The following is a 114,263-nucleotide window of genomic DNA, read 5'->3' on the forward strand; positions in this document are numbered from 1 at the left end:
GGGTGGGGCGTCAAAGAGGGGGGGTGCGCACGGCCATCGCGTATAGGGCGGTCGTTGCACCGGTGTCGGCATGATGGACACGTGGACACTCTCGACGTCGTTGCGGCGGTCATCAGCGATCGCGGCCGTATTCTCGCCTGCCGTCGGCGGGCGGACAAGGCGGCGGGCGGGCTCTGGGAATTTCCCGGCGGCAAGAGAGAACCTGGCGAAACGGCTGAAGGCGCCCTCGCGAGGGAGATCCGCGAGGAGCTGAGCGTGGAGATCGAGGTCGGCCCCAAGCTGACGTCAGACGAAACGGAGGTCGGCGCTCTCACCATTCGGTTGCACTGCTTCCGAGCCGTGGTTCGTGGCCCACGCCCCACGGAGAGCACCGACCACGACCAACTCCTCTGGCTCCTTCCGAGCGAACTCCCCGGACTGGAGTGGGCCCACCCCGATCTGCCGGCCGTTCGGCTTCTTTCCTCTACGGATCGATGAGGTCGAAGCCCTCGTCAGACCTGAACGCTGTGATGATCGAGAGGCTGCGGATGAGATCCAGCATGTCCTCTTCCGGGCGACCGGGAAGCAGGATGACGGGGACTGCCGCGTAGCCCTCGCGCTGCGCAAGATGGGCATAGTCGAGCACCTGCCCGATGGCCATGCGGACGAAGGACCGGGCGGTCGACTTCTTGGCTTCGACAATCCAGCCGCTCGATCGGACGTAGAGGTCCGGCTCGACCCGTGAGCTGCCGACCGGGAGCGTCAGACGACTGGGCGGCGTGCCGTTCTCGGTCAGCCAGAGCCCAAAGTCGGACTGCAGCTCGAACTCGATTCGGGAGACGACCCGGTCATCGAGAGGGCTGACATCCGCACCCGCGATGACGATGTCGGAGTGCTCGGGAGGCGTCCAGTCGCCGAGCGAGGCGGCGGACTCCTGTGTGCCACCGTAGGTCGGCAGCCGAGTGATGTCCGCCGCAAGCGGCAGGAGAGTGAAGATGATGCCGCGTCGCTGCGTCCCTTCGGTGTCCGGGATGATCTCCCACCGGTAGGTCGGAGTCCCTGTCGTGAAGGCACCGATGTAGGTCACGCTCGTTCCCTGCACCGTGAAGAGTCGAAGCACCCGCCCATCCTGTGCCGCGTCCCGGAGAGCCCTGTTGCCGCGAAGAAAAACCTGGTCACCGACCTGCCCTTCTCCCGTGTAGGAGTAGGACCCGTCCTCGCGAAGTCCCTCGAACCGGTCGTAGCCGTATCGAGCTCCCTTCGCCGGATCGGTGAAGATGAAGATTTCACGGAGCGCTCGCGGCGTCACGATTCCCTGCTGCTGCTGCCCTCCGTATGCGCGGTGAATATCACGTCGGAGGACCTGGTCGCCCACTTCCAAGGTGAACCGACGCTCGGTGGTGTCTCGTCGAAGCAGACGGGAGCGGACAGCCTCCGCCTGCGCTTCGGTCAGATCCCACCGAGATTCCTCAGCCGGAAGAGTTCCGTAGGAGGAGCGGAGGAGGCTTCGGATTCGACGCTGAGAAACGCCCAGTTCAAGTGAGAGTGTGGCGGGAGTAACGGGAGGCATCTCGCGAGACTAGGAATGCTCGGAGCACGTTCTGTCGAGATGTACTCGTGTTAGCGACAGAGTTACTCATATTGCCTAAGTGCTGAACTTTGTGCCGCATGTATCCCAGAAGAGAGGTCACAGAAGAGACCATTACTCACTATCGCAGAGTTGAACGACGCTATTGCGGTCACGCCTGCCGCTGTTGCGGCGTCGGGACGACCCTCCATCAGAGGAAAGAGGTTCTCCCCCTCAATACCCGCACCCCGCCAGCACCGCCTCCGACGCCGCCCGGTCCCGCGCATCGATCCCGAGCCCGTAGTCGCTGAGCACCGCCACGAACTGCTCCACGTACCCGCAACGCAGCTCCGCGGCCGGTGGCAGCCACTCCCCCGGGCCGGCGTCGCTCTTCGCGCGGTTGGTCTGCTCGGACGCGGCGACGAGGTTCGCGGGGTCGTTCGCGAAGGCGAGGCGCTGGTCGTCCGTCCACGACCAGGCGCCGTGGTGCCACGCCCAGCCGAGGGCGACGACGTGGTCGATCTGCACGAGGCGGGAGGTGTCGGTCCCGGAGACGAAGGCGACCGAGGCGCCGTCGTAGGGGTCGATCAGGGTGCCGGTGAGGACCTTGCAGTCGCGGGTGCCGGGCTTGAACACGGGGGCGAGCAGGTCGCGGCCGAGGACGTCGTTGCGGGTGTCGCAGCCGTTGCGGTCGACGTCCGACCACGCCTGTCCGAAGAGGTCGCGGTCGTAAGGGACGGCGGCGGGGCCTTCGACCGAGGGGAGAGCGGCCAGCGTCGCGAGGGACGGAGCGGACGGCTCCGTTTCCGGAGCCAACGGCTCCGTTTCCGGAGCGGACGGCTCCGTTTCCGGAGCGGACGGCTCCGTTTCCGGAGCGGACGGCTCGACGTCCGCCGAGGGGCTGCTCGGCGCGGGAGCAGCGGGACTGCTCGACGCCGCAGAAGCACCGGCCGAGGAGGACACCACCTCCGGTCCGCCTCCTCCCGCCGTGTCCGACAGCGCGACGGCGGCGACGGCGAGCGCCGCAGCTCCCAGCAGAGCGAGGATCGCACCGGCCCGTCGACGAGGGCGCCGGCGCACGGGGAACGTAAGCCAGTGGCGCATGATCGACCCTCCTGCGATGAGACCCGCGATGCGGTCGACGCGACGCGCCTCCTCAGTATGCGGAGTGGCCCGCTCCGGGCTCGACGGTCGGGCGGAGGGTCGGGAACAGGGGGCGGCCGCGCGGAGCGACAGCGTCGACGGCCGGGATCGAGCCTCCCGGAGGCCACCTCGTCGCGCCCGCGTCGTCGACCCGCGCCTGCTTGACTGCTCCCATGGAGATCTTCATCGGAGTGGTCGGCCTGCTCGGCGGGCTGGTCATCGCCGGGCTCGCGGTCGTCGCGGTGGTCATCGGACGGCGGCGGGCGGTGCCGGCGTCGCTGGTCGACGTCGAGGTGCGGCTGACGCACGCCGGGGACGACTGGTGGCGGGTGGGCGCGCGGGTGCGCAACTCCGGCCGGTCGCTCGTGCCGGTGACGAGCTACAGCGACGGGCGGCCGATCTCGGTCGATCTCGGCGGGGCCGTGTCGGCGGAGTGGTACGGTTCGGCTCCCCGGTCGGACGCGTGGCGGATCGATCCGGCGGTCGGGCTCCTGCTTGGACCCGTCGCGCTGGAGCGCGGGGCCGACCTGGGGGCGACGATCGTCGTGCGCGGGCGGCCGCAGGTGCGGATCGACGCGCCGCTGCGCTACGTGCCGGTGCGCGAGAACGTGATCGAGTCGCAGACGCCGGACGCCGCTCCGGTCTGGGGCGTGTCCGAGGCCGCGGCCGCTCCGGCAGCAGCGCCGTCGTCGGCTCCTCCTGCGCCGATCCGTCCGCGTCAGCAGCGTCCGATGGACGCCGAACCGTCGCGTCCCGAGCGTGAGAGCGTCCTCCGCGGCGGATTCGGGGTGTGGGCGGCCATGATCGCGGGGGGCGCAGGAGCCGTCGGCGTCGCGATCGGGATCGCCCTCGAGCTGGCCGGCGTCGAGGCGTCGGGGCTGGGCGGCGCGGGCATCATCCTGATCGCGGCCGGCTTCCTCGGCCTGGTCGGCACTCTCGTGATCCGGCTGCTGCGCCGCTGGCTCGAGCCGCCGGCCCTCTGGCGGACGCCGGCGCAGCGCCTCCGCCGCCCCGGGACGATCACCGTCCTCATTCTGAGCTACGCCGGGCTGGCGCTGTTCTGCACCGAGTTCGCGGCGCAGTCGGTGACCGGCGACACGACCTGGGTGGCCGGTGTCGCCGTGCTGATGCTGATCGCCGCACTGATCGGCATGGGACTCGTCGGGTTCCTCCGCCTGGTGGTCCTGCTCGGCGTGCGCCGCGCCTCCCGGGAGACCCCGTGACCCGAGAGGTCGTCGTCGTCGGAGCCGGCCTGGTCGGAGCGGCGACGGCCCGCGCCCTCACCGAGCGCGGTGATCGCGTGGTGCTCGTCGAGCAGTTCGAGCGGGGTCACGACCGCGGCTCGTCCCACGGCGAGACGCGCATCTTCCGCCGCGGCTACCTCGAGGACGACTACCGCGCCCTCACCGGACGGGTCGGGCGCGCCTGGGCACGGCTCGAAGCCGAGACCGGCCGCCGCCTGCTGCACCCGGTCGGCGCGATCGACCACGGCGACCCCGCCGTCCTGGCCGCCGTCGAGGCTGTCCTCCTGCGCGACGGGACCCCCGTGGTGCGGATCGAAGCGGACGAGGCATAGCGGCGCTGGCCGGGACTCCGCTTCGAGACCGACGTCCTGCTGCACCCCGAGGGCGGACGCCTCGACGCGGCGGCCGCGATCGACGCGATGCTCGACTCCGCCCTCGGACGCGGCGCCGTCCTCCGGACGCGGACGCGGGTGCTGGGCATCGAGGAGCGCGCGACGACGTGCGCGTGCTGACCACCGACGGCGCTCTCGACGCGGACGCGGTCGTCGTGGCCGGTGGATCCTGGACGCCGCCGCTCGTGGAGGGTCTCGTCCGCGCGGCCGGTCGACGCCTCCCTCCGCTGCGCGTCACGCAGGAGCAGCCCGCGCACTTCGCGACCGACCTGCCCCTCGACTCGTGGCCGAGCTTCGCCCACCACCGCGCCGGCCTGCCGGTCGTCTACGGGCTCGCGACGCCCGGAGTCGGGGTGAAGGTGGGCGAGCACAGCACCGGTGTCGTCGTCGATCCGGACGAGCGCACCTTCGAGCCCGAGCCCGGAGCGCTCGCCCGCCTCGTCGGCTACGTCGCGGAGTGGATCCCGGGCGTGGACGCGGCGAGCGCCGCTCCGATCAGCTGCCTCTACGACAGCACGCCCGACGAGGACTTCGTGATCGACCGCGTGGGCCGCGTGACTCTGGCGACCGGGTTCTCGGGGCACGGCTTCACGTTCGGACCGGTCCTGGGCGAGCTGCTCGCGGACCTCGTCGCCGGCGGGGCGGCGCGGGAGCGGTTCCAGCTGCTGCCGGCCTGAGGGGCGGGTGCGTCCGGAGGAGCGGCTTCCGACCGGGGAGGAGCGGGTGGATTCCGACGCAGCAGCGTCTGCTCAGCGGCCTGCGGGGCCTGTCCCGCGCTGCTCGCGGCCGTCCGGGTCGAGGAGGACGGCGTCGTCCCAGCCGCTCGCCGCCTCCGTCGTACGGATCTTCGCCGGCGGGCGCCGCGCGACCGCGACGACGATCAGCGCCCCCAGCATCACCAGGGCGGCGGTCTGGAGCGGCGGTGCGACCATCGCGAGCGCCTGCCGCACGTAGAGCTCCGGCGGGACCGTGATCGAGTCGCCCTGGTACTGGTTCGGCAGCAGGAGGACCACGACCGGGAGCGCGAGCACTGCGGCCCAGAGGACGACGGTGACCGCGATGGCGGCGGCCCAGAGCAGGCGGACCCGCGTCATCGGCCGGGAGCCCTCAGCAGCGGCACCACGACCGCCAGGCCGAGCGCGATCAGGCCGACGGTGAGGAACGGTCCGATCGCGTTGTCGCTGAGCACGCGGAGGTACTGCTCGGGCCCGAAGGCGCTCTGCGACGGCGAGTAGTCGTACCAGCTGTGGGAGCTGTTCCAGAGGGCGAGGAGTCCGACGAGGACGCTCACGGCGCCGACGACCGCCAGGGCTCCGGCGATGCGGCGAGTGGAGACAGCGGGGCGGGGGTCGGCGTCGGTCGCGTCGCGACGGTCACCGGAGTCGGGTGCCGCGTCGCCGGGAGCGGAGTCGGGTTCGGTGGGGAGCGGGACGGTCGGCTCGGTCGGGAATGGGACTGTCGGCTCCGCGGGTCGGGGCGCGGTCGGCTCCGCGGGTGTCGGGACGGCCCGCACCGCCGCTCTCGCGCGCTCCGGAGTTGTCCGTCGGCCGGAGACTCGGGAGCCCGTCGGACCGCCGACCGACCACGCTTCCTCGTGCTCGGGAGCGGACGCGCCGCCTCTCCGGCCGGCCGATCGCCCGGTGCCCGCGGCCCCGCCCGACAGGAACGGGGAGCGGAGGCGCTCCTCGCCGCTGCCACGCCGCTCGGCGCCGCGTCCGTCGTAGCCGCGCTGGAAGCCCGCGTGGTAGCGCGGGTCGGTGCCGCCCTCGCCCGTTCCGCCGCTCTCGCGTGGGGAGCCGTCCGCTCCGGTTCTCCGCGCCATGCCGTCCCCCGCTTCGTGCAGTCGGGCCATCATGTCGCACCTCGCCCGTTGCGGGGAGGTGCCGGGCGGAGCTCGGGGTTCGGTCGGCGGAGGCGGGGGTTCACCGCCCGGCCGCGGTGGTGCGGGACGGGAGGCTGACGATCCCCGCTCCGACCAGCAGCAGGCCGATCGTCACCGCCGTCAGCGCCGGCCAGCCACCGGCTCCGACGGCCAGGCCGAGGAGCCAGCCGCCGGCGGCCGAGCCCGCGTAGAAGGCGATCGTGTAGACCGCACCGGCGTGCCCTCGGAGTGCCGGAGCCGCCCGCGCTCCCGTCCAGGCGGCGCCGGTCGCGTGCAGGGCGAAGAAGCCGGCCGTGAAGACGAGGAGTCCGGCGATCACCACGGCGACGTTCTCGGCGAGCATCACCAGCAGTCCGACGATCATCAGGGCGACGCCGATCCGCATGACGAGGCGGGGACCGATCCGCGGCCCCCATCTCCCCGCGAGCCGGGAGGAGACGGTTCCCGCGAGGTAGGCGGCGAAGAGGAGGGAGACGAGCGCGGGCGCCAGCGCGAACGGCGGCGCCTCGAGCCGGAACGCCAGGTAGTTGTAGACCGCGACGAACACGCCGACCGCGAGGAACGTCTGCAGCGCGATCGCGACGAGCATCGGATCGCGGAGCACCTGCGCCGTCTTCCCTCGCCAGCCGCCGGGGGCCGCCTCGCGCGCGCCGCCGCCCCGGGGCGCGAGCACCGCGAAGACGATCGCGGCCGCCGCGCAGACGGCCGTCACGACGAGCAGGGCTCCGCGCCATCCGAGCGCCGCCGCGAGCGGTCCGGCGAGCAGGCGTCCGGCGGCACCGCCGATCGTGGTCCCGGAGACGTACGCCGTCGCGGCGGCCGTCGCTCCGGCGCCTCCGACCCGGTCGTGGATCGCCGCGACGGCGAGGGCCGGGACGGCACCCAGTGCCGCTCCCCCGAGGAAGCGCAGGACGAGGAGGAGCTCGAAGGTCGGGGCGACGCAGGCGAGCAGCGCCAGGACCACGGACGTGAGGACCGCGATCCGCATGGATTCGAGCCGTCCGATGCGCTCGGCCACCGAGGCCCACGGCAGCACCGAGAGCGCCAGTCCGAGGGTCGCGGCCGAGACGGTGAGCGCGGCGTCGGACGGGGCGAGGGCCCACTCCCGCGCGAGCTGCGGGAGGACGCTCTGCACGGCGTAGAGCTCGGCGAAGGTCGCTACTCCGGCGGCGAGGAGGGCGATGGTCAGCCGCCGCTGCGAGAAGGGTGCCGCTGCGCGCATCGGTCGGGTGCGTGCGGCGGTGCTCATGGTTCCGACGGTAGACCGCCTGCGGTTGCATGACTAATGTCCTTTCTCGTACTGTTCATGCGTTCTGGTCATGTCCGGATCTAGGGTGGTGGCGTGTCCGACGACTGGCCCGCGACCCTCCGCCTCCTGCCCCTGCTCGTCGCGGTCGCCCAGACCGGGAGCGTCACGGCGGCGGCCGCCGAGCTCGGGATCCCGCAGCCGACCGCGAGCCGGTCGCTCGCCCGGCTGTCCGCCCTGGTCGGCACTCCCCTGGTCCGCCGGGAGGGCCGCGGGGTGGTGCTGACGGAGGCGGGGACCCGTCTCGCCGAGGCCGCTCAGGACGGCATGTCGGTGATCCGCGCCGGGCTCGCGGAGGTGCGGCAGGCGGGCGACGTGGAGCACGGCCGGATCGACCTCGCCTTCCAGACACTCCTCGGGGAGAGCTTCGTGCCGGATGTGATCCGCCGGTTCCGCCGCCGCTGGCCGCAGGTCGGCTTCGGGCTCCGTCACGGCTCCCGCGCCCTCTGCCTGCGGGCCGTGGCGGAGGGCGAGTCCGAGCTGGCGATCGTCGCGGATCCGCCCGATCTCCCCGGCACCACCACGACGACCCTCTACTCGGAGCCTCTCCTCGCGGTCGTGGACCCCCGTCATCCGCTGGCCTCGCGGCGCTCGGTCACGGTCGAGGACCTCCGCGGCCTCGACCTGATCATGCTGGCGCCCGGCTACGGCCTCCACGAGTCGGCCCGGCGGCTGCTCGCCGTGGACGGCCGCGACCCCGTGCCGGCGTTCGAGGTCGGCGACTACCGCGCCGCCCGGGGACTCGCGGCAGCCGGTCTCGGACTCACGATCCTGCCGCCGAGCCCGTCCTCGGTCGACGACGACGTCCGCGAGATCCCGATCGACGATCCGGGCGCGAGCCGTGAGATCGGTGTGCTCGCCCGCGACACCGGGAACCCGGTCGTCCCCGAGTTCCTGCGGGCCCTGCACGCCGCGGCGGCCGCCCGGCGCCGGTGACCGCTGCTCGGCTCTGCTGTCAAGCACAGGAAGCGGAGGCCCTTCGTGCAGCAAGCTTCGAGAGGATCCCCGCACCGCCAGCGACACCCCCCTCCCCCCGCTCCTGCACCACGTCACCGAGGACGGCCCCGGTCATGATCCTTCTCCGCACCCACGCCAACCGCTGGACCGCGCGCGCCCGCCGCAGCGGCGTCGTCCTCGGCATCATCACCCTGGTCTCCGATCTCCCCCGCCCGGCCTACCGGACGGTCCGCCTCGACCCGACGAGCGGCGAGCGCGTCCTGCTCCGCGACACCGCCGAGCTCGAGGAGGCCTTCGCCGTGCTCCTCGCCGGGCTCGAGCGCTCGCGCATCGCGGCCTCGGCGCCCCCGGCCGAGTCCGCTCCCCCGTGCGCCCCGGTCGACGCGCCCGTCGCGGTCGAGGACGACCTCGAGGAAGCCGCCTGACCCGACGGCGTCCTTGCGGGGAGACCCTCACCGCGCATCAGGCGCCGAGCTCTCCGCCCGCCTCCTTCACACTCGACGTGTCGGATCGACGTGCCGTGACACCTCGACCGGCGGATCCGTCCTCGGCAGGTCCCGCGGACCGATGACCCGTCGGAGCCGGGCCGACCTGCGCGACCGCAGGAGAGCCCGGCGCCAGCGCGGATCGGTGCGGGCTCGGAGGTGGGGGTCGAGCCGGCGGAAGCCTCCAGCGGTCCGCTCCTCGATCAGCACGATCGTCGCGGTCGCGAGGTGCAGTCTCCGGACCGGCTCCCTCTCGGGATGCGGATGTCCGGAGCGCGTGCGGAGCTGCTGCTCCAGCTGCTCCGGGTCGGCGGACCACCAGGTGCTGACACCGACGCGTCCATCGGAGAGAGGGAAGCGCTCGGTGATGCGGTACGGGAGGCCGTGCTCGGTCATGCAGTAGTGCCTTTCGAGGAGAGGGTCCGGGAGCCCGGGCCGCGCTGCAGCGGCCCGGGCTCCGGTTCACGAGGTGCGGGTCGAGCGACGGCGCAGCGCCGTCAGAGCGCCGCCGGCCAGGAGCAGAGCGCCGGCTCCGGCCGCGAGGGGCCCGGCCGCCGCTCCCGTCGAGGCGAGCACCGTCGGCACGAGTCCGACCGGAGGCACCGCCACCTGGGCGCAGCTGGCTCCGCCGTCGTCCGCGCACGGGTGCAGGACGGTCGTCGGATCGAAGCCCTCCGGGACCTCGGTCAGGCGTGCCCGGTTGGGGATGGTCCACGCGTCCACGCCGTCGGCGACCCGTCCGGTCACGGTGAACGTCGTCGACGCTCCCGGGGCCAGAGACAGGTTCTCGACAGTCAGGTCGGACGACGCCGGGCCGCCGTCCCGGGAGATCGTGACGTCGCTCAGGTGCGCGAGCTCCGGGATGTCGGTGAGGGTCACCCCGTCCGCCGGCCTAGCCCCCTCGTTGGCGACCACGATCCGGAACCCGGCACGCCCGCCGTGGTCGACCTGATTCCCGATCGCCGTCTTCTCGATGGAGAGCCTTCCCTCGACGGGCGGCACCGGGATCTCGGCGCAGGACGACGTCGCATCGTCAGCGCAGGCGTTCTCGACCGTCGGCGGGTCGAAGCCCTCGGGCTGGTGGGTGATCGAGACGCGGTTGGGCAGGGTCGCGGCGTCGTACCCGTCGGCGACCCGGCCGCTGACGTGCAGCGACACCTGGCCGCCGGCGGGGATGTCGAGACCCGTGACGGGCTCCGTGGCCGGCTGCGTTCCTCCGGCGCCGTTCTCGATGGTCGCCTCGAGCAGGTGGTCGAGCGTCGGGACGTCGGTCACGGTCACGTCCGTCGCGTCGACCGTTCCGGTGTTCGCCACGACGATGTCGAAGCCCGCCGTGCCGCCGTGCTCGGCGCTCGCCTGGGACGCGGTCTTCCGGATCAGGAGCGACCCCTCGCCGATGTCGTGCGGGACGGTGGCGCAGGGGTTCGCGTCGGTCCCCGTGCCGGACGAGGCGGGAGCGAAGGGCGCATCGGCGAGGCAGGCCGTGTTCGTCAGCGCGCGGTCCCCCTCGCCGGTCACGATCACGTCGAAGGTCAGCTCGGCCGTCGCCCCGACCGGCAGGCTGCCGGCCGCCCAGGAGATGCGGCCCGTCTCTGCATCGATCGTGGCCGTGCCCTGCGAGGCGCGGAGGGAGCCGGAGTCGAGCTCGGCGTCGTCGAGCACGCCCTTGTCGAGGTAGTCGATGACGGCGGCGTCGGAGTAGTCCCCGGTCCCGTCCGAGGTCAGCGTCAGCCGGTAGGGCACGCGGGCGCCGCGGAGCAGCGGAGTGGCGGAGTCGACCGACGAGGTCTTCGCGATGGTCACGTGCGGCGCGAGCGGATCGAGGCGTGCGACCGCGACCGCACCGTCCGAGCCGTAGGCCCAGTCGTCGATCGCCCGCAGGTCGCCGTAGGAGCCGTGCACCGAGTCGTTGGCGTTGGGGATGCGGCCCCGCCCGGAGTCGTCGCCCTCCCAGCGGTGCACCCCGCCGGATGAGTCGGTGCCGCCGTCGCCGGACGTCACCGCGGAGGTGCCGGAGTACCGCTCCGAGTTCGATCCGGCGAGGAGCGAGTCGTCCCAGTGCACCGTCGACGGGTCGTCGCCGCCGCCGGTCGACCTCACGACGGACACGCCGCCGGCGGACGTCTCGGCGTCGACCCGCGTGAAGTGGAACTCGTTCGTGCGGCCGATGGAGGCGCGGAAGGTGACGTCGGGGTCGGTCACGTCGACGGTCCCGCCCTTCGCGTCCCGTCCGTCCCAGTCGACCGAGAAGGGACCGGTCGTCCCCGCGATCCGGGTGAGGTGCACGTCGCGCTCGCCGTCGTAGGAGCCGTCCCCGTCCGCATCGACGTCCACGACGACGGTGCCCGGCTGCGTCCCCAGGACGCCGGTCAGCGTGCCCGCGTCGGAGCCCGCGGACGACCGGCGGAAGGCGAGACCCTCGATCGTCGGCGCACGGTAGGCCGGAGCGATCGACTCCGGCAGGTCGGACGACGGCGGGTCCAGGAAGAGCTTGTAGGTCTGCAGGCCGTCGATCCCGGAGCGTCCGGACGCCTGCACGTACTGCGCCCCGATACCGCTCGCCTCGCTCGACTGCGGCATGGGGACCGAGAGGTAGGACGGATCGGACGACCCGACCTTCACATTGCCCTTGTTCGTGGCCTGGACCGTCGAGGCGACTCCGTCGTAGCCGCGCAGCCCCAGCTCGTAGCGGGCGCCCGTCTCCGTGACGGCGTGGAGCGTGAAGGACGAGCGCCGCTCCTCGGGCGAGGAGTAGGACTCCTTCGCCCCGGACTGGATCGCATAGGAGTCGGACCACACCCGGCCCGCGACCGCCGCGCCCCGCGCGTCCTGGACGCCGATGCTCCAGACGAGGTTCACCGGCGCCGTCACGTCGTCGTCGGACACCCGGATCTGGAAGACGCCGGTCTCGTCCGCCACGAACGAGCCGCCGGCGGACACCGAGGGCGGCGCTCCGGGCGCGAAGTCCTGCTCGTCGAGGACGACTCCGCCCGGAGCCGTCACCCGGGCGGTACCGCCGCCGGTCTCGCCCTCGCCGGCGCCCGAGCCCGCCTGGAGCGGGTGGAGGTCCACCCGGAGCGTCTCGCCCTTCTGGACCCAGGCCGAGACGGTCGTCACTCCGGCGTTCGTCGCGCCTCCCTGCAGGAGGGTGTTCTCGATCGTCGTGTGAGGACCGTCGGCGGCGAGGGCGGGCGGCGGCGCGAGGCCTCCGCCCAGCAGCCCGCTCACGAGCACGCAGCCCGCCGTCGTGCCGACCAGCGCTCGCGCCGTCCGCGCTCGGGGTCGTCCGCGCTCGTCCTGCCCCGACTGTTCCGTTCGACTCATCCGATGTCCTCTCCTCTGCCGACCGAGCGCACTGCGTCGGCGGCGACCGTTCAGCCCCACGGAAGGAGAGTATTGCTCGGTTCGACGTCATCGCGGCCGGTACGGCTGCATCCGTGGAGAACGGCGCGAGATGGGCGCTGTGGAGGAGGAAACGGCGCGCGAGAAGAGCCGAGCGGCGTGCTCGCGACGGGTGATCGCAGAGCCTGCGAGGACTGATCGCGAGCACGGGCGCGGACTGATCGCGGATGCGGGCGGAAGACGGTCGACGTCGTCGACGGCGCGAAGAGGCGTCCTGCGAGGCGGAGAACCGGCTGTTCCCTCGCCCTGCACTCACCGGGAGACCGACGCCGACAGCCACCGGAACGAGCGACCGTTAAAACGAGAACGGCCCGCCGAAGCGGGCCGTTCTGCTCTGTCTCAACCAGAGTGCGCCCGGAGGGATTCGAACCCCCAACCTTCTGATCCGTAGTCAGATGCTCTATCCGTTGAGCTACGGGCGCAGTCCATCGCGTGGGCCAGAGGCGCACGCAACGAGGTACGACTATACATGCCGGGAGCCCCCTCCGCGAATCGGCGGCGGCGGCGCAGACGGCTCCCTCTCGGGACGCCGCCGCAGCCACGAGGACCCAGGCTCCGTCGCGGTGTCCCGGAGCGCCTCGCAGAGCCTCCGACGGGCGGACGCCGCTGCTCCCCCTCACGGCGTACCGTGGGCTCATGGAGGCCGCCGCGATCGAGCTCGTGGGCTTCGTCGTCTCTCCGCTGCACCGCTACGAGGGCCGCCCCGCCGATGGCCCGGTGCCGTCCGAGGGCAACGAGCAGCCCGAGCGGATCGAGATCCGCGCAGGCCTCGGCATCGTCGGCGACCGCTTCTTCGCCCAGCGCGCGCACCGCCCCGCGGCGATCACGCTCTTCGCGGTCGAGACCCTCGAGCACATCGCCGCCGAGCTCGGCGCAGGGCCCTTCGACCCCGCCGACGCCCGCCGCAACATCATCGTCCGCGGCGCCGACGTCGATGCCCTCGCCGGCCGCACGTTCGCGATCGAGCAGGGCGGGGAGCGGATCGAGTTCCAGGGCGGACGACCGGCGAACCCCTGCGCCTGGATGGACGTCGTGCTCGCCCCCGGGGCGTTCCGGGCGATGCGGAGGCGCGGCGGCGTCCGGACCGCCCCCCTGACCAACGGCGTCCTCCACACCGGGCCGGCCCGCCTGATCCTCCACAGGTCGGACGACATGCTGATCTGAGCCCGGCGGCGAGCGCCTAGGCTCGCAGCGACCGACTCCCCCGATCGAAGGAGGCCCCGTGCTCCGCCCGAGCGACCTCCTCCCCACTCTCGCCACGACTCTCCGGCGCGGAGTCCGCGACGTCTTCGCGACCACGCGCTCCCGGGGGCGGGATCCTCACCGCCGCACCCGCAGCACCGACGTCTCGGTCCAGCGCGTGCACCACCGCGACGTCTGGGCGCGGGTGAGCACAGTGGGGCGCGACGGCGAGCGCACGTTCGTCCTCGTGCCGGGGATCGGAGTCGCGGCCACGTACTTCGAGCGCCTCGCGCCCGCGCTCAACGAGTTCGGCCCGGTGCACGCTCTCGACCTGCCGGGCTTCGGCGGCGTGCCGCACCCGATCGACGCGCGGCGCATGGACATCGGCGACTACGCCGAGCTGGTCGGCGCCGTCATCGACGAGCTCGGCCTCGACGATCCCGTCGTCCTCGGCCACTCGATGGGGACGCAGGTGGTGGCCGAGCTCGCCGCGCGCCGTCCGGAGCTGACCACCATCGTCCTGCTCGGACCCGTGATGAACCGGCACGAGCGCCGCCTCCCGACCGCCGCGCTCCGCTTCGCCCAGTCGAGCGTCCGCGAGCCCCTCAAGGTCGCGATCCTCGCCGCGGGCGCCTACCTCCTCTGCGGACCGCGCTGGTTCTCCCGCGTGCTGCCCGAGATGATGCACTACCGGATCGAGGAGACCGTCCCCCGGATCCGCGCGTCCGCCCTCGTCATCCGCGGCGAGTTCGACCGGCTCGTTCCGCGCGAGTGGGCGGAGGAGATCGCCCGGTCGATGCCGCATGCGCGGGCCTGGGAGATCCCCGACGCCTCCCACTCCGTGATGCACGCGCACGCCGAGGAGGTCGCCCGCCTCTGCGTCGAGCACGCCCGTGCACCGCGGCCCGACCGGGACGAGGCCGCCCTCCGCCGCTACCCCGACTCGGAGGTCGATCACGCCGAGGAGGACGCGCCCACCGAGGACCCGATCGGCGCTCTCCGGGGACGCATCACCGAGCTGGCCGGGATCCTCGTGGACGACGACTCCCTCATCGCCGAGGGCAAGACCCTCCACGCCGAGGCGAGCGATCCCGAGGCACTGCACCAGGTCGCTCCGGACCCGGGCGACGGCGAACTCGTCGAGGGCGGCGGACCGAGGAAGGACGGCGAGCAGGACGGCTGACCACCGCAGGCCGCCACCACCCGCACGTCGCGCGGCGTGAGACGCCGAGCGCAGCAAGAGCAGCCCTCTCACCGACGCCACTCGGCGCCCGCCCGTCAGGACTCCGCGCCGACGATCTCCTCGCGGATGCGCCGCAGGTCCTCGGCGAGCGCCCCCAGCAGGATCCAGTGCTGCGGGTGCGGAGTCGCGATCACGAGCGGCGCGGTGAGAGCGGGCAGCTCGTCCGTGATCGCCTCCGGCTCGGGAACGTCGACCGAGGACTGCACGAGGAGCCGCAGATCGTGGGCGGCCCGGTGCAGCTGGACGGCGATGTCGGCGATCGTCGGCTCCCCGACGAGCTCGTCGTCGTAGAGGTCGTGCACGGTCCGCGTCATGCCGCGGACCCGGGTCACGATGCGCCCCAGCCGCGGGACGACGGAGTCGAGGGCCAGCAGCCGGTCGCGGTGGGCGGAGCGGCGCGGGTTGAGGCGGAGGGACTCCTCGCCGGTCGCGATCGCCTCCTCCGCCTTGCTCTGCATGGTCTGCAGCAGCCGGGCGTTGATGAGCAGCTCGTCGAGCCGACGTCGCGGGACGGGGGCCTGGAGGGCGTCGCCGAGGTCGTCGAGGGCGGCGGCGAGCTGAGCGGTGAGGTCTCCGATCGCCCGCTCGGCCGGTGCCAGCACGACCGGAGGGACGATGAGCACGTTGATGACGACTCCCACCGCCGCGCCGAGGAGGGTCTCGAGGATGCGGTCGAGCGCGTAGTTCGGCGTGACCGCGCCCACCGAGAGCACGAGCATCGCGCTGATCGGGATCTGCACCGCGGAGGCGGGGGTCAGGCGCACGGCCCACCCGACGGCGATCGCGGCCACGATCGCGAGGAGAACGATGATGCTCTCGCCGCCGAGCACCGTGCCGATCACTGATCCGACGATCACGCCGATGATGACGCCGACCGAGCGCTCGAGGGCCTTGGAGAACGACTGGTTGATGCTCGGCGCGACGACGAGGAGCGCGGCGATCGCGCCGAAGACGGGCAGCGTCCCCGGGAAGACAACGCCGGCGAGGAGCCAGGTGACGACCGTGGCCGCCGCCGTCTTGACCAGCTGCAGCACCGGCGGCCGCGTCGGCACGGTGAAGCTCGAGGTCAGGCGCATGGGACCACGGTAGCGAGCGCCCGCCGCCTCGCGGTCCCCGCGCGGGTCACCGGCTCGCGGCGGCCTCGACGCTCGCGAGCACCGCGCGGAGCGAGCGCGACGCCTCCGCCCGCAGATCGGCGGGCACCCCCGAGAGCAGCGCCCGCTCGGCGTCGAGCACCTCGGGGAAGGCCCGGTCGACCAGCTCCTCCCCCTCGCGAGTCAGCGTGATGAGCGAGCCGCGCCCGTCCGCCGGGTTCGCGGCCCGCCGCACCAGGCCCCGCCGCTCCAGCGAGTGCACGCGCTTGGTGATCGCGGGAGCGGAGGCGAGGGCGATGGTCCGGAGGGTCGTCGGCGACTGCGGAGCGCCGGCGCGACGCAGCGTGGAGAGCACGTCGAACTCGCCTCGGGTCAGCCCGTGGGCGGCGAGCAGCTCCTCCGTCGCCCGGACGATCAGCGCGGAGGCGCGGATCACCCGCCCGACGACGTCGACGGCGGAGGTGTCGAGTTCGGGCCGCAGCACCGCCCAGCCCGCCCTGATCTCGTCGACCGCGTCGCCCGGCTGGCTTTCAGACTGATTCACACGTAAAGTATATCTGCTTCACCCGTGAAACACTTCTCCGGCCGCCGCCGCTCGGACCCCGATCAGAGGACCCGATGGCCGCCACCCCCGTTCTGCCCCACCCCCGCGAGCTCCTCGCCTTCGGCCCGCACGCCGGCGCCCATCGCGTCGCCCTGCGCGCCGGCGTCTCGATCGCCGTCCCGCTGCTCGTCCTCTGGGCGCTCGGCCGCACCGATCTCGCCCTCTACGCGACCTTCGGCGCCTTCACGGCCCTCTACGGACGCCAGCACACGCACCGGCCGCGCCTGCTGATGCAGCTGTCGGCAGCCGCGTTCCTCGTCACCACCGTGACCCTCGGCACCGTCGTCTCCCTCTCTCCTCACCGCGACTGGCTGATCATCCCCGTCGTGGTCGCCGTGACCGTCGCGGCCGCCTATCTCAGCGACGCCCTGCACTGGCATCCGCCCGGCCCGCTGTTCCCGGTGTTCGCCGTCACGGCGTGCGCGTCCGTCCCGTCCGAGCCCTCGCGGATCCCGCTCGCCGTCGCTCTCGCCGCGGGCTCCGCCGCCTTCTCGCTCGTCGTCGGCCTGAGCGGTCTCGCGCTCCCCCGCGCACGCCGCCTCGCCCCGACGCCGTGGCGCACCTCGTTCCGCGCAGCGGCGGCCCGTCCGGCGACGCGCGCCGCCCTGCTCCGCTTCGGGACCGTCGTCCTGGTGGCGGGCACCGTCCCGACCGCGACGGGCCTGGGCCACCCCTACTGGGCGATGGTCTCCGCCGTCGCAGCCGTCTCAGGAGCGGACGCCGGCGCCCGGCTCGTGCGCGCGGGACACCGGATGCTCGGCACGATCGTCGGAGTGCTGATCGCGGCCGCGCTCCTGGCCCTGCCGCTCTCCCCGCTCGCCGTGATCGTGGTGGTGGTGCTCCTCCAGATGACCGCCGAGCTCGTCGTCGGCCGCAACTACGGCCTGACCCTCGCCTTCGTCACTCCGCTCGCGATCCTCATGGTGGAGCTCGCGCATCCCGTCGACGAGCTCGTGCTGCTGCGCGACCGGGCGCTCGAGACCGCGCTGGGCGTGCTCGTCGGAGTCGTGGCGACGCTCCTGACCCACGCCGCCTCGCAGCGCTCGCGCTCCCGCTCCTAGGCTCAGGAGGATGGACCGCACGATCCCCGCTGTGCTCGCCGAGATCACGGCGGCCGTCGCTGAGGTGCGCGACGTCGCGCGGTCGCAGCAGGACGGCGCGCGGGCCCGCGTCGCGGACCGGCTCGACGAGATGTTCGCCGGAGCGACGACCCGCCGAGAGGTCCGGGCGGCGGCCGCCGACGCGCTCGGGCTCTGGGGCGGGGCGGGCTCCTTCTCGGACGTCGGCTCGGCCGAGGCCGACCACGCGGTCAGGCGCCTGTACCGGGCCCTGCGCGCCGGCGGCTCCTGGCTGCTCCGCGCCGGCTGACCCGCACGTCGCGACCGCCGCACGACGCCGAGAACGACGAAGGCCCCCTGCTTCCGTGGAAGCGGGGGGCCTTCTCGTTGGCGGTACCGGTGGGATTTGAACCCACGGTGGACGCAAGCCCACACATGTTTTCGAGACATGCTCCTTCGGCCGCTCGGACACGGTACCGGGGTCGAGTGTACGCGACGGCCGGAAGTCGCGCCAATCGAGAGGACGGGCCGCCATCAGGCGGGGAGGAGGAAGCCGAGCACACGGTCCCACTCCGGAATCGCGAGCAGGTGGCCGCGGCCGGGCACGACCTCGAGGCGGGAGTCGGGCAGCCGTGCGGCGTACCACTCGGCGTGGCGGCGGCCGACGACCGCGTCCTCGGCGCCGTAGAGGAGGAGCGCGGGCGGCTCGGCGGACTCGACGGCGAAGCCCCACTCCTGCACGCCGTAGCCGATGAGGTCGGCGGCCATGCCGAGGGCGCCCTGGGCGACGGCGCGCTCGAGCATGCGCGAGAGGCGCTCGCGGACGCCGGGGGTCTCGAGCACCGCGGTGTCGGCGTCGCCGGAGCCGAGCATCCCGAGCAGGGCGTCCGGGGCGGGGGTCGGGCCGAAGGCGCCCTCGAGGGTGCGGGTGAGCGAGCGGACGGCCTCGTCGAGCGGGAGGTCGGCCAGGCGGGCGAGCTCGGCGCGGTTCTCGTCGCCGACCCACGGCACGGCGCTGTCGGGAGCGGGCGTGCCGATCACGGCGACGCGCTCCACGAGGCCGGGGTAGTTCGCGGCGAGCGCGAGGGCCACGCGGCCTCCCGCCGACCAGCCGGCGACGCTGACGGAGGCGATGCCGACGGTCGCGAGGTACTCGGCGATGTCGGCGGCGGCCTGCTCGGGGCTGGCTCCGACGCCCGCTCCGGCGGGGTCGAGGTCGGTCAGAAGGGAGGAGGCGCCGTAGCCCGGGCGGTCGAACGAGAGCAGGCGCACCCCGTGGCGCGCGGTCGCCTCCGGGTCGGGGTCGAGGTCCGAGGAGCCGGGAGCGGGATGCGCCAGGACGACGACCCGCTCGGCGCCCTCGGGGCCGGACCAGCTGACTCCGAGCGGGCGGCCGGACTTGAGGACGTGCACTGTCGAGGGCATGTCCCCCAGTCTCCCGCAGACGTCCGACGCCGACGGGGCGGCGCTCGGGGCGGCGTCGTCTTCCGTGGCGCGATCCTCCGCCTCCGCTCCCCCGCGACGACGCTCCTCCATAGACGGCTTCCACGAGACCTCTCCCCCGGCCTGGCGCGCCCCGCTCGCGGCGTCGGTGGTGGACTGTACTGTCGAAGACACGTTCGAACGAGCGGCTGTGTCGGGGGTCCCCCGTAGCGTCGCGCTCGTCCCCCTCCTCCGCCCCGAAAGGACCTCATGGCCTCCTCGAAGACGCGCACCGCCCCTTACCGCTGCTCGGAGTGCGGATGGACGACCGCGAAGTGGGTCGGCCGCTGCGGCGAGTGCCAGCAGTGGGGCTCCGTGATCGAGAGCACCGAGCGCACCGGCCTCGTCCGCGCGGTCGCCGCTGTGGCTCCGGCCGCCGGCCGCATCGCGCGGCCCATCACCGAGATCGAGACCACGTCGGCGGCGCACCGCCCCACCGGCGTGGGCGAGCTCGACCGCGTGCTCGGCGGCGGGATCGTCTCCGGTGCGGTCGTGCTGCTCTCGGGAGAGCCCGGCGTGGGCAAGTCGACCCTCCTGCTCGAGGTCGCGAGCCGCGCCGCGGCCGAGGGCCAGCGGGTCCTCTACGTCAGCGCGGAGGAGTCGGCCGCGCAGGTGCGCATGCGGGCCGAGCGCACCGGCGCGATGCACGACAGCCTCTTCCTCGCGGCCGAGACCGACCTCGCCACCGTGCTCGGCCAGATCGACGAGGTCCGGCCGGACCTGCTCATCGTCGACTCGGTGCAGACGGTCGCGAGCGACACCGTCGACGGCCTGCCCGGCGGTCCCAGCCAGGTCCGCGAGGTCGCCGCGACCCTCATCCGCGTCTGCAAGGAGCGGGCGCTCCCCCTCGTGCTCGTCGGACACGTCACGAAGGACGGCTCCATCGCGGGGCCGCGCCTGCTCGAGCACCTGGTCGACGTGGTCTGCCACTTCGAGGGCGACCGGCAGACGGCGCTGCGCTTCGTCCGCTCGCTCAAGAACCGCTTCGGCCCGACGGACGAGGTCGGCTGCTTCGAGATGACCGCCGAGGGCATCGCCGAGATCCCCGACCCGAGCGGTCTGTTCCTCAGCCGCACCCGCTTCCCCACCCCGGGCATCTGCGTCACGGTCGCGATGGAGGGACGCCGCGCGCTCCCCGTCGAGATCCAGGCGCTCGTGATTGCGAACGACGGCGAGCACCCCCGCCGCGTCACGAACGGAGTCGACGCGTCCCGGGTCGCGATGATCCTCGCGGTCCTCGAGCGGCAGGCGGGCATCCCCCTGCGGCGCTGCGACGTCTACGTGTCGACCGTCGGCGGCGTGAAGCTCATGGAGCCGGCGGCGGACCTGGCGATCGCGGTCGCCATCGCCTCCGCCCACGCCTACACGCCGCTGCGGCCCGGGATCGCCGCGTTCGGCGAGATCAGCCTCTCGGGAGACATCCGGCCCGCCTCAGGAGCGAAGCAGCGCGCCTCCGAAGCGACACGACTCGGGCACTCCTCGCACCTCGACTCCAGCGCCTTCACCCTCTCAAGCGCGATCACCCACGCGCTCGTCCCCGTTCCCGAGCGCATCCGTCCGGAGCGGGTTCCCACGCACTGACGGCCGCGTCCCCGGCACGCTGCACAGGCGCCCGTCCACCGCTCGGAGCCGCGGGTGCCCCCGTCCACCGCATCGTCGAGCATCGACACCGGAGGCGAACACCGGCTCCGTGGGCACTTCCCGACGGCTCCCCGCGACCACCGCACGCGTCCGATCCGCCGCGGCCGCCCGTCGCAGCCTGCCCCTAGACGCCGCCTCCGCCGCCGCCTCCGCCGCCCCCGCCCGAGCTGCCGCCACCGCCCGCGCCGCCGCTCGAGGAGCTCGACGAGGATCCGACGTAGCTCGACGTCGACGACGAGAACGAGGACACGCTGCCGGCGAAGGCCGCCGCGTGGAAGCCGTTCGGTCCGGAGTACCAGACCGGCTCCTCGCCGGTGCGCTCGTAGGCCGACGCGAGCTCCGCCGACCACTCCTTCTCGAGACCGAAGAGCACGGCCCACGGCAGCAGGCGCTCCGTCACCTCGACCACCTCGACCGGTCCGACCGTGCGCCGGTCCGCCCCGCGGGGCGACTGCAGCATCGCGATCCGGTCGGCCTCGGCCAGGCGGATGTACAGCTCGAGCCCGCGCAGATGGTCGCGCAGCTCCGCACCCGCGGCCGTCAGCGGCACCCTCGAGACCAGGATCGTCCCGACGACGGCCGCGACGATCGCGACCAGCATCAGCACGAGCGGGAGCGCTCCGCCGAAGGAGCCGGTCATCAGGAGGATCGCGCCCAGGAAGGCGGCCATGACACCCAGCAGCAGCGGGACGATCACGAGCACGCTGCCGCCGATCGTCCCGGCCTTCTTCAGTCCCGCCTCGGTCACCCGGTTGCCCAGCGCGGTCCGGAACTGTCCGACGGCCTTGCCGAACTCCTTGTCCTTGCCGGAGAGCTCACGCACCGTCCCCGGCGCCCGGCCGAGGGCGATGTCGAGGAACTCGCGGTCGTCGGAGGCGAGGGGCCGCGGGCGTCCCGCGCGTCGCGTCGGCGTCGTCGCGGGGTCGAGCACCCGCACGGCGTACTCCTGCTTCCGCCCCTCCCCCGTCTCCTCGATGCGCACGAGACCGCGGACGGCGGCGTCCAGGAGTCCGGCCGCGGGCGCCTTCGACGTCTTCCGCAGCAGCGCGGCGGAGAGGAACAGCCCCTCCGCGGGCGGGTCGTACTCGGCGACGACGGTCGGGCGGCCGGGAGCGTCGCGGAGCACGGTCCGGCGGCGGTGCACGGCGAGCGCGAGGCCGATCAGGACCGCGGCGAGGCCGCCCAACTGCACCCAGGACCAGCCGGAGGCGAGGTAGCGGTCGTCGCGCGGCGTGAAGGTCCCGGGAGCGAAGCCGATCGCCACGGTCACGTTCTCCCCCGGAGCCAGCGACTCCCCCGCTGCCGTGACGACCGCGCCGTCGCGGCCGATCGGGCAGGGCGTCGTCGAGCCCTCCGGTCCCCGGTAGCAGCTGACGGTCCCCGTCGCGGCGGAGGCCAGCGACCCGGCGAGCTCGACGCGCACGTCGTAGCGGTCGAAGGACTGGCGCCAGCCCGTGCCGTTGACGTCCCAGTAGAACTCGTCCTCGCCGCTGCGCGTGCCGGATCCAGGGAGGGTCGTGTTGTGCTGCGTGTAGGTGAAGACGTAGGTCTGGCTGCCGCTGACGAACTCGTCCGCCGCGCTGGTGACCAGGAGGAAGCCGTCCTCGCGCTCGGAGTCGACCGGCCGCGCCGCCCCGTCGCCGTCGGTGACGGACACCAGGTCGACGTCGGTCGGGTGCCCCTCGTAGTCGAGCGGGATCGCGCGCTGCATGCCGCGGTTCTGCGACGGCGGGAACTCGGCGACGAAGGTCTCGACAGTCGTCAGCGTCGAGCGGCCCTCCTCGTCGCGGTCGAGGCGGAAGTCGGCCGAGTACTCCGAGAACCGGAAGCCGTCCACATCCGCGCGCACGACACCCGCGACGGGCTGCGGAGCCGCCACGGCCTGCGCCGCCGCCCCGCCGACCAGCAGCGGAACCGCGAGGGCCACGGCCGCCGCGCGCCGCGCGACCACCCCCGCCCGGCCGGTCGAGGCGGACAGGATCGTGCCGAGCAGCCCCCACATGCCTGCGATGCTACGCGCCGACGCACGCCCGGCACGTCCCCCGGGCGGACTACTGGAGCAGGAACTGCGTGGGCGAGCCCGAGGGGATGCCGGCGACCGACACCGACAGGTTGTAGGCGGCGCCGCCCGCCTCGACCGCCTCGCGTCCGCCGGAGCAGGTGTCGGCGGAGGAGCGGGTGCGGTCCCACGTCAGCGCGCTGCCCATCACCGAGCGGCCCGCCTGGAGGAGCACCGGCAGATCGGCCGCGCCGGTCTGGCAGTCCGTGGAGGTCCAGATCTGCTCGGAGCCGCTCGTGATCGTGAAGACCTGCTTGCTCGTGCCCGCGTCGATCACGCAGTCGGTGCTCGAGATGTTGGCCAGCGAGAGCGAGAGCTGCGGATCCTCGCCGGGCGCGTAGCTCGTGGCGTCCGTGACCGCGGTGACGGCGACGGAGTCGGCCGAGCAGGCGGGTGCGGCGCCGGGCGTCGCACCGGGCGAGGTGGTCGGGTAGAGCGTCGGCAGCACGACGGTCGGCGTGGGGCTCGACGCGGCGTCGGAGCCGGTCATCCGCGGGAGCAGCGACAGCACCACCGCCAGGCCCGCGACGATGACGACCAGCGCGAGCAGCACTCCGGCGCGGCGTCGCCGGTAGACCCGGGAGGGCAGGCGGCGGGGCGGCGGAGTCACCGGGACAGGCTACGACGTGGCGGCGGTCAGAGCGTCTTCAGCATGCGGGTGTTGCCGAGCGTGTTCGGCTTCACCCGGGCGAGGTCGAGGAACTCGGCGACTCCCTCGTCGGGAGAGCGGAGCAGCTCGGCGTAGACCTCGGGGTCGACGACCTTCTCGCCGATCGGCTCGAAGCCGTGGCGGGCGAAGAAGTCGACCTCGAAGGTGAGGCAGAACAGGCGCTTCAGGCCGAGCTCGCGCGCGTCGTTCTCGAGGCGCTCCAGGATGTGGTGGCCCACGCCCCTCCCGAGCCAGTCGTGCGCGACCGCGAGGGTGCGCACCTCCGCGATGTCGTCCCACATCACATGGAGCGCACCGCAGCCGATCGCCGTCCCGTGGCCGTCCTCGGCGATGCGGAACTCCTGCACGGCGCCGTAGAGCACCACGCGGTCCTTGCCCAGGAGGATGCGCTCGTTCACGAGCGGCTCGCTGAGCTCCTGGATGAAGGGGACATCGCTCGTGCGCGCGCGGCGCACCGGGTACTTCCAATCGGCCATTCGACAAGCCTAGGCCGCACCGGGCGCGGGATCCTGCGAGCAGGCGCCCACCCCCGGACGACGACGTGCCCGCCCCCTCGCGAGAGGGGACGGGCACGTCGTCGTTCGGCAGCCTGCTACGACATCAGGTCGGGCGTCGCCGGGCCGGCCGTGGCCGCTCCGGTGGACGCGCCGGCGCTGATCGAGATCAGACGCGGGGTCGTGGTGAAGACGAACCTGTTGTCGGCGAAGTCCACGTGGATGTGGTCTCCGGCGCCGAGCTCGCCGTGCAGGATCCGCTCGGACAGCTGGTCCTCGATCTCGCGCTGGATCGCCCGGCGCAGGGGGCGCGCACCGAGAGCCGGGTCGAACCCGACCTCGATCAGGCGCTCCTTGGCCGGCTGCGTCAGCTCCACCGTCATGTCGCGGTCGAGCAGACGGTCGCCCAGGCGCTTGATGAAGAGGTCGACGATCTGGAGCAGCTCGGGCTTCGACAGCTGCGGGAAGACGATGACGTCGTCCACGCGATTGAGGAACTCGGGCTTGAAGTGCTTCTTGAGCTCCTCGTTGACCTTGCCGCGCATGCGGTCGTAGCCGGTGGCGTTGTCGCCCTCGATCTGGAACCCGACGGGACCACCGGCGATGTCACGAGCACCGAGGTTGGTGGTCATGATGATGACGGTGTTCTTGAAGTCCACGACACGGCCCTGGCCGTCGGTCAGTCGACCCTCCTCCAGGATCTGGAGGAGCGAGTTGAAGATGTCCGGGTGCGCCTTCTCGATCTCGTCGAAGAGGACCACGCTGAACGGCTTGCGGCGCACCTTCTCGGTGAGCTGGCCGCCCTCCTCGAAGCCGACGAACCCGGGAGGGGCGCCGAACAGCCGCGAGACGGTGTGCTTCTCGCCGTACTCCGACATGTCGAGCGAGATCATCGCGTTCTCGTCGTCGAAGAGGAACTCGGCGAGCGCCTTGGCCAGCTCGGTCTTCCCGACGCCCGTGGGGCCGGCGAAGATGAACGAGCCCGAGGGGCGCTTGGGGTCCTTGAGGCCCGCGCGGGTGCGGCGGATCGTCCGCGAGAGTGCCGCGATGGCCTCCTCCTGGCCGATGACGCGCTGGTGCAGGGCCTTCTCCATGAAGACGAGCCGCGAGGACTCCTCCTCGGTGAGCTTGAAGACCGGGATGCCCGTCGCCTGGGCGAGGACCTCGGCGATCAGGCCCTCGTCGACCACGCCGGTGGCCTTGACGTCGCCCGACTTCCACTGCTTCTCGAGGCGCAGGCGCTCACCGAGCAGCTGCTTCTCCTCGTCGCGGAGCGACGCGGCCTTCTCGAAGTCCTGGTCCTCGATCGCGGCCTCCTTGGCGGAGCGGACCACGGCGATGCGGTCGTCGAAGTCGCGCAGCTCCGGCGGCGCCGAGAGGATCGAGAGGCGCAGGCGTGCGCCGGCCTCGTCGATCAGGTCGATCGCCTTGTCGGGGAGGAAGCGGTCGCTGATGTAGCGGTCGGCCAGATTGGCCGCCGAGACGATCGCGCCGTCGGTGATGGACACCTTGTGGTGCGCCTCGTAGCGGTCGCGCAGCCCCTTGAGGATGTTGATCGTGTGGGGCAGCGACGGCTCCGCGACCTGGATCGGCTGGAAGCGGCGCTCGAGAGCGGCGTCCTTCTCGAAGTGCTTGCGGTACTCGTCGAGCGTGGTCGCGCCGATGGTCTGCAGCTCGCCGCGGGCGAGCAGCGGCTTGAGGATCGAGGCGGCGTCGATCGCGCCCTCAGCGGCCCCTGCGCCGACGAGGGTGTGGATCTCGTCGATGAAGGTGATGATGTCGCCGCGGGTGCGGATCTCCTTCGTGACCTTCTTGAGGCGCTCCTCGAAGTCACCGCGGTAGCGGGATCCGGCGATGAGCGACCCGAGGTCGAGCGTGTAGAGCTGCTTGTCCTTCAGCGTCTCGGGCACGTCGCCGCGCACGATCGCCTGGGCGAGGCCCTCGACGACGGCGGTCTTGCCGACGCCGGGCTCGCCGATCAGGACGGGGTTGTTCTTGGAGCGGCGGGAGAGGATCTGCATGACCCGCTCGATCTCCTTCTCGCGCCCGATGACCGGGTCGAGCTTGTTGTCGCGCGCCGCCTGGGTGAGGTTGCGGCCGAACTGGTCGAGGATCTGCGATCCCCCCTGAGGCTGCTGCTGCTCACCGCCCACGGCGACCTGCTCCTTGCCCTGGTAGCCGGAGAGCAGCTGGATGACCTGCTGGCGCACGCGGTTCAGGTCGGCGCCGAGCTTGACCAGCACCTGAGCGGCGACGCCCTCGCCCTCGCGGATGAGGCCGAGCAGGATGTGCTCGGTCCCGATGTAGTTGTGGCCGAGCTGCAGCGCTTCGCGCAGGGACAGCTCGAGGACCTTCTTCGCCCGAGGCGTGAAGGGGATGTGGCCGGTCGGCTGCTGCTGCCCCTGGCCGATGATGTCCTGCACCTGCTCGCGCACAGCGTCGAGCGAGATCCCGAGGGACTCGAGCGCCTTGGCGGCCACTCCCTCGCCCTCGTGGATCAGGCCGAGCAGGATGTGCTCCGTGCCGATGTAGTTGTGATTGAGCATCTTGGCCTCTTCCTGGGCCAGGACGACGACGCGCCGCGCGCGATCGGTGAATCTCTCGAACATGCTGTCACTCCCTACAGAACCCGCAGGGGTGGGCTCCGATACGTCGACTGTAACCAGCGCTCCCCCCGGTGAGCAGGCCTGTTCGCCCTGGGCGTGCACGCGATCTGGAGGGGTGCGGGCGGCGGTCCCGTCCACCGGTCCATGCGAAGGCATACACTTCCCGCATGAGCAACCTGGAGGAGCATCCCGACGAGCTCCCCGTCGCCGCGGAGCCGGTCCCTCGCGAGCCCGGCGCGGTCGAGATCCTGGAGGCGCGGCTCGTCCCGCTCGGCGGTCCGCGCGCGATCGAGGTGCGCCGCACCCTCCCCCAGCGCTCGCGCTCGACCATCGGCGCATGGTGCTTCGCCGACCACTACGGCCCGGTGCGGCTCGGCGAGGAGGCCGGGATGGACGTCCCGCCACACCCGCACACCGGCCTGCAGACCGTGAGCTGGCTCTTCGAGGGCGAGATCGAGCACCGCGACAGCGTCGGCAGCCTCGCCGTCGTGCGCCCGGGCGAGCTCAACCTGATGACGGCCGGACGCGGCATCTCGCACTCGGAGGTCTCGACCGGGGGCGCGCCCGTCCTGCACGGGGTGCAGCTCTGGGTCGCGCTGCCCGAGGAGGCGCGGCTCGTCGATCCGTTCTTCGAGCACCACCGCGGCGTGCCCGTGGAGCTGCCCGGCGCGCTGGTGCGCGTCTTCGTCGGAGGGATGCTGGGCGCGTCGGTGCCCGCGAGCACCTTCACTCCGCTGGTCGCCGCCCAGATCGACCTCGAGCCGGGTGCCCGGGTCGAGCTGCCGGTCGAGGAGTCGTGGGAGTACGGCGTGCTCGTCGACGCCGGCCCCGTGGCGGTCGAGGGCGCGGACGTCCCGCGCTCGGACCTCGCCTACCTGGCGCCCGGCCGCTCGCACCTGATGCTGACCGCCGGGGACGCGGGCGCCCGCGTGGTGCTGCTCGGCGGCGAGCCGTTCGCCGAGGAGCTGGTGATGTGGTGGAACTTCGTCGGCCGCAGCCACGACGACGTGGCGGCCGCCCGCGAGCGCTGGCAGTCCGACGTGATCGCCGGGGCGGATCCCGCGGGACCGTTCGGCACCGTCGACGGGTACGGCGGAGGCGCGCTCCCCGCGCCCGTGCTGCCGACCGTGCGCCTCAAGCCGCGCCGCCGGGCCTGAGCCGAGACCGTCAGGCCGAGGCGCTCCGAGGCGGGGCCCACGACGCGGGAGCGCGGGAGTCGCGATGATCCCGCTCGACCACCGCGACTCCCGCGCTCTCACCGGCGCGTCAGGACGCGTCCGACTCCTTCTTCGCGGCGGCCTTCGCTGCTGCCTCGCGGTCGGTGGCCTCGGCCGTCTCGCGGAAGGCGCGGCGAGGATCCTGCAGCGCGCTCATCGGCGAGAGGTCGCGCGGAGTGACGGCGTCGACGAGCCAGCCCGTGATGATCCGCCACTTGCGGTCCAGGGTCGGCATCGCCGCTCCGTGGTAGGCGCGGTGGGCGAGCCAGGCGGGGAGGCCGCGCAGCTTCACGCCCTTGATCAGGCCGGCGCCCTTGCCGATGCCGTACTCGGCGACGGTCCCGACGGAGGCGTGGCGGTACTCCTCCACGGTGCCTCCGGTGAGGTCGGCGATGATGTTGCGCGCCAGGAGCTTGGCCTGCCGGACCGCGTTCTGCGCGTTCGGCGGGTAGTACGCGGGCTGCTTCTCACTGGTGAGGTCCGGCACCTGCGCGCCGTCGCCGGCCGCCCAGGCGCCGCCCACCGGCTCGCCGTCCTCGCGAATGACCCGCAGGCGCGCATCCGCCATGACGTGGCCCTTCGGCCCGCGGGGCGCGTCGGTCGCGTCGAGGATCGGGTTCGGCTTCACGCCGGCGGTCCACACGATCGTGGCCGTCGGGATGCGCTCGCCGGAGGAGAGCTCCACCACGCCGTCCTCGCAGGAGGGCATCGTCGTCTTCAGGTGCACGTGCACGCCGCGCGAGCGGAGGTGGTCGAGCGTCCACTTCGAGAGCTCGGGACCGACCTCGGGGGCGACCCGGTCCAGTGCCTCGACGAGGTGCCAGGTGACGTCGCCCATCGAGAGGGAGGGCTGCGCGGCGAGGGTCTTGCGGCTGAGGTCGAGCAGCTCGCTCAGCGCCTCGACGCCGGTGTAGCCGCCACCGACGAAGACGAAGGTGAGCAGGCGCCGACGCTCGGCGGGATCGGTGGTGAGCGCCGCCTTCGCGATGTTCTCGATGACGCGGTCGCGCAGGTGCGCCGCCTCCTCCACCGTCTTGAAGCCGATGCCGTGCTCGGCGAGACCCGGCGTGGGGAAGGTGCGGGTGACGGCCCCGAGCGCGAAGACGACCTGGTCGAACTCGAGCGTGCGGGTGGAGCCGTCCATCGCGGCGACGGTGGCGCTGCGCTCGGCGAGGCTCACGCCGGTGATCGCACCGCGGATCACGCGGGTGCGCTTGAGCGCGGAGACCAGCGGCACCGTGACGTGGCGCGGCTGGACGTGCCCGCCGGCGACCTCGGGCAGCAGCGGCTGGTAGGTCATGTAGGGGTTCGGCTCGACGACGGTGACGTCGATCGGCGCCTCCCCCCGTCTCTTCTCGAGGCCCCAGGCCGTGTACAGGCCGACGTAGCCGCCGCCGAGGATGAGGATGCGCGTCGTACGGGATGCCGTCATGTCCGTTCCCTTCTCGAACCCGGCGCCGGGCAGGCGGAACCGGATGGTGCTGAGGACGTTCCGACGCTACGCGGGGCGCGGCGGCCCGCACAGGGACTTGCGCGACGAGTCGGTCCCGCGCATCCTCCGCCGTCGGGCGGTGGCGCGGATCGCTACTGCAGCGCCGAGGTGAGCCGCGCCAGGTTGTCGAGCAGGGTCGAGCGGAGCGGCTGCTGGCGCCACTCGCGGAGGGTCAGCTCGCGGGAGTGCTCGCGGTAGTCCTGCTGCACCTGGCGCAGGTCCTCGACGAACTCCGAGCCGCGCACCATGAGCGAGACCTCGAGGTTGAGCGTGAAGGAGCGCATGTCCATGTTGCTCGAGCCGATCACGGCGACGTCGTCGTCGATCGTGAAGTGCTTCGCGTGCAGGATGGTCGGCTTGCGGTACATCCAGATGCGCACGCCCGCGGTCAGCAGCGTCTCGTAGTACGAGCGCTGGGCGTGGTAGACCACGGCCTGGTCGCCGATCTCGGAGACGAAGAGCTCCACGTGCACGCCCCGCCGGGTCGCCGTGGTGATCGCGTAGAGCATCGCCTCGTCGGGCACGAAGTACGGGCTGGTGATGATGATCGACTTCTGCGCCGAGTAGAGCAGCGTCAGGAACAGGCGCAGGTTGTTCTCGCCCTCGAACCCCGGCCCGCTCGGCACCACCTGGCAGTCGATCGTGTCGCGCTGCTGCAGCGCCTCCATCGGCTCCGACTCCCGCAGGAGCAGCTCGTCGGTCTCGCTGTACCAGTCGGTGATGAAGATGGCGTTGATGCCCTGCACCACCGGCCCCTCGAGGCGCACCATCAGGTCGTGCCAGTGCAGGCCGCGGCGGATGTTGCCGCGCTTGTTGTAGCTGGAGTCGACGACGTTCTGCGAGCCCATGAAGGCCGCGTTGCCGTCGACGATCAGCAGCTTGCGGTGGTTGCGCAGGTCCGGCCGCTGGTACTGCCCGCGCCACGGCCGCACGGGGAGCATGTACGACCACGAGGCGCCCGCCCGCTCGAGGGCGCGCAGCCGGCGATGGGTGCCGCTGTAGTAGCCGGGCACGCGGATCGACGCGATGTGGTCGAGGAGGATCCGCACCCGCACCCCGCGCGCCACCGCGCGGTCGAGCGCGTCGAAGAAGGGCGCGGTGGTCGAGTCGGCGGCGAGGATGTAGAACTCGCAGTGCACGTAGCGGCGGGCGCGGTCGATCTCGGCGGCCATCGCGCGGATGGTCTGCTCGTAGTCGCCCTGGAGGCGCGCGTCGTTCCCGCCGACCAGCGGCATGGCGCCGAGGTTGCGGTTGAGGGTGACCACCGACTCCAGCCACTGCGGCCACGGGTGCTCCCGGGCGACGCGGTCGATGCCGTCGGTCGACTCCAGGATGAACCGGTTGATCTCCTGCTGCTTCCGGCGGCGCTTGCGCGGCAGTCGGTAGCTCCCGATGAAGAGGAACAGCAGGATGCCGACGTACGGGATGAGGAAGATCGCCATCAGCCAGGCGAGGCCGGTGGTCGGACGACGGTTCCGCGGCACGACGATCACGGCGATCACGCGGACCACGAGCTCGACGACCACGGCCGCGATCGGGAGGATCACGGCCCAGTCGGGTGCGGGCACCGCGCCTCCTCGTTCGTCGTGCGGAGCCGCTCAGCGGGCGTGGAAGGCACCCGCGCGGCGGCGGTGGTCAGGAGGCGTCGCGGGGAGGCAGGCCGCGGCGCTCGCGCTCGCGGGCCTCGATGCGGTCGTACGCGCGGCGCTCGTTGCGGTCCGAGCGGATGAGGGCGCGCATCACGAACCAGAAGATGGCTCCGACCGTGATCGTCGGCACGAGGGCCCACAGCCCCTGGTTCCACAGCTCCCAGTCCATGCGGCGATCCTACCCGCGGCACCGGCGCGGGAGCCGTGAGCCCGGAGGCCCGTGCGCCCAGCGGCCTTCGCGGGCGCTGGGCGCTACTGGCTCTCGACCGACTTGTTCAGCGCCGCGGCATCGGAGTTGAGGCCCTCCAGCTCCGAGCGCAGGCCGTCGTACACGGCGATGTCCGCGTCGATGGCGGCGCGGGTGGCGTCGACGGCCTGGCTGCGGGCGAGCAGATCGGCGCGCTCCGTCTCGAACTCGGCCGTCGATCCGAAGTCGCCGCTGTCGGCGCGCGAGTTGAAGTCGTCGATCTCGACGTTGAGCGCGTCGTACTCGGCGTTGTTCGCGTCGACCCGCGCCGTGAGGTCGGCGTACATCGTCTCGATCCGGGAGACCAGGTCCTCGATGCGGTTCTCGAGATCGGTGAAGACCGCCTCGTAGCGGGCGTTCAGGCCCACGACGACCGAGCGGTCGTCGAAGAACTCGGCGTAGTGCGCCTCGAGCGCCGGCGGCAGGTCGGCCACCTCGGTCCCCAGGATCGAGTGCAGCTCGTTGACGCGCTCGCCGAGGCCGCCGGTGCGGTACAGCTCGAGGCGCTCGGCGATCGTGCCGTCCTGCGGGAGGGTCTCGTACGCGGCCTCGAGCTCGTCGCCCAGCTCGGCCTGCTCCTCCGCGTCGAGCCGCACCCACGCGGCGTGCAGCATCTCGTGCGCCGCCGTCACGTCGCGGATCCCGTCGAGGTCGGGGTTGGCGACGTCCGAGATGTAGATGCTGGTGCCGGTGTAGCAGCCGAGGACGATGTCGTCGGAGGCGCCGTAGCCGCAGAGGTCGTTGAAGCCGGCGGTCGGCTCGACCGACGGGCTCGACGCGTAGTAGAGGGCGCGGCCGCGGTCGGACATGGCGGTCCGCTCCGCGAAGCCGGCGATCGTGGGGTCGGGCGTGAACGCCTCGGCCGCCCGCCGGTCGGCCAGCGCGGTGCCGACGTCGCCGGAGGAGGTGAGGACGCTCGCGGCGACCGCGGTCCCCACTCCGAACTGCGCGATCGTGAGGACGCCCGCCGCGACGGCCGCGACGATGCTCGATGCCCTGACCATGTCTCCCCCTCGGCTCCTGCGACCCTACTTGACGAGCGGGAAGAGGATCGTCTCGCGGATCCCGAGGCCGGTGATCGCCATCAGGAGGCGGTCGATGCCCATGCCCATGCCGCCGGTGGGGGGCATGCCGTGCTCGAGGGCGCGGAGGAAGTCCTCGTCCAGGCGCATCGCCTCGTCGTCGCCGGCGGCGGCCTGGCGGGCCTGCTCGACGAAGCGCTCGCGCTGCACGACCGGGTCGATCAGCTCGGAGTAGCCGGTGGCCAGCTCGAAGCCGCGGACGTAGAGGTCCCACTTCTCGACGACGCCCGGGATGCTGCGGTGCGCGCGCACGAGCGGCGAGGTGTCGACGGGGAAGTCCATCACGAAGGTCGGACGCGTCAGGCCGCCCTTCACGAAGTGCTCCCACAGCTCCTCGACGTACTTGCCGTGCGTGGGGACGTGCACCTCGACGCCCTCGCGCGCGGCGAGGGTCTCGAGCTCGGCGAGCTCCGTCTCCGGGGTGATCGCGATGCCTGCCGCGAGCGACAGGCTCTCGTACATCGAGATGCGGTCCCACCGGCCGCCGAGGTCGAAGTCGGTGCCGTCGGCCCAGGTGACCACGTGCGAGCCCGCGACGGCCTGCGCCGCGTTCTGGATCAGCTCCTGGGTGAGGTCGGCGATCGAGTTGTAGTCGCCGTACGCCTGGTAGGCCTCGAGCATCGCGAACTCGGGCGAGTGGGTGGAGTCGGCGCCCTCGTTGCGGAAGTTGCGGTTGATCTCGAAGACCCGGTCGATGCCGCCGACGACGGCGCGCTTGAGGTAGAGCTCGGGCGCGATGCGCAGGTACAGCTCGGTGTCGAACGCGTTCGAGTGCGTGGCGAAGGGGCGGGCGGAGGCGCCGCCGTGCATCACCTGCAGCATCGGGGTCTCGACCTCGAGGAACTCGTGCGAGGCGAAGGTGTCGCGGAGGGAGGCGTTCACCCGGGCGCGGGTGACGACCGTCTCGCGGGCCTGGGGGCGCACGATCAGGTCGAGGTAGCGCTGGCGCATCCGGGTCTCGTCGCCGAGCTCGTTGTGCAGGTTCGGCAGCGGCAGGATCGCCTTCGCGGCGATCGTCCACTCCGACACCCACACGCTCAGCTCGCCGCGCTTGCTCGAGACGACCTCGCCCTCGACGAAGAGGTGGTCGCCCAGGTCGACGAGCTCCTTCCACGCCGCGAGCGACTCCTCGCCCACGTCGCCGAGCGAGACCATGGCCTGGATCCGCTCGCCGTCGCCGGCCTGCAGGGTCGCGAAGCAGAGCTTGCCCGTGTTGCGCTGGAACACCACGCGGCCCGCGAGGCCGACGCGCTCGCCGGTCTTCACGTCCGGCTCGATGCCCTCGTGGCGCGCCCGGACGGCCGCGATGGTGTCGGTGACTCCGACCGCGACGGGGTAGGCGCCGGCGCCGAGGTCGTCGCCCGCGAGCTCGAGCAGTCGCTCGCGCTTGGCGAGGCGGACGGCCTTCTGCTCGGAGGCCTCCTGCTGCGCGGCCCGCTCGGCGGCGGCCTGCTCGGAGTCGGACTGCTCGGCGGCGGGGGTCGTGGACTCGGGGACGTCGGGGGTGTCGGCCATGAGGGGTCGCGGTGCTTTCGGTTCGGGGCGGACGGCCGCGATCAGGCGAGCAGGATCGGGGCGTTGTCGAGGAGGCGGGTGGTGCCGACGATCGCGGCGACGAGCACGAGTGCCGGGCCGCGGTGGTCGGCGTCGACCGGGAGGAGCGTCGCGGGATCCACGACGACGAGGTAGTCCAGCTTAACGAGCGGCTCGGCGTGCGCGACGGCCTCGGCGGCCTCGATCGCCGCGGCGGCACCGCGGTCCGCGGCTTCCGTGGCGGCCGCGAGGAGGCGCGGGAGCACGAGGCCCGCGCGGCGCTGCTCCTCGTCGAGGTAGCGGTTGCGGCTGGAGCGGGCGAGCCCGTCCTCCTCCCGCACGATGCCGACGCCCTCGATCTCCACGGGCAGGTCGAGGTCGCGGACCATGCGGCGCACGAGGAACAGCTGCTGCGCGTCCTTCTGCCCGAAGACCGCGACGTCCGGCTGGGCGATGCTCAGGAGCTTGGCGACGACGGTGAGCATCCCGTCGAAGTGGCCCGGTCGCGCGCGCCCCTCGTAGAGGCCGCCGACCTCGCCCGCGACGACCCGCGTCGAGGACGGCCCGTCGGGATACATCTCGGCGACTCCCGGGGCGAAGAGGAGGTCGGCCCCGGCCGCGTCGAGCAGGGCGGTGTCGCCCTCGAGGTCGCGCGGATAGCGGTCCAGGTCCTCGGTCGGACCGAACTGCAGCGGATTCACGAACACCGACACGACGACGACGTCGGCCAGCTCGCGCGCCCGCTCGACGAGGGCGAGGTGCCCGGCGTGCAGGGCGCCCATCGTCGGCACGAGCGCGATGCGCCGACCGGCCCGCCGCGCCTCCTGCAGCCGCTCGCGGAGGTCGCCGATGCGGTGGACGGTGCTGATCACCCGACGATGCTACCGGCGGGCCCGCGACCAACGGGGCCCTCGGCACGGAGACGCCGTGCTCCTTCGCGAGGCACCGCCTCCCGAGCGGCGTCCCACCCGGGGAGCGGCGTCTCGAGCGGCGCCGCCCGTCAGCCCGCCGCGCGGCGCAGGGCGTCGTCGACGGAGGAGCGGACGAGACTGGAGAGGAAGAAGCCCGGCTTCTCGACGCCGATGCCCGCCAGCAGTCCCGCCGCCTGGTCGACGATCGCGGTCGAGAAGGTCGTGGCGGTCGAGACGGCCTCCGCGTAGGCGGCGCGGTCCGACTCCGCCACGGTGACCGGCTCCCCGCCCATCTCGACCACCAGCGCCTGCGCGATCGGCAGCACCGGGCCCGGTGCCGACACGGCGAAGTAGGTCTCGGCGAGGCGCGCCAGGTCGAGGCTGGTGCCGCTGAAGGCCATCGCCGGGTGGACTGCCAGGGGGATGACCCCGGAGGCGAGCGCCGGAGCGAGCACCCCGTAGCCGTGCTCAGGCGCCGTGTGCAGCACCAGCTGGCCGGGCTGCCACGCTCCGGTCGCGGCGAGCCCCGCGACCAGGGCGGCGATCTCGCTCCCGGGGACGGCGACGATCACCAGCTCGCTGCGCTCGACGAGCTCGGGGATCGCGAGCACGGGGACTCCGGGGAGCAGCGCGTCGGCGCGCTCGCGGCCGCTCTCGCTGGTGGTGGCGATCCCGATCACGGCGTGGCCGGCCCCGGCGAGCGCGGCACCCAGCACCGGGCCCACGCGTCCGGCACCGATCACGCCGACGCCCAGGCGTCCGTCGCGGCGGTTCTCAGGCATGCGGTTCCCCCTCCGGAGCGGGCCAGTCGGGCAGGGCGGGTGCGGCCGCGCGCCGCCCCCACTGGTGGCTCGCGTCGCGGTCGGCGGCCCGCACTCCGGCCGTCGCGAGGCTCTCGAAGAAGGCGAGTCCGTCGGCCGCGCTCATCACCGGCACGAGCGGAGTGACGGGGCCGGCCACCGTGTGCACGCGCGCCGAGGCCAGCCCGAGCAGGCGCTGGAGCGGTCCCTGCTGGACCCCGACGCTCTGCATCCGCGCCAGGGGCACCACGGCGACCCGCCGCCAGACCGCTCCGCTGCGCAGGATCGCGACCTCGTCCGTCAGCCGGTACCCGGTCCTCCGGAACGAGAAGGGGCGGAGCCACACCGCCGACCGCGGCGCCCGGGTGAAGCCGGCCGCGTCGCGGTGCCGGAGTGCGTCTCCGACGGGCGTCGACTCCGCTCCCTCGGCCGGTCCGGGCAGCAGGAGGGCGAGGACGCGCTCGACCGCGGCGAGGTCGCCCACGGGCAGGATCGTGGTGTTCGGCTCGCCGTTCGCCCCGCGGGAGGCCGCGTGGCCGGCGCGGTCGATCCGCACCTGCCACCAGCCGAAGGGGCGCCAGAGCAGCGGCTGCGTGATCTCGACGGCGTGGATCCGGCCGGGCGGGATCGTGTCGCTGCTGGTCGAGAGCACGCCGTAGCCGACCCGCACTCCGTCGGGCGTCGCGGCGATCGAGTACCGGAGCGAGCGCACGAACTGGCGGACGTAGTAGCTGCCCGAGCCGATCAGGCCCGGCAGGATCGCGAAGAGCACGTAGGGCGAGCCGTAGACGGCGACGAACACCACGGCGACGACCGAGGCGGCCAGGAACAGCGTGAAGCCGCTGAAGACGAGCGAGCCGAGGAGTCGGCCCGGCGGGATCGAGACGACCGACTCGGGCGGCGTCTCGTCCTGAGGCTCGCCGAACTCCTCCAGCCGGCGCGCCAGGAACCCGCCCGCCGGAGCCGCACCGTCGACCGTCGCCTCCCGCTCGCGCACCCCGGACGCGAGCCGCAGGATGTCGCGGCGCAGGGCGTCAACCAAGCGCGACCCGAGGTACGACAGCTGGACGTTCGCGTCCTGCCCGGCCACGCTCACCTCGAGCTTCGCGGCTCCGAACAGCCGCGCGAACAGCGGACGCTGCACCGCGATGCCCTGGATGCGGTCCAGCCGCGCCCGCCGGTTGGTCCGGAAGAGCACGCCGGAGCGCACCTCGACGACCTCGTCGGTGATGCGGAAGGTGTGCATCCGCCAGGACAGCCAGAACGCGAAGACGGCGACCGCCAGGCCCACCGCGACCGCCAGCAGCGCCCAGCCGACGAGGCCGCGGCGCAGCAGCTCGTCGACCGGATCGCCGCTCTCGTACCCCTCCGGCCCGGGCAGGAACAGCTCGACCAGGCGCTCGCGGAGGTTCGTGATCACGATGCCGAGGACGACCAGCAGGCCGATCCCGCCCTTGAGGACCGGGGTCGCGGGATGGAGGCGGTGCCACTCCCCGTCGGCGAGGTCCGTCTCGACGGCGCGGAGCTCGGTCACAGGCCGGCCCGGCGCGACTCGGCGAGCTCGACCAGGCGGTCGCGGAGCTCCTCCGCGTCCTGCTCGGCCAGGCCCGGGATGCTGACGCCGGTCGATGCGGCGGCGGTGACGAAGCGGAGGTCGGCGAGGCCGAGCGCCCGGGCGAGCGGCCCGCGGTTGACGTCGATGAGCTGCATCCGCCCGTACGGCACCGACACGAAGCGCTGGAACATGATGCCGCGGCGGAAGAGGAGGTCGTCCTGGCGCAGGAGGTAGCCGTAGGCGCGCGCACGGCGCGGGGCCACGATCAGGAGGGTCACCGCGAGGGCGGCCGCGGCGGCCATCGGGATCCAGCCCCACGGCAGGCCGATCAGCATCAGCACCACGGGCACGGCGAGCAGCAGCACGCTCGACACGACGGCCGACACGATCTCGACCGCGACGTACCGGGGCGAGACGCGGCGCCACTCCCCCGTGATGTCGAGGCGGTCCCGCCGGCGTCCCCTCGCGTCGCGGCGGGTCGTCGGCGACGCGTCCTCGGGCTCGGCGGGCATGGCGTCGTCCTCACTGCCCGCGGCGATCCGGGCGTCGGCGTCAGGCGTGGTTCACCTCGCCGACGGCGCTGTCGTCGTCGTCGCTCGGCGGGATGGTGCACAGGTGCTCGGCGACCAGGCCGGCCACCAGCAGGACGAGCGCACCCACGATGGTCGCGACGTCCTGCCACACGGAGCCTAGCGAAGGGATCGCACGGCTCAGCAGGTACACCAGGATGCCGCCGGAGGCTCCGAGCAGCAGAGAACCGACGTGGCTGGACGCCTTCGCCAGCACCACGACGCGCATCGCCCGGAACGGATCGATGGGCCGGCGCAGCGTGCCCATCGTGGCGCGGTGGATCGGGACGGCGAAGCCGAGCACGAGGGCCGCGACCACGATCAGGGTCAGCGGAACCGTCAGCGGCGGGATGAGCACGGGGCGGCCGGCGGCGGCGATCGCGAGGTCGAGGAGGAACCCCGCGACGGCCCCGGCGAGGCCGAGTCCGAGCAGGGTGCTGATGCGGGTGCGCCTCACGGGGTCCTGCTCTCGGGGTCGGCGGTGCTGCCGCGGGCGGAGTCGCGCCCCGGCCAGGTCAACCCGGCCGGGTGGTCGGTCACGCGGTCGGTCGCCCGTGCGCGCAGCTCGGCCACGGGTCCGGCTCCGGGAAGGACCGCCGCCGGCTCGACGTCGAGCCACGACTCGAGCACGAACGCCCGCTCGGCCGCCCGCGGGTGCGGGAGGGTCAGGTGCGCGTCGTCGCGGAGCACGCCGCCGACCGCGATCACGTCGATGTCGAGGGTCCGGTCGCCCCAGCGCTCCTCGCCCTCGCCGCGGATCCGGCCGCCGGCCGATTCGATCGCCGCCGTCGCCGCGAGCAGATCGTCGGGCTCGAGGACGGTCGAGCCGGTCACGACCGCGTTGAGGTACCCGGGCGCGTCCTCGTCGACGCCCTCGGGCTTCCACGCGGGCGACTCGACGACCTTGGACACCGCCTCGATGCGCAGGCCCGGCGTCGTGGCGAGGGCCCGCAGCGCCTCCTCGAGGTGCGCCAGGCGGTCGCCGAGGTTGCTGCCGAGCGCGAGCACGACGTGGCGCACCGGGCGGACGCGCTCCTGCCGCGGCCTCACGAGCGGGTCCTCGTGATCTGCACGGCGACGTCCTCGAACGGCAGCGGGATCGGCGCGTCCGGCTTGTGGACGGTGATGCGGACGACGTCGGCGGCGGCGAAGCCCAGGGCGACCCGGGCGAGGCGCTCGGCCAGGGTCTCGATGAGGTCGACCGGGTCGCGGGTCACCGCGTCGGCCAGGGCGATCGCGAGCTCGCCGTAGTGCACCGTCTCGGCCAGCGCGTCGCCCTCGGCCGCCGGCGCGGTGTCGAGCCAGACCGTCGCGTCGATCACGAAGTCCTGTCCGTTCTCGCGCTCGAAGTCGAAGACGCCGTGGTGCGCGCGCACGCGCAGCCCGGTGAGGGTGATGGAGTCGCGCACGGCGAGGGCGGCGGGGTCGATCGCGGTCACGGGGTCTCCTCCTGGAGTCGGGCGGCGAGGGCCAGGGCACGGGCGGACGAGCGGACGTCGTGGACCCGGACGCCCCAGGCGCCGTGCTCGGCGGCGATGAGGCTCAGCATGGCGGAGACCTCGTCGCGCTCGGCGGCCGGGGCGCCGGCGGGGGCGAACGGAGCGAGGAACCGCTTGCGCGAGTGGCCGACCAGGACCGGGAAGCCCAGCGAGACGATCGCGTCGAGCCCGGCCAGCAGCGCCCAGTCGTGCGCGCCGACCTTCGCGAAGCCGAGGCCGGGGTCGAGCAGGAGGCGGTCGTCCCGGATCCCGGCCTCACGGGCGGCGTCGACGCGGCGCTCGAGCTCGCCGCGGACGTCCGCCACCACGTCGCCGTAGGAGGCGAGAGCGGTCATGCCCGCGCTGTGCCCGCGCCAGTGCATCGCGATGTAGACGGCGCCGCGCTCGGCGACGAGCGCGAGCATCCGCGGATCGGCGAGGCCGCCGGAGACGTCGTTGACGACGACGGCGCCGGCATCCAGGGCGGCCTCGGCCGTGGCGGCGCTCATCGTGTCGATGCTGACGCGCACCCCCTCCGCGGCGAGGGCGCGGACGACGGGCAGCACGCGGCCCTGCTCGGCGGCGGAGTCGACGCGCGCCGCACCGGGACGGGTGCTCTCGCCGCCGACGTCGACCAGATCCGCGCCGAACGCGGCGGGTCCGTCCCCGGCGGGCCGGGTCAGGTCGAGGCCGTGGCGGACGGCGTCGTCGACGGACAGCCAGCGGCCGCCGTCGCTGAACGAGTCCGGAGTGACGTTGAGGATCCCGAGGAGCGCGGCGCGGCCGGTCGGCGTGAGGTCGGCGACGGTGGTGGCCACGTCACTCCCCCCGCGCGGCGCCGATCAGCGCGATGATCTCGGCGCGGGCGGCCGGGTCGGCGAGGGAGCCGCGGGCGGCGACCGTCACGGTCGAGCTCGCGGTCTGGCGCGGCCCGCGCATCCGCACGCAGCCGTGCTCGGCGTCGACCACGACGAGCACTCCCTCGGGAGCGAGGCCCTGCTCGAGCGCGTCGGCGATCTGCTCGGTCATCCGCTCCTGGATCTGCGGTCGCGACGCGACCGTCTCGACCACGCGCGGCAGCCGGCCGAGGCCGACGACCCGCTCGCGCGGCCGGTAGGCGATGTGCGCGACGCCGAGGAACGGCAGGAGGTGGTGCTCGCAGACGGAGCGGAAGGCGAGGTCGCGCACGATCACCGTCTGGTCGAGCGGCGACTCCTGGCCGCCCTCCACCACCGCGAACGTCTCGGTCAGCTGGGCCGCGGCGTCGTCGTCGAACCCGCCGAAGAACTCCTCGTACGCCTCGGCGAACCGCCGCGGCGTGTCGAGGAGTCCCTCGCGGCCCGGGTCGTCCCCGATGGCCGCGAGGATCTCGGCGACGGCCGCCTCGATGCGCGCCTTGTCGACGGGCACGCGCGCGCTACGCCGTCGCGGGGCGCGGGTTGATCAGCGGCGGGCGCTTCGGCGCGACCTCGTCGGCACCAGCGGAGGAGACTCCCCCGTCGGTCGCACCCGAGTCGATCGGCGCCTTGGCGACCGGGACCGCGATGGGCGGCAGATCGGACAGGGGGCGCTTGTCGCTCGAGAGCCACTGCGGGCGCTCGTCGATGCGGCGGACGTCCTTGAAGATCTCGGCCAGCTGGTCGTGGTCGAGCGTCTCCTTCTCGAGCAGCTCCATCGCGAGGCGGTCGAGGATGTCGCGGTTGTCGTTGATGACCTGCCACGCCTCGTCGTGCGCCTGCTCGATGAGCTGGCGCGTCTCGGCGTCGACCGTCTCGGCGATCTGCTCGGAGTAGTCGCGCTGGTGGCCCATGTCGCGGCCCAGGAACATCTCGCCCGACGACTGGCCGAGCTTGACCGCTCCGACGTTCGCGGACATGCCGTAGTCGGTGACCATCTTGCGGGCGATGGAGGTCGCCTTCTCGATGTCGTTCGACGCTCCGGTCGTGGGGTCGTGGAAGACGATCTCCTCCGCGACGCGGCCGCCCATCGCGTACGTGAGCTGGTCGAGGAGCTCGTTGCGGGTGGTGGAGTACTTGTCCTCCAGCGGGAGCACCATCGTGTAGCCGAGGGCGCGGCCGCGCGGCAGGATCGTGACCTTGGTCACGGGGTCGGTGTGGCGCATCGCCGCCGCCGCCAGAGCGTGTCCGCCCTCGTGGTAGGCGGTGATCAGCTTCTCCTTGTCGCGCATGACCCGCGTGCGGCGCTGCGGCCCCGCAATGACGCGGTCGATGGCCTCGTCGAGCGCGCGGTTGTCGATCAGCTGCGCGTTGGAGCGGGCGGTGAGCAGTGCGGCCTCGTTGAGGACGTTGGCCAGGTCGGCGCCGGTGAAGCCCGGGGTCTTGCGGGCGACGACCTCGAGGTCGACTCCGCCGGCGAGCGGCTTGCCGCGGCCGTGGACCTCGAGGATCCGCTTGCGGCCGAGCAGGTCGGGGGCGTCGACGCCGATCTGGCGGTCAAAGCGGCCCGGACGCAGCAGTGCGGGGTCGAGGATGTCGGGGCGGTTCGTCGCCGCGATCAGGATGACGTTCGTCTTGACGTCGAAGCCGTCCATCTCGACCAGCAGCTGGTTGAGGGTCTGCTCGCGCTCGTCGTGACCGCCGCCCATCCCGGCGCCGCGGTGGCGGCCGACGGCGTCGATCTCGTCGACGAAGATGATGGCCGGCGAGTTCTCCTTCGCCTGCTGGAAGAGATCGCGGACACGGCTCGCGCCGACGCCGACGAACATCTCGACGAAGTCCGATCCGGAGATGGAGTAGAAGGGGACGCCCGCCTCGCCCGCGACCGCGCGCGCCAGCAGGGTCTTGCCGGTGCCGGGAGGGCCGTAGAGCAGGACGCCCTTCGGGATGCGGGCGCCGACGGCCTGGAACTTCGCGGGCTCCTTGAGGAACTCCTTGATCTCGTGCAGCTCCTCGATCGCCTCGTCGGCGCCGGCGACATCGCCGAACGTGACCTTGGGCGACTCCTTCGAGACGAGCTTCGCCTTCGACTTGCCGAACTGCATGACGCGGTTGCCGCCGCCCTGCATGCCCGAGAGCATCAGCCAGAAGAACGCGCCGATTAGCAGGATGGGGAGCAGGAAGCCGAGAGCCGAGAGGAACCAGTTGGTCTGCGGGACCTCGTCGTTGTAGCCGGTGCTGCCGAGATCGGCCGCGGACACCGCGTCGACGACCTCCGCGCCGCGAGGTGCCACGTAGTAGAACTGCACCTGCGTGCCGTTGTCGCCGTCGGCCTGCTTGAGCGTGAGATCGACGCGCTGCTCGCCGTCCACGATCTTCGCCGAGTCGACCTTGCCGTCCTTCAGGAGGTCGAGACCCTCCTGCGTCGTGACCGGCCGGAAGCCGGACATGGTGATCAGCGAGGAGCCGATCCACACCGCGACGATCGCCAGGACGACGTAGAGGATGGGACCCCGGAAGATGCGCTTCACGTTCATGCTTGTTGCGGGTGCGACACCCGGCGCCTTTCTGACGAGGAGATTGTGCCTGCCAGGCTACCTCCCGCACTCTGAGCGCCGCCCACGCGTTCGCCGTGGGCCGAACGGCCGCGGGCGGTGTTGTCTGGCGGGGATGCGGCGGGCCGCATCCCCGCGCGCGGTCGGCTTCGCGACGGGGTGCGTTCCGCAGAGCGGGTCTCGTCGGACTGCCGGGAAACGCTGACACGCGTTTCCCGGTCCGCGTCCTCTGCCTTGCGGGTGGAGGTCGCGGGGATCGGCGCTTCGGCGGTAGGGACGCGCCGCGAGAGCGCAGGAGTTGTCGCACTCGAGCTCGACAGCGACAACTACTGCGGTCTCGGGAAGGAGGCGAAGGTGTCCGAGCGGGGCGCGCCGCGAGAACGCAGGAGTTGTCGCACTCGAGCTCGACAGCGACGACTACTGCGGTCTCGGGAAGGAGGCGAAGGTGTCCGAGCGGGGCGCGCCGCGAGAGCGCAGGAGTTGTCGCACTCGAGCTCGACAGCGACGACTACTGCGGTCTCGGGAAGGAGGCGAAGGTGTCCGAGCAGGACGCGCCGCGAGAGCGCAGGAGTTGTCGCACTCGAGCTCGACAGTGACGACTACTGCGGTCTCGGGAAGGAGGCGAAGGTGTCCGGGCGGGGCGTGCCGCGACGAGGGGCAGCAGGCGCGGACGGACGGACGGGCCCGCCCGGCCCGGGTCAGGCCGACTCGAGGAGGGGCTCCGGGTCGCGGAGGGCGGGCACGAGGCCACGGCGGCGGCGGGCGGCGGCCAGCACGGTCACGGCGAGCGCCCCGACCAGCCAGAGCACGAGCACCAGGACCGCGTGCGCGACTCCGATGCTGCCGCCGGCGATCAGCGAGCGGAACGCCTCCACCGTCCAGGTCAGCGGCAGCACGCCGTGGATCGCCTGGAAGAAGGCGGGCGCGGTCTCGACCGGGTAGGTGCCTCCGGCCGAGGACAGCTGTAGCACGATCATCAGCAGCGCCAGGAACCGGCCCGGAGCGTCCAGCAGCGCGATCAGCGCCTGGTTGATCGCCACGAAGGTGAGGCTCGTGAGCACGGCGATCCCGATCAGCCCGGGCAGGTTCGACGCCTCGACGCCCACTCCGAAGCGGATGACGAGCGCGGCCAGGACGCCCTGGGCGACCGCCATCAGCGCGCCGGGCAGGTAGCTGCGCAGTGCGATGACCCAGGCGGGACGGCGCGCGGCGAGGAGGCGGGAGCTGAGCGGGGCGCTCATCAGATAGAAGGCGAGCGCGCCGACCCAGAGCGCGAGCGCCATGAAGTAGGGGGCGAGGCCGTAGCCGTAGGACGGCACGCGGTTCATCCGCTCGGCGTCGATCCCGACCGGGGCGGCCGCGACGGTGCTGAGCTCCTGAGCCTGCTCGCCGGTGTAGGTGGGCACGTCGTCCGCGCCGTCCGAGAGCTTCGTGTCGAGGGTGCGCGATCCGGAGGCGAGCGAGTCGATCCCGTCGGCGAGGTCCTGCGAACCGGTGGCCGCGTCGGCCGAGCCGGTCGCGGCGGTCTCGGCGCCGTCCGCGAGGTCCGAGGCGCCCGTCGCGAGGGCGGCCGTCCCGGAGGCGAGGTCGGAGGCGCCGGCGGCCGCGGAGGCGATTCCGCTGGTGAGCGGGCCGACCGCGCCGGAGAGGGTGTCCACTCCGCCGGCGACCTGCGCGGCTCCGCCGTCGAGGGTCGCAGCTCCCTGGGCGAGGGCCTGCGCACCGGTCTGCAGCTTCTGGGCGCCGTCTGCGGCGGAGGTCGCCCCGGTGGACAGAGCGGCGGTGCCGGTCGCGAGGTCGGCGGCTCCGCCCGAGACCGTGGCGGCACCGGCGGCGAGCGCCGTCAGTCCGCTGCCGTCGTCGCCGACGAGCGCGGTCGCACCGGAGGCGAGCGTCTGCGCGCCCGCGTCCGCCGAGGCGGCTCCGCCCGCGAGAGCGGCCGCACCCTGCTCGAGGGCGGTCAGCTCGGCCACGCGCTGGGCGTCGGACAGCGAGTCGTACCGAGAGAGCAGGGAGGCGAGGCCGGAGTCGACTCCGGTCGCTCCGGTGGCGAGTTGCGGAGTGGCGGTCGCGAGCGCTCCCGCGCCGGTCACGAGCTGCTGGGCTCCTGCGAGGGCCTTCCCCGCTCCGTCGGAGAGGGAGGCGGACCCGGTGGCCAGCGCCTCGGCGCCGGACGCCGCCGAGGCCGCGCCGTCCTTCAGGGTCGACGTCCCCGCGGCGAGGTCGGCGGCGCCCGAGGCGAGCGACGCCGCTCCGCCGTCGAGCTGCTGGGCGCCGTCGGCGACCGTGCGGGCTCCCGTGTCGAGCGCCGCCGCCTGGTCGGGCAGCTGACCGGTCCCGCTCGCGATCCGCTGGAGTCCCGACGAGAGGTCGGACGCTCCGGAGGCCGCGCTCCCCGCGCCCGAGCGGAGGGAGTCGGCGCCGGTCGCCAGCTGCGCGGTGCCGTCCTGCAGCTGCGCGAGCCCGACGACCAGCTCGGAGGAGCCGGACGCGGCGGTCCCGGCGCCGTCCGCCAGCTGAGCGGCGCCGTCGGCCGCCTGCTCGAGGCTCGAGTGCACGTCGGTGAAGCCGAGGTAGACGTTCTCGAGGTAGGTCGCGCCGACCTTCTCCTCCAGCGTCTTCGTCACGGTGGTGCCGATGGTGGAGGCGATGTTGCCGACGATCAGGTTGGCCGCGTCGTTCGTCTCGATCGACAGCTTCGCCTGCACGGCCGCGGCGGGGTCGTCGCCGCCGACCGAGGCGACGTCGGCCGAGAAGCCGGCCGGCACCGTCAGGACGGCGAGGACGTCGCCGGAGGCGAGCTCGCGGGACGCCTCGTCGGCACCGGTCGCCGTCCAGGCGAAGTCCGAGCCGGACGTGTCGGTGGTGAGCTGCTCGGTCAGGTCGTCGCCGAGGGCGAGCGCGGACCCGTCCGAGGCGGTCGCGCCGGTGTCCTCGTTGACGATCGCGGCGGGCACCGCGTCGAGGTGGTGCGTGGGATCGAGGTTGGCCGAGGTCAGCAGTCCCGAGTAGATCAGCGGGATGAGCGCGATCGCGGCGAAGACGACGACGAGGCGCGGGTTCACGGCGCGCAGGGCGCGGCGGAGCGGGGAGGTGGTCATGGTCCTTCTACTTCGTGGAGTGCAGGGCGGCGAGCCGCGGCGAGGCGACTCCGGTGACGAGGAGCTCGGCGATGTCGGCGGAGGCCGAGGCCACGGGACGGCGGGCGTCGCCGTCGAGGAGCCAGCCGACGACCAGCCAGGTGGTACCGGCGGCGAGGAGGACGGCGAAGCGCTCGACGCGGGCGTGGTCGCCGCCGCCCGATCCGCGCTCGGCGAGGGGCGAGAAGGCGAGGAGCCGCTGCGCGAGGAACGCGACGACCGACTCCTGCACGGCGCGGGCCGTGCCTCCGCTCAGCACGCGGCGGTAGAAGTCGGCGTGCACGAGCAGGCCCTCGAGGAGCCCGCGGACGATGCGGGGGACCGCGCCCTCCCAGTCGGCGGGGGCGGTGCCGGGAGCGACGTCACCGAACAGCGCGTGCATCCGCTCCACCGCGGCGGCCTCGATGAGGGACGGGACGTCGCCGAAGTGCTGGTAGAACGTGGGGCGGCTGACGCCCGCGGCGCCGCAGAGCTCCGTGATGGAGGGCTGGTCGTCGCCCGGGCGGTCGAGGGCACTCGTGATCGCGGTGAGCAGGAGCTCGCGCGAGCGGGTGAGCCGCGGATCGGTCACGGGGTCCTTCTTCCCGGCGCGAGGAGCGCCTTCTTTACGTCCGTCAGATAACTTACAACCGTAAAGAAGAGCGCGCAAGCATCAGGAGGAGGGCGGCTCCGGGAGCAGCGTCGCGATGGCGGACGTGTCGACGATCACCGAGTCGTGCGGAGTCAGTCCCGGGCTCCGCGGCGTCGGCACCGGCAGGCGCACGAGGAGGGCGCCCGGATCCACGCCGAAGCGCCCGGAGCGGGTGCGGCCGACCGGATCGCCGTCCAGCTCGGCGAGCACCGGCTGGTCGAGCTCGAACGAGAACTCGCGGCCGGGCCACTGCCGGAGGGAGGCGAGCCCGTTGCGGTTGCCGGTCGCGACATCCAGCGCGAGGCCGAAGCGCCGACGCAGCAGCACCAGCTCCAGGTCGCCGTCGTCGAGCACCGCGCCCGCGGCCAGCTCGATGTTCGCCACCACGGAGCTGCAGTTGCAGGCCAGCACCATGAAGCAGCGCTGCGGAGGCTCCTCCGCGCCGTCGATCGTGAGGGTCACCTCGAATCCGGCCTTGAACATCGCCGGCGCCCCCGCCGCGAAGTAGGCGCCCCAGCCCACCCGCTTCTTCAGCTCCTCGTCCGTCTTGTCCATGATCTCGGCGTCCAGGCCCACCCCGCCCATCACCATGAACACCCGATCCTCGCCGTCGTCGAACGCGGCCGTGCCCACGTCGATGGCGCGGTCCTGCCCGAGCAGGGCGATCTCGACCGCCTCGGGCAGCGAGCCGAGCGGGATCCCGAGGTTCCGCGCGAGGAGGTTGCCCGTGCCGCTGGGCAGCAGGCCGTAGGGGACGCCGGTCCCCCGCAGCACCGTGGCGACGGCGCGGACGGTGCCGTCGCCTCCCATCGAGCAGACCAGGTCCGGGCCCGCCTCGAGTGCGGCGCGGGCCGCGGCGGCACCGGAGTCGCCCGGGCTGGTCTCGAACCAGAGCGGCTCGTTCCAGCCGTGGCGGCGCGCGATCGTCGCGACCAGGTCCTCCGCGGCGCCGACGTCGTCGAACTTGCTCGGGTTGATCACGACGGCGACGGTGCGCTTCTCGGGTGCCTTCACCCCGTCAGTCTGACGGCACCGGCGACCGGTCCAGTCGCGCTGACGCCTCCAGCGCGAGCACGGCGCCGATCTCGGCCGAGAGCGTGGCGGGCAGCGACGGAGGCGCGTCCCAGCGGGGCCCGGCCAGCAGCACGCCGCGGCGGACGCTCGAGCTCTGCAGCGCGGCGACGCTGCCGGTGACGAAACCGCGGACGCGAGCCGCCACCGCGGGCGCGACTCCGCTCGTCGTGGCGAGGTCGACGAGGTGCCGGTAGGCGATGCCGCCGAACAGGGCACCGTCCCCCGATCCCTGGTCGACGAAGACGCCGTCGGGGGCGAGCCGGTCCAGCAGGTCCTCGGCCGTGCGGGAGGCGTGGGCCACCAGGCGGGGGTCGGGCCGCAGGCGGTGCAGGGCGAGCGCCGCGCCGATGTAGACGGCGTGGTTGTAGCTGAAGGCCCAGTCGTCGCGCGCGGAGCCTCCTTCGCGGCCGATGCCGTCTGCGACGAAGCCGGTGTCGTCGTCGCGGAGGCGCACGTGCATCCAGTCGAGGGCGGCGCGCGAGAGCTCCTCCCGGCCGTCGGGCCGCAGCCGCTCCAGGCGCGCGCCGAGGATCGCGAACGGGCCGTTCGCGGGCGCGTTCTTGTAGTCCAGCTGCCGGCGGCGCCAGGCGAGGCTCGCCCCGTGGCGGAGGTTCCAGCCCTTCGCGACGGCGAAGCGCCACAGGCGGTCGGCCCGGTCGAGGAAGCGCGGGTCGCCCGAGGCCTCCCCGAGGCGGGCGAGCGCGCCACCGAACCACATCATGTCGTCGAAGTAGCCGTTGACCAGGCGCCCGCCGTTGCGGAGGCGGATCGCGCGATGGATCCGCCGGGCCCGCTCCAGGTGCGCCTCGTCGCCCGTGCGCTCGAAGGCGTCGACGGCCGCGTCGATCGCGTGCGCGAGCCACCAGTAGTTGAACTCGAGGTCGGCCCGCAGCGAGGTCGGGTAGCTCATGTGATAGCCCAGCAGCGGCACCGCGAAGAGCCGCTCGAGGCTCTCCTGCGCGGTGTCCGCGGGGCTACTCGTAGACGTGCGGGGCGAGGACGGCGACATCGCGGAGGTTGCGGTAGCGCTCGGCGTAGTCGAGCCCGTACCCGATCACGAACTCGTTCGGGATGTCGAAGCCGACATAGGCCACGTCGACCTCGACCTTGGCGGCCGCGGGCTTGCGGAACAGCGCGCAGATCTCGACGGACTCGGCGCCGCGGCTGCGGAGGTTGCCCTGCAGCCACGAGAGCGTGAGGCCGGAGTCGATGATGTCCTCGACGATCAGCACCTTGCGGTTCGTGATGTCGGAGTCGAGGTCCTTCAGGATCCGCACCACGCCGGACGACTTGGTGCCGCTCCCGTAGGACGAGACGGCCATCCAGTCCATGACGATGTCGAGCTTGAGCTCGCGGGCCAGATCGGCCATCACCATCACGGCGCCGCGCAGCACCCCGACGATGAGCAGGTTCTCGCCCGCGTAGTCGCGCTCGATGGCGCGGGCCAGGTCGCGGATCCGCTCGTGGATCTCGGCCTCGGTGTAGAGGACCTCGGTGATGTCGTCGGCGATGTCGGCTGCTTCCACCCGGCCACTCTACGGGTGACCGGCCCCCGTCTCCCCTCCGCGAGACTCCGCTCCGGTACACCTCCGCCGGCGAGTCGCGTTCCGGAGCGGCATCTCGCGTGGAGGGGTCGGGCGCCCCGCGGGGACCGGCCTCGCGGAAACGGGGTCAGGAGGAGGCGGGTGCGAAGACGAGGGTGGTGCCGCGGCGGGTGGCGAGGACGCCGGGGAGGTCGACGCCCTTCTGGCCGTGCCAGTCGGTGACCAGCGCGGCGACCGCCAGCGTCTGCGAGCGCGAGAGCGCGACTCCGAACTCGTTCGCCACGACCAGGCGGATGATCCGCTGCCGCAGCGCCGGCGGGTCCGCCGCGAGCCCGCGCGCGTCGACCGTGACGTGCCCCGCCTCGTCCTGGCCCACCAGCTCGAGCGCCCAGTCGAGGGCGAGCGCGTCGAGCGCGTCCCCGTCCTCCCGCAGCTGCTCGGCGGTGCGCGCCAGAGCCTGCGCCACTCCCGGCCCCAGCTCGTCCTCCAGCACGGGCAGCACGCGGTTCCGCACCCGGACCCGCGAGTAGCGGGGGTCGTCGTTGTGCGGGTCGTCCCACGGCACGAGCCCCTGGTCGGAGCAGGCGAGGCGGGTCGTCTCGCGCCGCAGGCCCAGAATCGGCCGACGCAGCGGTCCGCTGACCGGCGCCATCCCGTGCAGCGAGGCCGCACCGGCCCCTCGTGCCAGGCCCAGCAGCACCGTCTCGGCCTGGTCGTCGAGGGTGTGGCCCAGGAGGATCGCGGCGGCGCCCGTCGCGGTCAGCGCGTCGTCGAAGGCGCGGTAGCGCGCGCTGCGGGCGGCCGCCTCCGGACCGCCCTCGGCGGACACCGTCACCACCTCGCGCAGCACCGGCGCGAGCCCCAGCCCGTGCGCCTGCTCCGCGGCCCGCCGCGCGACCTCCGCCGACGCCTCCTGCAGCCCGTGGTCGACGATCACCGCGCCGGCCCGCCTCCCGCCCCGCGGGGCCTCGAAGGCGACCGCCGCCGCGAGCGCGAGCGAGTCCGCTCCCCCGCTCAGCGCGACCAGCACGAGCGCTCCGGGGTCGAGCCCGTCGAGGCTCTCGCGCACCGCCCGCCGCAGATCGGCGACGGCGGGGGTCAGGCGGGGGCGATCGGGCACATCAAGTAACGTAATGCCAGCGATCCGCCCCTCCCGCGCGCGCACCCGCGCGAGCGTTCCGGAGGCCGATCCGTCCGCCGATGCGCCGCTCACGGCGCCACCGACTCAAGGAGAGAGCATGGCCGCATACGACGTCGTCGTCGAGATCCCCAAGGGGAGCCGCAACAAGTACGAGGTCGACCACGAGACCGGTCGCGTCTACCTCGACCGCGTGCTCTTCACCTCCTTCGTCTACCCGACGGACTACGGGTACTTCGAGAACACCCTCGGCCTCGACGGCGACCCCGTCGACGCGCTGGTGCTGCTCGAGTACCCGGTCTTCCCGGGCGTGGGCGTCTCCGTCCGCCCGGTCGGCGTGCTCAACATGAGCGACGAGGCCGGCTCCGACGCGAAGGTGATCGTGGTCCCCGCGAAGGACCCGCGCTGGCAGCACATCCAGGACATCGGCGACGTCCCGGAGCAGACGAAGAACGAGATCAAGCACTTCTTCGAGCGCTACAAGGACCTCGAGCCCGGCAAGTGGGTCAAGGTCGACGCGTGGGGCGACGCCGCCGAGGCGGAGCAGATCGTCCAGGACGGCATCAAGAAGCTGGCCGAAGAGGGTCACTGACCCCTCGCATCAACGAAGGAACCCCCTCCCGTCGTCTCGACAGGAGGGGGTTCTCTCGTTGTGCTGTGCGGCCGCGGCTCAGGCGGCCGGGCGGCCGACCATGCCGGCGGGCGTGCCCCAGGTGTTCCAGATGCGCACGGGCTTGCCGTAGTCGGCGGCCTCGATGATCTGGTTGTTCCCGAGGTAGATGGCCACGTGGTAGTAGTCCCCGCCGCCGCCCCAGAAGATCAGGTCGCCGCGCTGGCGCTGGCTGTAGGGGACGAGCTTGCCGGCGCCGGCCATCGTGTTGTACTGGTTCGTCGCCGAGTGGGTGCCGATGTAGATGCCCGAGGACGCGTACGAGGCCTTGGTGAGGCCCGAGCAGTCCCACTGGTCCGGACCCATGCCGCCGAGGACGTACTCCTCGCCGAGCTGCGCCATCGCGTACGAGATCGCGTTCTCGACGGCGCCGCTGGTCGGCACCAGGACCGGAGCGGTGACCGGCTGCGGGAGCGGCTGAGCCGCCGGCTGGGCGATCGGCTGAGCAGCGGGCTGGGCCGGAGCCGGAGCCGGCTGCTGCTGCGCGGGCTGCGGAGCGGCGGGCTGCGGGAGGGACGCGGTCTGACGCGACGGGGCGGCGGCGTCGGCCTGCGCCGAGGACTGCTGCTGGGCGGAGCGGGCGGTGGACTGCGCCTGAGCGGCGGCCTCCGCCTCGGCCTGCGCCTGAGCGGCGGCCTCGTCGGCCTGGCGCTTCTGCTCGCCCGCGAGGTACTGGGTCTCGGCCTCGACCGAGGAGTCCTTCAGCAGCGCGAGCTGGGCGACCAGCTCCTGCGACTTCTCCTCCTGCGCCGAGAGCGACGCGCGGGCCGACTCGGCGGCGGCGTCGGCGTCCTTGCGGGCGGCGTCGGCCTCGTCCGAGAGCGCCTGGTGCTCGGTGACGGCGAGGTCGGCCTGGTCGCCGAGCGACTCCGCGTTCTGCTTGTCGGCGAGGGCGTCGGCGTAGACCTTCTGCGACTGCTCCGAGAGCTGCGACATCGCGCCGAGCTGGTAGAGCAGGTCGCCCGCGTCCTTGCCCTTGGCCACGAGGCTGGCGGAGAGGTCGCCACCGGCGGCGCGAGAGAGGTGCGCGGCCAGCAGGCCGGCGCGCATCTTCGAGGTCTGGGCCTTGGCGGAGGCGGTGGTCGCCTTCTCCTCGAGGTCGGCGACGGCCTTCGCAGCGGCGTCGAGCGCCTCCTTGGCCTGGCGCCAGGCCTCGGCCTTCTTCATCGCGGTGATCGACTTCTCGTCGACCGCGGTCTGCAGGCTCGCGATGAGGCCGGTGATCGAGTCGATCTCGGCCTGCTTGCTCGCCTCGTCCTTCTTGGCGTTCTGCACGTCGTCCCACGAGGGGTACTTCGCGTCGTCGGCGAGGGCCGGGGTGATGCCGAGGGACGCGGTGACCGCCGTGACCGCGAAGGCGGCGGAGATGACGAGCGGGAGGCGGCCCTTCCAGGCGCGCTCCCGGGGTGCCGGGGTGAAGGTGCGTGCGGTCGTCTGTGCGTCAGCCAAGGGTGACTCCTCGTTGGGCCATGAAAGGTTGGGCGTCGACGGCGGAGCCGTTGACGCGGGTCTCGAAGTGCAGGTGGCAGCCGGTGGAGGCGCCGGTCGAGCCGACGGCGGCGATCTGCTCGCCCGCCTGGACCTGCTGGCCGACGCGGACGTAGATCCCGCCGGACATGATGTGGGCGTAGCCGGTGCTGATGCCGCTGCCGTGGTCGATCAGCACCCAGTTGCCGTAGGTGCCGTTGGGGCCCGCGTAGGAGACGGTGCCGCTGTGCGCCGCGAAGATCGGGATGCCGCAGCCGCCCGCGAGGTCGGTGCCGCGGTGGTACGAGCCGGAGGATCCTCCGCCGGTCGAGATGCTGTCGCGCGGGCCGAAGGTGCCGGTGATGCGGCCCCCGGCAGGGCGGACCCAGCCGGAGTCGCTGACGGCGCTGGAGCCGCCGCCGCCCGAGGGGGCGACGTACCCGCCGCCACCGCCGCCGCTGCCGCCGCTGGACGCGGCCGCGGCCCGGGCGGCCTCGCGGCGCGCGGCCTCGGCCTGGGCGGCGGCCTGGCGGGCGGCCTCCTCCTCGGCGAGCTTCCGGAGGCGCTCGGCCTCGCGGGCGGCGACGCCGGCCTCGTACTCGGCCACGGTCTTCGACTCGGTGTCGCGGAGCGCGGCGAGCTGCTGCTCGAGCACGACGCTCTGCTCCTGCTGCTCGGCGAGCGCGGCCTCGGACGCCTCCTGGGCGGCGGTCGCCTCGGCCAGCTTCTGCTCGGCGGCGACGCGGAGGCGCTCGCGCTCCGTCTGCGCGACCTCGGCCTGGTCGGCGAGGGAGGACGCGGTGTTGCGGGCGGTGCTGGCCTGCTCGTAGATCGCGGAGGAGCGCTCGACCAGCTTGGTCATGCTCCCGATCTTCGACAGCAGCTGGTCGGCCTGGCCGGCCTTCTGGTCGAGGAAGATGTTGACGGACAGGTCGGTGCCGGTGCTGCGGTAGAGCTGCGCGGCGAGCAGGCCCGCCTGCTGCGAGGCCTTGTCGGCCTCCTCGGCGCTGGCGGCGGCCCGGTCCTCGAGCTTCTTCGACTGGTCCGAGGCCTCGTCGAACGCCTGCTGAGCGGCGAAGTGCTCGTCGCCGCGCTGCTGCGCGAGCTGCTGGGCGGAGGCGACCTCGCTCTGGAGGTCGCCGATCAGGGACGTGATCCGGTCGACCTGAGCGGCGGCGGCGGCGGTGTCGCCCTTCGCCGCCTCGACGTCGGCCCACGACGGGTACTCGACCGCCTGGGCGGGAGTGGCGACGAGCAGGCCGGCGACGAGCGCGACGACGGCGGAGGCCAGGGCAGCACCTCGGAGTCGCCCGAGTCGCGGCGCGCCGGGGAGGCGGGCGGGACGCGGACGGCGCAGGGAGTGGGGCATGGGACCTCGGGGATAGGGGGCCCTCCCTCCGCGGCGGTGCGGCTCCGGCGCGCGGGTGGGGGGAAGAGCGATTCCGCCCCACCCTAACCGCGGCCCTGCCCGATCTCCTAGACCCGGGTCAACCCCGGACGGGGTGCACGGCGCCTGCGGAACCGTCGATTTTGCATCCTGCGCCGTGGCCCCCTATGCTTGCGTGTCGGTAGTCATGGGGGGTCGGCCGCAGGGTCGCCCCGCGAGTCTCCGGCCCCATCGTTTAGTGGCCTAGGACACCGCCCTTTCACGGCGGCAGCACGGGTTCGAATCCCGTTGGGGTCACGGATGGGTCGGTACTACCAGCACCACCAGAAGTACCAGCACCACCGGAAAGTGCGCCGGCTCGAGAGGGTCGGGGCGTGAAAATAGAACAGCCTCGAAGGCAGTATGCTTGTCTTCGCAACGAGGCCCTGTAGCGCAGTTGGTTAGCGTGCCGCCCTGTCACGGCGGAGGTCGCGGGTTCAAGTCCCGTCAGGGTCGCAAAGAGGCCCTTCCGAGAGGAAGGGCCTTTTTCAGGAGATCACCTCTCCAGCGACATCACGTCGCAACGGCTCTGTAGCTCAGTTGGTAGAGCGCACGACTGAAAATCGTGAGGTCACGGGATCGACGCCCGTCGGAGCCACTGGAACCCTCGCCTAGCTTCTACATGGCGGGGGTTTCTTCGTACCCGGAGGTTCCCGCCGCCGCGATCCGCCGCACATCCCTCCCGTTCCGGCCCGCGCCGAGCAGTGACTGCAGCCCGGATCCCGTCCAGGCGGTCTGCGTAGGCTGGCCCGGCCATGCAACCCGACGCCTTCCCGCCGCCCGATCCCGCGACGCTCGCGCCCGACTCCGCTGCGGCGCCCTCGTGGCCGGTCGAGCCCCTCCCCTCGGTCCACGCGCCCTACTCCTCCCTCCTCTACCTGCCCGATCCTCGGGTCCGCTGGGGCCTGCCGACCGCCGTGCTCACGATCGTCGGGATCGTCCTGCCGCTGGCCGTGCTCATCCTGCTGTTCGGGTCCGGCGTGCTCCCCTACTCCGCCGGACTCGCCTTCGCGGGGGCGCTCGCGAGCTATCTCGTCGCGCTGATCGTCCCGTTCGCGGCGTCTCGGCTGCGCGGGCTGGGCACGATGGCGGCCGACTTCGGACTGCGGTTCCGCTGGATCGACGTGCCCATCGGGATCGGGCTCGGCATCGCGGTGCGCGTCGTGATCCTGTTCGTGCTCGCCGCGTTCGCTCCGCTCCTCCAGGACGCGCAGGGGAACCTCGACATCGACCCCGATCCGCTGTGGTTCGTGCTGAGCTCGGTCCTCATCCCCGTCGTCGTCGCGCCGCTGGTCGAGGAGGTCCTCTGCCGCGGCGTCGTGATGCGCGCGGTGCGGAACCGGATGCTCCGGGGCTCCGCGGAGTCGGCGCCGCCCACCCGCGGCCGCCGCGTCTGGGCGATGGTGTTCAGCATCCTGGCGTCCACGGCGGTCTTCGCCCTGCTGCACGGGCACCAGATGGTGAACCCGGCGACGATCGTGACGCTCGGCGTGACGACGGTCACCGCGGGACTCGCGCACGGCTGGATCGCGACGATCACCGGGCGGCTCGGAGCGGCGATCGTCTCGCACGCGACGCTGAACGGCTCCGCGGTGCTGCTGCTGGCGCTGCTGCCGCTGCTGACTCCGTAAGGGGGGGATCTCGAGACGCCCGCTGCGCGGGCTGCTCGATCGGCAGGAGTCGGAGCGGCCCGATCGGCGGCGTGGGGCGGCCCGTCAGACGTCGTAGGTGCGCGCCCCGGGCAGCGGGCCGCGGACCTGGCGGTGGAGGCGCTCCATGTCGGCGTCGAGGGTGGCGGCGGTGCGGGCCGCGTCGGCGAGGCCGTCGAGGAGCTCCTGCGGGACCTGGCGGTCGTACTTGTAGTAGATCTTGTGCTCCAGGCTCGCCCAGAAGTCCATCGCGATGGTCCGGAACTGCACCTCGACGCAGACGTCGACCGATCCGCCGGAGAGGAACACCGGCACCTCGACGATCGCGTGCAGGCTCTTGTAGCCGTTCTCCTTCGGCTCGGCGATGTAGTCCTTCACCTCGAGCACCGTCACGTCGGACTGCGAGGTGAGCAGGTCGAAGACGCGGTAGACGTCCGAGACGAAGCTGCAGGTGATCCGCACGCCGGCGATGTCGGTGATCGCGTCGGCGATGCCCTCGAAGGTCGTCTCGCAGCCCTTGCGCTCGATCTTCTCGATCAGGCTGTCGGCCGACTTGAGCCGGCTGGTGACGTGCTCGATCGGGTTGTACTCCTGCAGCTCGCGGAACTCCTCCTGCAGGATCGACACCTTCGTGACGATCTCGTCCATCCCGAACTTGTACTGGAGCATGAAGCGCGCGAAGTCGTCGCGCAGAGCGCGGATCTCGGCGACGGTGGTGGCGTCGAGCGCCTCGGCGACGGCGTCCGTCAGCGGAGGGACGGCGTGCGCGGGTTCGGGGATGCGGGATTCCACAGTCGGACACCCTACGCGCGGAGTCGTTCGAGACCGGTGGGAGGCACCCGGCCTAGCCTGGGAGCGTGATCACCGAGCCCCGCCCGCTGCGCTTCTGCGCGTTCGTCATGAACACCGCCTCCCACATCCAGCACGGCCTCTGGCGCCACCCCGACGCCCGGCAGCACGAGTTCGACGGCGTGCAGCTCTGGATCGACCTCGCCCGGACGCTGGAGCGCGGCCGCTTCGACGCGATGTTCTTCGCCGACGTGGCGGGGCTCTACGGTCCGGCGGACGGCGACTGGGACGTCAACGCCCGCGAGGGGCTGCAGCTGCCCAGCAACGACCCGTCGGTGCTGCTCTCGGCCCTGGCGGTGAGCACCGAGCACCTCGGCTTCGCGTTCACGAGCTCGGTGCTGCAGTCGCATCCGTTCGACTTCGCCCGGAAGGTCTCGACCCTCGACCACCTCTCGAAGGGGCGGATCGCCTGGAACATCGTCACGAGCGCCCTCGACGGCGCGGCCCGCAACTTCGGCTACGACCGGCTCGAGGAGCACGACGAGCGCTACGCCTGGGCGCAGGAGTACCTCGACGTGGTCTACAAGCTGTGGGAGGGCTCGTGGGACGACGGTGCGCTCCTGCGCGACAAGAGCGGCTCCTTCGCCGACCCGGCGCGCATCCACCGCATCGACCACGTCGGGAAGCGCTACCGCGTGCAGGGGCCGCACCTCTCGGCTCCGTCGCCCCAGCGCACGCCCGTGCTCTTCCAGGCCGGCTCCTCCCCCGCGGGCCGGCGCTTCGCCGCGCGGAACGCGGAGGCGCAGTTCGTGTTCTCGGGGTCGCCGGAGAAGACCCGCGAGCTGATCGAGGACACGCGGGCCCTCGCCGCGGCGGCCGGTCGCGGAGCGGGTGCGCCCTCCTTCTACCTGGGGCTCTCCTTCATCACCGGCGACACGGAGGAGGAGGCGCGCCGCGCTGAGCGCGAGATCGACGAGTACCTCTCCTCCGACGCCTTCCTCGTGCACTCGAACCTCGGCTTCGACCCGGCGACGGGCGAGAAGCTCGACCCCGACCTGCCGCTCTCGGCGATCGAGACCTACGCCGGCCAGAGCCACCTGCAGTGGATCCGCGACGCCTCCCCCGACCGCGAGCCGACCGTCCGCGACCTGGCCCGGCTCTCGGCGAAGCTGCGCGGACGGGTCGTCGGCACTCCGGAGCAGATCGCCGACCACCTGGCGGGCTGGCGCGACGCGGGGATCGACGGGATCAACGTCGTCAACTGGATCCTGCCCGGCAGCTACGAGGAGTTCGTCGACAGGGTGATGCCGGTGCTCCAGGAGCGGGGCCTCGCGCAGACCGAGTACGCCGAGGGGACGCTGCGCCGCAAGCTGTTCGGGACGGACGAGCTGCCGGCGACGCACCCGGCGCGGGCGTACCGCGGGGCGTTCGCGGGCTGAGCCCCTGCGGGCAGGGCTCTGCGCGTCCGCTGCCCCTGCACGGGCCGCTCGCCCCGCCCCGCGCACTCCGTCGGGCGGGGGACGCGAGGGCGGGTGCGGCTCCGTAGCGTCGAGGGATGATCCAGACCTGGGGAGTCCTGACCGCGCTGTACGGAGTCGTCGTGACGGCCGTCGCGGTGCTCGCGATCGTGCTGCTGGTGCTGCTGTGCCGCCTGGTGCTCGCCGCGCGCGAGAACCTGCAGGCCTCGACGCGGCTGCGCGAGCTGCAGATCGAGCGGATGCTTCTCGAGGACGAGTAGCGGACGCGCGTCGCCGGCCGCGACCAGGTCTCTTCAGCGAGGAGCACTCGCGGCCGACGACGCGCGGTCCGGTCAGGGCAGAGCGGGTCGCGCCTCCGGGCGGGGCGCCCGCGGGATGAGCAGGCCGAGGGCGACGGCGACCAGCGCTCCGATCGCGCCGATCACGAACGTGGTCTCGAAGCCCTGCGAGCTCGGCAGCTGCACGTCGCCGACGGACACGGTCAGCTGCGCGAGCACGCCCGCGGTCACGGCGGAGGAGAGCGTCGTGCCGAGCGTGCGCATCAGCGAGTTCAGCCCGTTCGCGGCGGCGGTCTCCGAGGCGGGGACGGCGTGCATGATGAGCGTCGGCATCGCGGCGTAGGCGAGGCCCAGGCCGACCCCGATGAGGGCGTTGATCACCAGGATCTGCCACACCTCGCCGCCGAACGGGAGGATCAGCAGGTACGAGACCGCGATCAGCCCGGAGCCGGCGATCAGCACGAGCCGCGGCCCGGACTGCGCCGAGAGGCGGGCGGCGAGCGGGGACGTCGCCATCATCGCCAGGCCCGAGGGCGCGAGCACGAGGCTCGCCACGATCAGGCTCAGGCCGAAGCCGACGCCCGACGCGGTCGGCAGCTCGAGGCGCTGCGGCAGCGTGATCTGGGCGCCGAAGAACGCGAAGCCGACCGCCACCGAGGCGAGGTTGGTGAAGAGCACGGCGGGGCGGGCGGCCACCCGGAGGTCGACGAGCGGGCTCTCCTGCCGCAGCTCGTACCAGCCCCAGAGGAGCAGGACGGCGATGCCGCCGAGGCCGGAGCCCAGGATCGCGGGACTGGTCCAGCCGGAGTCGTTGCCGCGCGAGACGGCGATCAGCACGCCGCTCAGTCCGAGGGCGAGGCCGATCGTGCCGACCACGTCGAAGGTGCCCGGCGAGCGCAGAGTCGACACCGGCACGACCAGGAGGACGAGGACGATGTCGAGGACGCCGAGGCCAGCGGACATCCAGAACAGGACGTGCCAGTCGGTGTTCTGCGCGATGAGGGCGCTGAGCGGCAGGCCGAGCGCGCCGCCGATGCCGAGGGTCGCGCTGACCAGGGCGATCGCGCCGGGGAGCCGGTCGCGGTGGAGGGTGTCGCGGAGGATCGAGATGCCGAGCGGGATGACGCCCATCACTGCGCCCTGGAGGGCCCGGCCCACGACCAGCGTCCACACGTCACCCGCGAAGGCGCAGACGATCGAGCCGATCACGAGCACGACCAGCGCGGCCACGGCCATCCGCCGCTTGCCGTAGAGGTCGCCGAGGCGGCCCGAGACCGGGGTGAGGATGCAGGCGCTCAGCAGCGTCGCGGTGATCACCCACGCGGTCTCGGTGCGGTCGGCGCCGAGCAGCGTCGGCAGCTCGGACTGGATCGGGACGACCAGCGTCTGCATGAAGGAGGCGCTCATCCCCGCGAAGGCGAGGACGGCGGTGATGAGGCGCGGGTCCGGCGAGCGGGTCAGAGAGCGTCTGTCGGAGTCGGGCACGGCTGTCCTTCGTGTCGGCGGCGGACGCGCACCCGGACCGCGGCGGCGGGCGGGCCGTCGTCGGCGGGATCGTATCGCTCGGCTCTGCTTTCCACCGGCTCGGGGCTCAACAGCTCGGGCCGCCGCTTTGTTCCCTCCTCCTCCTTCCCGCGCGCGTCGGGCAGGACGAGGATGGGCGGATGATCGACATCGAGAGCTGGATCGCCGGCTACGAGAAGGCCTGGGCCACGGACGACGCGGCAGACGTGGCCGCACTGTTCACCGAGGACGCCGAGTACTTCACGGCGCCGCACCGCGATGCGATCACTCCGCGCGACGCGATCGTCGAGTGGTGGCTGGCGGAGGAGGAGCCGGCCGACCCGACGTTCGCGTGGGGCCTGGTCGCACTGACGGAGGAGACCGCCGTGGTGGAGGCGCGCACCGTCTACCCCGGCGACCGCACCTACCTGAACCTCTGGGTCATCCGCTTCGCCCCCGACGGGCGGGCGCGCTCGTTCACCGAGTGGTACATGGAGGAGCCGGCCGACTCCGTGTCCTGACCCGCGCGGGTCCCCATCGAGCGGCGAGGAGCCCTCAGCGGCGCCCGGTCAGAGCTGCGCGGCCGCGAAGGTGTCGCAGCTGGTGGCGTCGCCCTCGAAGCCGGCCTGGAACCAGCGCTGGCGCTGCTCGGCCGAGCCGTGCGTCCACCCCTCCGGATCGACGGTGCCGGTCGCCTGCTCCTGGATGCGGTCGTCCCCGACCGCGGCCGCGGCGCCGAGCGCGTCCTGGTACTCCTGCGCCGTCACCGGCTTGAGGTAGGGCGTGCCGGTCTCGTCGGGCACCGTCGAGGCGTCGCCCACCCAGGCGCCGGCGAAGCAGTCGGCCTGCAGCTCGAGGCGCACCGAGTCCGACTCGGGGCCGGTGCCGGAGCGGTCCGCCGACTCCATCGCGCCGGTCAGGTTCTGGATGTGGTGGCCCCACTCGTGGGCGAGGATGTACATCTGCGCGAGCGATCCGCCCGAGGTGTCGAACCGGGTGCGCAGCTCGTCGAAGAAGTCGGTGTCGAGGTAGATCGTCCGGTCCGGCGGGCAGTAGAACGGGCCGACCGCGGCGGTCGCGCTCCCGCAGCCGGTGGTGGTGCTGTCCTCGAACAGGTCGACGCCGGTCGGGGTCGTGTAGGCGACTCCGAGTGTCGGCGTCTGCTCGCCCCAGTAGCGGTCGAGCGACTCCGCCGCACCCTCGAGGCGGCAGTCGACCTGCGTGTTCGCGTCGGCGCCGCTGTCGCAGGCCACCGCGGTGGAGGTGACGCCCTCCGGCGAGGACCCGCCTCCGCCGAACACCTCTCCGAGGCCCGAGAGGTTCACGCCGAGCAGCTGCGAGAGCAGCGCGAGCACGACCACGCCCACCGCGCCTCCGCCGACGGCGATGCCGGTGGTGCGGCCGCGGCGGCGGACCTTGCCGCCGCTGAGCTGGGAGTCGTCGTTGAAGGTCATGCCGACGAAGCTAGCGCTCCGCGGACGGGCTCCGCTCGGGCTTGCGGTCAGCCCCAGCGCGACTCGCTGGCCGAGCGGATGATCTCGAGCAGCGCCTCGCGCAGGGGGCCGTGCTCGAGCGAGCCCGGGAACATGTCGACCTCGAGGCGGTGCGCCCGGCGCCAGGCCTCGCTGCCCACGTCGGTGAGCGCGACGAGCTGCCGGCGGCGGTCCGACGGATCCGTGGTGCGCGAGACGTGGCCCTCGCGCTCGAGGCGCTCGATGGTGCGCGACATGGTCTGCACCTCGACGTGGGCCGCGGCGGCCAGCTCCTTCTGCGCGACGGGACCCGCCTGCAGGAGGTGCAGCACGATCAGGCCGGCGTGGGTGAGGCCGATCTCGGCGAGGGCGCCGTGCCAGGCGTGCTCGACCATCCGGGAGGCGGTGGAGAGCAGCCGGCCGGTGGGCCAGTCCTCCATCCCGGAGGCGTCGTCCGCGCGCATCTGATCAGGGTAGACCCGCTCCCGGGACACGACGTCACCGGGCGCGGGACGCTCAGGCACGGGCGCCCGGGCATCCCGGCCGCGAGGCGCGGACCGCCCCGCGCGTCAGGACGCGAAGCGGTCCGTCGCCTCGATCAGCGCGTCGAGGATCCCCGGCTCGTCGAAGGCGTGGCCCGCGTCGGCGATCATCCGGAAGTCGGCCTCGGGCCAGGCCCGGTGCAGGTCCCAGGCGGTGAAGGCCGGGGTGCACATGTCGTAGCGGCCCTGCACGATGACGGCCGGGATGTCGCGGAGGACGCCGGCGTCGCGGATCAGCTGCCCCTCCTCCAGCCAGCCCCTGTGCACGAAGAAGTGGTTCTCGATGCGGGCGAAGGCGAGCGCGAAGACGGGATCGGACCAGTCCGCGATCAGCTCCGGCTTCTGCAGGAGGGTGATGGTCGACGCCTCCCAGGTGGTCCAGGCGACGCCGGCGGGGCCGTGCACGGCGGGGTCCGCGTCGTGGAGCAGGCGGTAGTACGCCTCGATGAGGCTGCCCCGCTCGCCGGCCGGGACGACGGAGGTGTAGCCCTCCCAGAGGTCCGGGTAGACCGCGGCGGCGCCTCCCTCGTAGAACCACTCGAGCTCGGCGCGGCGGAGGGTGAAGATCCCGCGGAGGACGATCTCGCTGACCCGCTCGGGGTGGGTCTCGGCGTAGGCGAGGGCGAGGGTCGAGCCCCAGGAGCCGCCGAGCACGAGCCAGCGCTCGACGCCGAGGTGCTCGCGGAGGCGCTCGATGTCGGCGACGAGGTACCAGGTGGTGTTGGTCGAGAGGTCGGCCTCCGGCTCGCCGGCGTGCGGGGTGGAGCGGCCGCACATCCGCTGGTCGAACAGCACGATGCGGTACTTCTCGGGGTCGAACAGCCGGCGGTGGGCGGGCGAGGTGCCGGCTCCGGGGCCGCCGTGCAGGAACACGACGGGCTTGCCCTCGGGGTTGCCCGAGACCTCCCAGTAGAGCGAGTGGCCGTCGCCGACGTCGAGCATGCCGGAGTCGTGGGGCTCGATCTCGGGGTACAGAGTGCGCATGGCCCGCACCCTACCGACTGTCAGGGTCGCGGTCCGCGAGGCGGGCGGCCCGGCACCGGAGAGGGCGGGAGCGCCCGCGTCCACCCGGCGCACCCGCATCCCGCGGTCGTTACTGTGGAGCGGACCTGCACGCCCCCGTCGAAGGAGCCCCCATGCCCACCACTGTGCGCGGCGTCATCGCCCGGTCGAAGGGCGCTCCCGTGGAGCTCGTCGACATCGTCGTCCCCGACCCGGGCCCGGGCGAGGCCGTGGTCGACATCGAGACCTGCGGTGTCTGCCACACCGACTTCCACTACCGCGAGGGCGGGATCAGCGACGACTTCCCCTTCCTCCTCGGTCACGAGGCGGCCGGACGGGTCAGCGCGATCGGAGAGGGAGTCACCCACGTCGCGGTCGGCGACTTCGTGGTCCTCAACTGGCGCGCGGTCTGCGGCGAGTGCCGGGCCTGCACCCGGGCCGAGCCCTGGTACTGCTTCGACACCTTCAACGCGACGCAGCGGATGACCCTGGAGGACGGCACCGAGCTCAGCCCCGCCCTCGGGATCGGCGCCTTCGCCGAGAAGACCCTCGTGCACGCGAAGCAGTGCACGAAGGTCGATCCGGAGGCGGACCCCGCCGCGGTGGGCCTGCTCGGCTGCGGGATCATGGCCGGCCTCGGCGCGGCGATGAACACCGGGAACGTGACGCGCGGCGACTCCGTCGCGGTCATCGGCTGCGGAGGAGTCGGCACGGCCGCCGTGGTCGGCGCCGCTCTCGCGGGCGCCGGCACGGTCATCGCGATCGACCGGGACCCCAAGAAGCTGGTCGCGGCCGAGAAGCTCGGCGCCACGCACGTCATCGACTCCAGCGGCCTCGACGAGGCGGGCGTCGTCGCGGCGGTGCAGGCCCTGACGAACGGCTTCGGAGCGGACGTCGTCATCGACGCCGTGGGCCGCCCCGAGACCTGGCGCCAGGCGTTCTACGCCCGCGATCTCGCCGGGACCGTGGTGCTGGTCGGGGTCCCGACTCCCGAGATGACGCTCGAGATCCCCCTGCTCGACGTCTTCGGCCGCGGCGGCTCGCTGAAGTCGAGCTGGTACGGCGACTGCCTGCCGGAGAGGGACTTCCCGATGCTGACCGGCCTCTACCTCCAGGGCCGACTGCCCCTGGACGAGTTCGTGAGCGAGCGGATCGGGATCGAGGACATCGAGGAGGCCTTCGCCACGATGGCCGGCGGCGACGTGCTCCGCTCGGTGGTGGTGCTCTGATGGGCGCGCGGATCGAGCAGCTCGTCACGAGCGGCACCTTCAGCCTCGACGGCGGCACCTGGGACGTCGACAACAACGTCTGGATCGTCGGCGACGACTCCGAGTGCGTCGTCATCGACGCGGCCCATGACGCGGACGCGATCCTCGCGGCCGTCGGCGAGCGCCGGCTCCTCGCCGTGCTGCTGACCCACGGGCACGACGACCACCTCGACGCGGTCGAGGGAGTCCGCGCTGCGACCGGCGCCCCGGTGCTGCTCCACGAGGCCGACCGGATGCTGTGGGACGCCGTGCACCCCGGCACGGCCCCGAGCGGCGCCCTGGTCGACGGGCGGATCGTGCCCGTCGCCGGCGTCGAGCTCGAGGTGCGGCACACCCCGGGCCACACCCCCGGCGCCGTCTGCTTCGTCGCCGAGGCGCTCGGCACGGTGTTCACCGGCGACACGCTCTTCCAGGGCGGGCCGGGAGCCACCGGCCGCTCCTACAGCGACTTCCCGACGATCATCGACTCGATCACGGAGCGCCTGCTGACGCTGCCCGCCGCGACGGTCGTCCGGACCGGCCACGGCGACTCGACCACGATCGGAGCGGAGGCGCCGCACCGCGAGGAGTGGATCGCGCGCGGGCACTGACCGGGCGGGGCGGGCGCAGAGGCTGCCGGCCCGCCCGGTGCGGCGTTCTGCTCGCCCGAGCTGTCCGACGGGTGTGGGAGTTTCGCAACTGATGGTCGTGCTCTCTTGTTACCGTGAACAATCGCCGGTACCGTGCGGAGACCACACCGCAGGCGGGATCCCCCGTCCGCCCACCGGTTCGCTGCAGAACCCGAGAGGACACGTCGACGATGACGTCACGACCCCCGGGCGGAGGCAGGCGCTCGCGCCTGCTCGCCGCCACCCTCGCCGCCTCCGCGACGATCGCCCTCGCCGCCGGCGCCGCCGTGCCGGTCGCCGTCGCCGCGACAGCGGCGACCACTCCCGCGCAGAGCCTGCTCGCGGACTTCACCTTCGACACCGCCCCGAGCGGAGGCGCCTTCACCGACAGGTCGACCCGCGCCGCCGTGAAGGGGACGCCGACCCTCGTCGCCGGGCGCACCGGGCAGGGCAGCGCCGTCTCGCTGTCGTCCTCGTTCTGGCTCGACCTCACCGCGACCGACGGGCAGCCGCTGCTGAAGGGTCGCGACTCCGTCACTCTGTCGTACGACTCCAAGCCCGCCGCCGCGGACAACGTCGGCTGGTCGGTCTTCGCCGCTCGCTCGGCCGCGACCCAGGACTACGCCCAGGAGAAGTACGTCGGCGTCCTCGACAGGACGAACGGCCTCACCGTCGAGCGCTACGCCAACAGCGGCGCCCGCGACTCCTCGGGCAACCTCACCGGCCCGAGCAGCACGGAGTGGAAGCACGTCGATCTCGTGCTGAGCGGCGGCACCGCCCGCCTCTACGTCGACGCGAAGCCCGTGGCCGTCACGACGGCCGGCCCCTCGCTCGCGACGGTCCTCGGATCGACCGGCGGAGTCCTGCAGATCGGCAAGGCCAACTGGGGCGGCGGGGAGTACTTCACCGGACTCCTCGACAATCTGCGCGTCTACGACCGTGCCCTGACCGGGGCCGAGCTGGGCGCGACGAGCAGTCCCGTGGCAACCGACCTGCGCGCCGCCCTCGACGTCCCCACGACCGTGCTCGGCGACCTGCCCGCGCAGGTCCTCGGGAACACCGTGACGTGGACCGCCTCCGGAGCCGGCGCCGCGCGCGTCTCCTCCACCGGCGCCGTGAACCTCTCGGGCCTCACCGCTCCCGTCGCCGTCCGCCTCCAGGCAGCCGTCGCCGGGCAGACCTACGCGTGGGACAGCACCCTCGCCGTTCCCGGCGGGCGCATCGCCACCTCCGTCAAGACCGTCACCACGACGAACGGAGTGAAGGACGACCCGCTGGCGTACAACGACGACCGTCGCGCGGACTCGCTCTTCACGGCCGCACTGCCCGCCGGCGCGACCGCCTGGGAGCCGCTGAACCGCTCGCAGTCGATCCTCTCCGTCCTCAGGGACGGCGACCAGGCGCAGCGCCCGAACGCCCAGATGGGCTCGCCTCTGCTGTTCCGATCGAAGGACGGCTCGCTCGGCGCGGTCTCGTCGCAGAACAACGCCACGGACTCCGTCTACCTCTGGAGCTCCGCCGACGGCCGCACGTTCCGCGACCAGCGCGTCCTCCGGGTCGCGCCGGGCTCGGTCGTGACCGACCCGCGGATCGTCTTCGACTCCGCCCTCGGCGTCTACAAGCTGTTCTGGACCGATCTGCTCACCACCGAGGGCCGCGTGACGCTGTTCACGGACCTCGCCTCCGGCACCGCTCCCGGAGCGACCACCCGCGCCGACGCCCGCGTCCCCGGTGTCCAGGGCTCGGGTCTCCCCTCCTGGTTCACCCAGGGCCAGGCCGGCGAGACGGCGCTGACCTCGACCGAGTTCGGCACGTTCTACCGCGAGTACGTCGACCTGAAGAACACCGGTGTGAAGTCGCTCAGCGGCTCCGTCGACTCCGGCGCCGGATCCGCTGCGATCGCCGCAGCACTCCCGGGGCAGGCCGTGATGGAGTACAACGACGGCTCGACCAAGTCGCTCAACGTCGACTGGCAGGACGATCTGACCACCGCCGTCGACACCTCGCGTCCCGGGACCTACCGGGTCACCGGCTCCGTCCAGCAGGACCCCGAGGCGATGGTCAACGAGGCCCGCGCGGATCCGCACGTCTTCTTCAACGAGGACGACGGCTACTACTACCTCACGGGCTCGCACTACGGTCAGGACTCGCTCGGCCCGATCGAGGAGAGCTCCAGCTACCGCAAGATCGGCCTCAAGCGCTCGAAGACCATCGCCGGTCTCGACTCCGCTCCCGAGCAGATCGTGATCGACCCCGACGCCGGCACGCCCGGTCGCCAGAGCCAGTACCCGAACACCTTCTACGGCTGGGGCGGATACATCTGGGCGCAGGAGTTCCACAAGATCAACGGCACCTGGTGGATCGTCGCCGGCATGAACAAGGGCTACGCGCCTGTGGGCGGCTGGTGCGACAACACCGTCCTGATCCCCTACACCGGGACCGACGCCTCGATCGCCGAGGGCGGATTCCTCGACCAGACGAAGTGGGGCGAGCCGGTCGTCCTCGAGGGCGCGGCCTTCGACGTCAGCTACATCGACCGCCAGGAGAACGGCGCCACCCAGGGCTACTGGGTCCTGCCCAACGGCAACACGCTCTCCCTCGCCAAGGCGACGATGGGGCCCAAGGGCACCGTCCCGCTGGTGACCGGTGCGGTCACCCGCATCTACGGCGAGAGCCAGCCGTGGGAGTCGGGCAAGCGCTCGCCGACCCCGTCCGACACCACCGAGGGCAACGACCAGGGCGTCGTCGAGGCGCCGTTCATCGTGTCCAAGGGAGGACGCATGTACCTCACCTACTCGGGCGGAACGGTCGACAAGTACTACTCGCTCGGCCTGCTCACGGCCGACGCGAGTGCCGACCTCCTCAACCCCGCGACGTGGACGCAGACCGCGTTCCCCGTGCTGGACACCGAGGACACCTACCTGGGCCGCCTCGGCGCGGACGAGACGCAGTACTTCTCGCGCCAGCAGGCCGGCACCGGGCACAACTCGTTCGTCGAGGACGAGTCGGGCAACCTGCTCCTCGCCTACCACGCCCGCCCCTACCCGGACCCGCACACGGCGACCGATCCGCAGAACGCGGGCGGCCTGTTCGATTCGGACCGCAACACCTGGTTCAAGGGCGTGAACATCCGCGCGAGCGGCCGGCTCGACCTCTCGCTCTCGAAGGAGCAGGAGGTGGCCTCGGCCAACCGCACCGTCACGGCGACGATCACCGTGAAGGCGCCGGCTGTGCCCGTCACCGCCACTGCAGCGGCTCGCTGCGTCGCGGGCAAGGTGGTGGTCACGCTGACCACTGTCAACAAGGCCGCGTCGACCGCCGACCTCCGCTGGAACACCCTGTGGGGCGCGAAGACCCAGCAGATCGACGCGGGCCGGACCGCCTCGCTGGCCGTGACCACGCGGGCCGCCTCGGTCACCGCCGGCACCGTCCAGGGGGTCGCCACCGTCGGCAGCGCCTCCGCTCCCGTGAGCGCCGCCTACCCGGCGCTCCGCTGCGGCTGACCTGACCGGGTCCTCCGACCGACGACGCCCGGCCGCCCCTCACCTGAGGGCGGCCGGGCGTCGTCGTTCCGGTCTGCGATGATGTGCCGGGCGACCGGGTCGCGACCCTCGATGATCTCGCCGGTGCAGCCGGCATCGCGGGAGAGGACCCACCGGATGACGCGGCCGCGTCGGACGACCGGACCGTTGCGATCCACGAACGACTCCCCATCGAGGGGAGGTCGTCGGTCGGCGACGTACGGGGTGTCGTGAGTCGGACGGGAAGAGGCGAGCCGGTCTGCCGCTGCTGCACGAACCGGCCCGCCCCTTCCGCATCGTCTCAGTGGACGAGGGCGGCCTCCGCCTCGTCCCAGGCGGGGTTCAGATCTTCCTTCTTCCCTCGGATGAGGAGGAATCCGGTGAGAGAGGCGGCGACCATGGTCACTGCTGCGGCCAGGAACACGGCCTTGTAGCCGTCGGTGAATGCGGTGAGCTCGGCCGTTCCGGACGCGATGGCGGAGTCCGCGGTGCTCGCGTAGAACACGGTGAACACCGCGAGACCGATGGACCCGCCGATGTGGAAGACGGAGTTGACGACGGCGGAGGCCACTCCGGCGTCCTCGTTCTCGACCCCGAGAAGGGCGAGGTTCTGGACGGGCACGAAGAGCATGGAGAGTCCGATTCCGAGCACGACCAGGGCGGGCAGGACCTGGAGGAAGTAGTTTCCGTCCGGGGTGATGCCGAGGAGCAGGAAGAGCCCTGCTGCCGAGACGAGCGGCCCGACGATCATCAGGGGTCGGGGGCCGAACGTGTTGAGGATCTTCGTGGTGCCGGGCGAGAACGCCATGATCGCGACGGTCACGGCGAGGTTCGCGAGTCCTGCCATCAGCGGTCCCATTCCGAGCACGATCTGGAAGTAGAACGCGAGATAGAGGATGGCGCCGATCATCACGGCGCCATTGGCGGCCTGGATCAGGATCGCGCCGCCTCGCACACGACGCAGGATGACGCGCAGGGGCAGCAACGGCTGGTCGACCTTGCGTTCGATGAGCACGAAGACGGTCAGCAGGACGATGCCGAGTGCGAGGAAGGCGACGGTGTCGATCGCGCCCCATCCGTGCTCAGCCCGCGTGAACCCGTAGACGATCGCGCCCAGTCCCAGGGTCACCGTGACGGTTCCCCAGACGTCGTAGCGGTTGTCTCCTTCCGCCTTGCTCTCGCGGAGCACGAGAGCCCCGCCGACGAGGCCGAAGGCGACGAAGACCAGGTTGACGAAGAGGCACCAGCGCCAGTCGGTGAATTCGGTGAGCACGCCGCCCAGGATCAGGCCGATTGCGGCTCCGGATCCGGCGACCGTGCCGAAGACGGCGAAGGCGAGATTGCGCTCCTTGCCGTGGGTGAACGTGACGGTGAGCATGGCGAGTGCGGCGGGGGCGAGCAGCGCTGCGAACGCGCCCTGGACACCGCGGGCGATGACGAGCTCCATACCGCTCTGAGCCAGTCCGGCCCAGAGCGAGGCGGCTCCGAAACCGGTCATCCCCACCATGAAGGTGCGCTTCCGGCCCCCGTAGTCGGCGATCCGACCGCCGAGAAGGAGAAGTGCTCCGAAAGCGAGCGCGTAGGCGGTGACGACCCACTGGCGCAGGCTGTCGCTCATCCCCAGATCTGCTTGGGCTTGGGGCAGGGCGATGGTGACGATCATCGTGTCGAGGACGACGACGAGCTGGGTCATGGCGAGAACGCCGAGCGCCCACCAGCGGGCGTTCGGCTTGTCCGCGATTCTGGACATGAAGAAACCTCCAGGCTTCTGAGGAACGAAGTCACTGGAGGTTTTCAGCCTCGGATCACGCACCGACAGTGCACCTGACCGCCCGCAGCACCGAAGCTGGGCAGACCGCTACGGTAGCACAACTTAACATTCATGAATGTACAGTTTCTCCCTGATTCGTCGATCGCGACAGCCATCCCTCCGGGTGCAGTCCGTCGTCAGGACGATTCGACACCGAGGGGGTCGGGCCTCACCTTCCGACGTCGGCAGGAGAGGATGGCAGACTGGCGGCCGACGCTGTCGCACCCGCTCGTGCGGTGACGCGTCGACACCCTCCGGGCGCCTCAGCACCCGCCGTCCCTAGCCGCTCACTCGGACCGAGGGAGCGGCGGAATCGATCACGACATGGAACCGAACCCGCCCAGCGGTGAGGGGGTCCTGCCTTCTCCTCGGACGTCTCCTCGCGCGACGCGACCCAACAACCGGACTAGGATCCTCGACGCAGCGGTCCGTGTCGCGGCGAGGGAAGGTTCTGTTCGCGTCACGCTCGAAGCGACTGCCGAAGAGGCTGGGCTGACACGCGGTGGAATGATGTACCACTTCCGCGATCGAGCCGATCTCGCCCATGCTCTCCAGGAGCACGTCGCGGCCGGCTGGGAAGCCCAGCTGATCGACGTCGCGGGGAAGACCGCGGACGAGGCCACCTTGACGGAGCGCGTGAGTGCCTACGTCACCGTCGCCCTGACGCCGTCGACGCACATGCAGATCGGACTCCTCCAGGCCACGGGCAGCGACACCGCTCTCCGAGCGCCGGTAGCGGAGGTGCGCCGAAGGTGGACGCCCTCCGCAGAGGAGACCGCGACCGATCCGATCACTCTCCGCCAGTTCATCGCCTGCCTTGCGGCTGACGGCCTGTGGTCGCACCACTCCCTCGGAGGCGATCGGATACCGGACGACACTCGAGCCGCGGTGATCTCCGAGATCATCCAGCTCTCCAGCCCGGGGTGATGCACGAAGGGCGCGTTCCGGCGTGAGGCGGGTCCCCCGCCCGCCTCACACTGCTGAGGATGCAGCAGCGACGGCGTCCTCGAGGAGCGCCGCCACCGCCTCGCGCCGCGGCAGCACGGTCGCGAGCGCGGCGCCCATGACGGTCGGCGATGCCTCGTGCTGCCCCGGAGCGCTCGGGACGCGGTCGGAGGCGACGCACGTGTCGAAGTCGCTCCACCTGGAGCGTCACCGACACGACCGGTCCGACGACGGCCGACCAGGAGACGTCCCGCGTGCGCCCGCACAGGCACTCGGCTCGTCAGCGGGACAGCAGCGCGACGTGGATCTCCTCGGCGAGGAGGTCCAGTGCTCTGGCGTGGGACGCCAGGAAGGCCCGGCCGTCGCGCGTGATCGAGAAGCGCTCGATGCGCTGCAGCGGGGTCCTCCTGCCTCTCTCGAGGAGCACCAGACCCCGGCGGGAGAGCCGGAGGAGGCGCTTGCGCACCTCGACGACATCGACACGGTCACCGGAGCGGTGGTCGAGAACCTCTCGGAGGCGGGACTCGCCGCGGTTCTCGCCGGTCGCGAGCGCGATCAGGATGAAGACGTCGGTGCTGCAGTCGAGCCCGCAGGCTCCGCAGCGGTTCGTGCACCGCGCAGGGCGTGCGAGGGACACGAGGAATCGATCGAGGCGCATCACGGGTGTCTCCTGGGGAACGGCGGTCTCCTGCTGCATCGGGAGGAAGGGGCTGGGCCGGTCACCGCCGGCGCGCGTCCGGGAGTCGCCTCAGGAGAGCTCCACGCATCAGCGATCGGCCCGGACAGCAGAATCCGGCCCGATCACCACCCCGTCTGCAGCCGGTGGTGAGGTCGGCTCGGCGGGATCGTCGGGCGATCAGGGCCGTGGACCCACCCGTACCGCTCAGGGGGACTCAGGAGAGAGGGAGGGCGTTGCCGTTGATCAGCAGGAGGTCGTGTCCTCCGACGGCAGCTGCGCTCCCGGCCGCTCCGTCGTCCTTCTCCTCGGTGAGGGGGTGCGACTGCACGACCTTCGTCAGCACGAGCCCGGTGGTCGGGACGGTCCTGGTTCTCACTCTGTGGTGCATCTCGTCGGTCGTCCTTCTGAGGTGGCAGCACTGCAGGGCGGCGCAGTGCCGGTCGGGGGCGGGACGACGAGGGAGCGGGCGATCGTGGCGCCCGCTCCCTCACCGTCTCAGCGGCAGCTGCGCGCCGGGTAGTCGACGCTCGTCTGCGTGCTGACCGTCTTCCCGTCGACGACGGCCTTTCCTGTCGCGGCCACCGACCCCGCGGGGATCGAGACCGCTCGGGTGGTGACGGCGCTCGACGCGGACGATCCCGGAGCGACTCCGGTCACGGTCTTCGAGCCGAAGGCGGTGACGGTCGTGATGTCCATGATCGAGCGGCTGTCGTTCTTGACCACAGTGGTCAGGACGACCTTCCCGCTGACGCAGCGGGTCGACGCCGTGGCGGTCACGGTCAGGGGCGACGTGACGGTGACCTTGGCGGTCACAGTCCGGTTCGCGGGTGCGACCTCCTCCGTCGGCGTCAGGTCGAAGACCGGCCGGCCGTCGGCGGCGTAGTGGATGCGGGCGAGACGGGTGTCGCGGCCGTCACCCCCGACTCCGTTGCCCCACGTGTGGTAGACGTACAGGTCGTTGCCGTCCTCGTCCTGGGTCACGGCTCCGTGGCCGGGACCCTGCTCGTAGGTGCGGTAGTCGAGGACGCCGTCGGGCAGGGGAACGCTCTGCAGGAGCGGGGCGTCGTACTTGGTCCAGCTCGCGATATCGGTCAGGTCACTGCCCTCCTTCGCCCAGGCGCCGCCCACGATGTACTTCGGGCTGACGCCGCTGCTGGAGTAGACGAGCGTGATCCTCCCGTCGCGCTGGATCGCGAACGCTCCCTCGGACAGGTGGTCCTCGAACGTCAGCGAGGGCACGATGATCGGGGTCGGCTCGCCGATGACGCGGGTGGGGTTCGCGGGATCGACCTTGGCGATCCAGGTCGCCGGGTCGCTCACTCCGTTGTCGACGTAGCGCTGGGACCAGGCGTAGTACGCAGTTCCACCGGACTCGAAGTAGGTCATGTCGAGGCTGATGTTGCGTCCCGTGCCGGGGCGTCCGAGGGCGCTCCCGTCGCTCTTCACGACGGCGCGCGGCGCGCTCCAGTCGGAGGGGTTCGCGGGGTCTCCGCCGTCGCGCAGCTGCATGATGTGCGCCTGCACCGTGAACCACTGACCGTTCTGGTTCGACTGGTCGTTGTCCGGGTTGAAGCACGGGGCGAACAGGATGGAGAGCTTGCCGCCGATCTCGTGGATCTCGGGGGCCCAGTAGCAGCCCGCGATCACCTTGCCCTCGGCGGTGCGGTCCATCCGCGTGGTGCGGTTGAGGAGGTCCACCTCACGGGCTCGTCCGCCGTTGTCGTCGCTGAGCTGGTCGATGCTGTCGGCGACCCGGATCGGCAGGTGCTGCGAGGCGACGTTGTTGTTGTTCGTGTCGTCCGTGGCGGTGAAGAGGTACTGCGTCTTCCCGTTGCGCTCGTAGCGGTAGATCGTCGGATCCGCGCGGTTGTAGGCGAACGGCTCGTTGTACTGCCGCTGGCGGACGGTCCCGGAGAGGTCGTACGTTCCCGGGCCCTTCGCGGCGAGGTCGGCGAGCTGCTGCTGGTTCCAGTCGATGCCGAGGCTGCCGGTCGAGCCGTCGTTGTAGGAGAGCTGCGCCTTCACTCCGGACAGGGCGGAGGTATCGCCCTGATCGATCGTCTGCGGTGCGACCGAGGATCCGGTGTTGACCGTGCGGCCGAACTTCTTCACGAGCGAGTCGGCGACGGAGCCGGAGACGGTCAGCGCGCCGCCCGGCAGAGCGTCGGCGACGCGGCCCGGGACTCCGGAGAGGTCGGGAGCGGCGACGGTGGCGGGGCTTCCTCCGAGGACCGCACCGCGGTTCCCGTCGGTCACGACGACGCTGCGACGGCCGCCGTCCTTCGGCCAGAACGCCTGCGCGCGGAGCTCGGTGCGGGCGAGGTCAGTGACGGTCGTGTACTTCGCCGCCCCGGAGGAGTCCGTCCAGGAGACGAGGTAGCGGTTCTGGTCCGTGTCGAAGACGGCCTTCGGCGCGACGACGCCGCCGGTGGTGCCGAGGTCGATGAGGCCGAGCTCGGTGAAGTCGGACGCGGTGGCGTCCGTGGCCTTGAAGATCAGAGCGCTCGAGGCCCCGGTGCCGTCGGACGCGCCCGACTGCAGGACGCGGGTGGCGATCACGCCGACGGTGCCGTCGGCGAAGGTGAACAGCGAGGGGTTCGCGAGGCCGCGGTTGTCGGCCTTGTCGGTTCCGAGGAAGACCCCGTCGGCGAAGAGGACTCCCGAGTTGCCCGAGAGCGGTGCCGCGTCGGCGACGGACGAGCCGAGTGCCAGGTGGAGGCCGCGGGCGATCGTGTCCTGGTTCGCCTTGTCCTCGCCGGTCGGCGTCCGGGTGTACGACACCACGGTCTTCGCCGTGGAGGCGCTGAGGACGGTGGTGCGGAAGGTCTTCGTCAGCGTGGTGGCGCCGACCTTCACGGAGGCGGTGAGCGCGAGTGCCCGGTCGGTCGCCGAGTCGTTCACGAGGCGGCTGCCGGACAGGCCGGCACCGTCCGCGCTCCACGACACGGTGTAGCCGGCGACCGTGGGAAGAGCGGTTCCGGAGGCGACGGTCGGCGGGACGACGAGGGCGGTGCGCAGGCGCGCCGTGGCGTCGGCCTCGGTGTCGGCGGCGACGGTGACGGTTCGCGCGGTGCCGGTGGCGGCGGATCCGGCGAACGTCGCGGTCGGGGTCAGGGTCACGGTGGCGTTCGCCGAGCCGGGTGCCGGGCGGCGCACGGAGCCGTCGGTGCCGATCACCGCGGGGTCGCTGCTCGCCCAGGTGAGGACGGAGCCGCCCGCGCCGCGGGTCGGGAGGGAGAGGTCGCTGGTGACGGGTCCGGTCACGGCGATGGTCGCCGCGGCGGCGTCCGATGCAGCGATCGCGGCAGCGGCCGGAGCCGCGTCCTCGCGCACCTGGTCCTGGGTCAGTGCGGAGGAGTAGACGTGCACGTCGTCCATCGCCCCGGCGAAGAGAGGGTCGGGCCCGTAGAACGACTTGCCGAGGAGGCCGGAGAAGGCGGAGGTGCCGACAGTCGCCGCTCCGGTCGCGGAGGTCGGGGTGGTCTGGGCGAGCCGGCCGTCGACGTAGGTCGAGACGCTGACGCCGCTGCGCAGGACCACGGCGACGTGGCTCCAGCGGCCGGTGGCGGCGGGACCGGAGTCGGCCGCGCGCTGCTCCGAGCCGTTCTTCACGGCACCGATCAGGCTGCTTCCGCACTGGGGCGTGGTGAAGAGGTACCGCTCGGTCGACTGCCCGAGCGCGTACGCCCAGCTGCAGTTCTGGTTCCCCTCCCAGCGCAGCCAGGCCGACATGGTCACGTCGGTGGTGGCCGCCGTGGTCAGTCCCGGCGCGATCTCGGCGTAGGCGGCGGAGCTGCCTGCGGCGCCGCCGGGGAGGCGGAGTGCGCGGTCGGTGCCGCCGCGCGGACCGGCGACGGTCGTCGCTCCGGTCCCGCGCACGGTGGCGGAGCGGCCCGCAGCGGAGTCGGTCAGGGTCGTGCCCGCGCCCACGGCGGAGCCGACAGCGGCGGACGAGGAGAAGTCGTAGGAGAGGACCGGGCTGGGCACCGCGGCCTGTGCGGGTGCCGCGCCGAGCGCAGCCCCTCCCGCTGTCAGGCTCGCGGCGACCAGGAGGGCCGTCGTGCGTCGGAACCGCATTGTTCGTCTACTTCCGTGGGAGAGGTGGATGCGGGGAGCACGGACCCAGGGTCCATGCTCCCCTGCTCCGGTGGCCGGAGGCCCCGGAACGGAGGAGGTCAGGGGAGGGGCGGCTGGACGCCGCCCCTCCCCTGTCACCGGCCTAGCGGCAGGTGAGCGCCGAGTACGGCGCGGTGGCCGTCCTGGTGCCGTTCGCGTCCTTCGAGGCGACGCTCACCTCGCCCGCGGCGACCGAGGTCGCCCGGGTGGTGAAGGCGGCGGACACGGACTTGCCGGGAGCGACGCCGGTGAAGGTCCTGCTCCCCCACTGCGAACCGACGGTCATCTCGACCGTGGAGCCGCTCGTGTTGGTCCCGGTCGCGGTGACCGTCACCTTGCCGGCGACGCAGCGGCTCGAGGCCGAGGCCGTCAGCGACGGTCCGGGAGGAGCCGTGGCGGTGATGGTGGCGATGGCCGGAGTCGCCGCCGAATTGGCGAGCTGTCCGCGCACCTGCACGGTGTCGCCGGCCTTCTTCAGCGAGCTGAGATCGGCCGTCTCCCACGTCACGGCGACCGTCTCACGGTGGCCGTCCTTGAACGTCGCGCCCACCGTGGCGGGCAGGTCGACGGTGGTCGATCCGGCCTGAACGGTCCGCGCCACGGCGTCGATCGAGGTCACCAGGAGCGACGGGTTCCACTTCGCGGCGAGCCCGTCGCGCTCCTTCGCGGTGATGGAGACGACGGATCCGTGGCGGGGCGACGTCGGCAGCGAGAAGCTGCTGGGGATCGTCCACTGGATGTCGCCCTCGAGCGAGTTCGTGCCGAGCGGGATGTAGCCGCGTCCGCCGTAGTTGTCGGTCCAGAGGAAGTACTTGTACCCCGCCCGGTCGCCCTCGTTGGTCTTGAAGATCTCGGGACCCTCGACCTCCGGCGTTCCGGCGGTGCGGCCGATGCAGGTGTCGATGAGGCTCCACGCACCGGAGGCGGTGGTGGCGCGGAGGTTCGTCGACTTCTGTCCGATGATGTCGGGCGAGGGGCAGCCGCTGGTCTGGGTCGCCTTCGTGAAGCGGTAGTAGGTGTCGCCGTCCTTGAGCATCGTGGCGTCGATCAGTCCGTTGCTCTTGTTGAGCGAGGGGACGTCAGCGGCCTTGAACCAGACCTCGGGGGTGGTGAAGTCGCGGAAGTCGCGCGTGGTGGACGTGAGGATCTGCGGTCCGTTGCCGTCCTCGACGTTGCGCGTGCTGTCGGTGAAGAGGGCCGAGGTCCAGTAGACGACGTAGGCGTCGATGGTGGGGTCGTAGGTGGCCTCCGGTGCCCAGGTCATGCCCGCGTTGGGCAGGTTGACCTCGACGTGGCGCTGCTGGCCCCAGTTGACGAGGTCCGTGGACTCCCAGATCTCGAGGTAGCGGCTGCCGCGGTTGGTCGATCCGCCGAAGCCGGTGGTGCCGACGGAGAGGTCGGTGGCCATCAGGAAGAAGCGGTCGCCCTCCTTCGAGCGGAAGACGAACGGGTCGCGCAGCCCCTTCGTGCCCATGGTGGAGGTGAGGATCGGCTGGGCGTCGTTCAGGGTCTTCCACGTGAGCGAGTCGTTGCCGTCGGAGGTCGCGAAGCGGATCTTCTCGCCTTCGATGCTGTCGCCGGTGAAGTACGCGAACAGGTACGCGTCGAGGTCGCTCGCGGCCACGGGAGCCGCGGCCGGAACGGTGCGCGTGAGCGTCCTGACGAGGGGCGTGGTGCCGGGCACCGTGACCGTCGCGGTCAGGGTGACGGTGGTGTCGGCGGACGGACGCGTGAGCGAGCCCTTCGCGACGACGTTCGGCGCGGTGCCCTTGTCGGCGGAGGTGATGACGGCCTCGTTCGACGAGGTCCAGCTGACCACGGCGCTGGAGCTGTTCGCGCGCGCGGCGGTGGCGGCGACGTCGGCTCCGGTCGAGGGCAGGTTCAGGCTGCCGCGCACCGGTCCGGCGAGAGCGGGATCGTTGCTGATGCCGTCGGCTACGGCCCGGGCGAGCTCGGCCTCGGCGCTGTCACCGGCGGCGTACGCCGGGACGAACACGGTGGTGGCACGGCCGACGACGGTGATGCCGCCGTGGACGGCGGTCGGGGTCAGCGTGACGGTGGCGTCCGGGCTGCCCGCGGCGGGCCGGGTGACGACGCCGCTCGTGCTGACGACGCCGGGGGCGCTCGACGTCCAGGTGATCGTGGAGCCGTTGGCGCCGGTCGTGGGGAGGGCGAGGTTCGAGGTCACGTTCGAGGTGTCGCCGAGCGAGACGGCGGCGTCCTGGTTCGCGAGCACCGAGTGCACGGATGCGGCGCTCTGCTGCACCTGGCCGGCGGTGAGCGCGGAGGTCCAGACCTGCATGTCGTCGATGGCACCGGCCCAGTAGGCGTCCGCGCCGTAGAACGATTTGCCGAGGAAGCCGGAGAACGTGGACGTGCCGATCGCGGACGCGGCGGTGAAGGTCGTGCTGCCCTGGCCGACGAGAGCTCCGTCGAAGTAGGTCGAGACCGACTGGCCGCCCTTGACGACGACCGCCATGTGCACCCAGCGGTTCGCGGCGACCGGAGTGTTGCCTGCGGCCCGCACCTCGGAGCCGCTCTTGATCGCGCCGAAGCCGGCCGGTCCGCACTTCGTGGTGGAGAGGACGTGGGAGTCGACGCTGGAGCCGAGCGTGAAGGGCCAGGTGCAGTCCGGAGCACCGCTCCAGCGCAGCCAGGCGGACATCGTGACGTCCTGCGTGCCGGCGGGGATCAGGCCCGGGGCGATCCGGACGTGCGGCGCGGCCGACGTGCTCGATCCGCCCGGGAGCGAGAGAGCGCGGTCGGTGGAGGCGCCGGAGGGGCCCGCGACGCTGGTCGCGCCGGAGTTGATCAGGGTGCCGGGGTGGTTGCCCGGAGCGGAGTCGGCGACGACGGCTCCATTGGCGAGCGTCGCGCCGATGCCGTCGAACGAGTACTGCAGCGCGGGAGCGGGGACGGTCTCTGCGGCGCCGGCGGCGCCGATCGGTCCGAGGACGCCGCCGAGGCAGGCGATGGCGAGCGTCAGCGCGGCGCCCGCTCGGGGGAGGCGTGAGCGCCGGGTGCGCTCCTGCCGGGGGTTTCGTGACATGGGGGGTCCTTCAGGTGAGGGGTCGGAGGGGGAGGACGGAGCCCGCGCGATCGGCCGGCGGAGTGGTGCGTCCGGCGTCCGTCTGGCGGGGAGGGAATCGCCGGGAGGCGGCCCGGGACGCGGGCCTGGCGACCCGTGATCGGGAGGCGGAGGTCGACGTGCGTGCGAGGACGGGACGTCGCGCGCTGCGGGCGCCGACCGCGGTCACCGCGTGGGAGGTGTCGGCGGGGCCGACAGTCATCGGGGCCGGGCGTGGGCCTGCGGCGGGAGGGTGCGGCGGGAGGGTGGTGCTGTCGTCATCATCGACGTTCCTCTCAGGTTCGCCTTCGAACCGGTCGGAGTGGGACGCGAGGCGCGAGGACGCGCTTGCCCACTTCAGGTGACACCGTACCGACTTTTGTTAACGGTAACAATGGCGGATTCCCGGGGATGCCGCAGCAGCGGCGAGTGTGAGCGCTCTCTCCCTGCGAGCACGGGGATCCGCGTCGACGGATCACCCTCGCCCGGCGGGGCTCGGACCGGATCCGCTCGAGACCGGCACTTGACACCGGCTCCGCGACCGGTCGATGGTTGTCCACGTCAACATGCAGGTCGTGATCAGCTTCCCATCCCACTCGGAGCGTCGGCGCTGACGCGTCCCGCGGCGGGACGACCGGATCACCATCCCGGTCGCTCCGGCGCATCCTCTGCCGTGCTCCGACCCCTTCGGACACGGCTCCTTCCTGCGACCCTCACCCGCGTCCCTCCGGGGACGCCGGATGTCTGTGAAAGGCACCCATGTCCCGGACAACGAAGTCCCACCCCTCCAAGCGCCTGATCGGCGCCCTGATCGCGGCCGTCGTCGGCATCACGACCTTCGGCATCAGCTCGCCCGCCTCTGCAGCCACCGCCCCGGTCGGCCTCGGATCGGCGCAGGAGATCCGCAACCAGCACAGCAGCATGTGTCTCGACGACTTCGACTTCGGCACTCAGCCCGGAGCCGAGGTGCGGCAGTGGAGCTGCACCGAGGGGAGCAACCAGCGCTGGCAGGTCACCGACCTCGGCACAGGCTACGCCGAGATCAAGAACACCTTCAGCAACCTCTGCCTCGACAACTTCGACTTCGGCACCACCCCGGGCTCGGAGGTGCGGCAGTGGAGCTGCAACGGCAGCACCGCCCAGCAGTGGCGGATCACCTCCGTCGGCGGAGGCTACGCCGAGATCGCCAATCGGCACAGCGACCTCTGCCTCGACAACAAGGACTTCCGCCAGCTCGACGGCTCCCCCATTCAGCAGTGGACCTGCACCGGCTCCAAGGCCCAGCGCTGGGCACTGACCGATCCGACCGTGCAGAAGATCACCTGGACGCTGAACCGCGTCGCGAGCCCGACCGCTGACGAGGCCGACGCCTACGCCCGCATCACCGACGCGATGAACCGCGCCGTGGCCCGCTACAACCGCCTCAGCAACATCTCCCGCTCCCTGACCGTCTCGTACAGCCCCGGAACCCCGACGGCCGATGCGAACATCTACGGCCAGATCCGCTTCGGCAAGGAGCGCGTCTACATGGTGGAGGGCACCGCCATGCACGAGATCTCGCACACCGTGGGCTTGGGCACGTCGACCACCTTCAACACGAACTGCGAGAACAGCAGCTGGGACTCGGCCCTGGCACTGCTGCGCACCTGGGACGGACCGGACGCGACAATCCAGTGCACCCCGGGTCACATCTTGAACTACGGCCTCAACTACAACAGCGAGTTCAGCCAGCTGAACCTCGAGCGCCACGTGAAGCTGGTGCAGTCCATGCTCAGTGACGGCATGTAGCCGTCACTCGAGGCACGCCCGAACGAGCATCCTCGCCGCCCCTCGCGGGCGGCCGGCGCCGGCGGGGCGGGGAACCAGAGCCCTCCACCCCGCCGGCTCCGCATGCCCCGATGTCTCCCTCCGGAGGCGCGGGGCAGCGGAGCGCTCGGGAGTCGAGGAGGGCCCCTCGACCGGGTGGTCGCAGCCGACGTGCCGGACGCCGCACCCTGGGGAGGGGGCGTCCGGCACGTCTTCCTCGTGTCGGCGCCGTCCGGTCCGCCGGACCCCCCGGAGGCGCATGACGGGCGGCGTCTGCGGGCGCTAGCGGTTCTGCTCGACGGTGCTCGGCGCGGTCCGGTGCGTCTCCGGCGCCTCCGGGCCGACGGGCTCCGCCTCCCCGCTCGCCGCGGCCTCCCGCAGGTACTGCGCCGACATGACGCGGTAGGAGCGGGTGAGCATCGCCGCGCCGGCCGCGATGATCATGACGACTCCGCCGACCAGGAACACCAGCGCGATCCCCCGGCCGATGCCGTCGCCGAGCAGCCCGCCGAACGCCGAGCGCCCGGCCGGCGACTCCATGTACGGGATGAGCGCGAACTCGGCGATCGGGGCGATGAGGAACGACGTGATCGGAGCGGCGGCCGACTCGAACGCCGCCGCGAAGCCGAAGACGCGCCCCTGGGTCTCGAAGGGGACGACCTTCTGGATCACCGTCTGCTCGGCGGCCTCGACCGCCGGGATCAGGGTCATGTAGATCCAGATGCCGCCGGCGTAGAGCCACCACCAGTCGCGGAGGGTGAAGACCGCGCCGATCAGGCCCATCGCCATCACGAGCAGCAGCATCGTCCGGATCGGGTTCCTCCCGAGGCCGAACCTCGCGACGAGCAGACCGCCGATGACGAAGCCGGTCGCCGTCACTCCGAGCACCACGCCCCACAGCTCGACCGGGAACAGCTCGAGGCCGTACGGGTCCATCAGCGCCATGTAGACGCCGCCGATCAGGTTGTTGAACGTCGAGAAGACGACGAGCGCGAACAGCCCGGTCGCCGCCCGCACCGCGGTGATGCTGCCGCGGAGATCGATCAGCGGCGCCCTCTCCCCCGTCGGCGCGGGCCGGTCCTCCGGGATGCGCAGGAAGAGGAGGTGCAGGAGCGCGGCGGCGGAGAGGCCGATCGCGATCACCAGCGTCCACCCCATGCCGAGCAGGCCGATGGCGAGCCCGCTGAAGACGCTCGTCACCACGAAGGCGAGGCCCTGGACCGTGCCGACGAGGCCGTTCGCGCGGGCGTGCCCCTCCACCGGGACCAGCAGGGTCACCGTCGTGGACAGGGCGATGTTGCGCATGTTCTCGATGACGGCGCCGAAGAGGATCGTGCCCGAGAACACCCAGAACCAGGGGGCGCGGAAGTCCAGGAGCGCCGCCTCGGGCAGCGCGAGGAAGAGACCGCCCGCGACGCCGAAGGACACCAGCGTGACCGCGCCGGCGAACACCATGACGCGGAACTTGCGGTGCCGGTCCACGATCGTGCCGAAGGCCATCGCGAAGACCGCGACGAGCAGCATGTAGGCGCCGCCGATGATCCCTGTCGCCAGGACGGAGCGCGTCTCGAGGTACACCCAGAACGTGAGCGCGAACCAGAGGAAGCTCGTCGTCACGTTCGCGACGGCGGTGTTGAGGAGGATCTGGTGGAAGTCGCGGAGCCTCGTCGAGGTGTCGGCGTCGGCTCCGGGCACGGGGGCGGTCGAGGACACGGCTTCCCTCCGCTCGCGACGGCGCCGTCGGTCCCGCGGCGGGAGTCGAGGGTCGTCGCAGCCACTGTAGGACCGCGCCGTCGGCGAGTCGAGAGGGACCGGGCGTCCGGCGGGGATGCGCTGCCGCCTCCCGCGCGGACGCGGGCGCCGCCGCCCTCGCGACCCGGATCAGCGGGCCTCGGGGGCGGCGGCGCCGACGGGTCAGACGATGGCGGCGCGGAGGGCCGCGGCGGCCTCGCCGACGTCCGGGGCGCCGTAGATGGCCCCGCCCGCGACGGCCACGAGGGCGCCGGCGCGCTGCACCGACTCGATGGTGGCGGTGCTCACGCCGCCCGCGACCGAGAACGGCACGCCGGAGGACTCGCCGTCGCGCAGCAGGGTCTCGAAGGTGAAGCCCTCCTCCGCCTGCTCGTCCAGACCGGCGTGCATCTCGACGAACTCGGCGCCGAGGGCGACGACCTCGCGGGCGCGGGCGGCCTTGTCGGGCACGCCGATGAGGTCGACGACGACGCCCTTGCCGTGCTTCCTCCCGGCGGCGATCGCGCCGGCGATGGTGCTGTCGCCGGCGACGCCGAGGACCGTCACGAGGTCGGCGCCGGCCGCGAAGGCCATGTCGGCCTCGAGCTCGCCCGCGTCCATCGTCTTGAGGTCGGCGAAGACCGTCTTGTCGGGGTGCGCCTCCTTGATGGCGGTGATGGCGGAGAGGCCGGCGCTCTTGATGAGCGGGGTGCCCAGCTCGAGGATGTCGACGTGCGGGGCGGCGGCAGCGGCGAGCTCGAGGGCGGCGTCGGTGCTGAGGGTGTCCATGGCGAACTGGAGCTTCACGGGGTTCTTCTTCCTGTCGAGGTGGGGAGTCGGGTCATTCGAGGTTCGCGTGGCGCGGCCAGAGCTCGTCGGCGCTGTCGCCGCGGCGCTGCCAGAGCGCGTGGAACAGGGCGTCGCCGGTGAGCACGACGACCTGCTCGAAGAGCCCGCCGGAGTACTGCGCCGAGGCGGCCCCGGAGCGGTCGAGCTTGTCGGCGGCGGGCACGACCACCACGGCGGAGGCGAGCCCGGCCAGCGGGGAGTCGGCGGCGGTCGTGATCGCCGCGACCCGCGCTCCGGCGTCGACGGCGGCCTGCGCGGCGCGGACGATGCCCCCGGTGGTGCCGGAGCCGCTCGCGGTGAGCAGCACGTCGCCGCCGCGGATCGCCGGGGTCGTCACGTCGCCGACCACGTGCACGACGAGTCCGAGGTGCATGAGGCGCATGGCGGTCATCCGCAGGGCGAGGCCGGAGCGGCCGGCGCCGTGGACGAAGACGCGGTCGGCGCCGGCGAGCAGCTCGAGGACGGGCTCGAGCCGGTCGGTCGTCAGCGAGGCGGTCGCGGCGGACACCTCGGCGGCGATCACGGCGAGCGCCTCTGCGGGGTCGGTGGTGCGGTCGTCAGCGGGCATGGGTCCACAGTGCGCCCGGCGACCGGATCCGCGCGCCACCTGATCGAGGAGGCCTACCTACCCGATCGGGTGGGCGGTGCCGCTCGCGGGTAGGACGGGTAGGTTCGGAGGATGGAACCCGCCGAGTCCCCCGCCTCCCGCACCCTGCTGCAGCAGCACGCCCGCACGGTGGCCGAGCAGGCCGACCGGCACGCGGTGGCGCTGGAGTCGGTGCTCGCCGCCCTGCGCGCCGAGCGCCTCGACGACCGTGCGGCCCGCACCGTCGCGATCGACATCGCCGCGAACGCCCTGGTCGAGCTGCGCACCGCCTCGGACGAGCAGCGCAGCGCGATGCTGGAGCCCGTCGTGGGCGCGTTCGCGCGGCTCCGGAGCGACCTGCGCCCGCTCGTGCGCTTCGGCGACCTCGACGTGCAGTTCGTCGAGCCGCCCGCCACCGGGCGCGCCCTCCCCGGCGAAGTGGCGCACGGGGCCCGCGCGATCGTGCGGAGCGCCGTGCTGGCGTTCGTGGAGTCGGAGCAGACGCGCCGGGTGCGGATCCAGTGGGACTGCGACGGGCTCAACCTGCTCATCGAGATCCGCGACGACGGCCGGGGCGAGCTGACGACCCGCGACGACGCCCTGCGCCCGATCGCCGAGCGCGTGCGCGGGCTCGACGGGGAGCTCTCGGTCGCGTCGACCGCGGGCTGGGGGTCGACCCTGTCGATCCGCCTCCCCCTCGATCCGCCGGCGCAGCCCGACGGGCTCGACCTCGCCGAGCTCAGCACCCGCGAGCGGGAGGTGCTGAACCTGATCACGCTCGGCGCCTCGAACCAGCGGATCGCGGACGACCTCGGCATCAGCGGCAACACCGTGAAGTTCCACGTGTCGAACCTGCTGCGCAAGGCCGGGGCCCGCACCCGGGCGGAGCTGGCGGCGCTGGCGCGCTGATCGATCCGGGTGCCCCGTCCTCGCAGAGCCGTCCTCGCAGAGCCGTCCTCGCAGAGCCGCCCCCGGACGCACGGACGGGCCGCGGCTGCCGCCGAGGGTCTCCCCCTCTGCGGCGCCGCGGCCCGTCCGGCCGATCAGCGCGTCCCGATCACTCGCTCCGGAGCAGCCCGAAGCGGAACCGGCCGGAGCCGTCGAGCGTGTCGTCGATGCCCGAGATCGTGGAGGAGGCGATGACGGTCTCCGTGCCCTCGAGGAGCGGCACGGTGATCGCCTTCTCCGCCGCGAGGCGCTGCGCCTCCTCGATCGCCGCGGTGCGCTCGTCGCCGGGCGCCAGGCTCCGCTCGCGAAGCACGACCTCGTTGTAGGCGTCGTCCTTCACGGCGGCGCCGAGGATGGAGGGGGCCTCGTCGGTGCCGTAGAGCAGGTTCAGGTAGCGAGCGCCTTGTCGGCGTCGGCCTCGGGGGTCGCGGAGCCGTAGGGCATGGTCTCGGGGTTGAAGACGAGGAAGCGCATCTCGGCGCCGGGACCGGAGTGCACCGTCAGGCCCTCCTCGCCGCGGAGGTCCTCGGTGTCGGTCGCGTTCAGCGTGCGGTAGGCGACCGCGATCTCGCCGCGCTGGGTGTCGAGCTTGAGGTTGCTCTCGTCCGCGTAGTAGCGGACGATCACGGACTCGTTGGCGGCGGCGCCGAGGAGGCCGTCATAGGAGTCGTTGCGGGTGAGCTGCACGAGCGAGTTCAGCGTGTAGCTCGTGATGGAGTACTGCCCGCTGAAGGCGTCGCCGGCGACGATGTCGTCGTCGGTGGTGAGGGAGTCGGCCGAGAAGACGTCCTCGTCGACGATCGCGGCGGCGGGGCTGGTGAGGATCTGGGGCCAGAGGGCGTTGTCCGGGGTGGCCAGTGTGAAGACGACGGTGGAGTCGTCCTCCGCCTCGACCGAGACCATGTCCGAGAGCAGCGACGAGGGGCCGTTCGGAGCGGCGATCGCCACCTGGCGCTCGAAGGTGAAGACCACGTCCGAGGCGGTGAGCGGATTGCCGTTGGCGAAGGCGGCGTCCTCGCGCAGGGCGACGCGGTAGTGGGTCGGGTCGGTGAACTCGGCCGAGGCCGCGAGGTCCGGCACGGGATCCGTCGATCCGGGGGCGGAGGTCAGCAGCCAGGAGAAGACCTGGTTCTGCAGCGTCGCCGAGCCGAGATCCCAGGAGCCGGCGGGATCCAGGGCGGTGACCTTGTCCGTGGTCCCCAGGAGGATCCCGGGGGGCGCCTGGGCGCCGGTGGTGCCCGGCGAGCAGGCGGTGAGGGCGACCGGCGTCGTGCCGTCGCGGTTCCGGCTACTCGAGCAGCTTGCCCGCGGTGGCGACCTCGCCGCTGATCAGCGCCTGGATCTCCTCCGGCACCGCGGGGATCTCCTCGCGCGTGATCCCCGTGGAGGGCGACCAGACGAGGTTCACCTGGAGGGCCGGGTCGATGTCCGGGTAGTCGCTGCGGTTGTGGCAGCCGCGGCTCTCCCGGCGCTCGAGCGCTGCCTCGAGGGTGGCCCGCGCGGCCATCGCGGCCGACTTGAGGTCGAAGGCGTGGGCGAGGTCCTGGAAGCCGGCGATGTCCGGGTGCACGCCGATGTCGGCGATGCGCGCCTCGATCGCGTCCAGCTCGGCGAGCCCGGCGAGCAGGCCCTCCTCGTCGCGGACGACTCCGGCGTGCTCGGTCATCGTGTTGCGGATCGCGCGCTGCAGGGCGCGGACGTTCTCGGTGCCGTCGGCCGCGAGCAGGCCGGCGATCTCGTCGCGGGCGACCTGGACGGACGCGGCCGAGCGCGTCTGGGCGGTCAGTGAGGCGGAGTACTCCGCCGCCGCCTGCCCGACGATGCGGCCGAACACCAGCAGCTCGATCAGCGAGTTGCCGCCGAGGCGGTTGGCGCCGTGCAGTCCACTGGAGGCCTCTCCGATCGCGTAGAGCCCGGGGACGTCGGTGCTGTGGTCGTCCGAGCGCACCCAGACCCCGCCCATCGAGTAGTGCGCCGTGGGCGCGATCTCGATCGGGTCCTTCGTGATGTCGAGCATCTGCAGCTCGAGCATCGTCTGGTACACCCGCGGCAGCCGGGTCATGATCGTCTCGCGCGGCAGGTGCGAGACGTCGAGCCAGACCCCGCCGTTCGGCGTGCCGCGACCCTCCTTGATCTCGGTGTAGCAGGCGAGGGCGACGCGGTCGCGGGTCGAGAGCTCGAGGCGCTCGGCGTCGTACTTGCCCATGAAGCGCTCGCCGAGGCCGTTGCGGAGGATGCCGCCCTCGCCGCGCGCGGCCTCGGAGATCAGCGTGCCCGCCGCGTTCTCGGGCTCGATGATGCCCGACGGGTGGAACTGGACGAGCTCGGGGTCGCGCAGGCGGCCGCCGGCCTCGACGGCCAGGCGGAACGAGTCGCCCGTGTTCTCGTCGCGGCGGGAGGAGGTGCGGCGCCAGATGCGGTTGTGCCCGCCCGCGGCGAGGATCACCGCATCCGCGTGGATCAGGTAGCGGGTGCCGTCGACGAGGTCGAAGCCGTAGGCGCCGAACACGGCTCCGTCCTCGTTGACGAGGATGCGCGTGACGTACACGGTGTCCAGGATCGGGATCTCGAGCTGGGCGGCCCGGTTGACGAGCGTGCGCTGGATCTCGAGGCCGGTGTAGTCGCCCGCGAAGGCGGTCCGGCGGTAGGTGTGCGCGCCGAAGAAGCGCTGCGAGATGCGGCCGTCGTCCTCGCGGGCGAACGGCATGCCGTAGCGCTCGAGGTCCTGGATGCCGCGGGCGGCGTTGGAGGTGACGATCTCGACCGTGTGCGGGTTGGCGAGCTGGTAGGACTCGGTGATGGTGTCGGCCGCGTGCTGCTGCCAGCTGTCGTCGGGGTCCATCGTGGCGAGGGCGGCGTTGATGCCGCCGGCGGCGAGGGAGGTGTGCGCGTCCGACTTCGAGCGCTTGCCGAGCGCGAGGACGTCCACGCCCGCCTCGGCGAGCTCGATCGCGGCGCGCAGGCCCGATCCGCCGGTGCCGATGACGAGGACGGAGGTGGAGATCCGGCGCTCCGGTGCGGTGGTCTCTGAAGTGGTCATGCCTCCACGCTAGGCACGGCGCTTCGATTACTCCAATGCATAATGCTGGGCACGGCCATGCGCGTAGGGTATGCACGTGGATCTCGAGCAGCTCACCGGTTTCGTCGAGGTAGCCCGCCTCGGCAGCTTCACCCGCGCCGCCGAAGAGCTGCACCTCGCGCAGCCCTCGCTGAGCCGCCGGATCGCCGCGCTGGAGCAGGACCTCGGCTCCGAGCTCTTCCACCGGGCACGCTCCGGCAGCACCCTCACACCGGCCGGGGAGCTGCTGCTGCCGCTCGCCCGGCGCATGCTCGCCGACGCCGGATCGGTGCGCCGCGAGCTGGCCGAGCTGGCCGGACTCGAGCGCGGCCGGGTGCGGTTCGGCGCGACGCCGACGCTCTGCATCAGCCTCGTCGCGGAGGTGCTGCACGCGTTCCACTCCGCGCATCCCGCCGTGGAGCTGCACCTCGCCGAGGACGGGTCGCGGAGCCTCTTCGACCGGCTGGCCCGGGGCGAGCTCGACCTGGCGCTGGTGACGACCTCGACCGCGGCCGCTCCCGGCGCCTTCACGGTGACGCCGCTGCTCGTCGAGGAGCTCGTCGTGGTCTCCTCCGCCGCGGAGCCTCCCCTCGCCGCGACCGGCGCGCTCGACCTGGCGGCGGTCGCCCGCCTCCCGCAGATCGTCTTCAACTCCAGCTACGACCTGCGCCGCACGACCGACGCCGCGTTCGCCGCCGCGGGCCTGGAGCCGGACGTGGTGCTGGAGGGCGCCGAGATGGACGCGGTGCTGCGCTTCGCCGAGCGGGGCCTCGGCGTCGCGGTCGTCCCGGCGATGGTGCTGCAGGGGCGCCCGGGCCTGCGCTCGATCCGCCTCGAGGAGCCGACGCTCGAGAAGCCCACGCTGACCCGGACGATCAGCCTCGCGCGCCCGGCGGACCTCGCGCCGACCGCCGCGGCGCGGGTCATGCAGCGCACCATCGCGGCGACCGCCCGCGCCTTCGCCGCCCAGGCCGGCGGCACGATGCGCCTGGCCGACGCCCGCTGACCGAGCTGGGGTCTCGAGGCGCCGCTGCTCGACCAGCAGTACGGCGGACATGCTGATCGAGCGGCCCCGGAGGGCGCATCGAGATCCCCCCGCACGCGCAGGAGCGCCCCCGGCCCCCCAGGGCCGGGGGCGCTCCCCGGTGGTTCAGCCGTGCGCTACGAGCACGGGCGCGCCGCGTACGGAGCGCTCACCTCCGTCTCGACGGGGGCGCCGTTCATCGTGGCCGTGGCCTCGACGGTCACCGCACCGGCGGGCAGGTTCGCCTGACGGGTGGTGAAGGCGTGCGACACGGTCTTGCCGGGCGCCACCGAGGTGAACGACTTCGTGCCGGACGTCGACGTGAAGGTCACGCCGACGGGGACGTCGGAGCCGTTGCTCGCCTGGACGGTGACGATCGCCTTGCCCGCGATGCAGCGGGTCGCCGCGCTCGCCGTGATGTCGAGCGCCGGAGCCGCCTCGCCCTCGGTGAAGGCGAAGGTGTCGAGCTCGAACAGGTCGCCGGAGGGTCCGGAGTAGCTGAAGAACACGTCGTGCACTCCGGTCGCTCCGGTCAGCGCGGCGCTGACGTCGGTCCACTCACCGGTCGTCCCGTTCACCGCGACGGTGCCCGCGACGGGCCCGGTCTCGGAGTCGAGGCGGACGGTGACGGTGCCGCCGGCCTGCAGCGCCTTGGCCTTCGCGGTGAACGTCGCGGCTCCGGTGTCCCCGAAGTCGACGGCCGACAGCGCGGTCCAGTCGCCGTTGTCGAGGTCCTTCAGCACGAGGTTCTGGGTCGCGCCCGCGGCGGGGGTGCCGAGCGGCGCCGTCGCGATGCCCTTGCTCCAGCCGATGGTCTCGGCCGGGAAGGTGCGGTACGGATCGAAGTCCTTCACCTGGTCGACGCCCTTGTAGTCGCCGACCACCTGCTGCACCGTGCCGTCGGCGTTGAACTGCAGCTCCTGGATGTGCGGGCTGCGGTACCCCTGGGTGGTGTCGCCGTTGATCCGCTTGTTGAGCGTCGGCGCGTGGTAGGTGAAGTAGTACTTGCCGCCCAGCTCGAAGACCGACTGGTGGTTGTTGCCGCCGGTGCCGGCTCCGAAGAAGCGGCTCTGGTTCGGGAACATCACGCCGGCGTAGTTCTCCTTGGGCCAGGACATCGGGTCGTCCGAGATCATGTAGCCGATCTCGCCGCCGCCCGGGTAGCCGGGCTCGCGGGTCTGGTTGCCGCCGAAGTCGTTGCCGCCGAAGTGGGACGAGTACGAGAGGTAGTACTTGTCCTGGCGCTTGAACACCTGGGCCGCCTCGAACGCGACGGGCGCGTCCACGACGGCGGAAGTGCCCTGGGTCGAGATCATGTCGTCGCCGAGCTCGATCACGCGGATGTTCTTCGGGTTGTTGAAGCGCTCGGCCGCGGGGAGCGCGGTCGAGGCGGGTCCGCCTCCGAAGAACAGGTAGCCCTGGCCGTCGTCGTCGACGAGCGGTGCCGGGTCGAACTTCCACGCGACCGCCTCGGCGCCCGGGGTGGACGCGTTGATGAGCGTGGAGGTGCGCTGGCTGGTCCACGGGCCCACCGGCGAGTCGCCGGTGATCACGTTGCTGGAGCCGCCGCCGTTGGCGTAGTAGAGGAAGTACTTGTCGACGCCGTTCACGGTCTTCTTCGCCATGCCGGGAGCCCACGAGTTGCCGGTGTAGGGCGCGACTCCGGTGGAGCCGGCGACCTGGATCTCGCCGTGGTCGGTCCAGTTGACGAGGTCGTCCGAGGAGATCACGGTGATCTGGTTGATCTTGCCGTAGTCGATGCCCGCCGAGACGCCCGTGGCGGGGTTCGGAGCGTAGCCCTGGGTGTCGTTCGTCATGTACATGTACACGCGGCCGTTCTCGACGAAGCCGAAGCCGTCGGCGCCGAACTTCCAGCCCATGAGCGGGTTGTGGTCGCCCGGGATCTTGCCCACGACCTCGATGGTGCGCGAGGCGGGCGCGGGCGGCGCCGCTCCGACCAGCGAGACGTCGTCGAGCTTGTAGTCCATGAGGTGCGTCTCGGGCGCGGCCGACGGAGTCGCGGTCCACGGCGTCTCGAAGAAGAGGCGCGCGGTGGCGACGCTCTGCCCGGCGGGGATGGTGAACGATCCGTTGATCGTCGCCCACTGCCCCTTCGTGGCGGTGACGCTCGCGAGGTTCGTGTAGGTGCCTCCGCCGTAGTGCATGGTGGCGAAGAACTGCTTGGTCGCGGGGCTCGCGGCGTTCTCGTACTTGATCTGCGCCTTGACCTGGTAGGTCTGACCGGCGACGACCTTGCCGCTGAGGTCCTGCATGGCGCCCGCGCCGGTGGTCGTGCGGCCGGTGACGAGCGCTGCGGCGGTGCCGGTGCGCGCGTCCGTGGTCGTCGCGATGGTGCCGGCGTCGGCGGCGTTGCCGTTGTTGACGAACCAGCTGCTGATGCCGCTCTCGAAGCCGCCGTTGACGATGAGCTCCGCCTCAGCGGCGGACGAGGTCTGGGCGGCGAAGGGGGCCACCAGGAGCGCGGTCAGCGCGGCCGTGGCCAGCAGCCTCAGCCGCAACCGCCCCTTCGGAGCGGCTTCTCGTTGTGGTGATCTCACGGATCCTCCTTGATCGTGTCGTGCAGGAGATCGTCGGCGACGGGTGCCGCTGACGCGTTCGGGGGCGGGGGCGGCCGCGCGGGCCGCCCCCGGGGTGCTCAGCCGCAGGACGCGGCCGGGTGGGGCGCTCTCACCGTGGTCGTCACCGGCTCGCCGTCGAGGGTGGCGGTCGCGGTCACGACCACCTCGGCGGCGGGGACCGAGGCCGCCCGCGTGGTGAAGGCGTGGCTCGTCGTGGCGCCGGGTGCGAGCGCGGCGACCGTCTTCGTGCCGGAGGCGCTCTCCATCCGGAGGGCGACGGGCACGTCGTCGGCGTTGGTCGCCCGCACGGTCACGACGACCTTCCCGGCGATGCAGCGGGTCGCGGCGGCGGCGGTCACGTCGAGCGACGCCTCCTTCAGCGTCCCGAGGCGGGCCAGCTGGTAGCTGAGCGCGCGCTCCGGGGCGTCGATCTGGTTCTGCGTTCCCGCGGTGCCGACCGCCTGCGCCTTCGCGAGGACCGACTGGAGGTCGGACCAGGCGTCGGCCGGGTAGTCGTCGGAGCGGAGCGTCGCCGCGTGAGCGACGGCCGCGTCGAGCTGCGAGCGGTCGAGCGCCTTCCCCTCCGAGGAGAGGGTGTCGCTCAGGAGGAACTCGTCGACGTCGACGTGGCCGCCGGCGGTCTTCGTCGCGTAGCTGAACAGCCCGAGGCGGTGGCCCATGAAGTGCGTGAGCTGACCGTCGAGGGTCTGCGGGCCGACGCGGCTGCCGAGCTTCGTCCAGCTCGTCCCGTCGAGGCTGTACGAGAAGGTCGTCCAGAGCTGTCCGGCCGGGGCCGAGAGCTCGAGGTCGGCCTTCAGGCGCACCTGCGAGGCGTCGCCGAGGGCGGCGGTGGTGCCGGGGAGGAAGGACTCCACGGCCGCCTGGTCGAACGTGGTCGCGAACGGCTGGCTGCGGTTCACGACGCCGACGGTGGTGACGCCGTCCACGCGCTTGACCGCGACGTAGGAGAAGCCGCGGTTGTAGGCCGCGAGGCCGGCGACGTCGCCGTCCTTCATCCCGGAGACGTCGAACGCCGCCTCCGCCGACTGCTTCGGAGCCACGATGCGCTGGGAGAGCGTGTTGCGCGCCTCCTCCAGGTACGTCATCTCGGGCGAGCCCGAGAGGCGCGTGTGCGCGGCCGTTCCGCTGAGCACCTTCCCGTTGGTGAGGCGGAGCCAGCCCTCGCGCTCGGTCAGCGACCAGTAGCGGTTGTCGGGGGCGTGGTTCCACTGCCAGGGGAGGGCGAGGGTCGAGCCGTTCGGCTGGATCTCGGCGGCCGTCGGGCGCTCGAGGGTGGGGGCGGCGCCGACGAGCGAGACGTCGTCGAGCAGGTACTCGGTGCTCGAGGACGCCGGCTGCGGGTTGCCCCACGGCGTCTCGACGGCGAACTTCACGCTGCCGACGTTCGCGGTCTCGGGCACCGTGTAGGTCCCCGTGATCGTCGTCCACTGCCCCTGCGTGACGGCGGCGGACGCCATCGTCACGGGTCCCGCGCCGAAGTCGGCGCAGAGGTTGAAGCGGACCGACGCGGGGCCGGTCGTGTACTTCACCTTCGCGGACACGGTGTAGGTCACGCCGCGCTGCAGCTTGTTCGCCAGCACCTGGCTCGGGCCGGAGCCGTTGAGCGTGCGGGTGCCCACGCGGAGCGCGGCGGTGCCGGACGCCGGGTCGGTCGTGTCGGCCGACAGCGTCGCGCCGAACTGGCCGGCCCACGGCGCCGTCCCCGACTCCGCTCCCGGGTTCTGGAGCAGCTGCACGCCGAGCAGCGACGCGTCGTAGGCGGGCGCGGGCGGGATCGTCCACGACTCGTCCTGGTAGGCCTTCGCCGGGGCGTCGTTGTCGAAGTCGTCCGAGACGACGATGCTCTTCTGCCGCTCGAACAGCTCCTCCTCGGGGCTGAGGCGGATCGGCTTCGGGAAGCTCCCGCCCACCGGCACCGAGCCGTTCGTCCCGAACGTCGGCCAGCCGTCCTTCCACGTCGCCGGGATGAGCCCGGGGATGCGGCCGGTCGGGAAGCTGTCGCGGAAGAACATGCCGTGCCAGGCGGTCGAGCCGTCCTCCTTCGCGATCGGCACGAGGCTCCCCTGGGCGAACCCGCTGGAGTTCAGCACGCCCTTGCCCTCGTAGGGGTTGCTGCCGTCGGCGGTCGCGTAGCGGCCCAGCAGCTCGGACGAGCGGAACAGCGCCACCTGGCGGCCCTGGCCCGAGGGCCAGGTGATGATGACGATGTAGTACTGCCCGTCGATGTACTGCACCTGCGCGCCCTCGAAGAGGCCGCCGAGGTAGCCGGCTCCCGGGTAGTCGGAGGTGCGGAGGATGTTCGGGTACTCGGCGACGACGGTCGTCAGGTCCTCGCTCAGCTTCACGGCGCTGGTGGATCCGGAGCCGTAGAAGATGTACGGCGTGCCGCCGTCCGCGTCGTCGAAGAAGAGCGACGGGTCGTGGAAGGCGCGGCCGAGGGCCGTGCGGGTCCAGGCGCCGTCCTCGATGTCGTCGGTCGAGTAGAGGTAGGAGCCGCCGAGGTTGTTGGTGTTGAAGACCGCGTAGTAGCGGCCGTCGTGGTACCGCAGCGACGAGGCCCACTGGCCGTTGCCGTAGGAGTTCTGCCCGTTCCGGAGCGAGAAGCGGTCGCCGATCTCGAGCCGGTCGAAGACGTAGTTGACGATCTCCCAGTTGACGAGGTCGTAGGACTTCATGATCGGGGCGCCCGGGCTGAGGTGCATCGTGGTGCTGATCATGTAGTAGATGTCGCGGCCCTCGTCGTTCTCGGACGCGGGCACGCGCTCGACGCTGACGTCGGGCACGTCGGCGTTCAGCAGCGGCACGGAGTAGGTGCCGTCGCCGCGGTCCGTCGACGTGTAGGAGGCCTTCGGCGACCAGGCGCCGGCCGCGGTCGCCGGAGCCGCGCCGGAGGCGAGCAGGCCCGCCGCGAGGAGGGCGCCGATCGCCGTGGAGGCGACTGCGCGCATCGGGGTCATTCGAACAGCGACAGCGTCAGGACGGAGGAGTAGTCGCCGGGGGCGACGTCGGCCTCGGTCTTCAGGGTGAGGCCCGCGGACACGGTCCAGGACCCGTCCGTCGCGGTCTCCTGCGAGTCGAGCGACAGCGCGAGCAGCTCCTGGTCGAACAGGCCCACGGCGTCGGCGCCCTCGTCGAGGATCGTGTCGACCGGGTCGCCCTCGGACACGAGGCCCGACTCGCCGCCGTCCACGAGGACCGGCGTCCAGCCGAGGTGGTCGGAGGAGATGTCCTCCTGGTCCGCGTCGCCGGTGAAGGCGCCCGCCGAGCCGAGGACGTACCAGCCGGCTCCGGCCGGGATCTCGTCGACGGTCCGGGTGTCCGTCACGGTCACGTCGGGCAGCTGCCCCGTGAAGGCGCGCACGGTCGGGGTGGAGCCCTCCTCGGCGAGCGTGGCGGAGGTGCCGTCGATCGACATCGAGAGGGCGCCGGGCTGCTCCAGCTCCTCGATGCTGACGTTCACGTCGACGTCGTCGGAGCCGTACTCCGTGTCGGCGGCCGCGGCCGCGGCGGCGACGCCGGACAGGAGCAGGCAGCCGGCGAGAGCGGCGCCCGAGCGGACGAGCCAGAGGGGTCGGGGGGTGCGTCGCGTGGACATGGTGTTCCTCACTCGATCGGCATCGTCGCCGATCAGGTCGAGCGCCGGACGGCGCGGAGTGGTGGCGCGGCCCGAGGCCGCGAGAGGACGGAGCGCGGCGCAGCCCGAGGGGCGTTCGGCCGCGCCTGGAGCGCAGGACGCGCGGAGAGCGGCGGACGGCTCGTGCGCGGCGGCTTCCACAGCGTGGCCACGCGAGCTCCAGCTCTCGACCCCCTCAGCACTGAGGGGAGAAAGGCTGCCCGACACTCGTCTCTCTCGACTGCTGAGCTTTCCCTCAGCTAGTCTTGCGGGCAATGTTACCGGGAACATTCCCGATTGCAAGGACGTGTTCTCAACCGTCCGGAGCAGCGCAGCGAGGCGATCACCGCGTTCCGCCGCGGCCGGGCGGGGACGGCGGGAGGGGACGAGGATGTCCGCAGGGGCGGCGACGGCGGAGGCCGAGCAGGAGGTCGTGACGACGGAGTGCGCGGAGCGCTCAGGCGTCATCGGCGTGCTCCTGGGCGATTTCGAGCCGTTCGGCACGGAGGTGCTGCAGGGAGTGGCGACGGCGCTCCGGGGGACCCGGTTCGACCTCCTCGCCGGCAGCGGGGCGAGCCGCCGGGGCCGGGCGGGCTGGGAGCAGGAGTCCCTGCGGCGCCTCACCGAGGCGCACGTAGCGGGGGCGATCCTGGTGACTCCCTCCGGCGTGATCCCCTCGTCGGATCTGCCGCTCGTCGTCGTGGATCCGCTGACCGCGCAGACCGAGCTGCACTCGGTGGCGACCGACGACTTCGGCGGAGCGCAGCTGGCGACGAGCCACCTGATCGGGCTCGGCCACCGCCGCATCGGCTTCGTCGCGGGCCGCCCCGACCTGGAGTCGTCGCACCGGCGCGGCGCCGGCTACCAGCGGGCGCTCGCGGACGCCGGCCTCCCCTACGACCCCGCGCTCGTACGGGTCGGCTACTACCGGCACGACCCCTCCCTCGTCGCCGCCCACGAGCTGCTGCTGCTGCCCGACCGGCCGACGGCGGTCCTCGCCGCGAACGACGCCTCCGCCATCGCCGTGATCGAGGCGGCCCGGGCGCTGGGCCTCTCGGTGCCGGGGCAGCTGTCGGTCGTGGGCTACGACGACGTGCCCGACGCCTCCCGGGTGGTCCCCGCGCTCACGACGGTGAGGCAGCCGCTGCACCGCGTGGGGCGCGCGGCCGCCCGGGCGCTCCTGACGCTGATCGACGGCGGGAGCGTGGCCGAGCCGCACGTGCGGCTGCGCAACAAGCTCGTGCTCCGCGGGTCGACGGCGCCTCCCGCCGAGGGCCCGCCGTCCGGCTGACTCCTCCCCCTCCCCCAGCCGGCGGGAATACGCTCGGCGCATGAACCAGCAGCGCACTCCGGTCACGGTCACGGTCACGGGAGCGGGGGGCGCCATCGGCTACGCGCTCCTGTTCCGCATCGCCTCGGGTCAGCTCCTCGGGCCGGACGTCCCCGTCCGCCTGAACCTGCTCGAGATCCCCTCCGGCCTCCGCGCGGCCGCGGGCACGGCGCTCGAGCTGCAGGACGGCGCCTTCCCCCTCCTCCGCGGGATCGAGGCGACGGACGACCCGGCCGCCGCGTTCGACGGCGCGAGCGTCGCCCTCCTCGTGGGCGCCCGGCCGCGCAGCGCGGGCATGGAGCGCGCCGACCTGCTCGCCGCGAACGCGGGCATCTTCGGACCTCAGGGTGCCGCGCTGAACGCGCACGCCGCCTCCGACATCCGCGTGCTGGTCGTCGGCAACCCGGCCAACACCAACGCCTGGATCGCGCGGCGCAGCGCCCCGGACATCCCCACCGGCCGCTTCACCGCGATGACGCGACTCGACCACAACCGGGCGGTCGCGCAGCTCGCCGCGAAGCTCGACGCCCCCGTCGACGCGATCGAGGGCGTCGCGATCTGGGGCAACCACTCCGCCTCGCAGTACCCCGACGCGACGCACTCCACCGTCGGCGGACGGCCGGTGCCCGAGCTGGTCGACGCGGAGTGGCTGCACACGGAGTTCGAGCCGCGGGTCGCCAAGCGCGGCGCCGAGATCATCGAGGTCCGCGGAGCCTCCTCGGCCGCGTCCGCCGCCTCCGCCGCGATCGACCACGTGCGCGACTGGGTCGACGGCACGTCGTGGACCTCGGCCGCCGTCGAGTCGGACGGCTCCTACGGGGTGGAGGAGGGGCTGATCTCCTCGTTCCCGGTCCGCTCCGTCGACGGCGAGTGGCGGATCGTCGAGGGACTCGAGATCGACGCGCACTCCCGCGCGCGGATCGACGAGTCCGTGCTCGAGCTGCGCGCCGAGCGCGACCAGGCGCTGGCGTTCCTCGCGTCCTGACGCGCCCCTCCCCGTCCTGTCGCCACGGGATGCCACTCCGGTGCGCCTCGCGCGACGTGTCGCGTACCGGAGCGGCATCTCGAGGAGGGGCTCAGCGGCGCTTCTCCGGAGTGGGGAGGGTGCCGGAGGCGCGGGCGGCCTCGTACCAGGCGTGCGCCTCCTCCTGGCGCTCCGCCTCGGCGCCGGTCGCGATCGCCGCGCGCACGTGCTCGGGCCCGTAGCCGAACGACGCGACCAGGTCGGCGGCGTGCGGGCGGATGCGGGCGAGCAGGCGGTCGATGTAGGACGTCACCGCGACCGCTCGCTGCGACGACAGGCGCCCGTGGATGAGGTACCAGTCGAGGTGCTTCTCGATCAGGCCCAGGCCGAAGAGATCGCGGAGCCAGGTGAGGACGGTGCGCGTGCCCGCGTCCTCGACGCCGGCGAGCGCCTCCGTGAACGCCTCCCACTGCAGCAGCTCGGCGTGGGCGCGCGCCGCCTCGATGAGCTCGCTCTGGTGCGCGTTGAACAGGCGGGCCGCCTCGTCGGAGGGCAGCTTCGACGCCGGGCGCAGCCGTGAGGCGATCCCCGCGACCATGCTCTCGACGCGGCCGGTGAGCAGCTCGCGCTGGTCCTCCCGCAGCTGGCCGACCGAGCGGGCCGTCGATCCGCGATCGGCGACGACCTGGGCCAGACGGCGCAGACCCGAGTTGTCGACGGTCGCCCCCGCTACCTGCGAGGCGGCGTACCGCGCCAGCTCCGCGGGCTGGGCGCCCTTGAAGCGGCGTCCGACGTCGGTCAGCAGGCGCTTGGCGACCAGCTGGAGGAGCACGGTGTTGTCGCCCTCGAAGGTCGCGTACACGTCGAGGTCGGCGCGCAGCTGCGTGAGCCGGTTCTCCGCGAGGAAGCCCGCGCCTCCGCAGGCCTCGCGCGCCTCCTGCAGCGTGTCGAGAGCGTGCCAGGTCGAGAGCGCCTTCAGCCCCGCGGCGAGGGTCTCGAGGTCCTGCCGCGACTGCTCGGTGTCGTTCGCGCCGGAGAAGACCTCGTCGAACGCCGTCAGCAGCTTCTCGTGCGCGAAGGCGGCGGCGTAGGTGGTGGCCAGGCGCGGCAGGAGGCGGCGCTGGTGCCGCTGGTAGTCGAGCAGCACCTCCTCCCGCTCGCCGCCGCCGGTGAACTGGCGGCGCTGGTCGCCGTAGGTGACGGCGACCGTCAGCGCGATCTTCGCCGCGGCGACCGAGGCTCCGTCGAGCGAGACGCGGCCCTGCACGAGCGTGCCGAGCATGGTGAAGAATCGGCGGCCCGGGCTCGCGATCGGCGAGGAGTAGGTGCCGTCGGCGGCGACGTCGCCGTAGCGGTTCAGCAGGTTCTCGCGCGGGACGCGAACGCCGTCGAAGTGGAGGCGGCCGTTGTCGATCCCGTTCAGACCGCCCTTGAGGCCGTCGTCCTCCCCGCCGACGCCGGGCAGGAACGCGCCCTGCTCGTCGCGGATCGGGACGAAGAAGGCGTGGACGCCGTGGTTCACCCCGCGGGTGACCAGCTGCGCGAAGACGACCGCCGCGCGCCCGTCCACCGCCGCGTTGCCGAGGTAGTCCTTCCAGGCCGCGCGGAACGGCGTCCGCAGCACGAACTCGCCGTCCTCGTAGGTGGCGGTCGTGGCGATCGACGCGACGTCGGATCCGTGCCCGGTCTCGGTCATCGCGAAAGCGCCCGGGATCTCGAGGCTCATGATCCCCGGCAGCCACTTCTCGTGGTGCGGGCGGGTGCCCAGGTGCAGGACCGCGGCGCCGAAGAGCCCCCACTGCACGCCGGACTTGATCTGCAGCGAGGGGTCGGCGGTGACCAGCTCCTCGAAGCCGGCGATGTTGCCGCCGTGATCGGCCTCGCCGCCGAGGTCGACCGGGAAGGCGCGGTGCACGCCGCCCTCGGCCGCGAGCACGCGCATCTGCTCCGAGACGCGGAGGCGGTGCTCCTTCATCGGGAGGCCGTCGGTGCGGTGCAGCTCGGGGCGGGCGGTCAGAGCGCGGCTGGCGAGGCGCTGCTCGCGCCAGGCGCCGAGCAGGGTCTCGCCGAGGGCGGCGACGTCGACGGCGGGGGCGCCGTCCTCGTCCAGGCGCGCGTCGACCTCGGAGCCGAGGGAGTCCACCGGCGGCGTGGGCGCGATGGAGCCTGAGCGGGAGCGCCGGGCCCGCGTGCGTCCGGTGGCCGCCCGGTCGGCGGCGTCGGCGGCGGAGCGGGGGTGGGGAGCGGTGCTGACCATGGTGTTCGTGTCCCTTCGACCGTCTGCGGTTCGGGCCGCTCCCGGTGCGTCGTGCGCCGACGGGCGCGGCAGCGGAGGCGGTCCTCGCACGGTAGGTCGCGCGGCGGCGCGGCGGAAACGTTCCGTCGCCCGGGCACAAACGGCGCCGGGCGGAGGCGGAAGCGCGTTGTCGGAACCGACCAGGCGGAGACGGGGCGCCTCGTCTGTGCGCTGGACGGGCTGTCCCTGCCGACGGGAGCGGAGGAGGGGGAGGCCCGTCCGTGTGCTGAACGTGCTGTCCCTGCGGACCCCAGCGGAGGAGGGGCGCCTCATCGGAGGACGCGTCGCTAGTCTCTCGGCATGAGCGAGCCGCCGCTGCCTCCCCCTCCGCCCGCCCGACAGCCGGCGGCCGGGCCGCCCGTGGTCGGCTCGCCCGCGTCTCTCGGGACTCCGGGTGCGCCGCCCTCGGACGTCGCGGCAGCGCCTCCCGGGCCTCCGGCCGCGCCGGGATCCGGGGTGCCGCATCGCCGTCCGGTCCGCGTCTGGGATCTGGTGCTGACGATCGTGCTGATCCTCGTGGCCTCCGCGGTGACGCTGCTGCTGTCGTTCTTCGGGCTGTTCTTCGCGATGGCCAGCGACTCGTGCGGCGGATCGAACGCCTGCGACATCGGCCTGATCGAGGGCGGGATGGTCCTCGCCGCGGGAGGAGTGTGGGTGCCGTTCCTCGCGGCGCTGGTCGTCTCGATCGTGCTGCTGGTGCGGCGGCGCATCGCGTTCTGGGTGCCGGTGGCGGGTCTCGCGGCGTCGTTCTGCTGCACGCTGCTCGGCGGGTGGATGGCGTCGACGGGCGCGGGCGGCTGAGGGCGCTCGCCGGCGCCTCGGACCGAGGACGCTCGCGTCGCTGACGAGATGGGCACGATCGCCGACGCGGAGCCCGGAACACGATCTCCCGCGCCGGCGCCCGCCTCCGTCGCGGGCGGTGAACCGCGCGCCTCAGCGACGGATCAGTAGCTGTCCCAGCCGGGCTCCCAGTCGGGCTCGTCCGGCGGCACCCAGTCGTCCTCCGGCGGCTGAGCGGCGGACACCGGCGGACCGGACGACTCACGGCCGAACGAGGGCTTCGCCCCTTGCGAGCGGGACGACCCGCCACGGGCGGCCGGCGCGCGGCGGGGAGCGGGAGCCTCCTCACCGGCTTCCGGGACGGCGATCTCGGGGCTCTCCCCCGCGACGACGGCGAGCACGGCCTCGCCGTAGGTGAGCAGCTTCTTCTGGCCGACGCCGCCGATGATGCTGAGCGCGTCGATCGTCGCCGGCTCGGCGGTCGCGATCTCGCGGAGGGTCGCGTCGTTGAAGACGATGTAGGCCGGGACCGCCTGCGCGCGGGCCTGCGCGGCGCGCCACTCCCGGAGCCGCTCGAACAGCGGCTGAGCCTCGCCCGACAGCTCGGCGACGGTGGACCGCCCGGAGCGGGAGGATCCGCTGGAGCGGGCCGGCTTCTCCGGCTCCTGCCGCAGCTCGACCTTCCGCTCGCCGCTGAGGACGGAGCCGGACGCGGGCGTGAGCACGAGCGTGCCGAAGCCGTCGTCGTTCACGCCGAGAAGGCCCTGCGCGAGGAGCTGGCGGGCGACTCCGCGCCACTGGGTGTCGCTGAGCTCGGCGCCGATGCCCCAGGTGGCGAGGCCGTCGTGCTGGTGCTGGGTGGTGCGCGGCGTGGTCTTGCCGCGGAGGACGTCGATGATGTGACCGGCGCCGAACTGCTGGTTGCGCTCGCGCTTGAGGCGGACGACCGTCGACAGGAACTTCTGCGCCGCGACGGTGCCGTCCCAGGAGGCGGGCGGCTCGAGGCAGGTGTCGCAGTTGCCGCAGGCGGTGCTCTCCTGGCCGAAGTAGGCGAGCAGGTTCACCCGGCGGCACTGGACCGTCTCGGAGAGCGCGAGCATCGCGTCCAGGTGCGCGGACATCCGCCGACGGTGCGCCAGGTCTCCCGGCGACTCGTCGATCATCCGGCGCTGCTGCACCACGTCCTGCAGGCCGTAGGCGAGCCAGGCGGTGGACGGCAGTCCGTCGCGGCCGGCGCGACCCGTCTCCTGGTAGTAGCCCTCGACCGACTTGGGCAGGTCGATGTGCGCGACGAACCGCACGTCCGGCTTGTCGATCCCCATGCCGAAGGCGATGGTCGCGCAGACGATGACGCCCTCCTCGCGGAGGAACCGCGACTGGGCGGCGGCGCGCACCCGCGAGTCGAGGCCCGCGTGGTACGCGACGGCGTCGAAGCCCGCTGAGCGCAGCGCCTCGGCCGTCGCCTCGACGCTCTTGCGGGAGAGGGCGTAGACGATGCCCGCGTCGTGCGCGTGCTCGCGCCGCAGGAAGTCGATCAGCTGCTTGCGCGGCTCGACCTTGTTGACGATCCGGTACTGGATGTTCGGGCGGTCGAAGCTCGAGACGAAGTGGCGGGCGGCGCCGAGGTGCAGGCGCGAGGTGATCTCGCGGTGGGTCGCCTCGGTGGCGGTCGCGGTGAGGGCGATGCGCGGGACGTCGGGCCAGCGCTCGGCGAGCTCGCCCAGTGCGAGGTAGTCGGGGCGGAAGTCGTGGCCCCACTGGCTGACGCAGTGGGCCTCGTCGATCGCGAAGAGGGCGATCCGGCCGCGGGCGAGGAACTGCTTCATGCCCTCGTTGCCCAGGCGCTCCGGGGCGACGTAGAGCAGGTCGAGCTCGCCGTCGAGGTAGGCGCGCTCGACGCGGCTGCGCTCGCCCGCGTCCTGGGTGGAGTTGAGGAACTCGGCTCGGACGCCGTTCGCGCGGAGGGCGTCGACCTGGTCCTGCATCAGCGCGATGAGCGGGGACACGACCACGCCGGTGCCGGGGCGCACGATGGCGGGGATCTGGTAGCAGAGCGACTTGCCGCCGCCGGTGGGCATGAGGACGACGGCGTCACCGCCTCCGATGACCTGCTCGACGATGGCCTGCTGCTCGCCGCGGAAGGAGCCGTAGCCGAAGACCTTCTCGAGGATCGCCTGCGCCTCGGAGGATCCGGATCCCGGGGCGCCGCTCGCCGCGTCGCTCCGGACGCCGCCGCGGGACTCCGCCGAGGGGTCGGCGAGCGGCGGGGCGGGGAGGGCTGTCGCGGTGGGCTCTGTCACCCGGGGAACTCTACCCGCCGCCTCCGACGCCGCCCCGGGGGTCCGGGGAACTGTGGAGAAGGGCTGCAGCGAGGGACCTGGGGAGGCGGCTGCAAGGAGCGTCGGGGGGGCTTCTGCGGCGCCCGGATCAGAGGTCGGTGAGGGTGCGGGTTTCGCCGTCCCAGAAGCGGACGCCCGCGAGGCCGACGGTGAACGGCTCGCCGAGGAGGGGGACGGCGTCGCCGAGCTGCTCGGCGCGGAGGCGGCGAGAGACGCTGATGTGCGGCGTCCAGGCGTCCGGGAGCGAGGTGTCGACGCCGCCCGGCACGAGGCGCGTGGCCCGATCGTGCAGAGCGTCGAGGGCGGGCGAGCGGACCACTCCCCAGGCGAGGACGAAGCGCCCGGCGTGCGGGAAGAGGAGGACGGCACCGAGGTCGGCCGTCGCCGGAAGCGGACCGAGCGCGCCCGGCTCCGGGGCGGTCAGCTCGGGCCCGGCGATAAGGGTGAGGTGCGGGCGGTTGCTGGCGGACGTGTGCAGTGCGAGGCTCGGGATGCCGGCCGCCTCGAGCGCCTCCCACTGGGTGCGGACGCGAGCCTCCGACTCCGGATCGAGGAGGACTTCGAGGCTGCGCATGTCCACATTCTGCCGTGGCTCCCGTGTGCGGGCCTTCGCGGGCGCGCGGCCACTCGCGGGTGCGCGCGGTCCTCGCCGGCTCCCGCGAGTGTGCAGGAGTCGTCGCACTCGCAAGCACGCAGGAGTTGTCGCACTCGCCCTCGACTGCGACGACTCTTGGAGACTCGACACTCGTCCACTCGAGCGACCCTCGAGTGCGCAGAAGTCATCGTGCTCGCGCTCGACTACGACGACTCTTGAGTGCTTGGCACTCGGCACTCGGCGCTCCCGCGAGTGTGCAGGAGTTGTCGCACTCGAGCTCGAGTGCGACGACTTTCGCGCACTCGCGGGGGCGAGGAGCGGGGCGGAGACGGGCAGCGGGCGGGCACCGCCGGCCCCGCGCCCCGCCACCCGCGTCAGCCGATCGTCACGAGGGCGGCGAACAGCTCCGGCGCTCGGCGGTCGACGATCCGACCGCCGACGCGGATGCCGACCAGCGCGAAGACGGTGCCCAGCACGAGGGCGGCCGCCAGTCCGATCAGGCCGAAGGCCGGGTCGCCGCCGATGAGCGAGATCGCGCCGAGGACGATCGACGGAAGCGCCAGCAGGCCGGTCGCGGCCATGCTCCCCAGCATCACGACGCTCGAGATCATCCCGGAGCCCGGCGGCGTCTTCAGCGGGCTGTCCCCCGGCCCGGGCACGGGGTAGACGACGAGCGACGAGGCGACGCTCGACACTCCGAACCCGCTGAGCACGAGGGCCAGCGCCATGCCCAGCACGGCCGGGATCGCGTCGGCGCGTCCCGCGTACAGCGCGGTGCCCACCGCCACGACGACCACGGCCGGGATGCCGATGATCGCGGCGGCGACGACGCGACCGGCGCGGTCGGCCGACCCCGTCACTCCGGAGCTGACGTGCGCCGCCCAGGCGGTGCCGTCGTACGACACGTCGGCGCAGAGGGTCACGCCGAAGATCAGGCCGACGAGCACGGCCGAGAGCAGCACGAAGGTGTCGCCGCCGCTGCCGATCGCGGAGTAGAACACGGCGAGGACGACGACGGCGGGGATGACGAGGAGCCCGCGGCTGTAGCGCGGGTCGCGCCACCAGTAGCCGAGGGCACGCGCGGCGACGGCGCCGGTCGGGGTGCCGGGGAAGCGCCCGAACAGGCCGAGGCCCGCGGATCCGGAGGCGGAGTGCGCGCCGGACGCGGCGGGCTCCGCGAGCGCGTGCCGCAGCGCCCGGGCCCACGCCCAGACGAGGACGGCCAGCGTCGCGAGCCCGATCAGCAGGCGCGCGATCGCCGCGACCCAGTCGCCCGCGACGACGGATCCGGGGACGGCCCAGATCGCGCCGAGCGGCGACCAGCCGAGGGCGCCCGCGATCACGGGCAGGACGTCCAGGCCGTCGCGGATCACGTTCGTCAGGCCGAAGAAGAGCGGTCCGAGCAGGATGACGACGACGAGCACGACGCCGCCGATCACCTCGCGGTAGCGGCGGCTCGAGCCCAGGCCCGTGGTGAGCGCGCCGATCAGGCGGGACGCGACCACGCAGGTCGCGACGCCGATCACCGCGGCGACGAGGCCGGGCAGGATGCCGATCGGACGGCTCCACCAGGCGGCGGCGGAGGCGAGTGCGCCGAGCGTGGTCACCACGCCGGGGATGCCCGCGAGGCCCGCGGCGGCGAGCCCGAGGAGGAGGGTCCGCAGCGGGATCGGGAAGGTCGCGAGGGTGGGCAGGTCGAGGCTCTGGTCGGAGCCGGACAGGAAGATCGGCCCGAGCACCCAGCCGAGGATCAGAGCGGATCCGCCGAGGACGATCGCGACGTTCGCGAACGCGGGGTCCGTGCCTCCGAGCGCGACCAGGCCGGCCGCGACCAGGCCGAGCACCGCGATCGCGTAGAGACCGCCGAGGATCACGCCGATCAGCTGCCACACGTTCCGCGTCAGCGAGTTGCGGAGCAGGAGCAGCCGCAGCCTCAGGAGATGCGCAACCATGCCGGTCCCTCCTGGTGGGTGCGGCCGCCGACCAGCTCGACGAAGCGCTCCTCGAGGCTGGAGCCGGCGCGGACCTCCTCGAGGGTGCCGGAGGCGAGCACGCGGCCGTCGGCGATGACGGCGACCCGGTCGCACATCCGCTCGACGAGGTCCATGGAGTGGGACGAGACGATGACCGTGCCGCCCGACGCGACGAAGCCGGTGAGGATGTCGCGGATGTTCGCCGCCGAGACCGGGTCGACCGACTCGAACGGCTCGTCGAGCACCAGGAGGCGCGGGGCGCGCACGAGCGCGCAGGCTAGCGCGATCTTCTTGGTCATGCCCGCGGAGTAGTCCACGACGAGCGTGCGGTCGGCCGGATCGAGGCCGAGCAGGGCGAGGAGGTCGTCGGTCCGCTCGACGACGACGGAGCGCTCGAGCCCGCAGAGCAGGCCGTAGTAGGTGACGAGCTGGAGACCGGTGAGGCGGTCGAACAGCTTGACGCCGTCGGCGAGGACGCCGATCAGCCGCTTCGCCTCGAGGGTGTCCTTCCAGACGTCGACCTCGTGGATCGTGACGACGCCGCTGTCGGGGCGGAGCAGGGCCGTGGCCATCGAGAGGGTCGTCGTCTTGCCCGCGCCGTTGGGGCCGACGAGCCCGAAGAAGGAGCCGGCGGGGACGTCGAGGTCGATGTCCTTCACGGCCTCCTTGTCGCCGAAGCGCTTGCGGAGGCCGCGGATCCGCAGGGCGACCTCGCCGTGGCGGCCGGAGGCCTCGGGGGCGGCCCACGCGGGGGTCGCGGAGTCGGTGTGCGCGGAGTCGGTGTGTGCGGAGTCGGTGCCGTCGGCGGCGGTGCGCGCGGCGGGGCTCTCGGTGTCCGTGCCGTCCTGGGGAATGCCGGGGGGCGTCGTCCCGTCCATGTGTGTCCCTTCCGGGCCGCGGTGGGCGGCCGCTCCTCCACCCTAGGCAGGCGCTGCGGTCGGGGCATCCGTCCCGCGATGGAGTCGCGCGGAACGCGCCGGTGCGGCCCCGGCGGCTCCACGGGGCGGGGCGGAGCACGGCCGCCTACGCTGGCCCCATGCCCACGCTCCTCCTCGTCCGGCACGGACGCACCACCGCGAACACCGCGGGGATCCTCGCCGGACGCACCGCCGGAGTACGGCTCGACGACGTCGGACGCACGCAGGCGGCGCGCACCGGGGAGCGGCTGGCGGCGGTCGAGCTCGCGACCGTGGTGTCGAGCCCGCTCGAGCGGTGCCGGCAGACCACGCGCTTCGTCCTCGAGCGGCAGACGGGATCGCCGGCGACCGTGATCGACAAGGGCATCACCGAGTGCGACTACGGCGACTGGTCGGGGCGCTCGCTGCGGGATCTCGCGACGGAGCCGCTCTGGGCGACGGTGCAGAACCAGCCCTCCGCGGTGGTCTTCCCCGGCGGCGAGGGGATGCTCGCGATGCAGGCCCGGGCCGTGTCCGTGATCCGTCGGCACGACGCGGCGGTGGCGGAGGAGCACGGGGCCGGCGCGGTGTGGGCGGCGGTCAGCCACGGAGACACGATCAAGGCGATCCTCGCGGACGCGCTCGGCATGCACCTCGACCTGTTCCAGAGGCTCAGCGTCGGACCGGCGTCGGTGTCGATCATCCGCTACGGCGCGGGGCGACCCGAGGTCGTCGCGATGAACACGGACGCCGGGGACCTGGGCTGGCTGCGGAAGGCGGCCCCCGTGGCGGACGCCGCCGTGGGGGGCGGGGCGGGGCACGAGTAGGCGCGGGTTCGGGAGGGCCGCTTCAGGGCTCGATCGAGCGGCAGGGATGCGGGTGCTCGGCGGCGGTGGATCTCGATGCGCCCGCTCCGCGGGGGGCTCGGCCAGCAGAAGAGACGGCTGCTCGATCAGCAGGCCGCCCGAGCCCGACGCGCGCAGCCACTGCGGAGGCGGGCGCTCGTAGACTGGGGGCATGCCTCCGATCGTGCACGGATTCGACTGGCCCGATCGCGTCGTCGTGGGGACCGTCGGCTCACCCGGCTCGCGCTCCTTCTACCTCCAGGCCAAGACCGGGCCCCGCGTGGTCAGCGTCGGCCTCGAGAAGCAGCAGTCGGCCCTCCTCGCCGAGAAGATCGACGAGATCCTCGACCAGCTGATGACCGCCCAGGGCAACCCGGTCAGCGTCCCCGCCGGCACTCCCCCGGAGCTCGTCGACAACGACCCGCTCGACCAGCCCGTGGAGCCCGAGTTCCGCGTCGGCGGTCTCAGCCTCGGCTGGGACCCGTCCACCGCGCAGATCGTGATCGAGGCCTACCCGCTGACCGAGGCGGAGGACGACTCCGAGGAGGAGCCCGAGCCCACCGAGATGCTGCAGGTGAAGATCCCGGTCGGCACGGCGCGCGCCTTCGCGAAGCGCACCCTCGAGGTCGTCGGCGCCGGACGTCCGCTCTGCCCCCGCTGCGGCGAGCCGATGGATCCCGACGGGCACGACTGCCCGCTCGCATGAGCGACCCGGGCGGGCTCGACGGCGAGCTGGAGCTGGCCGGCCGGATCACGATCGCCTCGAACGCGACGTTCCTCGCGCAGCTCGGCGAGACGTCCGTCGTCTATAAGCCGATCTCGGGCGAGAAGCCGCTGTGGGACTTCCCGGACGGCGTGCTCGCGGGCCGCGAGGTCGCCGCGTACCTCGTCTCGGAGGCGCTCGGCTGGAACGTGGTGCCGCGCACGTGGCTCCGCGACGGTCCGCTCGGGCCGGGCATGGTCCAGCTCTGGCAGGACATCGATCCGGACCAGGACGCGGTCGACCTGGTGCCCGCCGACGCCGTGCCCGACGGATGGCGGCACGTCCTCGACGGCAGCGACGAGGAGGACCGCGACATCTCCCTCGTGCACGAGGACTCGACGGCGCTGCGCCGGATGGCCGTGTTCGACGTGGTCGCCAACAACGCGGACCGGAAGGGCGGGCACGTGCTCGCGCTGCCCGACGGCCACCGCTACGGGGTCGACCACGGCCTCACCTTCCACTCCGAGCACAAGCTGCGCACGGTCCTCTGGGGCTGGATCGGCGAACCGCTGCTCGAGGAGGAGCTGACGGCGCTGGCGCTCCTGCGCGCGCAGATCGACGGACCGCTCGGCGAGGCGCTCTCGGAGCTGCTCACCGAGGACGAGGTCGCCGCGCTCGCGAAGCGCTGCGAGCGGCTCGGCTCCTTCGGCCGCTTCCCGGGCCCGCGGGGCGGGATGCCCGCGGTGCCCTGGCCGCTGTTCTGAGCAGGGCGCGGTCAGAACTCAGGACGAACGCCTCCCGAGCGGCGGAGACGCGCTGATCCTCAGGCGCGGGAGCGGATCCCTCCTGCATCCTGAACGGCTCAGAAGCTCCAGCCGCGGCCGAACAGCTCCTCGCCCGGCGTCCCGCCGCCTCCCGGACCCGCGCCGCGAGCGCCGAGGTAGGAGGAGACGACGGCCGCTCCCAGGTCCTCCGCCTCCGGGTTCACCACCGAGCCGCCGACCCGGCGGGCGAGCGAGTCGATGAAGCGCGCGAGGCCCGGGTCGTCACCCAGGCGGAAGAACGTGGTGTGCGCGCCGAGGCGGAGCGACGCGTCGAGCTCGCGGACCGAGACGGCGACCGTCAGCGGGTCCGGCGGGTAGTCGAAGAAGACGCCGCCGTCGGGCTCGAGGTGCGCGGTCGGCTCGCCGTCGGTGACGATGAGCAGCACCGGCTGCGCGTTCGGGTGCTTGCGGAAGTGCCGGTTGGCCAGCAGCAGCGCGTGGTGCAGGTTCGTGCCCTTGTCCCACTCCGCGTCCAGGCCCACCAGCTGCTCGACGTCCATCACCTCGGCGCGGCGGCCGAAGGCGACGAGCTGCAGCGCGTCTCCGCGGAACCGGCTGCTGATCAGGGTGTGCAGGGCGAGGGCGGTGCGCTTCATCGGCACCCAGCGGCCGTCCATCGCCATCGAGAACGACGTGTCGACGAGGAGCGCGACACAGGCCTGCGTGCGCGCCTCCGTCTCCTGCACCTCGACGTCGTCGATCCGGATGCGCACCCCCGAGCCGACCGGCCGGCCCTCGCCGGCGCTGCGGGTGAGGGCGTTGGTCACCGTGCGGGGGATGTCCCAGGCCTCGGTGTCGCCGAACTCCCACGAGCGCGTCGCTCCGGAGCGCTCGCCCGCCGCGCCCGCGCGCCGGACGTCGCGGGCGCCCTGACGGCCGGAGACGGTCTCGGCGATGTCGCGCAGGAGCGCCTTGCCGAGCTGGCGCATGGCCTTCGGGCTGAGGGAGAGACGGCCGTCGGAGCCGCGGCGCAGGGTCCCGGAGTCGCGCAGGGCCCGCTCCAGGCGCTTCAGCGTCTGCGCGTCGACGGAGGCGTCCTCGCCGAGGCGCTTCGCCAGCAGGTCGAGGTCGAGGTCGTCGAGGGAGGAGCGGTCCGTCTGCGCGAGCTGGTCGGCGAGGGCGTCGAGGTCGGCCAGCTCCTGGAACACGCCCGTCCCGTCGCCGAGGCCGAGCCCCTGCTCGCCGTCCATCCGCTCGGAGCCGCCCCAGTCCTCGCCGGGACGGAGCCCCCGCAGGGTCTCGTCGAGGCGGCCGAGCGACTGCATGAGCTCCGGCGTGCCGAAGGCCTCCTGGGCGAGGGCGTCGAGCTCGGCGCGCTGCTCGGCGGTCATCGAGTTGCGCATCCGCTGGGCCGCCGCCGCGCGGGCGGCGAGCGCGTCGATCAGCTCGTCCACCGACTCCGGGCCCTCGGGGAAGTACTCGCCGTGCTGCTCCATGAAGGCGTCGAACTGCTCGGGGGTGTTCTCCCCGCGCGCGTGCGCCTCGAGCAGCTCGTTCAGGTCGCGGAGCATCGCGTCGATCGCGGCGCGGTCCTCGTCGCTCGCGTTCTCGAGGGCCTGCTTCATCCCCTCGAAGCGCTGATCGAGCATCTCGCGGCCCAGGAGCTCGCGGATCCGCTCGAAGTCGGCGCGCGCCTCGGGGCTCTGCCAGCGGTAGTCGCGGAGCTCCGAGACGGCCGCGGCCGGTGAGGGCGGGAGGCTGTCGAGCTGGATCTCTGCGAGCGCGCGGTCGCCGTCGTCCATCTGCGTGTCGCGGGCGAGCTGCTTGCGCTCGGCGAGGACGGCCTTGTCGAGGAGCTCGCGGACCTCGCGGAGCGTGCCGTCGAGGTTGTTCCTCTGCGTGAGCTCGCGACGCCGCTCGGCGACGCGGGCGGCCAGGTCGTCCAGGCCCTCGCGGTCGCGGGTGCCCCGGCGGAGGAACTCGCGCAGGGCGCGCTCGGGCGAGGTGCCGCCCATCACGTCCTCGCCGATCGCGTCGAGGGCCTCCTTCAGGTCGACCGGAGGAGCGAGCGGATCGGGTCCCCCGTCGTACTTCGCGTAGCGCGCGTCGCGCTTCAGCCGCCGGTTGCCGCGCGGAGCATCAGCCATAGACGGCCTCGCCCCCGCCCGTCTCCTTGCTCAGCTTGCGCGAGAGGTAGAGGCCCTCGAGGGCGAGCTCGACCGCTCCGGCGCGGCGCCCCTCCCCCACGGCGTCGAGGCGCTCGGCGACTTCGTCGTACACGCGGGCCTCGCCCAGCAGCGGCAGGCCGGCCAGGAACTCGCGAGCGGTCACCTGCTCGCCGGTCGTGATCATCGCGCCGTTCTCGACCGCCTCGACGAGCGGCCCGAGGTCGACGCCGCGCAGGTGGGCGCGGACGGTCTCGGCGGTGGCCTGACGGAGCAGGTGGTCGAGGATCTCGTCCTCGCGGCCCTCCTCCCCCGACTCGAACTCGATCTTGCCGCCGAGCACGTCGACGGCGGTCTCGAGGTCGATGGGGCGGGCGACCGCCTCCTCCTCGCCGCGGCGGGTGGCGCGGTGCAGGGCGGCGGCGGCGATGGTCTCGGCGCCGGCGATGGCGAAGCGGGCGCTGACGCCGCTGCGCTGGTCGACGGAGCTCGACTCGCGCAGGGCCCGCGTGAAGCGGGCGAGGATCTCGATGAGCGCATCGGGCACGGTCGCGACGAGGTCCGCCTCCTGCCGGATGACGGCGACCTCGTCGACGAGAGCGGTCGGGTAGTGGGTGCGGATCTCGGCGCCGAAGCGGTCCTTTAGCGGCGTGATGATCCGGCCGCGGTTCGTGTAGTCCTCCGGGTTCGCGCTCGCGACGACGAGGACGTCGAGGGGGAGGCGGAGGACGTAGCCGCGGATCTGGATGTCGCGCTCCTCCATCACGTTGAGCATGGCGACCTGGATCCGCTCGGCCAGGTCCGGCAGCTCGTTGATCGCGACGATGCCGCGGTGGCTGCGCGGGATGAGGCCGAAGTGGATGGTCTCCGGGTCGCCCAGGCTGCGGCCCTCGGCCACCTTCATCGGGTCGACGTCGCCGATGAGGTCGGCGACGCTGGTGTCGGGGGTGGCCAGCTTCTCGACGTAGCGCTCCTCGCGGGGCTTCCAGGCGACGGGCAGGTCCTCGCCCAGCTCCTCCGCTCGGCGGCGGCTCTCCGTGGTGATCGGCTCGTAGGGGTGCTCGCCGAGCTCGGACCCCTCGATGACGGGCGTCCACTCGTCGAGCAGGCCGACGAGGGTGCGCAGGAGGCGGGTCTTGCCCTGGCCGCGCTCGCCCAGCAGGACGATGTCGTGGCCGGCGATGACGGCGCGCTCGACCTGCGGGATGACCGTCTCGGCGAAGCCGTGCAGGCCCGGCCAGGGATCGCGGCCCTCGCGCAGGGCGTCGAGCAGGTTGTCGCGGATCTCGGTGCGGAGGCTCTTCTGCACGTGCCCGGAGGCACGGAGCTGGCCGAGGGTCTGGGTCGTCGGGCGCATCACCTCGGCAACGCTACGCCGCAGGTCCGACACGTGGTGGAGGTGCGGCGGATTCGCGGCGCGGGCTTGCGCGGGGGCCGCGCCGCGGACGGCTCAGCGCTCGAGGCGAGGGGCGGCGGCGAGCAGGCGGCGCGTGTACTCCTCCTGCGGTGGGGCGAGGAGCGACGCGGCCGGCCCCGCCTCGACGATCCGGCCCTCGCGCATCACCGCGATGCGATCGCTCATGTGCGCGATCACGCCGAGGTCGTGCGAGATGAGGAGGAGGGCGAGGCCGTGACGGCGCTGCAGGTCGTCGAGCAGGTCGAGGATCTGCGCCTGCACCGACACGTCGAGGGCCGAGACGGGCTCGTCGCAGATCAGCACGTCGGGGCGCGTCGCCAGGGCCCGGGCGATCGAGACGCGCTGGCGCTGACCGCCGGAGAGGGTCCGCGGCGAGCGCCGCTCCAGGGCGGGGTCGAGCCCCACGCTCTCGAGCAGCGCGGGCACGGAGGCGGCGCCGGCGTCGCGGAGGAGGCGGCCGACGCTCCAGCGCGGGTCGAACGAGGAGAGGCTGTCCTGGTAGACGGCGCCGATCCGCGGGCGGCGGGGACGGCGGGAGCGCTCGGTCGCTGCCGACCACGGCTCGCCGAACAGCTCGACGGCGCCCGCGTCCGGACGCCGCATCGCCAGCACGAGCCGGGCCACCGTGCTCTTGCCCGACCCGGACTCGCCGACGAGCCCCACGGTCTCGCCGCGCCGCAGCCGGAGGTCGACGTCGTCGACCGCGACCCGCACTCCTCCGCCGGGCAGCGGGAAGCGGGCGGCGAGACCGCGGGCCGCGACCACGACCTCGCCGGGAGTCTCGGGCGGGGTCGCCGGTGCGGTCGGGTCGGTGAGCCGGGAACCGCGCGGGCGCCCTGCGGGGACGGCGGCCACGAGCGCGCGGGCCTCGGGGCTGCGGGGCGCGCGCAGCACCTCGGCCGCGGTCCCCTCCTCCACCACGCGGCCGTCGGCCAGCACGAGGATGCGGTCGGCGAGGCCCGCCACCACCGCGAGGTCGTGCGAGACCAGGACGAGCGCCCTGCCGCGCGCCTTCTGCTCGGCGAAGAGCTCGAGCACGCGGGCCTGGACGGTGACGTCGAGCGCGGTGGTCGGCTCGTCGGCGACGAGCAGCGGCGGATCGAGCGCCACGGCCGCCGCGAGGAGGGCGCGCTGGCGGAGCCCGCCGGAGAGGTCGCCGGAGCGCTCCCGCATCCGCTCGGCCGGCTCCGGCATGCCGACGCTCGCCAGGGCCTCGACTGTCCGCTGCGCGCGCTCGGCCGCGGGGAGGCGGCCGTGGAGGCGGAGCACGTCGCCGATCTCGCGGCCGATCGGGCGCAGCGGGTCGAGCGAGAGCAGCGCGTCCTGCGGGACGAAGCCGACGGATCCGCCGCGCAGCCGCCGCAGCTCCCGCTCGCCCGCTCCGACCACCTCGGTCCCGCCGACGCGGACGCTCCCGGTCACGGCGCCTCCGCTCAGCCCCAGCAACGCTCGCGCGGTGACGCTCTTGCCCGACCCGGACTCGCCGACGATCGCGACGCACTCCCCCGGCTCCGCGCGGAACGAGACCCCGTGCACCACCTCGACTCCGTCGAAGGCGACCCGGAGCCCCTCGACGACGACCGCGCTCACCGCGCACCCCTCAGACGCCCGCCGAGGACCGTCGTCGCGATCGTGGTCAGCACGATCGCCAGTCCCGGGAACACGGTCAGCCACCACGCGCTCGCGAGGTAGGTGCGGCCCGCGGAGAGCATCGCGCCCCACTCCGGCGCGGGCGGCTCGGCGCCCAGGCCCAGGTAGCTGAGGGCCGAGGCCCAGACGATCGCCTGGCCGACGCCGAGGGTCGCCAGCACGGCGAGCGGCCCGAAGGTGTTGGGGAGGACGTGCCGGACGAGGATGCGGACGGGTCCGTGCCCCAGCACGCGTGCCGCCTCGACGTAGCCGGAGTCGCGGATGCCGAGCAGCTGCGTGCGCAGGATGCGGGCGTACCCCGGCGCGGTCGAGAGGCCGACCGCGATGGTGGCGGGGACGACTCCGGGACCCGTGACCACGATCACGAGCAGCGCGAGCAGGAGCGCGGGGAAGGCGAAGAGCACCTCGAGCACGCGGCCGATCACGCCGTCGACGACGCGGCCGCCGAACGCCGCGACCACCCCGAGCACCGCGCCGAGGACGAGGCCGATCGCGGTGGCGCTGGCGCCGATCAGGAGGGAAGCGCCCGCCCCCGCGATGAGGCGGCTGAGGACGTCGCGACCGGACTCGTCGGTGCCGAGCAGGTGCGCGGCACCCGGTGGGGTGAAGGCGTCGCGCGGGGCGACGGCGAGCGGATCGGAGGGGGCGAGCAGCCCGGGCGCCACGGCGGCGAGCAGGAGCAGCACGACGAAGAACGCGGCCAGCACCTCGCCGGCGCGGAGGCGGGAGGGACCCCGGCGGAGCGGGCGGGCGGCGCGCAGCTCGAGCTCGCTCACGCGACCGCCTCCCGCCGAGCCAGCCGCGGGTCGATCACGCGCGTCAGCAGATCGGTGGCGAGGGTCACGACGATGTAGGCCAGCGCCGTGACCAGCACGACACCCGTCACCACCGGCACGTCACGGACGGTCACCGCCGCGAGTAGCGTCCGGCCGAGCCCCGGCCTCGCGAAGATCGTCTCGACCACCACGGCCCCGCCGATCAGGTAGCCGAACGCCCAGCCCGAGAGCGAGACCCCCGGCAGCACCGCGTGGCGCAGGGCG

96 protein-coding genes and 5 tRNA genes (1 of these 101 running past the window's edge) are annotated in these 114,263 nt (G+C 72.7%); 33 read left to right on the forward strand and 68 right to left on the reverse strand.

The annotated features are described in order from the left end of the window. The first annotated feature begins 81 nt into the window (after positions 1 to 81). A complete protein-coding gene (locus C5C49_RS03530; RefSeq protein WP_104345430.1) occupies positions 82 to 477 on the forward strand; it encodes a (deoxy)nucleoside triphosphate pyrophosphohydrolase in 396 nt (131 codons plus the stop codon). Here the strand turns inward: C5C49_RS03530 and C5C49_RS03535 are convergent. From C5C49_RS03535 to C5C49_RS16835, 3 genes are all read right to left on the reverse strand, one after another. After that, complete coding sequence (locus C5C49_RS03535) at positions 464 to 1,354, reverse strand: hypothetical protein (RefSeq protein ID WP_258060464.1); 891 nt, start codon at positions 1,352 to 1,354, stop codon at positions 464 to 466. The two genes, C5C49_RS03530 and C5C49_RS03535, sit on opposite strands and share 14 nt — an antisense overlap. 426 nt (positions 1,355 to 1,780) lie before the next feature. After that, positions 1,781 to 2,362 (reverse strand): HNH endonuclease family protein, encoded by a 582-nt coding sequence (locus C5C49_RS03540; RefSeq protein ID WP_258068366.1) that lies wholly within the window; start codon positions 2,360 to 2,362, stop codon positions 1,781 to 1,783. A gap of 340 nt (positions 2,363 to 2,702) precedes the next feature. Further along, complete coding sequence (locus C5C49_RS16835) at positions 2,703 to 2,864, reverse strand: hypothetical protein (protein ID WP_181131457.1); 162 nt, start codon at positions 2,862 to 2,864, stop codon at positions 2,703 to 2,705. On the opposite strand from C5C49_RS16835, the gene C5C49_RS03545 reads away from it, so the two are divergent. The 3 genes from C5C49_RS03545 to C5C49_RS17280 all read left to right on the forward strand — a co-directional run bounded on the left by C5C49_RS03545 (position 2,863) and on the right by C5C49_RS17280 (position 5,002). Beyond that, positions 2,863 to 3,912 carry a hypothetical protein gene (locus C5C49_RS03545; RefSeq protein WP_104345433.1) on the forward strand — a complete coding sequence of 350 codons (1,050 nt, stop codon included), beginning with the start codon at positions 2,863 to 2,865 and terminating at the stop codon, positions 3,910 to 3,912. The genes C5C49_RS16835 and C5C49_RS03545 overlap by 2 nt on opposite strands. Continuing rightward, positions 3,909 to 4,265 (forward strand): FAD-dependent oxidoreductase, encoded by a 357-nt coding sequence (locus C5C49_RS17275; protein WP_258068367.1) that lies wholly within the window; start codon positions 3,909 to 3,911, stop codon positions 4,263 to 4,265. The genes C5C49_RS03545 and C5C49_RS17275 overlap by 4 nt, the downstream gene beginning before the upstream one ends. A gap of 173 nt (positions 4,266 to 4,438) precedes the next feature. Then, positions 4,439 to 5,002: an FAD-dependent oxidoreductase gene (locus tag C5C49_RS17280; RefSeq protein ID WP_258068368.1), complete on the forward strand. Its 564-nt coding sequence runs from the start codon at positions 4,439 to 4,441 to the stop codon at positions 5,000 to 5,002. 72 nt (positions 5,003 to 5,074) lie between these two features. Here the strand turns inward: C5C49_RS17280 and C5C49_RS03555 are convergent, their stop codons facing one another. From C5C49_RS03555 to C5C49_RS03565, 3 genes are all read right to left on the reverse strand, one after another. After that, positions 5,075 to 5,419: a hypothetical protein gene (locus C5C49_RS03555; RefSeq protein ID WP_104309378.1), complete on the reverse strand. Its 345-nt coding sequence runs from the start codon at positions 5,417 to 5,419 to the stop codon at positions 5,075 to 5,077. Further along, positions 5,416 to 6,180 (reverse strand): hypothetical protein, encoded by a 765-nt coding sequence (locus tag C5C49_RS03560; RefSeq protein ID WP_146084832.1) that lies wholly within the window; start codon positions 6,178 to 6,180, stop codon positions 5,416 to 5,418. The genes C5C49_RS03555 and C5C49_RS03560 overlap by 4 nt, the downstream gene beginning before the upstream one ends. 67 nt (positions 6,181 to 6,247) lie before the next feature. Next, entirely contained in the window at positions 6,248 to 7,456 is a 1,209-nt protein-coding gene (locus tag C5C49_RS03565; protein WP_104345435.1) for an MFS transporter, read from the reverse strand. 93 nt (positions 7,457 to 7,549) lie between these two features. Between C5C49_RS03565 and C5C49_RS03570 the strand changes: the two genes are divergently transcribed. Beyond that, a complete protein-coding gene (locus C5C49_RS03570) occupies positions 7,550 to 8,449 on the forward strand; it encodes a LysR family transcriptional regulator (protein WP_104239291.1) in 900 nt (299 codons plus the stop codon). A 134-nt stretch (positions 8,450 to 8,583) separates the two neighbouring features. Beyond that, entirely contained in the window at positions 8,584 to 8,895 is a 312-nt protein-coding gene (locus tag C5C49_RS03575; protein WP_104239290.1) for a hypothetical protein, read from the forward strand. Between the two features lie 522 nt (positions 8,896 to 9,417). Here the strand turns inward: C5C49_RS03575 and C5C49_RS03585 are convergent. Together C5C49_RS03585 and C5C49_RS03590 are read right to left on the reverse strand one after the other, a co-directional pair. Beyond that, a complete protein-coding gene (locus tag C5C49_RS03585; RefSeq protein ID WP_104345437.1) occupies positions 9,418 to 12,279 on the reverse strand; it encodes a DUF11 domain-containing protein in 2,862 nt (953 codons plus the stop codon). A 427-nt stretch (positions 12,280 to 12,706) separates the two neighbouring features. Beyond that, positions 12,707 to 12,779: transfer RNA gene (locus C5C49_RS03590), tRNA-Arg, on the reverse strand. A gap of 214 nt (positions 12,780 to 12,993) precedes the next feature. Here C5C49_RS03590 and C5C49_RS03595 point away from each other — a divergent pair. Together C5C49_RS03595 and C5C49_RS03600 are read left to right on the forward strand one after the other, a co-directional pair. Beyond that, positions 12,994 to 13,521 (forward strand): MOSC domain-containing protein, encoded by a 528-nt coding sequence (locus C5C49_RS03595; protein ID WP_104248232.1) that lies wholly within the window; start codon positions 12,994 to 12,996, stop codon positions 13,519 to 13,521. Between the two features lie 58 nt (positions 13,522 to 13,579). Beyond that, positions 13,580 to 14,722, forward strand: a complete 1,143-nt coding sequence (locus C5C49_RS03600) for an alpha/beta fold hydrolase (RefSeq protein ID WP_181069075.1) — start codon at positions 13,580 to 13,582, stop codon at positions 14,720 to 14,722. 95 nt (positions 14,723 to 14,817) lie between these two features. Here C5C49_RS03600 and C5C49_RS03605 read toward each other — a convergent pair whose 3' ends face one another. Beyond that, a complete protein-coding gene (locus tag C5C49_RS03605; RefSeq protein WP_104225996.1) occupies positions 14,818 to 15,858 on the reverse strand; it encodes an aromatic acid exporter family protein in 1,041 nt (346 codons plus the stop codon). A gap of 46 nt (positions 15,859 to 15,904) precedes the next feature. After that, on the reverse strand, positions 15,905 to 16,420 hold the full coding sequence (locus C5C49_RS03610) for a MarR family winged helix-turn-helix transcriptional regulator (RefSeq protein ID WP_104337356.1): 516 nt from the start codon (positions 16,418 to 16,420) through the stop codon (positions 15,905 to 15,907). 74 nt (positions 16,421 to 16,494) lie between these two features. Here C5C49_RS03610 and C5C49_RS03615 point away from each other — a divergent pair, with 74 nt between their 5' ends. Together C5C49_RS03615 and C5C49_RS03620 are read left to right on the forward strand one after the other, a co-directional pair. Further along, positions 16,495 to 17,541, forward strand: a complete 1,047-nt coding sequence (locus tag C5C49_RS03615) for an FUSC family protein (RefSeq protein WP_104345438.1) — start codon at positions 16,495 to 16,497, stop codon at positions 17,539 to 17,541. A gap of 10 nt (positions 17,542 to 17,551) precedes the next feature. After that, on the forward strand, positions 17,552 to 17,848 hold the full coding sequence (locus tag C5C49_RS03620; RefSeq protein ID WP_104345439.1) for a hypothetical protein: 297 nt from the start codon (positions 17,552 to 17,554) through the stop codon (positions 17,846 to 17,848). A 78-nt stretch (positions 17,849 to 17,926) separates the two neighbouring features. On the opposite strand, the gene C5C49_RS03625 is transcribed toward C5C49_RS03620, so the two are convergent. Continuing rightward, positions 17,927 to 18,016: transfer RNA gene (locus C5C49_RS03625), tRNA-Ser, on the reverse strand. Positions 18,017 to 18,072: 56 nt separating this feature from the next. Then, positions 18,073 to 18,963 carry an alpha/beta fold hydrolase gene (locus tag C5C49_RS03630; RefSeq protein WP_181135695.1) on the reverse strand — a complete coding sequence of 297 codons (891 nt, stop codon included), beginning with the start codon at positions 18,961 to 18,963 and terminating at the stop codon, positions 18,073 to 18,075. 267 nt (positions 18,964 to 19,230) lie between these two features. On the opposite strand from C5C49_RS03630, the gene radA reads away from it, so the two are divergent. Continuing rightward, on the forward strand, positions 19,231 to 20,601 hold the full coding sequence (radA, locus tag C5C49_RS03635) for a DNA repair protein RadA (RefSeq protein WP_104224086.1): 1,371 nt from the start codon (positions 19,231 to 19,233) through the stop codon (positions 20,599 to 20,601). A 184-nt stretch (positions 20,602 to 20,785) separates the two neighbouring features. On the opposite strand, the gene C5C49_RS16840 is transcribed toward radA, so the two are convergent. From C5C49_RS16840 to C5C49_RS03655, 4 genes are all read right to left on the reverse strand, one after another. Continuing rightward, entirely contained in the window at positions 20,786 to 22,663 is a 1,878-nt protein-coding gene (locus tag C5C49_RS16840; protein WP_181135696.1) for a DUF2207 domain-containing protein, read from the reverse strand. A gap of 49 nt (positions 22,664 to 22,712) precedes the next feature. Beyond that, a complete protein-coding gene (locus tag C5C49_RS03645; RefSeq protein WP_104224088.1) occupies positions 22,713 to 23,330 on the reverse strand; it encodes a hypothetical protein in 618 nt (205 codons plus the stop codon). A 26-nt stretch (positions 23,331 to 23,356) separates the two neighbouring features. After that, positions 23,357 to 23,866: an amino-acid N-acetyltransferase gene (locus C5C49_RS03650; protein WP_104269138.1), complete on the reverse strand. Its 510-nt coding sequence runs from the start codon at positions 23,864 to 23,866 to the stop codon at positions 23,357 to 23,359. Positions 23,867 to 23,982: 116 nt separating this feature from the next. Next, entirely contained in the window at positions 23,983 to 26,493 is a 2,511-nt protein-coding gene (locus C5C49_RS03655) for an ATP-dependent Clp protease ATP-binding subunit (RefSeq protein ID WP_104234294.1), read from the reverse strand. Positions 26,494 to 26,657: 164 nt separating this feature from the next. Between C5C49_RS03655 and C5C49_RS03660 the strand changes: the two genes are divergently transcribed. Further along, complete coding sequence (locus C5C49_RS03660) at positions 26,658 to 27,647, forward strand: pirin family protein (RefSeq protein ID WP_104345441.1); 990 nt, start codon at positions 26,658 to 26,660, stop codon at positions 27,645 to 27,647. A 109-nt stretch (positions 27,648 to 27,756) separates the two neighbouring features. Here C5C49_RS03660 and C5C49_RS03665 read toward each other — a convergent pair whose 3' ends face one another. From C5C49_RS03665 to tilS, 21 genes are all read right to left on the reverse strand, one after another. After that, a complete protein-coding gene (locus C5C49_RS03665; protein ID WP_104345442.1) occupies positions 27,757 to 29,139 on the reverse strand; it encodes an NAD(P)/FAD-dependent oxidoreductase in 1,383 nt (460 codons plus the stop codon). A 152-nt stretch (positions 29,140 to 29,291) separates the two neighbouring features. Beyond that, the gene (cls, locus tag C5C49_RS03675) at positions 29,292 to 30,767 is read right to left on the reverse strand and encodes a cardiolipin synthase (protein ID WP_104224093.1); all 1,476 of its coding nucleotides are present in this window, start codon (positions 30,765 to 30,767) and stop codon (positions 29,292 to 29,294) included. A 67-nt stretch (positions 30,768 to 30,834) separates the two neighbouring features. Beyond that, on the reverse strand, positions 30,835 to 31,017 hold the full coding sequence (locus tag C5C49_RS03680; protein ID WP_104224094.1) for a hypothetical protein: 183 nt from the start codon (positions 31,015 to 31,017) through the stop codon (positions 30,835 to 30,837). 83 nt (positions 31,018 to 31,100) lie between these two features. Beyond that, positions 31,101 to 32,099: a hypothetical protein gene (locus C5C49_RS16845; RefSeq protein WP_104255539.1), complete on the reverse strand. Its 999-nt coding sequence runs from the start codon at positions 32,097 to 32,099 to the stop codon at positions 31,101 to 31,103. A gap of 24 nt (positions 32,100 to 32,123) precedes the next feature. Further along, complete coding sequence (gene lysS, locus C5C49_RS03690) at positions 32,124 to 33,692, reverse strand: lysine--tRNA ligase (protein ID WP_104345444.1); 1,569 nt, start codon at positions 33,690 to 33,692, stop codon at positions 32,124 to 32,126. Between the two features lie 41 nt (positions 33,693 to 33,733). Beyond that, entirely contained in the window at positions 33,734 to 34,582 is an 849-nt protein-coding gene (panC, locus tag C5C49_RS03695) for a pantoate--beta-alanine ligase (RefSeq protein WP_104345445.1), read from the reverse strand. Between the two features lie 128 nt (positions 34,583 to 34,710). Then, a complete protein-coding gene (locus C5C49_RS03700) occupies positions 34,711 to 35,403 on the reverse strand; it encodes a Rossmann-like and DUF2520 domain-containing protein (protein WP_104224097.1) in 693 nt (230 codons plus the stop codon). After that, positions 35,396 to 36,955, reverse strand: a complete 1,560-nt coding sequence (locus C5C49_RS03705) for a PH domain-containing protein (RefSeq protein ID WP_104345446.1) — start codon at positions 36,953 to 36,955, stop codon at positions 35,396 to 35,398. Before C5C49_RS03705 ends, C5C49_RS03700 begins: the two co-directional genes overlap by 8 nt. Then, complete coding sequence (locus C5C49_RS03710) at positions 36,952 to 37,488, reverse strand: PH domain-containing protein (RefSeq protein WP_104345447.1); 537 nt, start codon at positions 37,486 to 37,488, stop codon at positions 36,952 to 36,954. Before C5C49_RS03710 ends, C5C49_RS03705 begins: the two co-directional genes overlap by 4 nt. Before the next feature lie 40 nt (positions 37,489 to 37,528). Continuing rightward, the gene (locus C5C49_RS03715) at positions 37,529 to 38,002 is read right to left on the reverse strand and encodes a DUF3180 domain-containing protein (RefSeq protein ID WP_104345448.1); all 474 of its coding nucleotides are present in this window, start codon (positions 38,000 to 38,002) and stop codon (positions 37,529 to 37,531) included. Continuing rightward, positions 37,999 to 38,595: a 2-amino-4-hydroxy-6-hydroxymethyldihydropteridine diphosphokinase gene (folK, locus tag C5C49_RS03720; protein WP_104345449.1), complete on the reverse strand. Its 597-nt coding sequence runs from the start codon at positions 38,593 to 38,595 to the stop codon at positions 37,999 to 38,001. Before folK ends, C5C49_RS03715 begins: the two co-directional genes overlap by 4 nt. After that, the gene (gene folB, locus C5C49_RS03725) at positions 38,592 to 38,984 is read right to left on the reverse strand and encodes a dihydroneopterin aldolase (RefSeq protein ID WP_104347803.1); all 393 of its coding nucleotides are present in this window, start codon (positions 38,982 to 38,984) and stop codon (positions 38,592 to 38,594) included. The genes folK and folB overlap by 4 nt, the downstream gene beginning before the upstream one ends. Beyond that, entirely contained in the window at positions 38,981 to 39,841 is an 861-nt protein-coding gene (folP, locus tag C5C49_RS03730) for a dihydropteroate synthase (RefSeq protein WP_104287740.1), read from the reverse strand. The genes folB and folP overlap by 4 nt, the downstream gene beginning before the upstream one ends. Position 39,842: 1 nt before the next feature. After that, positions 39,843 to 40,433 carry a GTP cyclohydrolase I FolE gene (gene folE, locus C5C49_RS03735; protein WP_104224103.1) on the reverse strand — a complete coding sequence of 197 codons (591 nt, stop codon included), beginning with the start codon at positions 40,431 to 40,433 and terminating at the stop codon, positions 39,843 to 39,845. 7 nt (positions 40,434 to 40,440) lie between these two features. Beyond that, positions 40,441 to 42,456: an ATP-dependent zinc metalloprotease FtsH gene (gene ftsH, locus C5C49_RS03740; protein WP_104224104.1), complete on the reverse strand. Its 2,016-nt coding sequence runs from the start codon at positions 42,454 to 42,456 to the stop codon at positions 40,441 to 40,443. A 716-nt stretch (positions 42,457 to 43,172) separates the two neighbouring features. Further along, on the reverse strand, positions 43,173 to 45,575 hold the full coding sequence (locus tag C5C49_RS03745) for a YhgE/Pip domain-containing protein (RefSeq protein WP_104345450.1): 2,403 nt from the start codon (positions 45,573 to 45,575) through the stop codon (positions 43,173 to 43,175). Between the two features lie 7 nt (positions 45,576 to 45,582). Continuing rightward, a complete protein-coding gene (locus C5C49_RS03750; RefSeq protein ID WP_104272970.1) occupies positions 45,583 to 46,185 on the reverse strand; it encodes a TetR/AcrR family transcriptional regulator in 603 nt (200 codons plus the stop codon). Between the two features lie 81 nt (positions 46,186 to 46,266). Continuing rightward, entirely contained in the window at positions 46,267 to 47,259 is a 993-nt protein-coding gene (locus C5C49_RS03755) for a diacylglycerol kinase family protein (protein ID WP_104337331.1), read from the reverse strand. Positions 47,260 to 47,263: 4 nt separating this feature from the next. Continuing rightward, positions 47,264 to 48,229: a glycoside hydrolase family 76 protein gene (locus C5C49_RS03760; RefSeq protein ID WP_181135697.1), complete on the reverse strand. Its 966-nt coding sequence runs from the start codon at positions 48,227 to 48,229 to the stop codon at positions 47,264 to 47,266. Between the two features lie 64 nt (positions 48,230 to 48,293). Beyond that, positions 48,294 to 48,845, reverse strand: a complete 552-nt coding sequence (gene hpt / locus C5C49_RS03765) for a hypoxanthine phosphoribosyltransferase (RefSeq protein WP_104224109.1) — start codon at positions 48,843 to 48,845, stop codon at positions 48,294 to 48,296. 145 nt (positions 48,846 to 48,990) lie between these two features. Then, complete coding sequence (gene tilS / locus C5C49_RS03770; RefSeq protein WP_104345452.1) at positions 48,991 to 49,983, reverse strand: tRNA lysidine(34) synthetase TilS; 993 nt, start codon at positions 49,981 to 49,983, stop codon at positions 48,991 to 48,993. A 118-nt stretch (positions 49,984 to 50,101) separates the two neighbouring features. Here tilS and ppa point away from each other — a divergent pair, with 118 nt between their 5' ends. Beyond that, complete coding sequence (gene ppa, locus C5C49_RS03775; protein WP_068255683.1) at positions 50,102 to 50,593, forward strand: inorganic diphosphatase; 492 nt, start codon at positions 50,102 to 50,104, stop codon at positions 50,591 to 50,593. A 78-nt stretch (positions 50,594 to 50,671) separates the two neighbouring features. On the opposite strand, the gene C5C49_RS03780 is transcribed toward ppa, so the two are convergent. Continuing rightward, on the reverse strand, positions 50,672 to 52,120 hold the full coding sequence (locus tag C5C49_RS03780; protein WP_104345453.1) for a C40 family peptidase: 1,449 nt from the start codon (positions 52,118 to 52,120) through the stop codon (positions 50,672 to 50,674). Continuing rightward, positions 52,113 to 53,507, reverse strand: a complete 1,395-nt coding sequence (locus C5C49_RS03785; protein ID WP_104247845.1) for a peptidoglycan DD-metalloendopeptidase family protein — start codon at positions 53,505 to 53,507, stop codon at positions 52,113 to 52,115. Before C5C49_RS03785 ends, C5C49_RS03780 begins: the two co-directional genes overlap by 8 nt. A gap of 242 nt (positions 53,508 to 53,749) precedes the next feature. Between C5C49_RS03785 and C5C49_RS03790 the strand changes: the two genes are divergently transcribed. From C5C49_RS03790 to C5C49_RS03805, 4 genes are all read left to right on the forward strand, one after another. After that, positions 53,750 to 53,822 (forward strand) — tRNA-Glu (locus C5C49_RS03790). Positions 53,823 to 53,946: 124 nt separating this feature from the next. Then, positions 53,947 to 54,020: transfer RNA gene (locus tag C5C49_RS03795), tRNA-Asp, on the forward strand. A 69-nt stretch (positions 54,021 to 54,089) separates the two neighbouring features. Further along, positions 54,090 to 54,162, forward strand: a tRNA-Phe gene (locus C5C49_RS03800). 157 nt (positions 54,163 to 54,319) lie between these two features. Continuing rightward, the gene (locus C5C49_RS03805; protein ID WP_104345454.1) at positions 54,320 to 55,195 is read left to right on the forward strand and encodes a CPBP family intramembrane glutamic endopeptidase; all 876 of its coding nucleotides are present in this window, start codon (positions 54,320 to 54,322) and stop codon (positions 55,193 to 55,195) included. Positions 55,196 to 55,279: 84 nt separating this feature from the next. Here C5C49_RS03805 and C5C49_RS03810 read toward each other — a convergent pair whose 3' ends face one another. Beyond that, a complete protein-coding gene (locus C5C49_RS03810) occupies positions 55,280 to 55,882 on the reverse strand; it encodes a GTP pyrophosphokinase family protein (RefSeq protein WP_104234325.1) in 603 nt (200 codons plus the stop codon). Between the two features lie 230 nt (positions 55,883 to 56,112). Between C5C49_RS03810 and C5C49_RS03815 the strand changes: the two genes are divergently transcribed. Then, on the forward strand, positions 56,113 to 57,441 hold the full coding sequence (locus tag C5C49_RS03815; RefSeq protein WP_374953843.1) for an NtaA/DmoA family FMN-dependent monooxygenase: 1,329 nt from the start codon (positions 56,113 to 56,115) through the stop codon (positions 57,439 to 57,441). Positions 57,442 to 57,557: 116 nt separating this feature from the next. Beyond that, positions 57,558 to 57,740, forward strand: a complete 183-nt coding sequence (locus tag C5C49_RS03820) for a hypothetical protein (RefSeq protein ID WP_104224402.1) — start codon at positions 57,558 to 57,560, stop codon at positions 57,738 to 57,740. 72 nt (positions 57,741 to 57,812) lie between these two features. Here C5C49_RS03820 and C5C49_RS03825 read toward each other — a convergent pair whose 3' ends face one another. Beyond that, the gene (locus C5C49_RS03825; protein WP_258062342.1) at positions 57,813 to 59,243 is read right to left on the reverse strand and encodes an MFS transporter; all 1,431 of its coding nucleotides are present in this window, start codon (positions 59,241 to 59,243) and stop codon (positions 57,813 to 57,815) included. Positions 59,244 to 59,422: 179 nt separating this feature from the next. Between C5C49_RS03825 and C5C49_RS03830 the strand changes: the two genes are divergently transcribed. Beyond that, complete coding sequence (locus C5C49_RS03830) at positions 59,423 to 59,782, forward strand: nuclear transport factor 2 family protein (RefSeq protein WP_104255526.1); 360 nt, start codon at positions 59,423 to 59,425, stop codon at positions 59,780 to 59,782. Between the two features lie 48 nt (positions 59,783 to 59,830). On the opposite strand, the gene C5C49_RS03835 is transcribed toward C5C49_RS03830, so the two are convergent. The 3 genes from C5C49_RS03835 to pip form a co-directional block, all read right to left on the reverse strand. Further along, positions 59,831 to 60,715, reverse strand: a complete 885-nt coding sequence (locus tag C5C49_RS03835) for a neutral zinc metallopeptidase (RefSeq protein ID WP_104224400.1) — start codon at positions 60,713 to 60,715, stop codon at positions 59,831 to 59,833. Between the two features lie 47 nt (positions 60,716 to 60,762). Then, positions 60,763 to 61,197 (reverse strand): MarR family winged helix-turn-helix transcriptional regulator, encoded by a 435-nt coding sequence (locus C5C49_RS03840; RefSeq protein ID WP_104247849.1) that lies wholly within the window; start codon positions 61,195 to 61,197, stop codon positions 60,763 to 60,765. 105 nt (positions 61,198 to 61,302) lie between these two features. Next, positions 61,303 to 62,259, reverse strand: coding sequence for a prolyl aminopeptidase (gene pip, locus C5C49_RS03845; protein WP_104226020.1), 957 nt, complete (start codon positions 62,257 to 62,259; stop codon positions 61,303 to 61,305). A gap of 152 nt (positions 62,260 to 62,411) precedes the next feature. Between pip and C5C49_RS03850 the strand changes: the two genes are divergently transcribed. The 3 genes from C5C49_RS03850 to C5C49_RS03860 all read left to right on the forward strand — a co-directional run bounded on the left by C5C49_RS03850 (position 62,412) and on the right by C5C49_RS03860 (position 67,656). Continuing rightward, positions 62,412 to 63,506: an S-(hydroxymethyl)mycothiol dehydrogenase gene (locus C5C49_RS03850; RefSeq protein WP_104226021.1), complete on the forward strand. Its 1,095-nt coding sequence runs from the start codon at positions 62,412 to 62,414 to the stop codon at positions 63,504 to 63,506. Beyond that, the gene (locus C5C49_RS03855; protein ID WP_104224396.1) at positions 63,506 to 64,135 is read left to right on the forward strand and encodes an MBL fold metallo-hydrolase; all 630 of its coding nucleotides are present in this window, start codon (positions 63,506 to 63,508) and stop codon (positions 64,133 to 64,135) included. Before C5C49_RS03850 ends, C5C49_RS03855 begins: the two co-directional genes overlap by 1 nt. Positions 64,136 to 64,344: 209 nt before the next feature. Then, entirely contained in the window at positions 64,345 to 67,656 is a 3,312-nt protein-coding gene (locus tag C5C49_RS03860; RefSeq protein ID WP_104345455.1) for a family 43 glycosylhydrolase, read from the forward strand. Positions 67,657 to 67,975: 319 nt separating this feature from the next. Here the strand turns inward: C5C49_RS03860 and C5C49_RS03870 are convergent, their stop codons facing one another. Continuing rightward, on the reverse strand, positions 67,976 to 69,424 hold the full coding sequence (locus C5C49_RS03870) for an MFS transporter (protein ID WP_104345457.1): 1,449 nt from the start codon (positions 69,422 to 69,424) through the stop codon (positions 67,976 to 67,978). Positions 69,425 to 69,808: 384 nt separating this feature from the next. Here C5C49_RS03870 and C5C49_RS03875 point away from each other — a divergent pair, with 384 nt between their 5' ends. Next, on the forward strand, positions 69,809 to 70,411 hold the full coding sequence (locus tag C5C49_RS03875) for a TetR/AcrR family transcriptional regulator (RefSeq protein ID WP_104345458.1): 603 nt from the start codon (positions 69,809 to 69,811) through the stop codon (positions 70,409 to 70,411). A 298-nt stretch (positions 70,412 to 70,709) separates the two neighbouring features. Here C5C49_RS03875 and C5C49_RS03880 read toward each other — a convergent pair whose 3' ends face one another. The 4 genes from C5C49_RS03880 to C5C49_RS03890 form a co-directional block, all read right to left on the reverse strand. Beyond that, positions 70,710 to 71,087 (reverse strand): hypothetical protein, encoded by a 378-nt coding sequence (locus tag C5C49_RS03880; protein WP_104345459.1) that lies wholly within the window; start codon positions 71,085 to 71,087, stop codon positions 70,710 to 70,712. A gap of 235 nt (positions 71,088 to 71,322) precedes the next feature. Beyond that, a complete protein-coding gene (locus C5C49_RS16850; RefSeq protein ID WP_181027229.1) occupies positions 71,323 to 71,484 on the reverse strand; it encodes a hypothetical protein in 162 nt (53 codons plus the stop codon). Between the two features lie 119 nt (positions 71,485 to 71,603). Next, entirely contained in the window at positions 71,604 to 75,185 is a 3,582-nt protein-coding gene (locus tag C5C49_RS03885; RefSeq protein ID WP_104345460.1) for a family 43 glycosylhydrolase, read from the reverse strand. 142 nt (positions 75,186 to 75,327) lie between these two features. Next, entirely contained in the window at positions 75,328 to 78,273 is a 2,946-nt protein-coding gene (locus tag C5C49_RS03890; RefSeq protein WP_104345461.1) for an immunoglobulin-like domain-containing protein, read from the reverse strand. 777 nt (positions 78,274 to 79,050) lie between these two features. Here C5C49_RS03890 and C5C49_RS03895 point away from each other — a divergent pair. Beyond that, positions 79,051 to 80,079, forward strand: coding sequence for an RICIN domain-containing protein (locus C5C49_RS03895; protein ID WP_104345462.1), 1,029 nt, complete (start codon positions 79,051 to 79,053; stop codon positions 80,077 to 80,079). A 300-nt stretch (positions 80,080 to 80,379) separates the two neighbouring features. On the opposite strand, the gene C5C49_RS03900 is transcribed toward C5C49_RS03895, so the two are convergent. The 3 genes from C5C49_RS03900 to hxlB form a co-directional block, all read right to left on the reverse strand. After that, entirely contained in the window at positions 80,380 to 81,810 is a 1,431-nt protein-coding gene (locus C5C49_RS03900) for an MFS transporter (protein ID WP_104345463.1), read from the reverse strand. A gap of 201 nt (positions 81,811 to 82,011) precedes the next feature. Next, on the reverse strand, positions 82,012 to 82,635 hold the full coding sequence (gene hxlA / locus C5C49_RS03905; protein WP_104224387.1) for a 3-hexulose-6-phosphate synthase: 624 nt from the start codon (positions 82,633 to 82,635) through the stop codon (positions 82,012 to 82,014). A gap of 34 nt (positions 82,636 to 82,669) precedes the next feature. Continuing rightward, complete coding sequence (hxlB, locus tag C5C49_RS03910; protein WP_104249685.1) at positions 82,670 to 83,245, reverse strand: 6-phospho-3-hexuloisomerase; 576 nt, start codon at positions 83,243 to 83,245, stop codon at positions 82,670 to 82,672. Positions 83,246 to 83,356: 111 nt separating this feature from the next. On the opposite strand from hxlB, the gene C5C49_RS03915 reads away from it, so the two are divergent. After that, a complete protein-coding gene (locus tag C5C49_RS03915; protein WP_104345464.1) occupies positions 83,357 to 84,172 on the forward strand; it encodes a LuxR C-terminal-related transcriptional regulator in 816 nt (271 codons plus the stop codon). 148 nt (positions 84,173 to 84,320) lie between these two features. On the opposite strand, the gene C5C49_RS03920 is transcribed toward C5C49_RS03915, so the two are convergent. The 3 genes from C5C49_RS03920 to C5C49_RS03930 all read right to left on the reverse strand — a co-directional run bounded on the left by C5C49_RS03920 (position 84,321) and on the right by C5C49_RS03930 (position 87,251). Next, entirely contained in the window at positions 84,321 to 84,551 is a 231-nt protein-coding gene (locus C5C49_RS03920) for a hypothetical protein (protein WP_104345465.1), read from the reverse strand. Between the two features lie 47 nt (positions 84,552 to 84,598). Next, on the reverse strand, positions 84,599 to 85,291 hold the full coding sequence (locus tag C5C49_RS03925; protein WP_181135698.1) for an ABC transporter substrate-binding protein: 693 nt from the start codon (positions 85,289 to 85,291) through the stop codon (positions 84,599 to 84,601). A 208-nt stretch (positions 85,292 to 85,499) separates the two neighbouring features. Continuing rightward, on the reverse strand, positions 85,500 to 87,251 hold the full coding sequence (locus tag C5C49_RS03930; protein WP_104224384.1) for an L-aspartate oxidase: 1,752 nt from the start codon (positions 87,249 to 87,251) through the stop codon (positions 85,500 to 85,502). A gap of 70 nt (positions 87,252 to 87,321) precedes the next feature. On the opposite strand from C5C49_RS03930, the gene C5C49_RS03935 reads away from it, so the two are divergent. After that, positions 87,322 to 88,275 (forward strand): LysR family transcriptional regulator, encoded by a 954-nt coding sequence (locus C5C49_RS03935; protein ID WP_104295989.1) that lies wholly within the window; start codon positions 87,322 to 87,324, stop codon positions 88,273 to 88,275. 155 nt (positions 88,276 to 88,430) lie between these two features. On the opposite strand, the gene C5C49_RS03940 is transcribed toward C5C49_RS03935, so the two are convergent. From C5C49_RS03940 to C5C49_RS03950, 3 genes are all read right to left on the reverse strand, one after another. Next, positions 88,431 to 90,851, reverse strand: coding sequence for a family 43 glycosylhydrolase (locus tag C5C49_RS03940; RefSeq protein WP_219812654.1), 2,421 nt, complete (start codon positions 90,849 to 90,851; stop codon positions 88,431 to 88,433). Positions 90,852 to 90,949: 98 nt separating this feature from the next. After that, positions 90,950 to 93,841 (reverse strand): family 43 glycosylhydrolase, encoded by a 2,892-nt coding sequence (locus C5C49_RS03945; protein WP_258068369.1) that lies wholly within the window; start codon positions 93,839 to 93,841, stop codon positions 90,950 to 90,952. A 5-nt stretch (positions 93,842 to 93,846) separates the two neighbouring features. Beyond that, positions 93,847 to 94,488: a hypothetical protein gene (locus C5C49_RS03950; protein WP_104345557.1), complete on the reverse strand. Its 642-nt coding sequence runs from the start codon at positions 94,486 to 94,488 to the stop codon at positions 93,847 to 93,849. 409 nt (positions 94,489 to 94,897) lie between these two features. Here C5C49_RS03950 and C5C49_RS03955 point away from each other — a divergent pair, with 409 nt between their 5' ends. Together C5C49_RS03955 and C5C49_RS03960 are read left to right on the forward strand one after the other, a co-directional pair. Further along, positions 94,898 to 95,797 carry a substrate-binding domain-containing protein gene (locus tag C5C49_RS03955; RefSeq protein WP_104345468.1) on the forward strand — a complete coding sequence of 300 codons (900 nt, stop codon included), beginning with the start codon at positions 94,898 to 94,900 and terminating at the stop codon, positions 95,795 to 95,797. A 40-nt stretch (positions 95,798 to 95,837) separates the two neighbouring features. Next, positions 95,838 to 96,821 carry a malate dehydrogenase gene (locus C5C49_RS03960; RefSeq protein WP_104345469.1) on the forward strand — a complete coding sequence of 328 codons (984 nt, stop codon included), beginning with the start codon at positions 95,838 to 95,840 and terminating at the stop codon, positions 96,819 to 96,821. Between the two features lie 91 nt (positions 96,822 to 96,912). Here C5C49_RS03960 and C5C49_RS03965 read toward each other — a convergent pair whose 3' ends face one another. Continuing rightward, a complete protein-coding gene (locus C5C49_RS03965) occupies positions 96,913 to 99,057 on the reverse strand; it encodes an acyl-CoA dehydrogenase (protein ID WP_104224378.1) in 2,145 nt (714 codons plus the stop codon). Between the two features lie 339 nt (positions 99,058 to 99,396). Here C5C49_RS03965 and C5C49_RS03970 point away from each other — a divergent pair, with 339 nt between their 5' ends. Then, a complete protein-coding gene (locus C5C49_RS03970) occupies positions 99,397 to 99,897 on the forward strand; it encodes a DUF6264 family protein (RefSeq protein WP_219814568.1) in 501 nt (166 codons plus the stop codon). A gap of 143 nt (positions 99,898 to 100,040) precedes the next feature. Here the strand turns inward: C5C49_RS03970 and recQ are convergent, their stop codons facing one another. From recQ to C5C49_RS03985, 4 genes are all read right to left on the reverse strand, one after another. Beyond that, positions 100,041 to 102,245, reverse strand: coding sequence for a DNA helicase RecQ (gene recQ, locus C5C49_RS03975; RefSeq protein WP_104345558.1), 2,205 nt, complete (start codon positions 102,243 to 102,245; stop codon positions 100,041 to 100,043). Between the two features lie 58 nt (positions 102,246 to 102,303). Continuing rightward, a complete protein-coding gene (locus tag C5C49_RS16855) occupies positions 102,304 to 102,789 on the reverse strand; it encodes a 2'-5' RNA ligase family protein (protein ID WP_181135700.1) in 486 nt (161 codons plus the stop codon). 395 nt (positions 102,790 to 103,184) lie between these two features. Further along, entirely contained in the window at positions 103,185 to 104,762 is a 1,578-nt protein-coding gene (locus tag C5C49_RS03980; protein WP_104345471.1) for a transporter, read from the reverse strand. Further along, a complete protein-coding gene (locus tag C5C49_RS03985) occupies positions 104,744 to 105,661 on the reverse strand; it encodes an ABC transporter ATP-binding protein (RefSeq protein WP_104314997.1) in 918 nt (305 codons plus the stop codon). The genes C5C49_RS03980 and C5C49_RS03985 overlap by 19 nt, the downstream gene beginning before the upstream one ends. 158 nt (positions 105,662 to 105,819) lie before the next feature. Between C5C49_RS03985 and C5C49_RS03990 the strand changes: the two genes are divergently transcribed. The 3 genes from C5C49_RS03990 (at position 105,820) to C5C49_RS04000 (ending at position 107,991) form a co-directional block, all read left to right on the forward strand. Continuing rightward, complete coding sequence (locus C5C49_RS03990; RefSeq protein WP_104345472.1) at positions 105,820 to 106,506, forward strand: histidine phosphatase family protein; 687 nt, start codon at positions 105,820 to 105,822, stop codon at positions 106,504 to 106,506. Between the two features lie 190 nt (positions 106,507 to 106,696). Then, complete coding sequence (locus tag C5C49_RS03995) at positions 106,697 to 107,230, forward strand: DUF3090 domain-containing protein (RefSeq protein ID WP_104225051.1); 534 nt, start codon at positions 106,697 to 106,699, stop codon at positions 107,228 to 107,230. Further along, positions 107,227 to 107,991, forward strand: a complete 765-nt coding sequence (locus C5C49_RS04000; RefSeq protein WP_104345473.1) for an SCO1664 family protein — start codon at positions 107,227 to 107,229, stop codon at positions 107,989 to 107,991. The genes C5C49_RS03995 and C5C49_RS04000 overlap by 4 nt, the downstream gene beginning before the upstream one ends. A gap of 98 nt (positions 107,992 to 108,089) precedes the next feature. Here C5C49_RS04000 and C5C49_RS04005 read toward each other — a convergent pair whose 3' ends face one another. From C5C49_RS04005 to C5C49_RS04025, 5 genes are all read right to left on the reverse strand, one after another. Continuing rightward, a complete protein-coding gene (locus C5C49_RS04005) occupies positions 108,090 to 110,138 on the reverse strand; it encodes a VWA domain-containing protein (protein ID WP_104345474.1) in 2,049 nt (682 codons plus the stop codon). Then, entirely contained in the window at positions 110,131 to 111,513 is a 1,383-nt protein-coding gene (locus C5C49_RS04010; RefSeq protein ID WP_104262318.1) for a magnesium chelatase, read from the reverse strand. Before C5C49_RS04010 ends, C5C49_RS04005 begins: the two co-directional genes overlap by 8 nt. A gap of 93 nt (positions 111,514 to 111,606) precedes the next feature. After that, positions 111,607 to 113,163, reverse strand: coding sequence for an ABC transporter ATP-binding protein (locus tag C5C49_RS04015; protein WP_104345475.1), 1,557 nt, complete (start codon positions 113,161 to 113,163; stop codon positions 111,607 to 111,609). Beyond that, positions 113,160 to 113,999, reverse strand: a complete 840-nt coding sequence (locus C5C49_RS04020) for an ABC transporter permease (protein ID WP_104269115.1) — start codon at positions 113,997 to 113,999, stop codon at positions 113,160 to 113,162. The genes C5C49_RS04015 and C5C49_RS04020 overlap by 4 nt, the downstream gene beginning before the upstream one ends. Further along, positions 113,996 to 114,263, reverse strand: the 3' portion of a protein-coding gene (locus tag C5C49_RS04025) for an ABC transporter permease (RefSeq protein WP_104327221.1). It continues 671 nt past the right edge of the window; only the last 268 of its 939 coding nucleotides appear in the window; its start codon lies off the right edge, out of view; it ends in the stop codon at positions 113,996 to 113,998. Before C5C49_RS04025 ends, C5C49_RS04020 begins: the two co-directional genes overlap by 4 nt.

This window comes from Rathayibacter sp. AY1E2, from assembly GCF_002932325.1.
Taxonomy (GTDB): domain Bacteria; phylum Actinomycetota; class Actinomycetes; order Actinomycetales; family Microbacteriaceae; genus Rathayibacter.

Excerpts from the sequence above, each read along its gene's own strand:
- C5C49_RS03545 (WP_104345433.1), top strand. The coding sequence starts at position 2,863 with ATGGAGATCTTCATCGGAGTGGTCGGCCTGCTCGGCGGGCTGGTCATC.
- C5C49_RS16835 (WP_181131457.1), bottom strand. The coding sequence starts at position 2,864 with ATGGGAGCAGTCAAGCAGGCGCGGGTCGACGACGCGGGCGCGACGAGG.
- C5C49_RS03555 (WP_104309378.1), bottom strand. The coding sequence starts at position 5,419 with ATGACGCGGGTCCGCCTGCTCTGGGCCGCCGCCATCGCGGTCACCGTC.
- C5C49_RS03560 (WP_146084832.1), bottom strand. The coding sequence starts at position 6,180 with ATGATGGCCCGACTGCACGAAGCGGGGGACGGCATGGCGCGGAGAACC.
- C5C49_RS03565 (WP_104345435.1), bottom strand. The coding sequence starts at position 7,456 with ATGAGCACCGCCGCACGCACCCGACCGATGCGCGCAGCGGCACCCTTC.
- C5C49_RS03575 (WP_104239290.1), top strand. The coding sequence starts at position 8,584 with ATGATCCTTCTCCGCACCCACGCCAACCGCTGGACCGCGCGCGCCCGC.
- C5C49_RS03585 (WP_104345437.1), bottom strand. The coding sequence starts at position 12,279 with ATGAGTCGAACGGAACAGTCGGGGCAGGACGAGCGCGGACGACCCCGA.
- C5C49_RS03595 (WP_104248232.1), top strand. The coding sequence starts at position 12,994 with ATGGAGGCCGCCGCGATCGAGCTCGTGGGCTTCGTCGTCTCTCCGCTG.
- C5C49_RS03605 (WP_104225996.1), bottom strand. The coding sequence starts at position 15,858 with ATGCGCCTGACCTCGAGCTTCACCGTGCCGACGCGGCCGCCGGTGCTG.
- C5C49_RS03615 (WP_104345438.1), top strand. The coding sequence starts at position 16,495 with ATGGCCGCCACCCCCGTTCTGCCCCACCCCCGCGAGCTCCTCGCCTTC.
- C5C49_RS03620 (WP_104345439.1), top strand. The coding sequence starts at position 17,552 with ATGGACCGCACGATCCCCGCTGTGCTCGCCGAGATCACGGCGGCCGTC.
- C5C49_RS03630 (WP_181135695.1), bottom strand. The coding sequence starts at position 18,963 with ATGCCCTCGACAGTGCACGTCCTCAAGTCCGGCCGCCCGCTCGGAGTC.
- radA (WP_104224086.1), top strand. The coding sequence starts at position 19,231 with ATGGCCTCCTCGAAGACGCGCACCGCCCCTTACCGCTGCTCGGAGTGC.
- C5C49_RS16840 (WP_181135696.1), bottom strand. The coding sequence starts at position 22,663 with ATGTGGGGGCTGCTCGGCACGATCCTGTCCGCCTCGACCGGCCGGGCG.
- C5C49_RS03650 (WP_104269138.1), bottom strand. The coding sequence starts at position 23,866 with ATGGCCGATTGGAAGTACCCGGTGCGCCGCGCGCGCACGAGCGATGTC.
- C5C49_RS03655 (WP_104234294.1), bottom strand. The coding sequence starts at position 26,493 with ATGTTCGAGAGATTCACCGATCGCGCGCGGCGCGTCGTCGTCCTGGCC.
- C5C49_RS03660 (WP_104345441.1), top strand. The coding sequence starts at position 26,658 with ATGAGCAACCTGGAGGAGCATCCCGACGAGCTCCCCGTCGCCGCGGAG.
- C5C49_RS03665 (WP_104345442.1), bottom strand. The coding sequence starts at position 29,139 with ATGACGGCATCCCGTACGACGCGCATCCTCATCCTCGGCGGCGGCTAC.
- C5C49_RS03680 (WP_104224094.1), bottom strand. The coding sequence starts at position 31,017 with ATGGACTGGGAGCTGTGGAACCAGGGGCTGTGGGCCCTCGTGCCGACG.
- C5C49_RS16845 (WP_104255539.1), bottom strand. The coding sequence starts at position 32,099 with ATGGTCAGGGCATCGAGCATCGTCGCGGCCGTCGCGGCGGGCGTCCTC.
- lysS (WP_104345444.1), bottom strand. The coding sequence starts at position 33,692 with ATGGCCGACACCCCCGACGTCCCCGAGTCCACGACCCCCGCCGCCGAG.
- C5C49_RS03700 (WP_104224097.1), bottom strand. The coding sequence starts at position 35,403 with ATGCCTGAGAACCGCCGCGACGGACGCCTGGGCGTCGGCGTGATCGGT.
- C5C49_RS03710 (WP_104345447.1), bottom strand. The coding sequence starts at position 37,488 with ATGCCCGCCGAGCCCGAGGACGCGTCGCCGACGACCCGCCGCGACGCG.
- ftsH (WP_104224104.1), bottom strand. The coding sequence starts at position 42,456 with ATGAACGTGAAGCGCATCTTCCGGGGTCCCATCCTCTACGTCGTCCTG.
- C5C49_RS03745 (WP_104345450.1), bottom strand. The coding sequence starts at position 45,575 with ATGACCACCTCCCCGCTCCGCCGCGCCCTGCGCGCCGTGAACCCGCGC.
- C5C49_RS03760 (WP_181135697.1), bottom strand. The coding sequence starts at position 48,229 with ATGAGCTACCCGACCTCGCTGCGGGCCGACCTCGAGTTCAACTACTGG.
- ppa (WP_068255683.1), top strand. The coding sequence starts at position 50,102 with ATGGCCGCATACGACGTCGTCGTCGAGATCCCCAAGGGGAGCCGCAAC.
- C5C49_RS03785 (WP_104247845.1), bottom strand. The coding sequence starts at position 53,507 with ATGCCCCACTCCCTGCGCCGTCCGCGTCCCGCCCGCCTCCCCGGCGCG.
- C5C49_RS03805 (WP_104345454.1), top strand. The coding sequence starts at position 54,320 with ATGCAACCCGACGCCTTCCCGCCGCCCGATCCCGCGACGCTCGCGCCC.
- C5C49_RS03810 (WP_104234325.1), bottom strand. The coding sequence starts at position 55,882 with ATGCTCCAGTACAAGTTCGGGATGGACGAGATCGTCACGAAGGTGTCG.
- C5C49_RS03815 (WP_374953843.1), top strand. The coding sequence starts at position 56,113 with ATGAACACCGCCTCCCACATCCAGCACGGCCTCTGGCGCCACCCCGAC.
- C5C49_RS03820 (WP_104224402.1), top strand. The coding sequence starts at position 57,558 with ATGATCCAGACCTGGGGAGTCCTGACCGCGCTGTACGGAGTCGTCGTG.
- C5C49_RS03830 (WP_104255526.1), top strand. The coding sequence starts at position 59,423 with ATGATCGACATCGAGAGCTGGATCGCCGGCTACGAGAAGGCCTGGGCC.
- C5C49_RS03835 (WP_104224400.1), bottom strand. The coding sequence starts at position 60,715 with ATGACCTTCAACGACGACTCCCAGCTCAGCGGCGGCAAGGTCCGCCGC.
- C5C49_RS03840 (WP_104247849.1), bottom strand. The coding sequence starts at position 61,197 with ATGCGCGCGGACGACGCCTCCGGGATGGAGGACTGGCCCACCGGCCGG.
- pip (WP_104226020.1), bottom strand. The coding sequence starts at position 62,259 with ATGCGCACTCTGTACCCCGAGATCGAGCCCCACGACTCCGGCATGCTC.
- C5C49_RS03850 (WP_104226021.1), top strand. The coding sequence starts at position 62,412 with ATGCCCACCACTGTGCGCGGCGTCATCGCCCGGTCGAAGGGCGCTCCC.
- C5C49_RS03855 (WP_104224396.1), top strand. The coding sequence starts at position 63,506 with ATGGGCGCGCGGATCGAGCAGCTCGTCACGAGCGGCACCTTCAGCCTC.
- C5C49_RS03860 (WP_104345455.1), top strand. The coding sequence starts at position 64,345 with ATGACGTCACGACCCCCGGGCGGAGGCAGGCGCTCGCGCCTGCTCGCC.
- C5C49_RS03870 (WP_104345457.1), bottom strand. The coding sequence starts at position 69,424 with ATGTCCAGAATCGCGGACAAGCCGAACGCCCGCTGGTGGGCGCTCGGC.
- C5C49_RS03875 (WP_104345458.1), top strand. The coding sequence starts at position 69,809 with ATGGAACCGAACCCGCCCAGCGGTGAGGGGGTCCTGCCTTCTCCTCGG.
- C5C49_RS03880 (WP_104345459.1), bottom strand. The coding sequence starts at position 71,087 with ATGCGCCTCGATCGATTCCTCGTGTCCCTCGCACGCCCTGCGCGGTGC.
- C5C49_RS03885 (WP_104345460.1), bottom strand. The coding sequence starts at position 75,185 with ATGCGGTTCCGACGCACGACGGCCCTCCTGGTCGCCGCGAGCCTGACA.
- C5C49_RS03890 (WP_104345461.1), bottom strand. The coding sequence starts at position 78,273 with ATGTCACGAAACCCCCGGCAGGAGCGCACCCGGCGCTCACGCCTCCCC.
- C5C49_RS03895 (WP_104345462.1), top strand. The coding sequence starts at position 79,051 with ATGTCCCGGACAACGAAGTCCCACCCCTCCAAGCGCCTGATCGGCGCC.
- hxlB (WP_104249685.1), bottom strand. The coding sequence starts at position 83,245 with ATGCCCGCTGACGACCGCACCACCGACCCCGCAGAGGCGCTCGCCGTG.
- C5C49_RS03915 (WP_104345464.1), top strand. The coding sequence starts at position 83,357 with ATGGAACCCGCCGAGTCCCCCGCCTCCCGCACCCTGCTGCAGCAGCAC.
- C5C49_RS03930 (WP_104224384.1), bottom strand. The coding sequence starts at position 87,251 with ATGACCACTTCAGAGACCACCGCACCGGAGCGCCGGATCTCCACCTCC.
- C5C49_RS03935 (WP_104295989.1), top strand. The coding sequence starts at position 87,322 with ATGCACGTGGATCTCGAGCAGCTCACCGGTTTCGTCGAGGTAGCCCGC.
- C5C49_RS03945 (WP_258068369.1), bottom strand. The coding sequence starts at position 93,841 with ATGCGCGCAGTCGCCTCCACGGCGATCGGCGCCCTCCTCGCGGCGGGC.
- C5C49_RS03950 (WP_104345557.1), bottom strand. The coding sequence starts at position 94,488 with ATGTCCACGCGACGCACCCCCCGACCCCTCTGGCTCGTCCGCTCGGGC.
- C5C49_RS03955 (WP_104345468.1), top strand. The coding sequence starts at position 94,898 with ATGTCCGCAGGGGCGGCGACGGCGGAGGCCGAGCAGGAGGTCGTGACG.
- C5C49_RS03960 (WP_104345469.1), top strand. The coding sequence starts at position 95,838 with ATGAACCAGCAGCGCACTCCGGTCACGGTCACGGTCACGGGAGCGGGG.
- C5C49_RS03965 (WP_104224378.1), bottom strand. The coding sequence starts at position 99,057 with ATGGTCAGCACCGCTCCCCACCCCCGCTCCGCCGCCGACGCCGCCGAC.
- C5C49_RS03970 (WP_219814568.1), top strand. The coding sequence starts at position 99,397 with ATGAGCGAGCCGCCGCTGCCTCCCCCTCCGCCCGCCCGACAGCCGGCG.
- C5C49_RS16855 (WP_181135700.1), bottom strand. The coding sequence starts at position 102,789 with ATGCGCAGCCTCGAAGTCCTCCTCGATCCGGAGTCGGAGGCTCGCGTC.
- C5C49_RS03980 (WP_104345471.1), bottom strand. The coding sequence starts at position 104,762 with ATGGTTGCGCATCTCCTGAGGCTGCGGCTGCTCCTGCTCCGCAACTCG.
- C5C49_RS03985 (WP_104314997.1), bottom strand. The coding sequence starts at position 105,661 with ATGGACGGGACGACGCCCCCCGGCATTCCCCAGGACGGCACGGACACC.
- C5C49_RS03990 (WP_104345472.1), top strand. The coding sequence starts at position 105,820 with ATGCCCACGCTCCTCCTCGTCCGGCACGGACGCACCACCGCGAACACC.
- C5C49_RS03995 (WP_104225051.1), top strand. The coding sequence starts at position 106,697 with ATGCCTCCGATCGTGCACGGATTCGACTGGCCCGATCGCGTCGTCGTG.
- C5C49_RS04000 (WP_104345473.1), top strand. The coding sequence starts at position 107,227 with ATGAGCGACCCGGGCGGGCTCGACGGCGAGCTGGAGCTGGCCGGCCGG.
- C5C49_RS04005 (WP_104345474.1), bottom strand. The coding sequence starts at position 110,138 with ATGGCTGATGCTCCGCGCGGCAACCGGCGGCTGAAGCGCGACGCGCGC.
- C5C49_RS04010 (WP_104262318.1), bottom strand. The coding sequence starts at position 111,513 with ATGCGCCCGACGACCCAGACCCTCGGCCAGCTCCGTGCCTCCGGGCAC.